The organism is Corynebacterium sp. UBA2622 (assembly GCF_002339505.1).
GTDB lineage: Bacteria > Actinomycetota > Actinomycetes > Mycobacteriales > Mycobacteriaceae > Corynebacterium.
Map to the genome: position 1 here is coordinate 20893 of NZ_DDJO01000013.1, position 112658 is coordinate 133550.

Here is a 112658-nt window from a genome sequence, read left to right on the forward strand (position 1 = left end):
GGTGAGGGACAGCGCCGTCGCGTCGGGGCGGGGGGTGGTGGCGTCGATAAGCATGCCGCCGGGGGCGGGGAGCGCGTCGTTGAAGGGGGCGGAGATGCGCGAATAGGCGATGGAGTGGAAGCGGCGCACGTCCCCCGACACCGTGCCGAGGACGGTGCCGGCGGGGCAGGTGACCTCCGCAGTGCTGGGCTGGCTCATGGGGGTTCAGTCTAGAACCCCGCCGTAGGATGGGGAGCCATGAGCGACAACCCCCTTCTCCGCCCCTCGACGCTGCCGTACAACCTCCCGGACTTCCGCGCGATCCGCCTGGAGCACGTGGAGCCCGCGTTCGATGAGGCGCTGTCCAGGCACGCCGCGGAGATCTCCGCCATCCTCACCGAGCCGCAGCCCACGTGGGCCAACACCGTGGAGGCGCTGGAGCTGGCGGGGGCGGACCTGGAGCGCGTCACCGCGTGGTTCTTCAACCTGCAGGGCACCGACGCCACCAACGAGTTCGACGAGGTGGCGGACCGCATCGTGCCCAAGCTGTCGGCGCACATGGACTCCATCTACCAGAACGCCGAGCTCCACCGCCGCCTGACCCGTGTCGAGGTGCCGGACGACGAGGAGTCGCGGCGCCTGCACGAGCACCTGCTGCGCCAGTTCGTCCGCCGCGGTGCCGAGCTCGACGCCGCCGGCAAGACGCGCCTGGTGGAGATCAACCAGCGCCTCAGCGAGCTCAGCGAGAAGTTCGGCCGCAACCTGCTTGCGGACACGCAGTCGCTCGCCGTTCGTTTCACCCGCGACGACCTCGCGGGCCTGAGCGACGAACAGCTCGCCGCCTACCGCGACGCCGCGCACCCCGAGGAGTACCTCGTGCCCATCGAGCTCCCCACCACCCAGGCCCTCCAGGCCGAGCTGGACAGCCCCGCGGCCCGCCGGGCGCTTTTCGACGCCTCCCGCGCCCGCGGCCGGTCCACCAACCCCGCGCTGGTCACCGAGTCGGTGCGCCTGCGCCAGGAGCGCGCGAAGCTGCTCGGCTACCCCACCCACGCCGACTACGTCATCGCCGAGGAGACCGCCGGCACCGCCGCCGCGGCCCGGCAGCTCATCGCGGACCTCGCCCCCGCGGCCGCCGCCAACGCTGAGGCGGAGCGCAAGCTCGCCGGGGAGCTCGCCGGCCGCGACGTCGACGGCGCCGACTGGCCCTACTGGCAGGCGAAGCGCCGCGAAGAGGAGCTCAACCTCAACGAGGCCGAGCTGCGCAACTATTTCCCGCTGGAGCGCGTGTTGCGCGACGGCGTCTTCCACGCCGCGAACCTGCTCTACGGCATCACCGTGACCCGCCGGGAGGACCTGCACGGCTACCGGGACGACGTCGACGTGTGGGAGGTCAAGGAGGCAGACGGCACCGGCATCGGCCTGCTGCTCACCGACTACCGGGCGCGCCCCTCCAAGCGCGGCGGGGCGTGGATGAGCTCCTTCGTCGACCAGTCCCGCCTGGCGGGGACCCGCCCGGTGGTGGTCAACGTCATGTCGATCTCCTCGGAGCTGCTCTCCATCGACGAGGTCACCACAGTCTTCCACGAGTTCGGCCACGCCCTGCACGGCCTGCTCTCGGACGTGCGCTACCCGTCCCTGTCCGGCACGAACGTCCCCCGCGACTGGGTGGAGTTCCCCTCCCAGATCAACGAGAACTACGCCTTCGCCCCCGAGATCGTGCGCAACTACGCCCGCCACGCGGAAACCGGTGAGCCGATCCCCGGGGAGCTTCTCGACGCCGTGCGCGCCTCCCGCCAGTTCGGCCAGGGCTTTGACACGGCCGAGTACCTCGCAGCCTGCGCGATCGACCTCGCCTGGCACTCCCTCGAGGGCGAGGTGCCCGAGGACATCGAGGCCTTCGAGGCGGCTGCGCTCGCGGAGTACGGCCTGGACGTCGAGGGCCTCGAACCGCGCTACCGCTCGACATGGTTCAACCACATTTTCGCCGGGGGTTACTCCGCGGGGTACTACTCCTACCTCTGGGCGGAGGCGCTTGACGCGGACGGCTACCGGCTCGTCGAGGAGGAGGGTATCAACCGCGCCACGGGGCAGAAGTTCCGCGACGCGATCCTGAGCAGGGGAGCGGCCCGCGACTACGCCGAGGCCTACCGCGCCTTCCGGGGCCGCGACAAGGACACCCGCCCGCTGCTGGAGCGCCGCGGCCTCGCCGGGAGCGTGTGAGGGCGGTGTTCGGACTCAGCCCCTGGCTCCAGCTCCCGCTGGTGCTCGTCGTTGCCCTTCCCTTGGCCGGGGTGATCGGGGCGGTGCTGCTGCGCGCCGTCGACGGCCTCGCCCGCCTGTTCACGCGCGGGGCGCGGCGGAAGTAGGATTGTCTGCCATGGCGAACCCCGAAGAACTGCGCAAGCAAGACCAGAAGCTGCCCAAGGCGCGGCGGAAGTACCCGCAGTCCCGGGTGACCCAGGCGCTGTGGGTGATGATCGCGCTGGTCGTCGTCGCGGGGCTGGCGAGCCTCTTCTAACTGGCTCGTCCAGCCGGATCAGCGCGGACGCCGTGAGGCGCGCGCCACCCGGTGGAACAGATCGTTGCCGGCGAGGTCCTCGATGAGGACCGTTTCCCCCCGGGCGTCGCCGAGCGGGATGCACCAGTTTGGGTACTGCTCCGCGTTGGTGCCCGGCTGGTTCTGGATGCGCGTGTCGCCCACCATATCCACCAGGTTCGTGCAGGTCAGGGCCGAGGGGGTGCCCGCGATGAAGCGGTTGAGCCCCACCAGGAGGTCCTCCACCTGCTCGGGGGTGAACTCCACGGGTTCCTCCGCGTCGATGACCATGAGGTGGGTGAAGTCGGTTCCCGCCAGCGGGGTGCCCTCGAAGGCCCCGGTCTCCCGCGCGGTGTCCAGGACCGCCGCGTGCCAGGCGGCGTCGCTCTGGTTCAGCTCGTCGAGCGTTTCCTCGACCAGCCCGAGCTCCACGCGCAGCTTGTTGTGCGCGCCCTGGAGGAAGCCGGCGGTGGGGGGAAGGTCGTGGGTGCCCACCGAGGACAGTGCCAGGTGGCGGTACTGGTTCTGCGGCAGCGGCGTACTCCCGGGAGGGGTGTCCTCAAACCAGATGACGCTCGTGCCCAGCACGCCCTTGTCGCGCAGCACGTCCTGCACCCACGGCTCGAAGGTCCCCATGTCCTCACCGACCACGATCGCCCCGGCGCGCTCCGCCTCCAGGGCGAGCACGCCGAGCATCGCCTCGTGGTCGTAGTTCATGTAGGCGCCCTCGGCGGGCTTGCCGGTGCGGGGGATCCAGAACAGGCGGAACAGGCCGAGGATGTGGTCGACGCGCACGCCGCCGGAGTGGCGCAGCGCGGTGCGCAGCAGGTCGCGCCACGGGCCGTAGCCGGCCTCCGCCAGCGCGTGCGGGTTCCACGGCGGCTGGGACCAGTCCTGGCCCTGCTGGGAGAACTGGTCCGGCGGGGCGCCCACCGAGGCCCCGCCCACGAGGACATCGGCCAGCGTTGCGGCGTCGGCCCCGCCGGGGTGCACGCCCACCGCGAGGTCGGTGACGATTCCGATGCGCATGCCCGCGGCGAGCGCCCGCTCCTGGGCGATGCGCCGCTGTTCGTCGGCGATGAACTGCAGCCACATGTAGAAGCGGGTGAGCTCCTCGAGCTCCTGCTCGTCCGCGGCCCCGTGCCTGGCGGCCGAGCCCGCCCCGAGGGCCTGCCCGGCGCACCAGCGGCCGAACTCGCGCAGGCCCTCGCCCTCGTCGGCGGCGAAGGTCTCGAAGTGCCCGCGGCGCTCATCGTCGGCCTCCGCCAGGTAGAACAGCTCGCGCAGCACGTCGAGCTTGGCGGCGAAGATGTCGTCGCGGGCGATGGCCTCGGCGCTGCGGTTGGTCGCCTTGAGCGGCGCGGCCAGCTCGGCGACCTCCCTGCGGGTGGCCTCGTCGAGGCGCTGCCACTCGGGCACGGACTCCACGGCGATGTAGATGGGGTTGACGAAGCGCCGCGAGCTCGGCAGGTAGGGCGAGTCCTCCACCGGCGTCACGGGCTCGGCGGCGTGGACCGGGTTGATCAGCAGGTAGTCCGCACCCTCCGCCGCGACGGTCTCCGCCAGGGTGGCCAGGTCGTGGAAGTCGCCGATGCCCCAGGAACCCTCCGAGCGCACCGAGTAGAGCTGCGCCATGACGCCGAACGCCGGGTCCCGGATGAACTCCTGGTTCGTCTGCAGCGTGTTGGGCACCACGATGAGGGCGCAGGCGGCTTCCAGGTCGTCGGACTCCAGGTGCAACCGGTGCCAGCCGAGGGGCAGGTCACCCGGGACGTGGAAGGTCGCCTCGCCCCAGGTCACGCCGTCGACCGTGGCGGGCGGGGTCCAGTTCTCGTCCTGCCAGGCGTCTCGCGAGGAGCCGTCCTCCAGGCTGATCCACACGTGCGCGGGGTGGCCGTCGTGGACGTGGACGGGGAAGTGCTTCTCCTGGCCTGCCACGGCCACGACGCACGGCGGCAGGGGGCGGGTGGCCCAGTGCTGCTCACGCTGCGAGAGGTAGAAGCTGAGCTCCTCGTCGGTCGGGTCGTCGCCAAGCGGAAGCCCCAGGGCCTGCAGGAGCTGGATGTAGGAGGTGTGCGGCGGTTCGGTCAACAGACCGTTCGAGGCCCAGTAGCTCAGGCCGAAACCGTAGGAGGAGGCCAGGGTGTTCAGGAGTTCCGCGTTCATCACAAGAGGCCATTGTGCCAAAGATGCCCGCGCGCCACCCCATGAGCGTGCGCCGGGCCGGGGTGTAACGTACACCACATGGTTTCCGAGATCTACACCACAGAGGCCGGGTTCGAGCTGGCCCCCACCGACACCTGCGTGTCCACCCTGATCGAGCTGTGCACCGAGAACCCGCACCTGGTGCTGTTCTCCCGCCCGCAGAACTACTACTGGGTCAACGTCAGCGCCGCCGAGTTCCTCCAGGAGGTCTACGCCCTGGCCCGCGGGCTCGTCGCCAACGGCATCGAGCCCGGCGACAGGGTGGCGCTTCTGTCCAACACCCGCTACGAGTGGCAGCTCGTCGACTTCGCCATCTGGGTCGCCGGCGGCGTGACCGTGCCGATCTACCCGTCGAGCTCCCCGCACCAGATCCAGTGGATCATCGAGGACTCCGGTGCGAAGCTCGCGGTCTCGGAAAAAGTGGAGAACACCCGCGCCATGTCCCACCTCGTCCTCCAGGACGACGGCACCCCGCGCCTCGCCGGGTCTACCTCCCAGCTGCGCAAGATCTACGAGATCAACTCGGGCGGGCTGACCAAGCTGCGCAACGAGGGCAAAGACGTCGAGCAGTCGCTTCTCGACGACCGCGTTGCCGGCCTCACCCACGACAGCCTCGCCTCCATCGTCTACACCTCCGGCACCACCGGGCGCCCGAAGGGCGCCGAGCTCACCCACGGCAACTGGATCCACCAGACCCGCGCCCTGGCCACCAACCCGATCGGCGAGGTCGCCCGCCCCGGCAAGCGCGTGGTCACCTTCCTCCCGCTGGCGCACGTGCTGCAGCGCGCCGTCGCCATCGCCCTCACCATCCACGGCGCGACCCAGACCCACTGGGCGGACGCCTCCTCCATCACGGTGGAGCTGCAGCGCGCCCAGCCGAACATGGTGCTGGGCGTGCCGCGCGTGTTCGAGAAGGTCCGCAACGCGGCGTACAACAAGGCCGCGGACGGTTCGGGCGTCGGCAAGCGCGTGTTCCTCGAGGCGGAGCGCGCGGCGATCGCCTACTCGAAGGCGATGGACACGCCGGAGGGGCCGTCGCGCTCCCTGCGCGCGGCGCACCGCGTCTTCGACCGCCTGGTGTACCGCCAGCTCAAGGAGGCGCTCGGCGGCAGCGTGGAGTACGGCATCACCGGCGGCTCGGCCATGAGCCCGGAGCTCAGCCACTTCTTTCGCGGCATGGGTGTCCCGATCTACGAGGGCTACGGCCTGACCGAGACCACCGCCGCGAGCTGCGTGAATAACAGGGTCGACCAGCGCGTGGGCACCGTCGGCCGCCCGGTGCAGGGCTACGAGGTGCGCATCACCGACGACGGCGAAATCGAGTTCCGCGGTCCCGGTGTGTTCCGCGCCTACTGGAACAACCCGGAGGCCACCGAGCAGGCCAAGCGCGACGGCTGGTTCAACACCGGCGACCTCGGCGAGGTGGACGAGCAGGGTTTCGTGCGCATCACGGGGCGCAAGAAGGACCTCATCGTCACCGCAGGCGGCAAGAACGTCTCCCCGGGCCCGCTGGAGGAGATCATCCGCCAGGACCCCCTGATCGCCAACGCGCTCGTGGTCGGCGACGGCAAACCCTTCATCGGCCTCCTGGTCACTCTCGATCCGGAGGAGCTGAAGCGCTGGAAGGCGCAGCACAACGTCCCGGAGTCCGCCTCGCTGAAGGACCTCTCCCAGAACGCGCAGCTGCGCGCGGAGATCCAGGACGCGGTGAACGTCGCCAACGCCACCGTCAGTCACGCGGAGGCGATCAAGAAGTTCCGCATTCTCGACCGCGACCTCAGCGAGCAGGACGGGGAGATGACGCCGACGCTCAAGGTCAAGCGCAACGTGGTCTTCGACCGTTTCGCCGACGACATCGACGCCCTCTACCGCCGGTAGGGATTTTCTGCGGCGCGCCGCCCGAGGGGGAACGGCGGCGTGCCCTAACATCTCTCCTACGTTTCCCGGCAATTTCCAAGGCGCCGGACAGTTGCTCGTGAAGGGGGCTTGCAGTGCACAAAAACGCGGCTTTGTTGCGTCACCGCGAGCTGACCCAGGAGATCTACAACATCGGTGACGAGGTCGCGGAGTACATCGAGCACATCGCCGAGGCGATCGCGGATTACGACGGGGAGCTGACCGACGACTGCCTCGCCGAGTTTTCCGAGATCGTCGACGACGCCCGCCAGGACGCCCGCCGCGTCGTCGGCGAGCTGATCGGCCTGCGCCAGGCTCTCACCTCCGGGATGCGCGCCGGGTCCCTGTCCGCCAGCGCCAGCCCCGAGGAGAAGGTGCCGGAGCCCGATTACCTCGACGCCGCCGGGATGGAGGACATCTTCCCGCTGCAGGCCCCCTTCTCGGTGCGCACCATGCATGACGCCCTAACCGGGCGCACGGACCTGGCAGTGCAGCACCTCACGGAGATCGTGGAATACAACCTCGAGCAGACCGACATGGTCGCCCGCGAACTCGGCGCCGTCTCGCTGCCGCACCTCTACGGCCGCGTCGGCGAGCTCGTCGAGGCCGCCGTGGAGGGCTGGATGGAGACCGTCTGCGTCGACCACCCGGCCTTCGCCCGCACCATGCGCGGGTCCAACCCGCCGAAGTTCCTCGCCGAGCGGGCGCGCATCGACGCCATTGTGGCCAAGGTCGCCGCCAAGAGGTCGCGTCGGGGGGCTTAAGCCTGCGGCCCGCGGGGTCTAGGATGTGACCCCATGCCCGCCACCCCGCCCTTCGGCGTCTACATCCACGTTCCCTTCTGCGCCACGCGCTGCGGCTACTGCGATTTCAACACCTACACCCCGCGGGAGACCTCGAGCTCCTTCGGCGCCTACCTCGACTCGCTGGAGCGGGAGCTGGCGCTCGCCGACACCCGCCCCGCCGATACCGTCTTCGTCGGCGGCGGCACCCCCTCGCTGCTCGGCGCCGACGGCCTCGCCCGGGTCCTCGGCATGGTCCGCGAGCACGTCGGGCTCAACCCCGGCGCGGAGGTGACCACGGAGTCCAACCCGGAAAGCACCGACCCGGCCTACTTCGAGGGCCTGCTGGAGGCCGGCTTCACCCGCGTCTCGCTCGGGATGCAGTCCGCCTCCGGCTCCGTGCTGCGCGTGCTCGACCGCACCCACACCCCCGGGCGGGCCACCGCCGCCGCCCGGGAGGCGCTCGCCGCCGGCTTCGAGCACGTCAACCTGGACATGATCTACGGCACTCCGACAGAGACCGATGACGACGTGCACGCCACTCTCGACGCCATCCTCGGCACCGGTGTCGACCACGTCTCCGCCTACTCCCTCATCGTGGAGGACGGCACGGCCATGGCCCGCAAGGTGCGCCGGGGGGAGCTGCCCGCCCCCAGCGAGGACGCCTACGCGGACCGCTACGAGATGATCGCCGCGACCCTCGAGGGAGCCGGTTACGGCTGGTACGAGGTGTCCAACTGGGCGAAACCGGGCGGGGAGTGCCGCCACAACCTGATCTACTGGCGCGGCGGCGAGTGGTGGGGCGCGGGCCCGGGTGCGCACGGCTTCGTCGGCGGGGAGCGCTTCTTCAACGTCAAGCGCCCCGAGCGCTACAACGCCGAGCTCGCCGAGGGGCACCTGCCCATCGAGGGGCGGGAGCGCATTGGGGAGGAGGACCGCCACTTCGAGCGCATCATGCTCGGGCTGCGGCTGCGCGAGGGCATCCCGCGGGAGTGGATCCGCCCGGGCGCGCGGGGGGTCGTCGACAAGCACGGGCGCGCGGGGTTGCTCGAGGTCGGGGAACGGGTCGCCGTGACGGATGCCGGCCGGTTGCTTGCGGACGGGATTATCACCGACATCCTCGCCGCGGAGTAAGGTATCTGGCAGTCGAGGAAGGAGAGTGCCAGATGAGTGGAGCGGACGATCGCAGGCAGGCTGTGCTGCGCGCCATCGTGGCCGACTACATCGCCTCGCAGGAGCCTGTCGGCTCCAAATCCCTCGTGGAGCGCCACGCCATCCCGGTCAGCTCCGCGACCATCCGCAACGACATGGCGGTGCTCGAGCGGCAGGGCTACATCGCGCAGCCCCACTCCAGCTCGGGGCGGGTACCCACCGAAAAGGGCTACCGGGCGTTCGTCGACGCGCTTCACGACGTCAAACCGCTCTCCCCGGCCGAGCGCCACGCGATCCTCGACTTCCTCGAAAACGGCGTCGACCTCGAGGACGTCCTGCGCCGCTCCGTGCAGCTGCTCGCCCGGGTGACCCACCAGGCCGCCGTGGTCCAGCTGCCCAACCTCGACGTTACGCGCGTCAAGCACTGCGAGGTCGTCGCGCTGACACCGACGCGCCTGCTGCTGGTGCTCATCACGGACTCGGGGCGCGTCGACCAGCGCAACGTCGAGCTCGCCTCCCCGCTCGGTGAGGCGGGCGTTCACCTGCTGCGCGACGCCCTCAACGCCGTCCTGGTGGGCAAGACGATGGCGGACGCCTCCAGCGCGCTCGAGGCGCTCGCGCCCGGTGCGCCCCCGGAGATCGCCGAGGCGGTGGAGCGGGCCACGGCCGTGCTCATCGAGACGCTGGTGGACACGCCCTCCGACCGCATCCTCATCGCGGGCGCGGCGAACCTGAGCCAGCGCGCCGGGGACCTGCACGGGGTGATCAGCGCCCTGGAGGAGCAGGTGGTGGTGCTCAAGCTGCTGGCCACCGCGCAGGACCTGGAGCAGGTCTCGGTGCGCATCGGCCGGGAGAACGAGGACGAGGAATTTTCCCGCGCCTCGATTGTTACTACAGCGTACGGCTCCGGCGGGGCGGCGCTCGGCGGGCTGGGAGTGGTCGGGCCGACCTACATGGACTACCCCGGTACGATTCAGAAGGTTGCCACCGTCGCGCGCTACATCAGCCGCGTCCTGCGGGGCGAGTAAACGTGAAATTTGTGAAAGGTTCTGGAGACAACAGTGGCTCGTGACTACTACGGCATCCTCGGCGTCGACCGTGAGGCAACCGAGCAGGAGATCAAAAAGGCGTACCGCAAGCTCGCCCGCAAGTACCACCCGGACGTGAACCCGTCCGAGGAGGCGGCGGAGAAGTTCGCCGAGATCTCGCTGGCCCAGGAGGTGCTCCTCGACCCCTCGCGGCGCCGCATCGTCGACCGCGGCGGCGACCCGATGGAGCAGGGCGGCGGCGCCGGGGCCGGCGCGGGCGGCTTCGGGGGCTTCGGCGACATCTTCGAGGCCTTCTTCGGCGGCGCCGGCGGGCCGGGCCGCGAGCCCCGCTCCCGCGTCCAGCCGGGCAACGACGCCCTGCTGCGCACCGCGATCACCCTCGAGGAGGCTTTCTCGGGCGTGAAAAAGGAGGTCACAGTGGACACCGCCGTGCTCTGCGACCAGTGCCAGGGAACCGGCTCCGAGTCGAAGGCCGCCCCCGTCACCTGCGACAACTGCCACGGCACCGGCGCGATCCAGGAGGTGCAGCAGTCCTTCCTGGGCAACGTCATGACCACCCGCGACTGCCCCAGGTGCCAGGGCTACGGAGAGATCATCCAGGACCCCTGCAAGCAGTGCGCGGGGGCCGGCCGCATCCGCGCCGAGCGCGACCTGACCGTGAACATCCCGGCCGGCATCGCCTCCGGCATGCGCATCCGCATGGCGGGGCAGGGCGAGGTGGGCCACGGCGGCGGGCCCGCCGGCGACCTCTACGTGGAGGTGCAGACGGCCCCGCACCCGGTCTTCGTGCGGGAGGGCGACGACCTGCACCTGCGGGTCACGCTGCCCATGTACGACGCCGCCCTCGGCGCCTCCCTCGAGGTGGACAACCTCGCCGGCGGCCGCACCTCGATCGACGTACCGGCGGGAACCCAACCCAACGAGCAGATCGTCTTCGAGGGCGAGGGCATGCCGCGCCTGCGCGCCCAGGGCGCGGGAGACATGATCGCCCACATTCAGGTTGCGGTGCCCACCGAGCTCTCCCGCGAGCAGCGCGAGCGCCTCGAGGAGCTGCGCGACGGCCACGCCGATTCGCCGGAGGTGGCCACCGAGCACTCCGGCCGGGACGACAACTTCTTCTCCCGCGTGCGCGACCGCTTCCGCCGATGAGCCTGCCTTACTTCCTCGCGCCCGACCCCGCCGCCGGCCGTCTCGACGGCCCGGAGGGCCGCCACGCGGTGACCGTCAAGCGGGTCCAGCCGGGGGAGCACATCATGCTTGTCGACGGCCACGGCACCGCCGCCGAGGTCCGCGTCACCGCCGTGACCGGCAAGGACGCGCTGGAGGGTGACGTAGTCTCCGTGTCGCGGGTCGAGCCCCCCACGCCCCGCGTGACCGTCGTCCAGGCGATCCCGAAGGCGGAGCGCGCCGAGCTCGCCGTCGACCTCGCCGTCCAGGGCGGCGCCGACGCCATCGTGCCCTGGGTCTCCCACCGCACCGTGGCCCGCTGGCCCGCCAACAAGCAGGAAAAGCAGCTGGAGAAGTGGCGCAACGCCGCCCTGGCCGCCGCGAAGCAGTCGCGCCGCGCGTGGGTCCCGGAGGTGGCCGAGCCGGTGACCACGAACCAGCTGCGCGAGCTGGTTGCGGGCCGCCAGGTGCTCGTGCTCCACGAGGACGCCACGGTCGCCCTGCGGGACGTGGACTTCGCGGCGGACATTCTGCTCGTCATCGGCCCGGAGGGCGGCATCGGTGCCGACGAGCTCGAGCTGATCGGGGGGACTTCCGTGCGCCTCGGCCCCGAGGTCCTGCGCACCGCGACGGCCTCCCTGGCGGCCCTGAGCGCCATCGGGGCGCTGACCGCCCGCTGGTAGTGTTGGGCACCATGGAAGAACTGCTCACGCGCAAGGTTGAGCTCGATGCCGCCCACGCCCAGGCCGTCCTCGGCATCAACGACGACAACCTTCGCGTCCTGAACCAGCAGCTCGGCGCCAACCTCCACGCCCGCGGCACCACGGTAACCATCCGCGGCGCGGCGGCCGACGTCGCCCACGCCACCCGCGTGCTCGAGGAGCTGGAGTCCATGGCCCGGCGCGGGGTGCCGGTCGGGCCCGACACCGTGGTGCACGCGACGCGGATCATGGAGACCGAGGCCCCCGAATCCGTCGCCGAGATGCTGGGTGCCGAGATCGTGGCGCGGCGCGGCAAGGTGATCCGCCCGAAGACCGCCGGCCAGCGCCGCTACGTCGACGCCATCGACGAGAACACCATCACCTTTGGCATCGGCCCCGCCGGCTCGGGTAAGACCTACCTGGCGGTGGCGAAGGCGGTGCAGGCGCTCCAGGCCAAAGAGGTCAAGCGCATCATCCTCACCCGCCCGGCCGTCGAGGCGGGGGAGAAGCTCGGCTTTCTGCCCGGCACCCTGAACGACAAGATCGACCCCTACCTCCGCCCGCTTTACGACGCCCTGCGCGACATGCTGGATCCCGAGATGATCCCCAAGCTCATGGACGCCGGCATCATCGAGGTCGCCCCGCTGGCGTACATGCGCGGGCGCACCCTCAACGATGCCTTCGTCATCCTCGACGAGGCCCAGAACACCACCGGCAGCCAGATGAAGATGTTCCTCACCCGCCTCGGTTTCGGCTCGAAGATGGTGGTCACGGGCGACATCTCCCAGGTCGACCTGCCGCGCGGCACGGTCTCCGGGCTGCGGGTGGCGCGCCGCATCCTGGGCGCCATCGAGGGCATCCACTTCGAGGAGCTGCGCGCGGAGGACGTGGTGCGCCACCACCTCATCTCCGCCATCGTCGCGGCCTACGACCATTACGACGCGCAGAACGCGGCGCGCTACGAACAGAAGCAGAAGGAGCGCGAGGAGGGCGTGAGCGAATGAGCATCGAGGTCCTGAACGAATCCGGCGAGGCCGACATCAACGAGGAGATGCTTGTCGACGTCTGCTCCTTCGCCCTGACCGCCATGGACGTCCACCCCGACACCGAGGCCACCATCACGCTCGTCGACGAGCCCACGATGGCCGACCTCCACGTCCGCTGGATGGACCTGGAGGGCCCGACCGACGTCATGAGCTTCCCGATGGACGAGCTCGCCCCCGGCGGCGGCCGCCCCGACGCCTCGCCGCTGGGCGCCGCCATGCTCGGCGACATCATCCTCTGCCCGGCCTTCGACCGGAAGCAGGCGGAGATGGCGGGCCACGACCTCGGCCACGAGCTCGCCCTGCTCACCGTCCACGGCGTGCTGCACCTGCTGGGTTACGACCACATCGCCCCCGAGGACGAGCGCGAGATGTTCGCCCTGCAGAATGAGATCCTCGCCGACTGGTACGACGACCTCGCCGCGCGCGGCACCGAGTACCAGCCCAAGCCCACCGGTGCGCACGCCTTCCCCTCGGCCGCCGACCGGGAGGAGCTCGACCGCCGGATGAAAGACCAGCGCTAAGTGAACTTCACCCTCAGTTACGCGGTCATCGCGGTGATCGCGCTGCTCCTGTCCGGCCTGCTCGGCTCGGTGGAGTCGGCGCTTGCCCCCATCTCCCGCGCCCGCGTGGAGAACATGGTCAAGGACGAGGTCTCCGGTGCCAGCGCACTGCTGCGCGTGGTGGAGCACCGCGCCAGCCACATCAACATGCTTGTGATGCTGGTGACCATCCTCGATGTCACCGCCGCGGTGTTCGCCTCCATGTTCTTCATGGACCTCATTCCCTCCGAGGCCTGGGCCATCACCACGGCCATCCTCGCGGTGACGCTGGCCCAGTTCAGCGTGGTGGGCGTGTTCGCCCGCACCTCCGGCCGGCGCAACCCGTACTCCATCTCCCTGCGCGCGGCGCAGTGGCTGGTGGTGTTCAACACGGTCTTCGGGCCGGTGGCACGGGTGCTCATCTGGGTCGGGAACGTCTTCCACCCGGGCCGCGACTTCCGCGACGGGCCCTACTCCACGGAGGTGGAGCTGCGGGAGATGGTCGACATCGCCCAGGAGCAGGGCGTGGTGGAGACCACCGAGCACCGCATGATCCAGAACATCTTCGACCTCGCCGAGACCTACGCCCGCCAGGTGATGGTGCCGCGCCCGGAGATGATCTGGATCGAGGACGGGAAGACGGCGCGCCAGGCGGTGCGCCTCATGGTCCGCTCCGGCCATTCCCGCGTCCCCGTCATTGGTGAGAACGTGGACGACATCGTCGGCGTGGCCTACCTGAAGGACATGTTCGAGGAGAACGGCGACACCATCGACCCCGCCGCCCCCGTCACCGCGGTGATGCGCGAGCCCCTCTTCCTCCCCGACTCCAAGCCCCTCGACGTGCTGCTGCAGGAAATGCAGCGCATCAACACCCACATCGCCATCCTCATCGACGAGTACGGCAACGTCGCGGGACTTCTCACGATGGAGGACCTGCTCGAGGAGATCGTCGGCGAGATCACCGACGAGTACGACGATGCCGAGGAGGCACCGATCGAGGGGGCCGGGGAGCGCCTCTACCGCGCCCACGCCCGCCTCCCGCTCGATGACCTCGTCGACCACCTCTACGACGACATCGGCTACGAGCTCGAGTTCGACGATGAAATCACCGACTCCGTCGACACCGTCGCCGGGCTGCTCTCCTACGAGCTCGGCCGTGTCCCGCTGCCGGGTTCCACGGTGCAGGTGTCGGGCCTGAGGGTCACGGCGGAGGGCGGCCGTGACCGCCGCGGGCGCGTCAAGGTGCGCACCGTCCTCATCGAGGTCCCCGACGTGGTGGACGAGTACCAGACCCGCGAGTGAGGGTATAACCCCGGTCGCTGCACGGGCCGGAAGTGACCTGGTGCACAATAGGGGACCATGAACATCCTTTCCATCCAGTCCGCCGTCGCCTACGGGCACGTGGGAAACTCCGCCGCCGTCTTCCCCCTGCAGCGCATCGGCCACGAGGTGTGGCCCGTGTACACCGTCAACTACTCCAACCACACCGGCTACGGCCAGTGGAAGGGCCCGATGATCCCGGCCGCCGACGTCGCCTCCGTGATTGACGGCATCGACGAGCGTGGCGCCCTCTCGCGTGTCGACGCCGTCCTCTCCGGCTACCAGGGCGGCGACGACATCGCCGACGTGATCATCGACGCGGTGGCGCGTGTGAAGGAGCAGAACCCCGGTGCCGTCTACGCCTGCGACCCGGTGATGGGCAACGCCAAGTCCGGGTGCCACGTCTCCGACAACATCCCGCCGCTGCTGCGGGACAAGGTGGTGCCGGTGGCGGACATCATCACCCCGAACCAGTTCGAGCTGGGCTACCTGACCGGCACGGAGGCCGGCGACCTGTCATCCACCCTCAACGCCATCGAGGCGGCCCACGACATGGGACCGGACACCGTCCTGGTGACCTCGGTGGAGCGCCCGGAGGCGGACACGGAGAACAACCTGGAGATGATCGTCTCCGACCCCAAGGGCGCATGGATCGTGCAGACCCCGCGCCTACCGTTCAAGCGCAACGGCTCCGGTGACGTCACCGCCGCCCTGTTCACGGGCCACTACATCCGCACGGGAGACGCCGCGGAGGCGCTTGCGCGCACCGCGTCGTCCGTCTTCAGCCTTCTGGAGACGACCTACCAGGCGGACTCCCCGGAGCTCCAGCTGGTTGAGGCCCAGGAGTTTTTCGCCCACCCGAAGATGCAGTTCTCGGTGGACTCTCTCTGACCCGGCGCGGCGGGGGAGGGGTGAACAGCGGCGGGTCGGGATCCTGGCCTGTTTCGGTACCAAAGTCGATGCTGCGGATCCGCGCCCACGCCGAGCTGTGGAACCCCAGGGTTTCGTTGGTCTCCATGTGCCCGCCACCTGCGGGAACGACCCCCAGGCGCCCGGTGCGGGGATTTCTGTCCAGGTATCCCTTGTTCCCGGCTCCGTCCCTGTTGTCGTTGTTGCACCTGTGGTGGGTGCGGCACAGGCCCGCGAGGTTGAGCAGGTCCGTGCGCCCGCCCCTGATGTAGGCGAGGATGTGGTGGGCCTCCGTCTCGGACATCGGCGCGTCGCAGCCGGTCCAGGCGCAGACCCCCTGGAGAGCCAGCAGGGCGATACGCTGCTCGACGCTGGCGAGGCGCGTGCGGCCCAGTGAGAGCGGCACGCCGGTGACCCGGTCAATCTGCAGGACGAAGTCGGCCGCCCCCGCCATGCCGAGGCGGACGAGGTCGAAGCAATCCACCTCCACCCCTGTGTTGGTGGGGAACTTCGTGTTCCAGTCAGCCTGCGCGATGTCATCGAGGGTGATCGAAAGAACAACGCTCGCCGCGCCGCGGTTCGCCGCCTGCCGGCCCTGTTCGTACTGGTTGAGTATGTTCCAGAGCTGGTCGAACTTGCGTTGCCCGGGCAGGCGGGCGTCGGTGCCCGCATCGGCGGGGACGTTGGAGCCGGGGCCCGAGTCGGCGTCCAGGAGCGCCTTGAACAGGGCGTAGTGCCCCGCCGTCATGGTGAGGGTGACATCGCGCGTGCCGTCGGCTTTCTCGTGGCCGGCGCGGACGGTGCGCTGGTCGTAACCGGCGTTGGGGTCACGCCGGGGCCGGAACTCCGCGTTGGCGCGGTCGACGAGCCGCTTGACGTACTTCTTCAGGTCCTGAGGCGAGCGCGTCGTGGCCTCCCGCAACGCATCGCGGTGGATGGCGGCTCGGCGGTGGCGGGCCTTCCTGGTCAGCTGGCGCAGGGCCCGGTCGATGATGGTCTGCTTTTCCGCGCTTACCTCCTGGGAGTTCTTCCTCGCGCGCTCCCTCTCGCGGGGCGGGGCCGGCTCGCCGAGATCTAACCCAGGGTCTTCCTTGTCCTCGGGTCCGAACAGGTCCCGCCCCCGGCTCAGCCGGGAGTGGGCCTCACCGGGGGAGATGTCGAGGGCACGCTCCAGGTACGTGTTGGCGTAGTTCGCGCCCACCGCCGCGCCGGCGCCGTCGCGCTCGCAGATGTGGGCGAAGGCGGCGTCGGCGAAGGCTTTCTTGTTGGCCACACGCTCGAGGCGCTCCATCTCGGCGCGCACGTCAGTGAACCGCAGGAGGGACGGGTCGGCGAAGGCCGCGGTGAGTTTGTCGAATGCGGCCTCGAGGTCGTCGACAAGCGATGCGAGCATGGTCCCCCCCCTTTCATGTCCCCGCCACCATACAAACCCGAGCGGACGCAACACCCACTATATAGAACAATTGTTCGAACATGCAAGCCCCCGTCCGCACAGCAAGTAGACTCCCTGGGCATGGACATCTTCACCAACACCCCGGAGGGTTTCCGCAGCGGCTTCGTCAGCTTCGTCGGACGCCCCAACACGGGTAAATCGACTTTGACGAACGCCCTGGTGGGGGAGAAGATCGCGATCATGGCGAACCAACCGGAGACCACGCGCCGCCCCATCCGCGGCATCCTCAACCGCGACGACGCGCAGGTCATCCTGGTGGACACCCCCGGCATGCATCGCCCCCGCACCCTCCTCGGCGAGCGGCTCAACGACGTCGTCATGGACACCTTTCAGGACGTCGACGTCATCGGGTTGACCATCCCGGCGGATGAGAAGATCGGCCCCGGCGACCGCTACATTCTTGAGCAGATCCGCGAGACCCGGCCGAACATTGACATCGTCGGCATCGTGACCAAGCTGGACAAGGCGAGCAAGGACCAGGTCGGGGAGAGGCTGCTCGAGCTGCATGAACTGCTGGGCGGCACCGCGGAGGTCATCCCCGTCTCCGCGACGGAACACGTCCAGCTGGACACCCTGACCCAGATCCTGGTGGACCACCTGCCGGAGGGCCCGCGCTTCTACCCGGTGGGCCACGTCACCGACGAGGACACCGAGACGCGCATTTCGGAGCTCATCCGCGAGGAGGCGCTCAGCGGCCTGCGCGAGGAGTTGCCGCACTCGGTCGCCGTGGAGATCGACGAGATGCACCCGGACCCCGAGCGCCCGGACCGCACCATGATCTACGCCGTGATGTACCTCGAGCGCCCGGGCCAGAAGCGCATCATCGAGGGCCCGGGCGGGCAGCGCCTCAGCGGGATCGTCCACCGGGCGCGCAAGCAGATCATCGAGCTGCTGGGGCAGAACGTGTACCTCGACCTGCGCATCAAGGTGCTCAAGAACTGGCAGCAGGACCCGAAGCACCTCGGCAGGCTGGGGTTCTAGGGCAGCGGTGGCCTCCAAACCCAGCTTCCGGGACCGCGCCTTCGTCGTGCGCACCCACGACTTCGGCGAGGCGGACCGCGTCGTCGTGCTGCTCACGCGCAACCACGGCCTGGTCCGCTCCGTGGCCAAGGGCGTGCGCAAGTCGAAGTCGCGCTTCGGCTCGCGCATCCAGCCCTTCGTGGACATCGACGTACAGCTCTACCCGGGCGCGAACCTGGCCACCATCACCCAGGCGGACACCGTCGCCTACTACGGCACCCGCATCATCGAGGACTTCGACCGCTATGCCGCCGCATGCGCGATCCTCGAGACCGCGGAAAAGCTGAGCTACGCCGACCTGCCCGACGCCTTCCTCTTCGATGCCACGGCCGCGGCCCTGGAACGCCTCCAGGGCGACGACCACCCCACGCTGGTGTTGGATTCCTTCATCCTCGGGGCCACCGAGCATTCCGGTTGGGGTCTGTCGCTCTACAACTGCGCCAACTGCGAAAAGCCGGGCCCCCACTCCGCCTTCAACCCGGCCCTCGGCGGCGCGGTGTGCAACAACTGCCGTCCGCCGGGCTCGATGGACGTGGACCCGGAGGTGCTGCACACCATGTGGCTGATCCAGCACGGCCAGCCCGCCACCGCGGAGCACGTGGAAAAGGTGCACCGCGCCACCACCTCCCACCTGCAGTGGCACCTCGAGGCAGCCGTGAAGAGTCTGCACATCATGGAACAGGCATAATGAAGCAATGATCGAGATCGCCCCGGAATTCATCCCCCGCCACATCGCCCTCGTGATGGACGGAAACGGCCGATGGGCCGCGCAGCGCGGCCTGAAGCGCACGGAGGGGCACCGCCGGGGCGAGGCGAAGCTCATGGAATGCGTCGACGCCTGCATCGAGATGGGCACGGTCGAGTGGCTCTCCGCCTACGCGTTCTCCACCGAGAACTGGCGCCGCAACGCGGACGAGGTCCGCTTCCTCATGGGGTTCGCCCGCGACGTCCTCCGGGGCCAGCGCGAGGAGCTCAACGAGAAGAACGTGCGGATCGTGTGGGCCGGCCGCCGTCCGCGCCTGTGGCGCAGCGTCCTCCACGAGATCGAGGTCGCCGAGGACCTCACCCGCGACAACACCGGCCTCACGCTCGCCATGTGCCTCAACTACGGGGGGCGCGCCGAAATTGTCGACGGCGTGCGCAAGCTCGTCGACGCCGCGCGCGACGGCCGGGTCAACCCCCGCGACATCACCGAGAAGACCTTCTCCCAGTGGCTCTACCGCCCCGACATGCCGGACGTGGATCTCTTCCTCCGCCCCAGCGGCGAGCTGCGCACATCGAACTTCCTGCTCTGGCAGTCGGCCTACGCGGAAATGGTCTACATGGACAAGCTCTTCCCGGACTTCACCAAGGAAGACATGTGGGAGGCCGTGCTGGAGTACGCGAAGCGCGACCGCCGCTTCGGCGGGGCGATCGAGCGCAACTGATTACCGCGCCGCCTGGCAGGCGCGGCACACGCCGTAGACCTCGGCATCGTGGCCCACGAGCTCGTAGCCGAAGTGCTGGGCCACGAGCTGCGCCCACTTCTCCACCGGCCCGCCCTCGATCTCCTCGCTGCGTCCGCACACGGTGCACACAAGGTGATGGTGGTGCGCCTGCGTCAGGCAGTGCCGGTAGAGGGTCTCGCCGTCCCCGCTGTGCAGCACGTCCACCGCGCCCACCTCGGTCAGCGACTGCAGGGTGCGGTACACCGTGGTCAGCCCGACCTTCTCGCCGCGCGCCTCGAGCTCCTCGTGGATGAAACGCGCCGAGATGAACTTGTCGACGTCCTGCAACACCTTCACCACGGCCTCGCGCTGTCTGGTGTTGCGCACGCCCAGTTTGGGCTGCTTCGGGCGGGTGGGTCGCTGTGCTGGCATACCCGTGCAGTCTACCCAACCGGGCCGAAGCGTCACGAGCGCTACGAGCGCTTGGGCTTCGGCAAGGAGGGGTTGAGGCCCGGGTCCACATCGGGGCGGACGTGGTCCGGGGGCTCGATGATGGCGACTGCTCCGCCGGTGATGGGGGAATCGTCACCCGTGGGGCGTCGTGAAGCGAGGTCGATAACCTCTCCCTTGTTCTCGGCGATGTCCATCAGGCCGCAGATGACATCGAGCACCTCTGGGCGCGCGATGGAGTAACGGACCTCGCGGCCGCGGCGGGAGCAGGTGACCAGGCCGGCCCGCTTGAGCACCCGCAGGTGCTGGCTGATCAGCGGCTGGGACTTGTCCAGCTTGGTCACGAGCTGGTGGACGACGTGCTCGCCGCTGCTGAGCAGGAGGAGGATGCGCAGGCGGAGGGGGGAATCCAGGGCGCTGGCAACGTGGGCGGCGCGGTCGATGTCGGCATCGGTGTGGGTGCGCATGTCCGGACCCCCTTCCTTTTCTGTAGAGAAACGCTGGCCTCTGGAACGGGAACAGAACCTAAAAGGTCGTTAAGACAATTCTAAACGCACGTCCTAGTTTTAATAAACTATGCCAACCCTAACAGGGCGATTGTGGGGTTGTCACCCAAATTTGCGGCCGGACGGGGCGTTCGCGCACCGCACCGCCCGCCCTCGGCGACCTGCGCCGAACGACCCGCTACACTGGTCGCGTAGATTTCCGTCCGCCCCGGAGGGTGGCGGGAAACACGTCCGAACCAGTGTGATCAGTCAGGAGAAAAAGTGGCCTCCACCATTGATACCGTCGTGAACCTGTGCAAGCGCCGTGGCTTGGTGTACCCAGCAGGTGAGATCTACGGCGGTACCCGCTCCGCGTGGGACTACGGCCCGCTCGGCGTGGAGCTGAAGGAGAACATCAAGCGCCAGTGGTGGCGCCACATGGTGCAGTCCCGCCGCGACACCGTCGGCGTGGACACCTCCGTCATCCTGCCGCGCCAGGTGTGGGTCGCCTCCGGCCACGTCGAGGTGTTCACTGACCCGCTGGTGGAGTCCCTCCACACCCACAAGCGCTACCGCGCGGACCACCTCCTCGAGGCTTACGAGGAGAAGCACGGCCACCCGCCGGTCAACGGCCTGGCGGACATCAACGACCCCGATACCGGCCAGCCCGGCAAGTGGACGGAACCGCGCGCCTTTTCCGGCCTGCTGAAGACCTTCCTCGGCCCGGTGGACGACGAGGAGGGCCTGCACTACCTGCGCCCCGAGACCGCGCAGGGCATCTTCGTGAACTTCAAGAATGTCATGACCTCCGCGCGTATGAAGCCCCCGTTCGGCATCGCAAACATGGGCAAGTCCTTCCGCAACGAGATCACCCCGGGCAACTTCATCTTCCGCACCCGCGAGTTCGAGCAGATGGAGATGGAGTTCTTCGTCAAGCCGGGCGAGGACGAGCAGTGGCACCAGTACTGGATCGACAACCGCTACCAGTGGTACGTCGACCTGGGCATCAACCCGGAGAACCTGCGCCTGTACGAGCACCCGCAGGAGAAGCTCTCCCACTACTCCAAGCGCACCGTGGACATCGAGTACGCCTACAACTTCCAGGGCTCCAAGTGGGGCGAGCTGGAGGGCATCGCCAACCGCACCGACTACGACCTGCGCACGCACGCCGAGGCCTCCGGCGAGGACCTCTCCTACTTCGACCAGGAGACCAACGAGCGCTGGATCCCGTACTGCATCGAGCCGGCCGCCGGCCTGGGCCGCGCGATGATGGCCTTCCTCATCGACGCCTACCACGAGGAGGAGGCCCCGAACTCCAAGGGCGGCACCGACACCCGCGTGGTGCTCAAGCTGGACCGGCGTCTCGCGCCCGTCAAGGTCGCCGTGCTCCCGCTGTCGAAGAAGCCCGAGCTCTCGGGCCCGGCTGAGGAGCTCGCCGACAAGCTGCGCCAGCACTGGAACATCGACTACGACACCTCCGGCGCCATCGGCCGCCGCTACCGCCGCCAGGACGAGACGGGCACCCCGTTCTGCGTCACCTACGACTTCGACTCGCTCGAGGACAACGCCGTCACCGTGCGCGAGCGCGACACCATGAAGCAGGAGCGGGTCAAGATCGACGAGCTCGAGTCCTACCTCGCCGCCCGCCTCGTCGGGGCATAAGGGAGCAACCATGCACTACGTCAGCTGGGACCGCAGTGACCGCGACAACCTCAAGCTCCTCGCCGAGGACGGGCCCGAGGTTCTCGGTGTCTTCACCGATGAGCGCGCCGAGGTGGGGCAGGGCGAGGACCGCGAGGAGTGGGACCTCGTCGCCTCCGCGGAGTCCGGGGCCGTCGCCACGCGCGGCGGCAACGAGATCGTGCGGGCGAGCAGCTCGCTGAAGCGCTCCAAGCAGATTCCGGTCGACATCGAGGGCCGCGGCTACACGCTCATCAGCGAGACCTCGAAGAACTGGATCATCGACGACGCCGCCGGCGAGAAGGTCGGCCAGTTCACCCAGGACCACAACGGCGTGCGCAAGGCCATCCTGGAGTTCGAGGGCGAGACGACCCTCCCGCTCACCGACATCGCCGGGCTCGCCTGGCTCTCCCGCGAGGTCCTCGAGACGAAAAAGATGCTCAACTCGAACGCGCTCATCGCGTTCCTGGTCTTCCTCTCGCTCTTCGTGGTCGTCGTCTTCTTCATGCAGTAACGCCATGATCTGGCAGGGCACCTCGCTTATCGACGCCCCCGAACCCACCTCCTTCACCGACGGGGAGCTCGTCGTGGGGCGCGAGCGGCTGCGCCTCACGTCGGAGGATCCGGCCGACATCCGGGCCGTGGCCCCCGATGGGCGGGCGTTCCGCCTGCGCAAGGCGGGTTTCACCGTGTCCCGCTATGAGGCGCTGTGCGACGGCCGCGCCTACCGCGCCCGGCGCACGAGCGGGTCGCGTCGCGAGATCACCGGCCCGGACGGAACTGTCGTCGCGCGCACCCGGGGCCGCGCGGACGGCAGCCTGGAGGTGGATCCGGTGGGCGGGTTCACGCTCGACCTCGCCTTCATCACCTGGGCGCTGACCTACGTGGACACTCCCACGCGCCGCACCCGGCGGTAGCGGGTGCCTAGAACATCCCGCCGCGCGCCGAGGGTCCGCCGCCGGAGAAGCCGCCACCGCCCCCGAAGCCACCTCCGCCGCCGAAACCGCCTCCCCCGAAGCCCCCGCCGAAACCACCGGAGAGGATGGAGCCCCAGATCACCGCGTTGGCGATGTTGCCCGTGGTCGCCGCGGTCTGCTGCTGGCGGTAGCGGTTGATGTCGTCGTTGGCGGTGCCGGCCGCGCGGCGGGCAGTCTCCGCTGCCGCGCGGGCGAAGTCGATCGCGCCGCGCGTGTCGGAGGTGCGGCGGTTGCGCGCCTCGTTGAACTGGCGCTTCGACTCCGCCAGGAGGGTGCGCGCGTTGGAGCCGATCAGGCGCCCGCGGGAGTTGATCAGGTCTTCCGCGCTCTGGATCTGGGCCGCCGCGACGCGCAGCTGCTGGTCCAGCACCTGCAGCTGGCGGTTCTGGTCCTGGGCAGCGCCGCGGGCGCGGTCAATCTCGGCGTCGATGCGCGAGTCGAGGTCTGTCAGCTCGGTGTAGAGGGAGAGCGGGTCGGTCTGCGCGCGGTCGCCCACCGCAGCGAGGCGCTGGCGCGCCTCGGAGGACACCGCGTCAAGGGCGGTGGCATCCACCTGTGCACCCTGCTGGCGGGCGCCCTTGAGCTGCTCCATCTCGCGGATCTCGTCCTCGATCTCGCGGATCAGGGCGGGAATGTTGGCCTGGGAGCCGCGGATGTTCTCCTCGGCGTGCTCGATGGCGGAGAGGTTGGTGTCCGAGACCTCCACGGCGTGGGAGGCGGAGGCGAGCAGGTCCACCAGAGCTCCCTGGCGGCCCGCCGGCTGCGCGGCCACCTCCCGGGCCTGGCCGAGGAGCTTTTCGGCCTCATCGAGCGAGGCGCGGGCGACATCCACGTTGTCGGTCAGGGAGTGGATCATGTCTTCGGAGTAGCGCTGGCGCAGGTCGTCGAGAAGCGACTGCGCGGGCTCGAGGCGGGCGCGGATGTCGATGGTGCGCTGGGTGACCTTCTCCACCTCCTTGTCCGCGTTCATGAGCACGCCGCGCATCTCGTTGAATTCCTGGCTGCGTGCCTGCAGGGCCTCGTTGGCCTGGCCGCAGGTGGAGATGATGTCGATGAGCATGGCGCGCTTCTCGGGCTCGGTCTCCGGGATCGCGTCGTAGAGCTTCTGGTGCGTGGTGAAGGCCCGCTGCAGCGTCGTGGCGGCGGTGTTCATCGCGGAGGTGAAGGGGCGCACGCGGTCCGGCCCGAACTCGGAGGTGGCCAGGTCGAGCTCCTCGCGGCCCTGGCGCACCGACTCGTCGGTGTGCACGAGAGCGTCGTGGGCCAGCTCCTCCAGCGTCGGGGTGGGGAGGCTGGACAGCGAGTCGGTGTCCGCGGGTGAGAGGGCCTTGGCGGATTCGAGCTGTTTGGCCTGCGTCTTCCTGCTCCTGCGGCGGGTGGCGGCCCACATGCCGCCGCCGGCGACGGCGAGCAACCCCACGCCGCCGGCGGCCCACCCGGCGTTAGCGGAGTCGGACCCGGCACCGGACCCGCCGCGCCCGCCCGCCGCGTCAATCGCCGCGAGCGCCGCACCCGCCCAGTCGTTCTGGCCGAGACGGTCGGAGGCGGCGTTGTACATCTTGTCGATCTCCGCCTGCTTCCACATGTCCCCGCCCGCGACGGCGAAGGTCCGCTCGGTGGGGGAGACCGCGAGCACCGCGACGTTGGAGCCAGAGGCGTCGACGGAGCGCTGGGCCCACTGCTCGGCGCTCATGGAGCCGAAGGAGTCGAGGTACACCACGCGGATCGCGCGCTGCTTGTCGGCCTGGACCTTCTGGATCCCCTCCTCGATCTTCGCCTTGTCCGCGTCCGAGAGCACACCGGCCTGGTCCGTCACCGGGTTGGTCAACCGCCCGGGGGCCGTGGCCTTGGCCGGCGCCTGAACCTGGGCGACATGGGACACCCCGACGGCGAGGGCCGCGGGGGCGGTTGCCAAACCAGCGCCCCCGGCAATCAGCGGGGCGGCAGCGAGCATGCGGAGGTAGCGCTTTTTCATGCTGACTAGGGTAGTCGCTTCGCCGACACGGGGTCGCGGGCCACTACCCTGGGTGTGTGTTCACCTACTCCGCCTTCGACACCGAGCGCCGGGCGCCCGAGGGTCCGAAGGGTTCGCAGATCGCCGACAACGTCGAAGAGCGCGGCGCCTTCTCCCGCGACCGCGCCCGAGTGCTCCACTCCGCGGCCCTGCGCCGCCTGGCCGACAAGACCCAGGTGGTCGGCCCCCGCGACGGCGACACCCCGCGCACCCGCCTGACGCACAGCCTGGAGGTCGCCCAGATCTCCCGCGGCATCGGCGAGGCGCTCGGCCTCAACCCGGACCTCTGCGAGATGGCCGGGCTCACCCACGACATCGGCCACCCGCCCTACGGCCACAACGGCGAGGTGGCGCTCAACGAGGTCTCCGCGGGCGGCTTCGAGGGCAACGCGCAGACCCTGCGCATCCTCACGCGACTCGAGCCGAAAAAGCTTGTCGACGCCACCTCCTACGGCCTCAACCTCACCCGCGCCGCGCTGGACGCCGCCTGCAAGTACCCGCGGACGCGGACGAACCCGGACGGCTCCGTGAACCGGAAATACGGCGCCTACGACGAGGATGCCGATATCCTTGCGTGGCTGCGCTCCGGCCACGTCACCGCCGCACCGCCGATGGAGGCGCAGGTGATGGACTGCTCCGACGACATCGCCTACTCCGTCCACGACGTCGAGGACGGCATCGTCTCCGGGCGCATCACCCTCAAGGTGCTGTGGGACCTGGTGGAGCTCGCGGCCCTGGCGGACAAGGGCGCCGCCGCCTTCGGGGGCACCGCCGACGAGCTCATCGACGCCGCCGCGCGCCTGCGCTCCCTGCCCTCGATCTGCGCCGCCGCGGACTTCGACTACACGCTGCGGTCCTGGGCCGCGCTGAAGCAGCTCACCTCCGAGCTGGTTGGCCGCTACGTCGGCGCCGTCGCGGCCGCCACAGCGGGGGCCGGGCAGAACCAGCCCGAGGCGCTGCGCTGCGACGACAACCCGTCGGGGGCGCTGGGCAGGCAGTTCGGCACACTGGTCATCCCCCCGGAGGCCGAGGCGGAGGTGCGCCTGCTCAAGACCGTCGCGGTGCTCTACGTCATGGACATGCCCGCCCACCTGCGCCGCCAGGACCGGCAGCGCGACCGGATCTACCGCGTCTACGACTACATGCGCGCCGGCGCGCCCGGCACCCTCGACACGATGTTCCAGCAGTGGTGGGCCGAGGCGCAGACGGACGCGGAGCGCGACAGGGTGATCGTGGACCAGATCGCCTCCATGACCGAGTCGCGCCTGGAGCGCGCGGCGAAGAAGTCCGCCGGGGTGTCCGGCTTCATGGCGTAGGCGCGCCTACTTCACCCCGGAGATCTCGCAGAAGCTCTCGTAGTGGTCGCCGGTGTAGTACCACTCGTCGACGTGCCCGTCGTCGCCCCCGCCGGTGATGATGCGTCGCTCGCCGCGGTGGTGCACCCCGGGCGTGTCCACGGTGTACTCCCTGTAGTACCCGAGCTTCTCCTGCGGCAGCTCGTTCTGGTAGTTGCCGAAGCGCGTGTCGTCGTAGCCCGGGTACTCGTAGGGCCCGCCGCGCTTCACCTCGTCGATGGTGGACCAGACCTCGTCGGGCAGGTTGGAGCAGGCGGGCACCGCGCCAGCGGCAGTGGAGGCGGTGGGGGAGGCGTCGTTGAGCCCGCAAGAACTAACCATGACAAGGACAAGAAGAAGGAGGCTGAAATGAACTACGCCCCGTCCTAGCACTCTCGTCGTGGGTTTGATTTCGTCCCGAGTCAGGGCCGCCGATCCGCTGGACGGAGTCGAGTGGAGCCTATTCCATAACCAAGGTGACATAGAAACCTTTGACTTCCAGAGCGAAGGAGGGCGATCAGAAACGCCTACTGTCGGGGGCTAGCACGCACAACCGATGTGTGCCCTCATTCGACGTATTTCCTAGCCTGCTCGCTCATTGGAATCCGATCGCAGTTGACAGTTTTCAGGAACTTCCGGCCACTTTCATTTTCCGCGACGATTTCGTCAAGCAATCGAATGTCCAGAGGTCCCCCGTCGGAAAAATATTTCATGAATTCTCGGCCCGCATCCCATCGATTCAACCGCGTCGCAACTATTAAAACAGTAGAAGCGAGTTCCTTAGCGCGGTCCCTTAGAACTCTGTCATCGATGTCTTGGCTCGCCTGTTCCGCCGATGCAAGAACCCTAAAAATCCGCCCGTAGAATTTCGCGCCAGTCTCGGCGTTCGACCATACAGTGGTGCGTACGTATCGATCATTGAATATCTGCAAGCTTTCGAGGAAAGGCTCCAATTCTTCGAGTGCCACACGAATTGCGTCATTGGTGAATAGTTCTGCGACGCGGGCGAGAGAAATTGATCGCTCATCGAACGCGGCTCGTAGTGAACTTGTCAGCCGAGATTCACCCGCTGAAAGGATTTCAGCGAGCGCCTCTACCATTTGAGGAGGGTATGGAATCTCTCTTCCCGGGTTCGCCGCCACCCAATCTGCGCACATCGTCTGGAACGCGAGAGTCAGTTCGACGCCATCAGCAAAGCGTTCTTCCGAGTTGTGGTTGAGACAAGTTTGAATCAAGTCTCGGAGGGGCGATTCTATCATAGTTAGGTTTGCTTGGTCTTCATGCCAGACGCCTGACAGCGGATGACCTGTCACCAAGTGGAAGAGAGATGCTCCGAATGCATAAACATCCGACCGTTTTGACGCGTGCTTTAAGCTGTATAGCGCCTCTGGCGCGGTATACCCTGGCGTATGAATAACTAACTCGGTTTTCGTTAAACTTGACGGATCGTCTCTATCTAGGGACGTTCCAAAATCGCTGATCTGCAGGAGCCCGCCATCAAATATTAGTAGGTTTTGGGGCTTAAAATCCCTGTGCAGGACATCTTTCGTGTGAAGGTATGCTAGGCCCAAAGACGCTTGCAAAAAGTAGCTTAGATATTCACCAATGTTATCTTGGAAACCGGCACGCCCACCGTTTTGTTTCCAGTGTTCGTCCAATGGTGCAGAGGCCACGGGCATTGTATAAGCGGGAAGAGTTATCTCTGCAGACTCATCAAATTTGTAATCCATGACATCGATAATTTCGATGATGTAGGGAAAATCGATGGACTGCAGTAGCTCGACTTCGCGATTAAATCGCGCAATACGGTCTTTTAATACGACAGGATCGGGGTGAAAGTTTAGCCGTTTCCTAGCGTAATTCTTTCCATCAATTTTGATTTGGTCAACTGACGCGGTGCCACCTTGACCAAGTGCTGCAATGGTTGAGCCTGGGTTTGAGGGTGAAGGACTCGTGTTCATTGTTTCGCTCCTGCGGGGCGAGTGGGTCATGTCATGGCCTTTCGAAACTGAAATCTCAATCGTCTGAGTTAGTCTCCCATAAGATGATCTTGCTTGAGGGCGGCTTTCCGGGGTGGCTTTAAAGCGAATGGCTACCATGTACGCATGGCTAGGGGCAGAATTCCGGATAGCGACATCCAGGCTATCCGCGAGCGGGCACCGATCGAAGAGATCGTCGGTGAATACGTGCAGCTCAAGCCCGCCGGCCACGACTCGCTCAAGGGCCTGAGCCCCTTCAAGGACGAGAAGACCCCCTCCTTCCACGTCCGCCCCGCGCGCGGTTACTACCACTGCTTCTCCACCGGCAAAGGCGGCGACGTCTTCTCCTTCCTCATGGAGATGGAGCAGCTCACCTTCCCGGAGGCCGTGGAGGCGGTGGCCGAGCAGATTGGCTACCACATCAATTACCAGGGCGGATCCACGGGCGCTCGCGACGTCAAGCCCGGCACCCGCGCACGCTTGCTCGCCGCCAATGTCGCGGCGCACGAGTTCTACCGCGCCCAGCTGGAGACCCCGGAGGCGGAGAAGGCGCGGCAGTTCCTCCTGGACCGCGGCTTCGACAGGGACACCATCCACCACTTCGAGTGCGGTTACGCCCCCGACGGCTGGGACACCCTGACCAAGCATCTGCTGCGCAAGGGTTTCGACGTCAAGGAGCTCCAGGATGCAGGGCTGAGCAGCATGGGGCGCCGCGGGCCGATCGACAAGTTCCGCCGCCGCCTGCTGTGGCCCATCAAGGACGTAGCCGGCAACGTCATCGGCTTCGGCGCGCGAAAGCTCTACGACGACGACCCGATGGGCAAGTACATGAACACGCAGGACACGATGCTCTACCACAAGAGCAAGGTCCTGTTCGGCCTGGACCTGGCCAAGAAGCACATCGCGGAAGGCCACCAGGCGGTGGTGGTGGAGGGCTACACCGACGTCATGGCTATGCACGCCGCGGGCGTGACCACGGCCGTCGCCGCCTGCGGCACCGCCTTCGGCGCCGACCACATGGCGATCATCCGCCGGCTCATGCTCGACGACAACTACTTCCGCGGCGAGCTTATCTACACCTTCGACGGCGACGAGGCCGGCCAGAAGGCGGCGATGCGCGCCTTCGAGGGCGACCAGACGTTCACGGGGCAGTCCTTCGTCGCCGTCGCGCCGGAGGGCATGGACCCGTGCGACCTGCGCCTCGAGCGCGGCGACGCGGCGGTGCGCGACCTCGTCGCCTCCCGCGTGCCCATGTTCGAGTTCGTCATCGAGTCGCTGCTGAAGAACTACAGGCTCGACACCGCGGAGGGCCGGCTGCAGGCTTTGCGACGCACCGTGCCCGTCGTCGCGGGCATCTCCGACAAGGTGCTCCAGGCCGAGTACGCCCGCCGCCTCGCGGGCTGGGTCGGCTGGCCCAACCCGGACGAGGTGATGCAGCAGGTGCGCGAGGAGGCGAGGCGCCCCAGGCAGGCGAAACGCCCCATGCGCCGGGCGTCATCCTCCGAGCCGGTGAAGGCCGGCGAGCCCTCGTTCATCATGCCCAACCCGCGCGACCCGATCCTCTGGCCGCAGCGCGAGGCCCTGAAGATCGCCCTGCAGTACCCGGAGAAGGCGGGGGACTACTTCGACGGGATCAACCCGGATGCGTTCACCAACCCCGCCTACCGGCAGGTGCGCGACGCCATCACCCGCGCCGGCGGGGTTGCCCACGCGGGCGGCGGGCCGTCGTGGTTGCCGGCGGTGGCGGACACGATGCTCGACTCAGCCGGGCGCAACCTCGTCTCGGAGCTCGCGGTGGAGGACATCCACGCCGATGACCTCGACACCTACGCCGACTCCGTGCTCTCCCGCCTGCAGGAGACGCGGGTGGGAGACCAGATCGCGCAGCTCAAGGCGCAGCTGCAGCGCATGCGCCCCTCCGATGACGAGCAGGCCTACAACGCCCTGTTCTCCGACCTCGTCGCCCTGGAGCAGGCGCGCCGGGAACTCAACAACAGGGCGTTCCGGGGGGCCTGACCCGGGCTACTTCTCGCCCGCGGTCTGGTTCGCCGGGTCGTTGGCGAACTTCCACACCGCCCACTCCACGGCGTCGAGGGGCAGCTCGGGGTTGTACTCGTCGCGGGCCGCGCGCAGCCGGGTGAGGTACTCCCCGTACTCCTCCGCGGTCCACGCCCCGTCCTTTCCGGAGCCCTTGTCCAGGCCCGCCATCGCGGCGCGCCTGGAGCAGATGATCACCGGCTTTTCGTCCCCCGCGGACTGGGGGCCGGCCAGGAAGTAGGCCAGCTGGGAGGCGAACTTCGCGGGCAGGCCGGTCTCCGCGAGCGCGGCGTACTGCTCGGCCGGCGCCTTGCCGTCCAGGCCGCGGATGGCCTGAAGCAGCTTGTTGGCGTTGGACTTGTTGCGCAGGAACTGCTGCAGCGTTAGCACGGCCGGGGACTGGCCCGCCCCGTAGGCGAAGGCGGCGCCGAGGAAGTCGATGATCTGGTCGCGGTTGAACTCCGAGCGGGCGACATCCTCCGCGAAGAGGAAGACCTCGCTGCGCGTCAGGGAGGCGCTGGCGTCGTCGCGGAAGGGCGGCACGCGGCGCAGGTGGTGCGGCCAGCCGGTCTTCCAGCGCCGCGGGGAGAACGTCGAGGAGTCACCGAGGGCGTCCTCGGCGGTGGGGTTGAGCTGGTTCAGGGCTTCCGTGATCTGGTTCATGCGCTCCATTGTGGCAGAAGGGGAGCGCCCCAATAGGATGGGACTCCATGACCGTCCTCGTCCTCGACCCCCGCTGGCCCGACATGATCCCGCTTGGTACCGCGGCGCGCATCCAGGGGCCGGTGGAGTTCACGTCCGAGGTGCCCATCTCGGTGAGGTGGGCGTTGGCGGACGTGCCGGCGGGCCCGGGGCCGGGGTGGCTGCTGACCACGGACCCGCGGGATCCGGACGTCGTGAAGCGGGCCGGGCGCGAGGACGTGCTCACCGTGCCCAGCCTCGCGGACCCCGTCCTCCAGGCGGTGGAGACGATGCGCGCGGCGCGCGCACGCGGCGAGTGGGAACGCTCCATGACCCACGAGAGCCTGGTGCCCTACCTCGAGGAGGAGACCCGCGAGCTCGTCGAGGCCATCAGGACGGGGGAGAGCGGGGAGCTCAAGAGCGAGCTTGGCGACGTCCTCCTCCAGGTGCTGTTCCACTCCGAGATCGCCCGGGAGCGCGGCGACTTTGACTTCGCGGACGTCGCGGGAGCCTTCGTGGAGAAGATGAGATCGCGCGCCCCCTACCTCTTCGACGGGTCGGCCGGCACCGTCGGCGAGGAGGAGCAGAAACGCGCCTGGGCTGAGGGCAAGCGCCGGGAGGTCCGTTAGCGGATCACCGGGAGGAGGTCGCGCAGCTGCGGCAGGCCCGCCTGGGAGGACAGCTGAGAGGCGAACAGCACTGCCTGGTCCACCGGGGTGACGGGGTCGGCCTTGACCACGCCGCACGCGAGGGCGCGGTCTCCGATGGCGTTGACAGTCCCGCCCGCGACGAGGCGCAGCGCGGGGTCCTCGCCGATGGCCTTGTTCAGGCCGGCCACGAGCCCGTTGCGGGTGGTGGCGTCGTTGACCAGGCCGGTGGAGCGCAGGGCGGCACCGACGACGGTGCAGTCGGCCGTGGCCACGTTGCCGTTGACCACCTTGAGCAGCTCGACGTAGTTGGTCTGGGCCTGGGCGGCGGGGGCCTGGGTGGCGAGGGCTGCGGCGGTGAGAAGCCCGGCGGCGACGGTGGCGGGGAAGCGGCGCATGGAAAGTCCTTTGGTGTGGGAAACGGGGATCGGGTGCACACATTAGCGCAGAATGTGATGCGCATGTGACGCAAGTAAACGCGAGAGGTGCCTTTTCTGGGCTTTGAGCGCCCGCGCGGGCGGCCGGTAGGATATGCCCACATGACTTATTCCCGGCCCGGTCGCCGCCGCCCCCGCAGCCAGCTGGCCGCGGGGTGCGGATGCGCCGGCGTCGTGGGCGTGGTCACGGCGATCGTGCTCATCATCGCCCTGACCGGCTGGCTCTTCTCCGTCCTGCGCGACCCCGTGCCCGGCGCGCGCCGCCAGCCCATCCCGACGGACATCCCGCCCGCCGCGGCGGCGGCCCCTCCCGCGATCGACATCCACGCGGCCGGGCGCACCTCCGAGCAGCTCGCCGGCTGGGCGGCGCCCATCGCCGAGGCCACCAGCCTCGACTCCCAGGCCGTGCGCGCCTACGGCAACGCCGCGCTCATCGCCGCGGAGTCCTGGCCCGCCTGCCACCTGAACTGGAACACGCTCGCCGGCGTGGGCTGGGTGGAGACGCGCCACGGCACCTACACCGGCAAGACCTTCGACACCGCGCGCCTGGACGACAACGGCGTGGCCGACCCGCCCATCATCGGCCCCGCACTGAACGGCAACGGCTTCGCCCACATGCCCGACAGCGACGGTGGCACCTACGACGGCGACTCGCAGTACGACCGCGCCGTGGGGCCCATGCAGTTCGTCCCGAGCTCCTGGAAGATCTACGGGCGCGACGCCAACGGCGACGGGGTGGCCGACCCCCAGCAGATCGACGACGCCGCCCTCGGCGCCGCCAACCTGCTCTGCGCCGACAGCCGGGACCTCGCGACGGAGGACGGGTGGCGCCAGGCGGTGCGCGCCTACAACAACTCGAACGACTACGTGGTCAAGGTCCGCGACGCCGCCGCCAACTACGCGCTGAACCAGCCGGCCACGCGGTAGCCCGGCACGGCGTGGGCGTTTCTGGAAGAATGGGGCGCTGGACAAACCGATATTTACCCTCAAGCCCGAAGGAGTTTGGCCAGTGGCTGACATCATTCACATCTTTGCCCGCGAGATCATGGATTCCCGTGGTAACCCGACCGTTGAGGCGGAGGTCTTCCTCGACGACGGCTCCCACGGTGTCGCCGGGGTCCCCTCGGGTGCCTCCACGGGTGAGCACGAGGCGCACGAGCTTCGCGACGGCGGCGAGCGCTACGGCGGCAAGGGTGTGCTGAACGCCGTGGAGAACATCAACGAGGAAATCGCCGACGCCCTCGCGGGCGCCGAGGCTGATGACCAGCGCCTCATCGACATGGCGATGATCGAGCTCGACGGCACCGAGAACAAGAAGCGCCTCGGCGCCAACGCCATCCTCGGCGTCTCCATGGCCGTGGCCCGCGCCGCCGCCGAGTCCGCCGGCCTGCCGCTTTACCGCTACATCGGCGGCCCCAACGCGCACCTGCTCCCCGTGCCGATGATGAACATCCTCAACGGCGGCGCCCACGCCGACTCCGGCGTGGACGTCCAGGAGTTCATGATCGCCCCCATCGGTGCCGACACCTTCTCCGAGGCCCTGCGCATGGGCGCCGAGGTCTACCACACGCTGAAGTCCGTGATCAAGGCCAAGGGCCTCTCCACCGGCCTCGGTGACGAGGGCGGCTTCGCCCCCTCCGTCGGCTCCACCAAGGAGGCCCTCGACCTCATCGTGGAGGCCGTGGAGAAGTCCGGTTACAAGCTGGGCGAGGACGTGGCACTGGCCCTCGACGTCGCCTCCTCCGAGTTCTACGAGAACGGCGTCTACAACTTCGAGGGCGGCAGCCACAGCCCCGAGGAGATGATCCAGGTCTACGCTGACCTAGTCGAGCAGTACCCGATCGTCTCCATCGAGGACCCGTTGGACGAGGACGACTGGGAGGGCTACACCAAGCTCACCGCCCAGATCGGTGAGAAGGTTCAGATCGTCGGCGACGACTTCTTTGTCACCAACCCGGAGCGCCTGGCCAAGGGTATCGAGCAGAAGGCCGCCAACGCCCTGCTGGTCAAGGTCAACCAGATCGGCACCCTCTCCGAGACCTTCGACGCCGTGGACATGGCGCACCGCGCCGGCTACCGCACGATGATGTCCCACCGCTCCGGCGAGACCGAGGACACCACCATCGCCGACCTCGCCGTGGCTCTCGGCTGCGGCCAGATCAAGACTGGTGCCCCCGCCCGCTCCGAGCGCGTGGCCAAGTACAACCAGCTGCTGCGCATCGAGCAGGAGCTCGGCAGCGCCGCCGACTACGCCGGCCGCTCCGCCTTCCCGCGCTTCACCAAGTAGCGCGTTCCAGCCCAGGAAAAGCCCCGCCGGCCGTCCGGCGGGGCTTTTCCGCGCTTCTTAGGCGGTGGCTTCGAAGAGACCGCGCCCCCACCAGTCGTCGTCGCCGCGGGTGCCCGGTGGGCAGGCGAAGACTGCGGAAGACTCGTAGCGGACGTACTCGTTCATCTTGTCCGACTTGGCCAGCTTCTGCTGGATGGGGATGAAGCGCTTCTCCGGGGAGTTCACCAGGGCGATGAAGAACAGCCCCGCGTTGAGGTGGCCGAGGTCGTCGATGCCGTCAGTGAAGTTGTAGGAGCGCCGGAGCATCTGCACGCCCCCGTTCTCACTGGGGTTGGCCAGGCGCGCGTGCGCCGTCAGGGGGATGACGGGGCCTTTGGTGCCGTGGTACTCGTCGAGGGGCAGGGGGTCGTTCTCGTTCTCCCGGCCCAGGGGAGCGCCGGAGGCCTTGGAGCGGCCGAAGGTGGCCTCCTGGTCGGAGAGCACCTGGCGGTCCCAGTTCTCCAGCAGCATGCGGATGCGCCGGGCGACGAGGAAGGTGCCGCCGTCGTGCCAGGTGTTCGTGTCCGAGACCCAGATGTTCTCGTTGACCAGGTCGGTGTCCTCCGACTTGATGTTGTTGGTGCCGTCCTTGAATCCGAAGAGGTTGCGCGGGGTCTGCTGGCCGCGGGTGGTGGCGGATGCGTGGCCGAAGCCCAGCTGGGACCACTTGAACTCCACCACCCCGCGCCCGGCGCGAGCGAGGTTGCGCACCGCGTGGACGGCGACCTGTGGGTCGTCGGCGCAGGCCTGGATGGCGATGTCACCGCCGCAGAGCTTGTCCTCGAGCATGTCGCCCGAGAAGTGGGGGAGGTCCTTCAGCTCTGCGGGCTTGGCGGACTGGAGGCCGAAGCGGTCGTCGAAAAGCGAGGGCCCGAATCCGACGGTGATGGTGAGCTTGGCCGGGTGGAGGTCGTAGGCCTCGCCGGTGTCCTTGGGCACCTGGTACTCGCCGACCTCCGCGATGTCCTCCTCGACGGTCGTCTCGCCGCGGGTCATACGCCGCGACATGGATGTCCAGGTCTTGAGCAGCGCGATAAGCTTTTCGCGGTCGTCGGTGACGACGTCGAAGGCGGCGAAGTGCAGGCGGGATTGCTGCTCCGTGGTGATGCCGGCCTGGTGTTCCCCGTCGAAGGCCACCACGTCGGAGGCCTTGCCGCCCTCGCCGTCCCGGGAGCACCCAGCCACGGGGGCTGCCGCTCCCACGGCGGCGATGGAGGCACCGGTGAGGAACAGCCGGCGGCTGAATGCGTTGCGGGACATTACTTGGACACGACCTCCTGGACCGTGGAGACCTTCTCGGTGAGGGCGTCGAGGGCGTTGGACAGCGCCTTGCGGTCGGCGTCGGACACCGTGCTGTAGGCGACGAAACCGTCGCCCTCGCGGTGGGCATCGAGAAGCTTCTGCACGGCCTCGAAGCGCGTGTTGATCTCGGCGAGGAGGTCCTTGTCGCGCTCGTTGAGGGGCTTCTCCAGGGAGGCGATGGCGGCCTTGGAGCCGTCGAGGTTGGCCTGGAAGTCGTAGAGGTCGGTGCCGGAGAAGATGTCCTCCTCACCCGTGATCTTGCTGGTCGAGATCTCGTCCAGCAGGCCCTGCGCACCGGAGGCGATCTGCACCGGCTCGACCTTGTAGTCATCGGCGTTGACGCCGTCGACCAGCTCGGTCACGTCCGCGCGCAGCTGCTTCGCGTCCGCCTTGGTCTCCTCGGTGATCGCGCCGTTGACCCAGAGCTGCTTCTCGATCTTGTGGAAGCCCGTCCACGTGTCACCTTCCTGCACGTCGGCCTCGCGCAGGTCCAGGCGAGGGTCGAGGTCGTCCGGGAAGGATTCCGCCACGGGCTCGATGCGCTCGTAGGGGGTGCGGGTGAGCGGGAAGAGGCGCTTCGCCTCGGCGACGTCGCCGTTGTCGATCGCCGCGACGAACTCGTCGGTGGCGGAGTCGAGCGCGGAGACCTGAGAGCGGACGTAGGCCAAGTAGCCGTCGGCGGACTCACTCAGCGCCGAGTCGCCCTTGGCGGAGTCGAGGGACTCCCCGGTGACCTTGAGGGACTGCGAGATCCCGTCGCCGACCATCCCAGGCTTGCAGGTGAGCTTGTAGTCGCCGGGGTCGTTGATCTGGGCCACGAGCTTGCGCGTCGCGCCCGGGCCGATGTTCTCCACCTCACCCACCACGCGGCCGCCTGCCGTGTAGACGTAGAACTCGGTGGTCTTCTGGCCGTGGTTGGTGATTTCGAAGTTCACCGTTCCCGTCTTCGCCTCGGTGCCGCTGACCTCGCAGGAGGAGTCGTCGGTGGACACCGTGAAGCCCGCGGCCTCGGCGGTGTCGGCCTTGTCGGCGCAGGCGGTCAGGGTGGAGGCGGCGGCCAGCCCGGTGCAGGCGAGGGCGGCGAGGCGCATGGGGGTCATGAAATGGGTCCTTTGGGTTCGGGGCCGCGCTAAACGACGGCCGGTTCAGCGTTAACGGGTGCCGCGTCGCGCCGGGGCGTCTTCTGCTCCGGCAGCGGGCGGAGGAACAGCCACATGGCGACGACCAGGTAGACGGCCCAGCCGATCATCGAGGCGACCGTCGGTGCGGGGACGAGGTTGAAGATGCCCTCGATGAACGTGGCCACCGCGGTGCCCGGGACAAGGATGTTTGAGATGTCGAAGGCCAGGTTATGCAGGCCGGGCAGCACACCCGCCTCCTGCAGGTCAGTGATGCCGTAGCGCAGGATGCCCGCCGCGACGATGACCAGCAGAATGCCGGTGACGCGGAAGAACAGGCCCAGGTTGATGCGCACGGCACCGAAGTACATGGCCGTGGCCACCGCGACGGAAATGAGGATGCCCAGGGTCAGGCCGAGGGCGGGGGCGGCGGTGCCGCCGTAGGCGAATGTGTCGAAGACGAGCAGCGCCGTCTCGATGCCCTCGCGGACCACGGCCATGAACGCCACCACGAACACCGCCAGAGGCCCGACCGCCACCGCGTCGGTCATCTTGCCCTTGAGCTCCGCGGACATGTTGTTCGAGGCGCCGCGCATCCAGAGCAGGATGTAGCTCACCAGGCCGACGGCGATGAGGGATCCGATGCCGCCGATGAGCTCCTGGCCCTGCGTGGTGAGCATCTTCGTGCCGAAGTGGATGATGCAGAACGTCGCCACGGTCACCGCGAGCGCACCGGCGACCCCGGCCCACACCCACGTGAGCTGGTCGCGGCGGTTGGACTTCACCAGGAAGGCGACGAGGATCATCACGACCATCGAGGCCTCGAGGCCCTCGCGCAGGCCGATCAGTAAGTTCGCGAACAACATGGGGTGGGCAAACCTGGCTTTCTGTGTCGGACGGGAATCAACCGTTCGGTTGATGAGGCAAGCCTAACCTATCATCGTCGGCGCGGGAAATGGGGGTCCCGTTGGCCTGGGGTTTGGGCTCACCGCGTTCCGCAGGGCGCAAACCGGTAAAACCAAACCGGTAAAAGCCCAGGTGACCAAAACCGCTCAAAAAGCCCACCTGCGGTTTTACCGGTTTAGTTTTACCGGTTTGCACCGCCCACGTGCCCGGCCCCTGCAACAAACCGCCCCGCGCCAATCCGCGGGGCACCCCGCGCGACCCGCTAGACTCATTAACCACCATGACCTCACGCGCCACAGAACCCCAGCCACGCCGGCCGCGTCGCAAAGCGACGCAGGTGCCCGTGGCCTCCCGCGACCGTGCGCGCGCCGAGGCGACAAAGCGCCCGCGGACACTCCCCTTCCAGGGAGACATCACGGGCCTGGCCATCGTCATCGCGGTGCTCCTCGCCGTTCTGCTGGCGGTGGCTGTGCCGGCGCGCAACTACTACGAGGGGCGCAGCGAGATCGCCCGCCTCAGTGCGTCGATCAGCCAGCTGGAGGCGCGCAAGGCGGACCTCGAGGGTGACATCGCGAAGTACAAGGACCAGGATTACGCCAAGCAGGAGGCGCGCCGCCGGCTCGGCATGATGGAGCCGGGGGAGACCGCGTGGCGCATCATCGACCCCCGCATGACGCACGACGACACCATCACCACCGACCAGATCCCGGACACGCGCCCCTGGCCGCAGGTGATGCTCGACAGCCTCCGCCAGCTGCCCGAGGAGCAGCCGCTTGACGACTCCCCCGCGGACCAGGCCCCACAACCGGAGCAGCAGCCGGCCCAGCAGCCGGAAGCCCCCGAGCCCCCGGCGAACTAGTTAGTGGCGGTGCCACTCCCCGAAAGCGGTGCCGCCGAGCACGGCGTCTGAGCCGGCCAGCTTCTTCACCAGCGCGAGGCGCTCGTCGTCGCCCTGCGGCACGGCCCGGACGACATCATCTTCCGGCAAAGAGGACGCCACGGCGAACGGGGCCTGCGTGTTGCCTTCCAGCGCCGCGGGACCGGAGGTGGACGGGCGGATGTCGAAGTCGAAGATCTCCGTGGGCAGGTAGAGGGTGGCGCACGCGTTTGGGTAGTCCACCACCGCCGAGTAGTGCGCCTCGATGGGGGCGGCGCCCAGGAGCAGGAACGCCTGCTCGCGGGTGTAGCCGAAGGCGGTGAGGTAGTCGATGCAGTGCAGCACCGCGTTCTGGTAGGCCAGCGTTGCATCGAGGTGGTGCTGCTCGCCCTCCTGGGTGACGGAGATGCCGGAGAAGGCCAGCCAGTCGTCGTAAGGCGGTGCCTGCTTGCCCGGTACGAAGATGGGCGCGCCGCTGGACCTGTAGGTGTTCATACCGTCGGGGATGATGTCCACCGCGAACTCGACGTAGCCGCCCATCTCGATGGCGCCGCACAGGGTGATCTCGCCGTCGCCCTGCGAGAAGTGCAGGTCGCCGAAGCTGAAGTTCGCGCCCTCGACGAAGACGGGGAAGAAGATGCGGCTGCCGGCGCCGAGGTCCTTGATGTCCATGTTGCCGCCGTTTTCGCGCGGCGGGACGGTAACGGCCGCCTCGTGGGAGATGCGTGCGATGTCCCCGCGCGGCACCGCGCCCAGCGTCGCCGCCTTGGGCTGCGGGGGCACGGCGAGCGGCGGGGCGCGGAAGGGGTCCTTTGCCATGAGCTCGGCCTCGCGCTTGTTCCAGCGGGCGAGCATCTCCGGGCTCGGGGCCGTGCCCATCACGCCCGGGTGGCAGGTGCCATTGAGCGAGACACCGGGGATGTGGCGGGAGGGGGCCACGTTGTCCTTGAAGTCCCAGATGGCCTTGTACGCGTCGGGGAAGTACTCGTGGAGGAAGCCACCGCCGTGTTTGGCGGCGAAGATGCCGGTGTAGCCCCAGCCCTCGCCGGCGAGCTCGCCGGGCTGGTCGGCCTCGCTGAGCGGGCCGATGTCGATCAGGTCCACAACCAGCAGGTCGCCGGGCTTGGCGCCCTCGATACGGAAGGGGCCGGAGAGCTGGTGCGGCTTCTCGAAGGGGACGTGGAGGATGTCCTCGGCGGAGTCGTCATTCTTGACGAAGCCGTCGAACCACTCCCGGCAGTCCGCGCGCACGGTTTGCCCGGGCTTGATGGTCGCGACGGGCGGGATCTCCGCGTGCCAGCGGTTGTGGCCCACCACGTCCTGTTCGTCGAAGGGTTTGGAGGAATCGAGTGTGAAGATGTGATCTGCCATACACACGACTGTACGCAGCGGCGGGCGGGCGCGGCGGCGTTCGCTCACGCTTGACGACGTCCCGCAACCCCCTGAGTCATCGTGCGCGCCATTGTTGGGCCCGCGCCGCCGCCGAGAACTTCGACATCCCGCACCATTCTAATCTGTCGAGGAGACCAGGCATCTCCATCGGTGGGTCCGTCAATGCCTCCAATTGCGATTGAAGGGCCACCAAGACGAGACCAGGGTCTAGGTCTAACTGGTTCACCACAAAATCATCGGGTGTCTGGACGGAAATGTTGAACTTCTCCACTGTGGAAGACGGGAAATCTCTCACGTTGTTTGTGACGATCACGTCTGCTCGACCTTGGATCGCGGCGGCCAATACGTGGCGGTCGTTGACATCGGGTAGGTCAACTGCATATTCTAAAGCTTCTCAGCCGCTCACACACGCGTCTATGAACACATCGTTCATCAGACTCACGCGGTTCCGAGCTTTCCGACTTTCCCTCATGTCTGGATGGATCTTTTCCAGTGCCAAGACCGTCTCTTCCAAGATCCGAGTACTCCACAGCGGTCGGTATATACCCACCTCCGCCAAGCGCAGCAATGTATCGGCCTGCGCAATGGGCACAAGAGAGCATGCATCGAGAAGGGCGCTAAACCTCGCCACTGTCGCTCCCGCTGAGCTGCATCCTGGCCTCACGCAGAGCGGCTGCATACTCGGTGGCGCTGCGGTCATATAACCCGTCTTCCATGGCCTCCGCCGTCAACGTATCGAGGGTCTGACTCCGCTTCTGACGCATGTTTTCCTGATAGGTGACAACATCTTGGAGGCGAAGCCTCCGGTGCCGGCCACCCGGGGTCTTTTCGTGCCGGATCACCTCTGCTTCCAGGAGCTTGACCAATGTGGGGCGACTGATGCCCAGAAAGTTCGCCGCCTCCTGGGTAGTGAGCATCTGATCCACCGGAGCCAGGGTAATCGCCTTTCCCACTTGCATGGCTTCTACAACCCGCCGGAGGACCACGAAAGTTTCCATGGGCAACGGGACGGTTTGCCCGTCTGGGCCAAGGAGCGCCGCCGGCTCTCTGAGGCGATCGAGGAAACGGCTCAGATCGAGCATTTCCTCTAGATCGGCAGGGGGAAGCACCGTATTCCGGTCGTGCGTTGTTGTCTTGGAAGTATTCATGGCTTTCATGGTAGCGGCTAGAAATCGAAAAATTCGAAAAATCTGTACCACTTCAACCCCCAGGTAACATCACCCCCATGACCGTCAGCCAGGAAGACCTCGACACCGTCACCCAACAGCTCGGCCGCACCCCCCGCGGTGTGCTCGCCATCGCCTACCGCACCCCGGACGGCCAGCCGGCCGTGGTCACCACCGCGCCCAAGCTTGACGACGGCACCCCGTTCCCCACGCTCTACTACCTCACCGACCCCCGCCTGACCGCGGAGGCGAGCCGCCTCGAGGTGGCGCAGGTGATGAAGTGGATGGAGTCCCGCCTGGCCACGGACACAGACCTCGCCGCAGACTACCGCGCCGCCCACGAGCACTACCTGGCCACGCGCAACGCCATCGAGGACCTGGGCACAGACTTCTCCGGGGGTGGCATGCCGGAGCGCGTGAAGTGCCTCCACATGCTCATCGCCTATGCGCTCGCCGAGGGCCCGGGGCACTTCCGCCTGGGCACCGAGGCCGTCGCGCTGGCCGCCGACCACGGAGACCTGCGCGGCACCGCCATCCCGGAGGACTGGCCCACGGCGGCGGAGCTCGGCATCGTCGACTCCGTCAACGCCGCCACCCGCGAGATGGTGGGGGAGGAGCTGCTGTGAGCGCGGACGTGACGCGTGTCGCCGCCGTCGACTGCGGCACCAACTCCATCCGCCTGCTCATTGCCCAGCCGAACCCGGACGGAACGCTCACCGAGATCTCGCGGCGCAACACCATCGTCCGGCTCGGCCAGGGCGTGGACGAGACGGGCCGATTCAACCCCGACGCCATCGAGCGCACCCGGGCGGCGCTGGAGGACTACACGGCGGAGATGAAGCGCGAGGGGGTCACCCGCGTGCGGATGGTGGCCACCTCCGCCACCCGCGACGCCGCCAACAGGGACGAGTTTTTTGCCATGACCGCCGACCTCCTCGGCCGCATCCAGGCCGGTGCGCGCGCGGAGGTCATCATCGGGGAGGAGGAGGCCGCGCTCTCCTTCACCGGGGCAACCCTCGACATCGACCCGGCCCGCGGCCCGTTCTGCGTCATCGACCTCGGCGGCGGCTCCACCGAGTTCGTGGTCGGCGACTGCGCGGGAATCAGCGACTCCACCTCCACCCGGATGGGCTGCGTGCGCCTGACCGAACGTTTCATGCGCTCCGACCCGCCCACGGAAGCGGAGACGGAGGAGACCCGCCAGTACGTCCGCGGCATCCTCCGCGGTGTCGCCCCCATGCTCGATGGCGTAGGCACCTTTGTCGGCTGTGCGGGTACTTTCACCACGCTGTCCGCCCTCACCCAGGGCCTGGGGGCCTACGACCCCGCCCGGATCCACATGTCCGAGCTGCTTTTCGACGACCTCCTGACCACCACCACAACACTGCGTGCCCAGACGGCTGCCGAGCGCCGGGAGAACCCCGTGATGCACCCGGGTCGCGCCGACGTCATCGCCGCCGGTGCGGTGGTGGTGGAGGAGATCCTCGCCGTAGCGGGGGAGCGGGCTGGTCAGCGGGCGATAGTAATCAGCGAGAAGGACATCCTCGACGGGATTGTGGCGGGGCTGGTCTAGTCCGTATCGGGCTCGAGGATCTGGTCCTGGGCCTTGTGCCCCGAGCGGCCGCGCTTGAGGTCCTTGACCTCCCGCATGCGCGGCTCCGGATCGATGCGGTTGGCGATGGCCTTCCGCCCCGATGTGACCACCTGCTGGGTGATCGGGGAGTTGGCTACCGCGCGGCTGGCGTCGACGATCTGGTGGTAGCGCTTCCTGCCGGCCTTCGTGCCGAACACGTACCCGGCTGCTGCGCCGACAACGAACTGAATCATGCGGGCCATCGTACCGAAGGGGTGCGGCAGCGCCAGCAGGAGAGTGGCGTGCACTGTGTGGGGCCAGCGGGGCTCGAACCCGCGACCAGCGGATTATGAGTCCGCGGCTCTAACCGACTGAGCTATAGCCCCTTGATCTTTGTACCAGTAGCCTACCGTGTGAACAAAGCGGGCGCGGAATTGGCCCCAGTGCAGCCGGATGCCGGGTATTCCCGCAGATCAATGACCGATTTGGACGTCGCGCGGGCGATCGCTATAGTTTACCTACGTTGCAAGCGATTGCTTCACGAAATTCCTCCATAGCTCAGTTGGCAGAGCATTCGACTGTTAATCGAAGGGTCACTGGTTCGAGCCCAGTTGGAGGAGCATTTTAGCCCGGCGCCGAGAGGTGCCGGGTTTTCGTTCGCCTTGGTTGCTATCGCGGGCCATAGAGAGCCCGAAAAGCTGCGCGGTAAATATTTGATCGTTGATTCAAGGGATGACATAGGAGTCGGTAAACAAGTATGGGGGTGTGGAGAGTAGCGGGCTGGGTGTGCACACTGGCCGTTACGGCGCATTTCGTTCATGGGGTTTTTGGCGATTCCCCTGTTATGGTTGAAAAAATTATCGACGGAGACACAATCGATGTTTCGCTCGGGGGAGAGACTACCCGCGTCCGATTCTTAAATGTCGACGCGCCCGAGATTGGGAGAAACGGAAGTCTTTCCGAGTGCTTTGCCGAGCAGGCCCGGGATCGGGTGCAAGAGCTTATTCCGGTGGGATCGGAGATCTCTCTCAAGTTCGATCAGGAGCGCCTTGACCGGTACGGCCGAACGCTTGCGGGCGTGTTTCGGGATGGCGCGCTCATTAACGCGGAAATCGCACGAGAGGGGTTTGGGGTGGCAATGGACATCGCGCCTAACCACCGTTTCTACAAAGAAGTTTCAGACGCTGAGGGGGAGGCCGCGCGGGCGGGGCGGGGAATTTCGGCAGCCGGCCCCGAGTGCTACGTCGCCCCAGAGGACGCTGCCAGCGTCAAAGAGGCACAGGCTGCGGTCGCCGCGGCCGGCGAATTCGCACCCGCTGCTGTCCATGTGGGTTCAGAAGCTGAATTCTCTGAGGCCCGGACAATTCTGGGACGCCTGGCAGCCGCAGAAATTGCCTTGAGCAAAATCGACCACGACCGCGAGCATTGGTCTGAGTTCCGTCAGGAAGCGTATGGCAAGGAGATTGAGCGCTCGCTCAGGGCGCTCCACCAGGATCTTTCTACCCACCGTGATCGGTTTGACGCGGCCATACGGAACGAGGAACAGCGTCGCGAGCAAAACGCACGAACTGAATCGCTCCCGCAGATGGGCGCGTGGGCAAGAGAAATCCGGAAATCGTTGGAAGCGGAGGGCCCTGCTCCCTCCGCCGCCGCGGGGAACGGGTCTGTGCCACCCGTGGCTCCGAGCCCCAGCCCATCGGGTGGAGGAGCGAAGTACACCGGATGCCGAGCCTACGGCGGCAAGCACGCCCTCACCTCCGTTGACGAGAATGGCAGGCCGTACGCCAAGATTGACTGCGCTGCAAAGGCACCGATTGGGTAGTGCTGTCGGGGTCGGGAAAGGGGGCGTCGCAAAGCGAACGCGTTCTATTCGCAGGCGATGCCGTCCCCGTCGCGGTCGAGCTTGGGGGAGTAGCCCGGTTCGCCGCGGTGCAGCGGGGCAGCGCCGGCGGCGCGGACCGCGGCGCAGTTGGCGTAGGAGGCGGACTGTGCGGGAGCGGCGGGGGCGGCCGGTGCGGGGTTGTGGGCGGGAGCGACGAGGCCCATCGGGCGGGTATCGACATCCGCGGCGGGCTCGGGGACCGCTGCGGGCTCGGGGGCGGCCGCCGAGGCCGGGGTGTCGGTGGTGGTCACAGTGTGCGTAACGGTCGTCGTGGTCTGCACCGTAGTGCCGGGGGCGGTGGTGGTCACGGTGACGGTAGCCGGGGTCTCGGCCTCGGAGGAGCCGCCGCAGGCGGTGAGGGCGAGGCAGCTCGCGGCTGCGAAAACGACGGCCAGGGTTCGCTTCATGTAGGTTCCTTAGAAATCTCGTGCAATTACCTGAACAGTGTGCGGGAAAATCGTGTCTGCTGTCGCGGTTCCGGAAGTGATCCTCGTTACATTTCTGTTATCCAACCCCGGCAACCGAGCCTCACATCTCCGTACCCTGGCCCCATGGAGATCATCACCCACGACGAAGTCATGTCCCGCCTCAGTCCCGCCGAGGCCGTCGACGCGCTCCGGGACGCGCTCGCCGCGGGTTTCGACCCTGAGTCAGACCTGCCACGCACCAAGGTTCCGCTCGCGCACGGGGAAATGCACCTCATGCCGTCGACCCTGCCGCACGTCAGCGGAGTCAAGATCCTCGCCATCCAACCAGCCGACCACGACCCGCTGCTTCCCCTGATCCAGGGGCAGTACCTGCTTTTCGACGGCCCCACGCTCACGCCCACCACACTCATCGACGGCGCGGCCCTGACAACCCTCCGCACCCCGGCGGTCTCCCTCGCCGGTGTTAAGGACGCCCTCGCTGGCGGGAATGGGCCTCTGACTGCCGTGATCGTCGGAACCGGGACGCAGGGCTGCGGTCACGCCGCCGCCCTCGAATCTGTTTTCCGGAGCGTGCGGCCGGTGGAGATCACCTTTGTCGGGCGGAGCGAGCCAGAGGGTCTGGGCTATCCCTGGGCGGCCGCCGGGTCCCCGGAAGCGACCGAGGCAGTGGCGGCCGCCGAACTGGTGGTATGCGCGACAACCTCATTGGAACCGGTGGTGGACCTGCAGGACGTGCGGCGGGATTCTGTGGTCGTGGCGGTCGGTTCCCACACCACGGACGCGCGGGAGATCGGTTCCGACCTCATGGGTGCCGCGCACGTCATTGTGGAGGATGGGGAGGTGGCTCTCCGGGAGGCAGGAGACGTCACCCTCGCGATTGCCGACGGGGCCCTTCAGGTCGAGGACCTGATCCCCGTCAGGGACGTAGTTACCGGCACCGTTTCCCTCACCCGCGACCGCCCGGTGGTGTTCAAGACCGTGGGCATGCCGTGGGAGGACCTCGTCGTGGCCGACGCCGTGCGCAGGGCGGGGGAGGTGTAGCTCGAACAGCCGTTCAGGAAACGCCTTCCGCGTGCGGGGTCGTTGGATATAGTCGGAATTCGACGACCACGACCGAGAGAAGAGCAAAGACCACATGGACAACCAGCCGCAGCCGTTCGGCCCCCGCAACCCCTTCGGACCCAACCCAGTGTCGCCCGAGAACACCGGGAGCACCCGTATCAACTACGGCGTGGAGAACAACTCCTACGTGGTGAACAACTACTTCGGCCCCGCAGAGACGGCACAGGCACCCGCGCCCGAACCGGTTCAGCCCGCTGCCGTTTCCGAGCCCACCGATTACCTGGGGCGCACTGCCCACACCGTGCGCAAGCGAAAGCGGTGGGCATGGGTGGGCATCATCGGCGGCGCCATGATGCTACTCGGATCCCTCACCGGCGGGGGCGGGGCCGCAGGCTTCTTCAGCGGGATCTTGATCGGTGGCGCGATGTTCCTCCCGGGCTTCTGGTGGCACCGCTGCGAACGGGCCGACCGCACCGCGCTTGCAGATTGGGAGAAGCGCACCCAGACGAACACGCAGCTCAAGGAGATGCTTGGCGACGGTTACGACACCGTTGCCCGCGGCATGGGCACCGACCCGAGGCCCGAGCCGGTGGACCGCAAATGGCCGATGATCGCCACAACCGCCGTGCTGCTCGCGGTGGTGGGCGGGATGTTCACGCCGTAGGCGTGGTACTTACTCCAGGATGCGGGTTTCGCGGCGTGCGGGGAGGCTCGCCGCAGCCTCCGCGATGGCATCATCGAGTTCGGAGAATGTTGTTTTTACCGGCTGAACTCTCGTGAGGAGAGGGTTCAGGCCGATCGACTTTTGCCTACCGATAGTTTCGTTGAGGCGCTTGCTGGTCGTGACATAGAAGTCCCACTGGCGGGTGTCGAGTGGGTTGACCGTGTTGCGATCCAAGTGGTTGAGGACGCAGAAGACATAGATATCGGCGGAGCGGGCGGGGGTCGAGGAATATTCGTTGGTAAGTGGGTCCCATCCTTGAGCCTCGTAGGTGCTGAACCGAATTTCAGAGGGCTTCTTCTGCGGCCACGTTTGCACGTACGCAGAGGACTTCACCTCCAGGGCGATACCAGCCGGTGTGGTGAGGTCGTATGCGGCCCAGTCTTTCCGGGACTCACCGGTTGAGCCTGTTGCGAGCGCTACGAGGTACTCGGCGAAAACCCCGCGTGCGGCGTTATCCAGCGGATCTGAGTAAGCCCAGCTCCAGAAGTTCAAAAGCGTCCCGGCGGTCTCGCCGTCACTGTCGAGGATGGGGTCTTCAGGGCCCTTTAGCGCGGGGGAAGTCATCATATTGGAAGTGTAAAGGTGCGCGAGACATCGAAAACGGAGACTTTCTTGACCCACCCCGCCCCTCCGGGCGTCGCCAAGCTAGAGCTGGCAATCCATCGGCGCGCCGGGGCCGAGGGGGATACCGAGGTAGTACCAGGCGAGGAAGAAGAGGAACCAGCCGATCACCATCGCCAGGGAATACGGCAGCGCCAGCGACATAAGCGTGCCCACCCCGGCCCTGCGGTAGTAGCGCTGCAGGAAGGTCAGCGCGAGGGCGAAGTAGGGCGACATCGGGGTGATGATGTTGGTGGGGGAGTCGCCGATGCGGAAGAGCATCTGGGTGACCTCCGGGGAGACGCCGACGTACATCATCATCGGAACGACCACCGGCGCCATGAGCGCCCACTGCGCCGAACCCGAGGTGAGCAGCAGGTTGATCACCGAGACCATGAGCACGAAGCCCGCGAAGAGCAGAACCTTCGGCAGGTCCCAGCGCTGCAGGAGCTCGGCTCCGTGGATGGCGGTCCAGGAGCCGAGGTTGGACCAGCGGAACCAGGCGAGAAACTGGGAGACGGCGAAGAAGAGAACCAGCATGGGCAGCAGCGTCTTCAGGCCCTTTGCCATCATGTCGGGGATGTCCTCGCCGGAGGAGATGGTGCCGGCGACGAGGCCGTAGGCGAGGCCGCAGAGGAAGAAGCCCAGGGAGATGGGCACGGCGATGGCGGTGATCAGCGGGGACTTCATGAAGCCCTCCTCCGTGTTGGCCAAAGGGGAGGCGGGCAGGAAGAGCGCGAGGAAGAACGCGGCGAGGAAGAACAACAGGGTCAGCCCCGCGGCCTTCAGCGCCCTGGACTCGGTGGGGGAGAGCGAGAGGTCCTCGTCATCGTCGTTGGCATCGGCGGGGGCGGCGGACTCGGTGGCGTTGTCGAAGGAGAGCTCACCGGTCTCGATGTCGTCGTGGTCGACGAGCTGCTGGGCCTTCTTGTCCACGTAGAGCTCGGTCACCGCGGTGATGATGAGCGAGAGGACGATCGCGGAGGGAATGACGAAGTAGATGTTCGCCAGCGGGGAGACGTCGTAATCCGGGTTAACGATGTGCGCCGCCGAAGTGGAGATGCCCGCCAGGAGCAGGTCGGTGATGTTGAGGATCAGCGAGGCATTGAACCCCGCCGAGCTGGCGGCGAAGGCCACCATCGCACCCACGACGGGCGATCGGCCCAGGGCGTGGAAGGCCATCGCCCCCAGCGGGATGATGATGACGTAGATCGCGTCCGAGGCGACCGATCCGGTCACGCCGGCGAGCGCCACCATGAAGGTGAGCATGACGGGGCCCACCCTGCTCACCATCGCGCGGACCATCGCTGAGAGCAGGCCAGTCTGCTCCGCCACGGCTACGCCCAGCATCACCGCGAGGATTACGCCCAGCGGCGGGAACTCGATGAAGTTCTTCACCGCGTCCGTCACCATGCGCGAGAGGTTCTCACCGGTGAGCAGCGATTCGACCTTCACCGTCTGGTTCGTCCCCGGGTCCTGGGCGGTCATGCCGATCGCGGATCCGATCCAGGAGGCGACGACCACCACCCCGGAGAGGATGACGAAGAGCCAGAAGGGGTCGGGGAGCTTGTTGCCGATCTTCTCGATCGCCCCGAGGAACCCGGCGGAGTTCTTCCCGCTGCCCGAGTTCTCTTCTTCCGGGGCGCGCTCACGCGAGGGCTTCCCCGGGCCGCGGGAGGACAGTGACGTGGATCCGGACATGGTTTCGCTTCCTGGTCGGGGTCTACGGTCGGGTGCCCGCGCGCCCGGTGCTGGGCGCGCGCCGCACGGCGTGCCACCACACTTTAACCGGGCGCACGGGGGTGGTGTGACACCGGACACCTCCCGCCCGGCGCCCGCACACCAGGAGAGGGAAGGCGATGTCGATACTGCGCGTTACTATATGGTGCCTACCCGTAGCGCCCGCGCGCCGCGATCGCCGAAGGAGAAACCATGTCCACCGTCACCGAAACCCGCCCGGGCGGGCGCCGCTCCGGCTGCGTCACCGCCCTCGCCATCCTGGCCATCCTCGCGCTGCTCGCCGCCGCGGTTGTCGCCGCCCGCCCGGCACTCTTCGGCCAGGGCAGGAGCTCGATCACCTCGGATGAGATCGGCGCCTCCTTCCACGACATCGCTGAACTGAGCACCGAGGAGTACAACTTCTCCCGCGTGGGCAGCTTCGACCAGGAGGGCTTCCAGGTCGCGGGCCACACCGTGCCCTTCACGGGCCGCAACTTCCTGGTCACCTTCGACGGCACCGTCAAGGCGGGCATCCGCGACGCCGACGGGATCCGTGCCGATGTGGACGACAACGCACGGACCCTCACCATCTCGTCACCGAAGGTGGAGGTGTTGGAGTCGCACATCAACCCGGACAGCATCACGGTCTACGACCAGTCCATGAACCCGCTGAACCAGGTGCGGGTGGAGGACGTCTCCGGTTTCCTCGCGGAGCAGGAGCGCATAGCCCAGGACGCGGCCGTCGAGCAGGGTCTCGTCGACCGGGCCCGCACCCACACCGAGGATCTCCTGCGCAGCCACGGGGAGGCGCTGACCGAGGGCACGAAGATGAACGGCTACGCGGTCAACGTTAACTGGCAGTGAGACCCACCCGGACATAAGGACGCGCTTATGCGCGGGCCGGCCGCGCCGCCCCGGTCTGTAAGATCGCCGCGGTGGACATGATCGAGATGACCCCCGCAATCGCCACCACCTACCAGGTACTCGAGCTGATCGGCGTCTACCTGACCAGCCTGGTGGCCGGCACCGTCGCCAGGAAGATGAACTTCGACATTGTCGGCTTCCTCGTCCTGGCCATCATCTCCTCACTCGCCGGCGGGGCGATCCGCGACGTGCTCATCGACAGCGGCAAGGTCGCGGCGCTGGAGTACCCCGAGTACGTCTGGGTGGCCATCGCGGGTGCCGCCACGGCGTTCGTCGCTCACTTCCACGGATTCACCTGGACGATGTTCCAGTACCACGCCGACATGGTCACCATCGGCGTGTGGGCGGTGACGGGCTCGACCAAGGCGCTCCTCGCCGGTGTGTCCCCGCTCGGGTGCGTGCTCATGGCGGTGGTCACGGCCACCGGGGGCAGCGTCATCCGCGACATGATGATCGGGCGCATCCCGGCGCTGCTGAAGAACCAGCAGTCGATGGCCATACCCGCCGTCGCGGCCGCCACCCTCAACGTCGTCCTGTACCGCTTCGGCTACCACCAGCTCAGCATGATCCTGACCCCGATCCTCGCCTTCGTCATCTCGGCGATCGTCTACTGGATGGGCTGGTACATCCCCGCCCAGCAGGACTTCGCCCCCGTCAACCAGTTCGCCGCACGGCTGCGCCGCAACTTCCAGGGGGTGGAGGAATCCGCCCGCGCCGCTGCGCGCACAATCGAGCCCGACACCGTGCGCGAGTGGCGCCACGAAAAGATGGAGGAAATCGAGCGGGAGGAGGAAAAGGAGCTCGCGCAGCACCACAGCACCCCGGGTGAACCCGTGAAGGAGGAGGTCAAGCAGCAGGTCAGCGACGACCCCTCGCGGGAGGAGTTCATCGACGCGCTCTACAACGCCTTCCTCGACGCCGAGGAAAGCGAACGGGGGGAGCAGTGGCGCGGCTACCGCAACCGGGAGAGGCGCTTCGGGTAACTAGCATCGAATCCATGGATCTGAGCCCCCTCCTCGACCCCTGGCCCGCCGACAACGCCTCCGCCGCGCTCCTCGGCGGCACCACCGCCACCTACGGCGACACCGGGCGCGTGTACGAGCTCGCCAGCGTGACCAAGCTGCTCTCCGCCTACGCCATCCTTCTCGCGGTGGAGGAGGGGGCCTTCGAGCTGGACACCCCGCTCGGCCCGGAGGGATCCACGGTGCGCCACCTCCTCGCCCACGCCAGCGGCGTCGGCTTTGACACCCGCGAGCCGCAGCGCCAGGTGGGGGAGAGGCGCATCTACTCCTCCGCCGGTTACGAGATCCTCGCCGAGCGTCTCGAGGCGGAGGCGGGCATGGGCTTCGGCGACTACGCGCGCGAGGGCGTCTTCGAACCCCTGGGCATGGGCACCGCAGACATTTACGGTTCTGCGGGGCACGGGGGGAGGGCGTCGATAAGCGACCTGCGGGCGTTCGCAGCGGAGCTTCTGGACCCGACGCTGCTGAGTGAGGCCACGCTTCGCGACGCCATGACAAACCAGTTCGGCGACCTGCGCGGTGTGGTCCCGGGCTACGGAATGCAGAAACCCTGCCCGTGGGGGTTGGGTTTCGAGGTCAAGGGGGAGAAGGCGCCGCACTGGACGGGGGAGAACATGCCCCCGGAGACCGTCGGGCACTTCGGCATGGCCGGGACGTACCTCTGGGTCGTGCCGGGCTGGGTGGACGACCCGCGCGCCGGGACGGCGATGGTTGCGCTGACCGACCGCGAGTTCGGCGAGTGGGCGAAACCCCTGTGGCAGAAAACCAATTCGGGGGTCTTTGCGAATCTGTGAAACGGGGGTGAGGGGGGTAGCATTCGGCTTATGACTACGATTCCTGCCGCAGGTGCGAAACTCCCTGTACGCAAGGTGTGGCCGCTCATGCTGGCCCTGCTCACCGCGGTTTTTGCATTCCAACTCAACGCCTCCATGCTCGCCCCCGCGCTGGCGACGATGGAGGGGGAACTCAACGCCACCACCGCCCAGATCGGTCTGACGCAGACGGCCTTCTTCACGGCCGCCGCGCTGTTCTCCCTCTTCATGCCGCGCTGGGGTGACCTCATCGGCCGGCGCAAGGTCCTCTTCGGGATGATGCTCGTCACCGCCGTAGGCTCCGTCGTCGCCGCCCTGGCCCCCAACGTGGCCGTGCTCTTCCTCGGGCGCGTGATCCAGGGCGTCTCGGGCCCGACCGTCGCGTTGACCTCCGTCATGCTGCGCCAGGCGGTGCGCGAGGAGAAGCAGTTCGCCCTCCTCATCGGCGTGCTCACCTCCGTCAACGGCGGCATCGCCGGCATCGACGCGCTCCTGGGCGGGTGGCTGACCTCCACCTTCAGCTTCCGCTCGGTGTTCTGGGTCATCGGCGCGACCGCCCTGTTCGCGGCCGTCGCGACGCACTTCGGGCTCGACGAGACCCGCTCCGAGGACACCCAGCCGATGGACTGGAAGGGTGTCGTCCCGCTGGTGGTCGCGATCGGTGCCATCCTCACCGCACTCAACGAGGCCGGCGGGCTCGCAGCCGCCAACTGGTTCCTCGTCGCCGTGCTGCTCGTCATCGGCGCAATCGCCCTCGTCGTGTTCTGGCGCTGCGAGGACTCCAGCGCCCACCCGCTGGTCTCCACCGACCTCATGCGCCAGCGCCGCACCTGGGCCCTGCTGGCCACCACCACGCTGACCATGACCGGCATCTTCGCCGTCATGAACGGCCTGGTGCCCAACCTCGCGCAGGACCCCGTCAACGGCCCGAACCTTTCCGCGGGCATGGTCTCCTGGTGGACCCTGACCCCCTACGCCATCGCGGGCCTGATCTTCGGCCCCGTCTCCGGCTACATTGCCGGGCGCATCGGCTACAAGATGATGCTGCAGATCGGCATCGCCGGTGCGATCCTCTCCGTGCTCTTCGGCATCTACGTGGTGGGCAACCCGACGCGCGGTCTGCTGCTCGCGCTCTCCATCGCCGCGGGTGTGACCTACGCGGGCATCGCCAACATCATGCTCGGCTCCCTCGGTGTCGTTCTGGCCCCGAAGCAGAACCAGGGCTACCTGCCCGGCATGAACGCCGGTGCCTTCAACCTCGGCGCGGGAATCTCCTTCACCATCATCTTCGCCGCCGCCACCACCTTCGCCAGCTCCGGCGGCGGGTACCGCGCGGGCATGATCACCGGTGCCGTGCTGCTGTTCGGCGCGCTGGCCACGTCCTTCCTCATCCCGCGCCCGGAGACCATCCCGGACACCATCGCCGCCGAGGACGCAGCCGCCAAGAGGGCCGCAGCGGAGGAGGTGCGCTAGGCGATGCGCTCCATCATCCTCGACTGCGACCCCGGCCACGACGACGCCGTCGCCATCCTCCTGGCCGCCGGCAACCCGGACATCGACCTTCTGGGCGTGACCACCGTGGGTGGCAACCACACCCTCGACAAGGTCACGTTCAACGCCCGCCAGGTGCTCACCATTGCGGGGCTTGCCGACGTCCCCCTCCACGCCGGGGCGACGCGCCCGCTGCTCCGGCCCGTGGAAACGGCCGAGGGCATCCACGGCGACAGCGGGATGGAGGTGCACGGTTACGACCTGCCCGACCCGCGTGTGGACGTGGCGGACGGCCACGCCGTGCAGTGGATCATCGACACGGTCATGTCCCGTGAACCCGGCACCGTGACCCTGGTGCCCACGGGCCCGCTGACCAATATCGCGCTCGCGGCGCGACTCGAGCCGCGCATCGTGGAGCGCGTGTGCGAGGTGGTGCTCATGGGCGGCGCCTACGGAACCGGCAACTGGACGGCGTCGGCGGAATTCAACATCGCCATCGACCCGGAGGCCGCGCAGATCGTCTTCAACGAGGCGTGGCCCGTGACCATGGTCGGGCTCGACCTGACCCACCAGGCGTTGGCCACCCCCGAGGTGGAGGAGCGCTTCCGTGCTCTGGGTACGCCCGTGGGCGACTTCGTGGTGGCGCTCTTCGGCGCCTTCCGGAAGAACTACCGCGATGCCCAGGGGTTCATCGACCCCCCGGTGCACGATCCCTGCTGCGTGGCCTACCTCATCGACCCCGAGGCCGTAAAGACGGTGCGGGTGCCCGTGGACGTGGAGACGCAGGGCCGCCTCACCGCCGGGCGCACGGTCGCGGACTTCCGCGCCCCAGCCCCGGAGGACTGCCACACCCAGGTGGCAACCGAGCTCGACGCCGACCGGTTCTGGGGCCTGGTGGTGGATGCCGCAGCCGCGCTCGGCTGAGCTGCGCGGGGGCGCGACGAGGTCCCGCCGAACGGGCAAAACCGCCGCTCCACTTACGTGGGGGCGGCGGTTTTTCCGTGTCGGGGGCGAGCTTACTTAACCGCGAAGAACTTCTTCTTGCTGAAAGGATCCGGCTGAATCGAGATCACGCCTTCACCCGCGGTGGTGGCGGGGACGACGAAGTCCACGTTGCCGGTAACCGTAGCGCCCGAGTAGAGCGTGGTGAGGGAATCGAGCGCCTCGGGGGCCACGGCCGACGTGTCGTAGGAATTCACCGTCGTGCCGTCGGGGAGCACGAAGGACACGATTTCCATCGGGGTCGACCCCTGGGGATCGTCGCCCTTGTAGGCCAGCGTGACATTGACCAGCGCGTACGTCTGGTCGGCGCCGGGTGCCTCGTTGAACGGGTTCTCGGCGAGAACCGCATCCGTTGCGTTCAGGTCCACACTGTTGAGGGTCACCGTCCATTCGTCCGACTCCACGGTGGAACCCACCGGCAGCGGGTTGGCGCGGGTGTCCCCGGGATTGTTGCCCTTGCCCTCTTCCGGGGATGCGGAGCCATTCGGGGCGGCTCCCTCGCCACCCTGGGAGACGGTTACGTCGCTGTTGAAGCTGTCATCGAAGGCTTTGCCCACCACGAAAATGAACACTGCCGCACCCACGATGGTGCCGACGATCGAAAGGATGATGGCGGCAACTGCCGGCCACTTCCTGCCCTTCATGAAAACACCGACGAGGCCCAGGATGAAGGCGATCGGCAGGAGGATCCACCCCAGCATGAGAGCGCCGGGAATGCAGGCGAAAATGAATCCGAGGACTGCACACACGAGCGCGATAATGCCCACGACGTTACGGCGAGGGGGTTCCGGCTCAGCGGCGTACGGGTAACCCGGCTGGCCCGCGGGGTACTGCGCGGTGGGGTACTGCCCACCGGGATACTGCGCGCCGGGGTACTGACCCGGTGCGAACGGGGGAGTGGGGTTCTGGCCGGTGGGGCCGTAAGCGTCGCCCCGCGCTGCCTGGGACGAAACAGGCTGGTGGGGGGCGGGCTGACCCGCTGAACCCGTCATCGGGTCATTCTCTGGCTCCGGAGAACCGGGGTATTTGGTCGACAATCTTCTCTCCTCGGGGAGCCGCGTGGCCTCCCATCTAACGGACGGTAACCGAGCCAGTTAACCACATTCTGACAATGTTTGGACAGGATTCAAAAAGACTTCCTTCAGGTTTGGGGTGGTTGGGCGGGCCCCGGAGCTATCCCCTCCCAGTTTCCGCGTCGGGCCACCGGGTAATTTGGGGCCCATGCTGCCTCTTCTCGCCGCCGTCGCCGCCGGGTCCATCATTCCCATCCAGTCCGCCGCCAATTCCCGCCTCCGCGTGAGCGTGGGGGACAGGCCGGTTGTCTCGGCGCTGATCTCCTTCTCCGTGGCCCTGGCCGTGAGCATCGCGGTGACATCGGTGCTCAGGGGCAACCCCGTGCCGGATATCGCCGCCGCATCCCACGCCGGTTGGTGGGTCTGGCTCGGCGGTGTGATGGGCGTGGCGTTCATCGTGGGCAACATCGCGCTCTTCCCGCGCATCGGGGCGGTGCAGACGATGGTTCTGCCCATACTGGGCCAGCTGATCATGGGCATGGCGGTGGACCGTTTCGGCCTGTTCGGCGCCCCCCACCACGATGTCGGGCTCGCGCGCATCCTGGGTGCGCTCGTGGTGCTGGCCGGCATCGCCCTGGTGCTCAACCTCGGGCGCAACACCCCCACCGCCCACGGGGAGGGCGCGGGGGTCTGGGCCTGGCGCGCGGTGGGGGTTGCCATCGGCATGGGCTCTGCGACGCAGACCACGGTGAACGGTTACCTCGGTACCGTGGCGGGCTCGTCGCTGCACGCCTCCGAGATCAACCTGTTTGTGGGCGCCGTGCTTCTCCTGCTCATTGCGCTGTTCACCAGTCCCCGCCAGCTAGTTACGCGCCCCGGGCCCGGGCCGAGCTGGATGTGGCTGGGCGGATTTGTGGGCGCGGCATTCGTCATCGCCGGTGCAACGCTGGCACCGATACTGGGGACGGCGACCACCGTCATCGGCCTGAACGCCGGAACCATCGCGGGGGGTCAGGTGATGGAGTCCATCGGCGCGTTCGGGGCCCACAAGCGCCCCCTCGACACCCAGCGGGTCGCGGGGCTGATCCTGGTCTTCACCGGTGTGCTCATGGTGCGCCTTCTCTAGCGGAACCGCGCCCGCGTCCCCGCTACCGCACCACGAAAAACTTCGCCGGGGTGGAGGCATCCGGCTGGATCGCCATTTCCCCGTCTGCACCGGGGGCGGAGGGGAGGAGCACCGCCAGGTTTCCGGTGCGGGATTCCCCCGGGCGGACGGGTGCATCAAGCGCCAGGGGTTCGGGCGTCGCCGTTGCGCCACCCAGGGCCCTGAAGTACGTCCCGTCGGGGAAGACATAGGCGACCAGCGGGTGGGGTACAGCACCGGCCGGATCGTTTCCCCTGTACGCGACCGTGAGATTGGCAAGCACGTAGGCTTCTCCCGGGCCGGGCTGCGCGCTCGCGGGGTTGGCGGCGGCGACCTTGGCCGTCGCGTCCAGGTCCACGCCGTTCAGCGTGACAGCCCACTCGTCGGACCTGGCAGCCGCGCCGAGCGGAAGCGGCCGGTCACGGGTGTCTCCGGACTCGCGGCCAGTGTCTTCCTGGAGGGGGTCGGAGGCGGCCGGTCCGTCAGCGGTAGGGGCGGCCTGGCTGTCCCAGCTGTCGACGATTGACACCCCCACCGAGACGACGAAGACAACCACGGCCACCACGACGCCGACCACGGAAACGATGATTGCGCTGATCGCCGGCCACTTTCGCCCGCGCAAGAAGAGCGCCACGATGCCGACGGTGAACCCGGCGGTGAGGAGAAACAGCGCCGCGACGACCATGGAGGGCCGCCACGCGAGGAAAAAGCCGGGGACGGCGAGCCCGAGCGCGGCGAAGGCTGCGATGCTGCGCCGAGCGCCCCGTTTCGCGCCCGCAGCACCCGGCTCCACCGGCTCCATCAGGTACGCCGGGGGTTGCGCATCGGGTTGGCGGGGAGGGGTGGTCTCGGGCTCCGGCGGCCCCGTGTACTTCGTGGACATCGGCTCTCCTCGGGCGGCGGGAAGGTGGTGCGTCAAGCCAACCACAATGTGGAGGAACGCGCGGGCGGAAAGGCGAGGGCCCGTGGAGGCCGAAGGGCCGTCTATCCGATCGCTTTGTCCAGGATGCAGGAGATGATGATCCCGAGAACGACGTTCCAGATAACGGAGAGGAAACTTCTACCCCGCTCCCGGCTCTTCGGGCCTCCAATGAGAAGGGCGATGATCCACAGGATGAAAGCGACGGGGAACAGCGCCGGACCGAGGGGGAGCGCCTCCGGAGCGTGGAAGGACCCGAGTCCGACGACGTCGCAGGCGCCCGCGGCGGAGCCCACAAGCCGGGTCTTCCGCCGCTGCTACCGATGTGTGGCGCTGCCCTCGCCGGGATGCGGGAAGGGCCGCTGTTCGGAGAGGGGAGAGGGTTGCGAGGGCATGTCTTGTCCTCGGAGGGCTGAACGATGTGGTTTCCGCCAGTAGACCACCCGGACGCGATGCGGGTGGGGAACGCGGGTGGCTAAACCTCAACTGAAACTTCACTAAATAGGGGTGTTAACCAGCACTTTAGGGTTGCCGGTGTGGTTCAAGTGAAGCAATATCGGTCCCGAGTTTGAGAGAGCTTTTAGAGGCCGTTGGGGAAGACGAACCTCGTCTCGCACCTCGCTCGCCGCGTCGGCCCGGCCAGTCACCGGGAGGGCGCGGCGGGTCAGGGTGCGCCGCATATCCGATCCTGGAAGGTCCCCGCATGACAACCACCCTGGCCGCACCCACCTCCTGGCGCGCCGCGTGCGCCGCCCCCGTCACAGCCGTCCTCAGTATCGAGGCGATGCCCGCAAGCGCGCGGTGGGACGTCGAGAAGCTCCTGTGCTCCCTGCCTCCCGAGCCCGAGGTGGCGAACCCGATCTTCGATGCCTGGGATACGGCGTGGTTCACCCGCTGGACACGGACCCCGGAGGGTTACTCGTGCCGCGAAATCATCCACGCGCCGACCGCGGATGTGCGCGAGTTCGAGCGGGCCCTCAACGTATTAGCAGGTAAGCATGGGTTCGTGGCGGGCGTGGAGACGCGGTCGTACCATGGGCGACATGTCTAATCCGTACCGAGTACAAAATCCCGTAAACAACGAGGTCGTCGAGAGCTACGACTTCATCACCGACGACGAGCTCGAGAAGGCCGTCGCCACCGCCCACGAGGCGTTCCTGCAGTGGCGCGAGAAGTCCTACGAGGACCGCGGCCAGGTGCTGCGCAAGGTCGCGGAGCTTTTCGACGCCAAGCGCGGCGAGCTGTCCAAGATCATCGCCGAGGAGATGGGCAAGCCCGTGGACCAGGGTGACGCCGAGCTCGACGATGTCGTGGACATCTTCAACTATTACGCCGACCACGGCCCCGAGCTGGGTGCCGACGAGCCCCTCGAGCACGAGGGCGGCACCGCGGTGCTGCGCCGAGTCCCGCTCGGCGTCATCGTGGGTGTGATGCCGTGGAACTTCCCCTACTACCAGGTGGCGCGTTTTGCCGCCCCCGCCGTCATGGCGGGCAACACCGTGATGCTCAAGCACGCGGAGATCTGCCCCCGCTCTTCCCAGATCATCCAGGAGATCTTCGAGGAGGCCGGTGCCCCGGCGGGTGTGTTCACCAACATTTACGCAACGCACGACCAGATCTCGACCCTGCTGGGCGACAAGCGCGTACAGGGCATCTCCCTGACCGGCTCCGAGCGCGCGGGCCGCGCCGTCGCCGCCACCGCCGGGCAGAACCTGAAGAAGGCGCTGCTCGAGCTCGGAGGCACCGACGCCTACGTCGTGCTCGACACCGATGACATGGACAAGGCCGTTCAGACTGCGTGGAAGAAGCGCATCGCCAACACCGGCCAGGCCTGCACCTCCAACAAGCGCATCATCGTCATGGAGGACATGTACGACGAGTTCGTGGCCAAGATGGTGGAGTTGGCCAAGGGCTTCACCCAGGGTGATCCGATGCACCCGCAGGAGGGCCAATACTTCCCGCTCTCCTCGCGCGATGCCGCCGAGACGCTCGTGCAGCAGCTCAAGATGGCCGTCGACGCGGGTGCCACCCTGCACACCGGCGGCGAGCTCACCGGCGAAGGCGCCTACTTCACCCCCGCCGTGATCACCGACATTCCCGTCGGCTCCGACTCCTTCTACGAGGAGTTCTTCGGCCCCGTCGCCGAGATCTACAAGGTGTCCTCCGATGAGGAGGCCATCGAACTGGCCAACGACTCGCTCTACGGCCTCGGCGGCGCCGTATTCTCCACCGACGAGGAGCGCGCCAAGCGCGTCGCGGCCCGCATCGAGACGGGCATGATCCACGTCAACATCCCGCAGGCCGGCGGTGCGGAGCTACCCTTCGGCGGCGTGAAGAATTCCGGTTTCGGCCGCGAGCTCGGCCCGCTGGGCATGGATGAGTTCGTGAACAGGCAGCGCTTCTACGTCGCGGGCGAGGGCGACAAGAGCGGCAGGTAAATCCGGCCTTGTCCCGGGGCGGGGTGTGAAATGATGTGGACATGAGACCCGCATCACGTTCACTCCTCGCCCTTCTTGCTGTTCCGGGTATAGCGCTGGCGGGTTGCTCCGCCGGTCCGGACGCTCCGTCAGCGTCGACGGCCGCGGCGTCTTCCTCCGCGGCCGCCCCGTCCGAAGCAGCCGGCGCGCGGAAGGTGGAGACCCTCGACGTGTCTCGGTGCGAGCCCGCCGACGGCGTCTCCGGCCACGTTAAGGGCGAGGACACCGGGGAGGCGGCGGGGGAGCGCAACACCGAGGTCGCCCCGGAGATCGGCACTGGTTTCCGCAGCGGCATGCAGGAGGTCCGCGCGCAGTCCTTCGCGGTGACCACCGCCAACCCCGTGGCCACCAAGGCGGCCTGCGACGTGCTCATGAACGGGGGCAACGCCGCCGACGCCGTGGTGGCCGCCCAGTTCGTCCTCGGCCTGGTCGAGCCCCAGTCCTCCGGCATCGGCGGGGGAGGCTACATCCTCTACAGCGACGCCACCTCGGGGCGTCGTGTGGCGATAGACGCCAGGGAGGTCGCGCCGCTCGGCGCCGGCGAGAACTACCTCATCCACGTCTCGCCCGAGGACCCCTCCGCGCCGGTCCCCGATGCCCGCAGCTCCGGGCGCTCCATCGGCGTTCCCGGAATCGTCGCCGGCCTCGCCCGGTTACACTCCGAGTTCGGCTCGAAGAAGTGGGATGAGAACCTCCAGCCGGCCATCGACCTGGCGCAGAAGGGCTTCAAGGTCTCGCCGCGCATGTCCGCCTCGATCGCCGATTCCGCCGCGCAGCTCGCCGCGAGCCCCAACGCCGCGAAGTACTTCCTCGACGCCGACGGGAAGGCACTCGCCGCGGGCACCGAGCTGAAGAACCCGGATTACGCGCAGGTCGTCTCGGAGATCGCGAAGGACCCGGACTCCTTCTACACCGGCGACATCGCCGCGGACATCGTCACCGAGGCCACCCGCTCGGACGCTGGCCTGACCCCCTCCGCGATGACCACCGCGGACCTCGCGGGTTACACCCCGCAGGTGCACGATGCCCTGTGCGTGCCCTACAAGGACCGCGAAATGTGCGGCATGCCGCCCTCCTCCAGCGGTGGCGTGGCGGTCCTGGAGAGCCTGCGCCTGCTCGAGGGCCAGGACCTGGCCAAATACGCCCCGAAGGACGTCGGGCCGGACGGCGCGCTGCCGGATCCCGAGGCCATCCACCTCGTCTCCGAGGCCGAGCGACTCGCCTACGCGGACCGCGACACCTACGTGGCCGACCCCGCCTTCGAGCCCGTCCCGGGTGGCCCGGGGGCATTGCTTGCCGACGCCTACACGGCCGGCCGCGCCGGGCTGATCAACCCCGACCGGACGATGGGCAAGGCCCGGCCGGGCCAGCTGCTCGACCCCGTCGGGGCGGGGCCGGACATCCCCGAGCACGGCACGACGCACGTCAACGTCATCGACGCCCAGGGCAACGCGGCCTCCTTCACCTCGAGCGTCGAGGCCGCCTTCGGCTCCTTCCACTTCACCCGCGGCTTCGTGCTGAACAACCAGCTCACCGACTTCTCCGCCGAGCCCCTGGACGAAGACGGCAAGCCCGCCGCCAACCGCGTGGAGGCCGCCAAGCGCCCCCGCTCCTCGATGGCGCCCTTCCTCGTCTTCGGCCCCGACGGCTCCGCCGAGATGGCCCTCGGATCCCCGGGTGGGGCGCTGATCATCCAGTACGTGCTGAAGACCTTCCTCGGCATGACCGAGTGGGGGATGAACCCGCAGCAGGCGGTCTCCGCCCCCAACTTCGGCGCCCGCAACACCCCGAAGACCGGCATCGGCGGGGAACACCCGCTGGTCAAGGACGGCAGCGCCGCCAGTGCCGTGGACTCGCTGAAGGCCAAGGGGCACGACGTGGTCACCGACGACATGTCCAGCGGCCTGTCGGCCCTGGTCCGGCGCGACGGTGCCATCGTCGGCGGGGCAGACCCGCGCCGCGAGGGGATCGTGCTGGGGGGTTAGTCCTCCACGTCGTCGTGGGCGGCGATCCACTCCGCGATCACGCCCACTGTCGCCTGGTCTGTGTACGGGCCCTCCTCGGCGGGCACCCCGAAGAGATCCTCCGCCCGCACCGCCAGCTCGATGCGGTCGAGCGAGGAGACCCCAGTCTCCGCCAGCGTCCTATCGGCGGTGACCGCCTCCGCGTCGACCCCCGCCACCTCGGCGATGAGGCGCACCAGGCGGGCCATCACGCTCTGGTCGTCCTGGTCCGCCTCCTGCTCCGCGTTGCCGAGGTTCAGTGCGCCCAAGTCCAGTCGTTGCGAAAGCTCCATGGGCCCATATATACACTGAGCGCATGTTCAGGGGCATTCTCAAGCGCGTGCTCGACGACGCCTACTACGCGCGCGGCGACCACCCCCGTCCGCGCTCGCTTTCCGACGCCCTCAGCCCGCACCCCATCGGCGGCCTGACATTCGACCGTGAGGGTGTCACCCCGCACCAGGGGATCGGGGTGCACTGGTACGAGCGCGGCCCCGCCGATGCCGCGCTGACGGTGCTCTACGTCCACGGCTTCAACATCTCCTCCGACGAGTTCTACATGCAGGTCGATGCCCTGGCCGACCGTCCGGTGCGCCAGCTGCTGGTGGACCTGCGCGGCCACGGTAAGACGGGCCCCGTTCCTCCCGAGATGTGCGAGATCGACGCCGCGGCCGACGATGTCTTCGCGGTGCTCAGAGACCGAGGCGTGAACGGTCCGCTCATCGTCGTGGGCCACTCGTTGGGCGGGCCCGTGTCCCTCTCGCTCATGCGCCGGCACCGGGAGCACCTCAACCTCGCTGGTAGCGTGCAGATCTCCTCCGCCGTGGAGCCTTTCACGGACCAGGGGATGCCGCAGGTTCTGGCGGGCCGCGCGGGTGCGCTGCTGGAGGACATCATGACCGACACGCCCCTCCTGGCCGAGGGCATCCTTGCGGTGGGGAAGAAGGCCATAGCACCTGTCCTCGCGCTGGGCTTCTACTTCCGCCCCGTGGGCTACGCGGTGGTGAAGTTCCACGCGACGATGATGCAGAAGACCCCGCTGGACACCTACGCCGGCTACTTCGACGACCTGCTCACGCACTCCGAGCTGGATGCCGCACCCGTGCTGGCTGACCTGCCGGGTTACATCCTGGTCGGTGACCACGACGAGGTCACGCCGGTGAGCCAGTCCGCGCGCCTCAGCGAGATCTGGCCCCGCGCCTACGTGCAGGTCCTGCCCGAGAGCGGGCACATGCCGCCCCTCGACGCACCCGGGGCGGTCAGCACGGCCATTGCGCGGCTGATCGAGCGGGTCGGCGGGCACGGGTAGGCGAGTACCCGGCCGCGGCCCTCGAACGGGGAACGCCCCCGGTTCCTCCTGGGGAGGCCGGGGGCGTCGTATAGCGAATGTTTACTCCTCGCTGTTCGTGCCGCCGTTCGGGTTGGGCTCGGTCGGGTCGTCGACGTGCAGGTCCTTGGCGGCCTGCGCGGCGACGGACATGTCGAGCTTGCCCTCGTTGGCCAGGGCCATGAGCGAGGCGACGACCATCGACTCGGCGTCGATGTTGAAGAAGCGGCGCGCCGCCTCCCTGGTGTCGGAGAAGCCGAAACCGTCCGCGCCCAGGGCCACGTACTGGCCGGGCACGTACGGGCGGATCTGCTCGTGCAGGTCGGTGGCGAAGTCCGAGGTGGCGATGTACGGGCCCTCAGTCTGCTTCAGCTGGGTGGTGGCGAAGGGCTCGCCGACATCCTCGCCCGGGTTCTGCAGCTTCTTCTTGTTCAGCGCCGCGCCGTCGCGGGCCAGCTCCACCCACGAGGTGACGGAGTAGACCGAGGCGCCGACGTTGTAGTCGCGCTGCAGGATCTCCTGGGCGCGCAGCGCCTGCTGCATACCGATGCCGGAGGCGAGCAGGGAGACGTTGTTGTCCTTCTCCTCGCCGCGGTCGTAGAGGTAGATGCCCCGGTGCAGGCCCTCCACATCCAGGTTCTCCGGGCGCGCCGGCTGGTGGGTCGGCTGGTTGTAGACGGTGATGTAGTACATCACGTTCTCACCGCCGTCCGGGCCGTACATGCGCTCGATGCCCTTGGAGATGAGATAGGGCATCTCGTAGGCGAACGCCGGGTCGTAGGTGACCACGGCCGGGTTCGTGGAGGCCAGGATGGGGGAGTGGCCGTCCATGTGCTGCAGGCCCTCGCCGAAGAGCGTGGTGCGGCCGGCGGTCGCGCCGATGATGAAGCCGCGCGCCATCTGGTCGCCGGCGGCCCAGAAGTTGTCGCCGGTGCGCTGGAAGCCGAACATCGAGTAGAAGATGTACATCGGGATCATCGGCTCACCGTGCGTCGCGTAGCTCGTCGCCGCGGCGATGAAGGAGGCCGAGGAGCCGTCCTCGTTGATGCCCTCGTGGAGGATCTGGCCGTCGACCGCCTCGCGGTAGGAGAGCTGCAGGTCGTGGTCCACCGGGGTGTAGTTCTGGCCCACCGGGTTGTAGATCTTCAGCGTCGGGAACCAGGAGTCCAGGCCGAAGGTGCGGGCCTCGTCCGGGATGATGGGGACGACGCGCTTGCCGATCTCCTTGTCGCGCATAAGCGCCTTGAAGGTGCGCACCAGCGCCATGGTGGTGGCCACCTCCTGCTTACCGGAGTCCTTGAAGTTTGCCTTGAAGGTCTTCTCGAAGTCCGGCAGCTCCAGCGGGGTGTACTCGCGGCGGCGCTCGGGCAGGTAGCCGCCGAGCTCCTTGCGGCGCTCCTTGAGGTACTTGATCTCCTCCGCGTCCTCGCCCGGGTGGTAGTAAGGCGGGTTGTACGGGTCTTTCTCCAGGACCTCGTCGGGGATGGGGATCTCCTGCTTATCGCGGAACTGCTTGAGGTCCTCGAGGGTGAGGTTCTTCATCTGGTGGGTCGCGTTGCGGCCCTCGAAGTTGTGGCCGAGGCCGTAGCCCTTGATGGTGTGGGCGAGGATGACCGTCGGCTTGCCCTTGGTCTCCAGGGCGCGCTTGTAGGCGGCGTAGACCTTCCGGTAGTCGTGGCCGCCGCGGCGCAGCGCCCAGATCTCCTCGTCGGTGAGGTCCTCCACCAGCTTCAGGGTGCGCGGGTCGCGGCCGAAGAAGTGCTCGCGCACGTACGCGCCGTCGTTGGCCTTGAACGTCTGGTAGTCGCCGTCCTTGGTGGTGTTCATGACGTGGACGAGCGCGCCGTCCTCGTCCTTCTCCAGCAGGGCATCCCACTCGCGGCCCCAGACCACCTTGATCACGTTCCAGCCGGCGCCGATGAAGAAGGCCTCCAGCTCCTGGATGATCTGGCCGTTGCCGCGCACGGGTCCGTCGAGGCGCTGCAGGTTGCAGTTGATCACGAAGGTGAGGTTGTCCAGGCCGTAGAGGGAGGCCATGTGGATCAGGCCGCGGGATTCCGGCTCGTCCATCTCGCCGTCACCGAGGAAGGCCCAGACGTGCTGCTGGTCGGTGTCCTTGATGCCGCGGTCCTGCAGGTACTTGTTGAAGCGCGCCTGGTAGATCGCGTTCATCGGGCCCAGGCCCATGGACACGGTGGGGAACTCCCAGAACTCGGGCATGCCGTGCGGGTGCGGATAGGACGGCAGGCCGCCCTGCGGGCGGGAGTGCTCCTGGCGGAAGCCGTCGAGGTCGTCCTCGGTGAGGCGCCCCTCGAGGTAGGCGCGGGCGTACATGCCGGGGGAGGCGTGGCCCTGGAAGAAGATCTGGTCCCCGCCCTGCTCCGCGTCCTTGCCGCGGAAGAAGTGGTTGAAGCCGACCTCGTAGAGCGCGGCGGCGGAGGCGTAGGTGGAGATGTGGCCGCCGACCTTCACGCCCGGGCGCTGCGCACGGTGCACCATGATGGCCGCGTTCCAGCGCATCCAGCGGCGGTAGCGCTTCTCGATCTTCTCGTCGCCCGGGAACTCCGGCTCCATGTTCGTCGGGATGGTGTTGACGAAGTCCGTGGACGACAGCGCCGGCAGCGGCACGCGCTTAGCCGATGCCCGCTCGATGAGGCGGAGCATGAGGTAGCGGGCCCGCTCGGGGGAGGAGGCGTCCAGCAGGCCGTCGAAGGATTCCATCCACTCTTCGGTCTCTTCCGGGTCCTGATCGTGCAGGTAGGAGGCGACACCCTCCCGGATCATGGGGATGTTGGATTCGCGGTCGTTGCCGTACGGATCCTTTTCATCGAGGTCGTGGTCAGCCACGTCGGAACCTCCGTTGATTGCGTCTAATGTTTCCTGCCCAAGCGTACCCCGCACCCCCGACACGGGTGCCAGGCCGGGGGTCGGGCCGCCGGCGTGCTGGGCGCAGCAGCCGTTTTGCCTCCTACACACCCCGCGGGCGTTATTATTCATCTGTACGTGAAGGCTCAATAAGGAGGACACACACTTGGGCGCCGCCGGTGTCGACAACTACGCAGACCTCATGGAACTCCGTGAGGGCAGCATCATCCAGGAACTCGGGTGGGATGAGGATGCCGATTCCTCCATCTCCGAGGCCATCGAGGACGCCCTCGGGCAGCCCCTCCTGGACGAGGACGCCGACGAGCTTTGCGACGTCATCCTCCTCTGGTTCCGGCCCGACGACGGGGACCTCGTCGACTCCCTCGTGGATGCCGGACGCAACCTCGGTGACAATGGACGCATCTGGTTGCTCACCCCCTCGGCCACCGCGCCCAATGCCGTGAACCCCGGCGAGATCTCCGAGTCCGCCCAGCTGGCGGGCTTCGTGCAGACCAAGGCCAACCGTTTCGGCGACTGGCAGGGAGCCTGTCTGACCAGCGCGAACATCAAGAAGTAGCCCGTTTTTGGGCTGGTTTTCGCGCCCGTGTTAATGTGGGTGGGCGCGCGCCGTTAGCTCAGCTGGAAGAGCAACTGGTTTACACCCAGTAGGTCGGGGGTTCGAGCCCCTCATGGCGCACCAGATCAGAGCCCCTTCCCGGGAGTCCGGGGAGGGGCTTTTTCTACCTGGGCCGAGCCGCGAGCGCCTCGATCTCGCGAACCTCGCGGGCCGGGGCGTCCTCGGCGGAGAGGTCGTAGCCGATGTCGAACACGTCCCACATTCCCAGGCGCAGGCGCAGCGAGCCGGCGTGGCTGGAACCGGGGTCGGGGAAGACGACGAAGTCGAGTAGCTCGGTGCCGTGGAAGCGGCAGGCGGCCTCGGCGAAGGCCTCCAGCGAGACCCCGCGCAGCATGGCGGCGCCGTCCGGGTCGGCGAGGGTGGCCAGGGCGCTCATCGGGGCGGAGCGGAAGCCCCCCAGATCGTCGCACAGTGCATCCTCGAGGTCGCCCTCCTCGATCTCCGGCGCCATCACCACACCCGAGGCCCGCAGTGCACCGAGGCATGCGGTGAGCAGTTCATGGTCGGACTGGTCAAACACGGTACGGCCCCTTCTTCGCTAGCGTTCTTCCTGCCTATCGTAGGCCGACGCCCACGGGTTGCGCTTGCTGTGGCCGTACCGGTCGCGCACCTGCCCGCGCGAGGGTTGTTCAGAGCGCCCGCCGGATTGGTCGCCCCGGCGGGCGTCCTCCCGCGCGCCGGGCTCGGGGAGAGCGGCGGAGGGGGCGTCGATAAGCAGGGCCTCCTGCTCCTCGTCGAAGCGGCGCCTCTCGCGGCGCTCGGCCCAGATGAAGTACACGAGCCCGGCGGGGGCGAGGATGCCGAAAGCGATCCACTGCAGCCCGTAGGAGAGGTGGTTGCCCGTCTCGAGCACAGGCAGCGGAATAGCCTCGATGACACCCGGCTCGCCGCTGGTGAGCTGGACGTAGGGGGAGGCCAGGTTGAGCCCGGTGAGGCCGGAAATCTGCTCGGTGTTGATGGAGTAGACCATCTCGTGGCCCTGATCCTGCATGGGCGCGGTGGGGTGGACGCCCTCGTCGACGCGCACGAAACCCGTGACAGTGACCGTCTCGCGCGGCGCGGGGTCGAAGGACGGAACCTGCGTGCCGCCGTCGCGGGCGGGGACCCAGCCGCGGTTGACCAGGACAACCGTGCCGTCGTCGGCGGCGAAGGGGGTGAGGATCTGGAACGCGGGGGTCTTGTCCACGGGCCGCAGGCGCAGGAGCACCTCGTTGTCGGGGAGGTAATGGCCGGTCAGCGTTACGCGGGTCCACTCGTTGGCGTGGTCGAAGCTGCCGTCGGGTCCCATCACGTCGCGGAAGGGCACCGGATCGTGCTCGAAAGCGCGCTCGATGTGCTGGTTGCGCTCGACGAGGGCCTCGTTCTTGTTCAGCTGCCAGGGCGCGAGGAACGTGAACGCGAAGTAGGAGAACGCCGCAATCAGGATGGCGGCAATTACCCACCCGGGAGAGAGGAACGTTCTCCACCAGGGTTTTTCCTGCGACTTGGCGGCCATCACAAGGCGTTACTCTACCCGCGCCCGGACCCAGGCGGTAATGCCGTCGGCGGCCGCCTCGATCTGCTCGCGGGTGGTGGCGAAGCCCTCCTGACCTCCGTAGTAGGGGTCCTCCACCCCCGCGCCCTCTGGGGCGGAGGGGTCGAAGGAACGCAGCAGCCGGATCTTTTCCTCCGGCACACCCCGGGCGACAAGCTCGGAGACGTGCCGGTTCTCCAGGGCGACGATGAGGTCGGCGTCCTGCTGCGCGGGGCCGAACTGCTGGGCGCGGTGCCGCGAGCCGTCGTAGCCGTGGTCCGCGAGCTCCTGGAGTGCCCGGTCATCGGCACCGTGGCCGACGTGCCACCCGCCGATACCGGAGGAGCTCAAGCGCACCGCCTTCCCGAGCCCCGCCTCCTTCAGTTTGGAGCGGATGATCACCTCGGCCATGGGGGAGCGGCAGATGTTGCCGGTGCACACGAAGTCGATGTGCAGCGGAGGCGTAGGGGTGTTGGGCTCGGTCATGGCGCTTCCTTTCCGGGGCGTGCCCGCGGGCGGCAGGGGAACACCTCCCACCCTAGACCGGGCGCGGGACACACTGGCGGGACCGCGTGTCCGGAGGGGTTTGTACCCTGGGGGCCATGAGTGATCGCACAGTGACAGTCGCGGACGTTGTCGGTGCCCTGGAGGCGGCATACCCGCCCTCCCTGGCGGAGAGCTGGGACAAGGTGGGCCTCATCTGCGGCAACCCGTCCGACGAGGTGACCAAGGTCGCCTTCGCCCTCGACTGCACCCTCGAGGTGGCGCAGCGCGCCGTCGCATCGGGTGCGCAGATGCTCGTCGTACATCACCCGCTGCTGCTTCGCGGCGTGTCCTCCGTGGCGGCGGACACACCCAAGGGGAAAGTCATCCACACCCTGCTCAGGGGCGGGTGCGCCCTCTTCGCCGCTCACACCAACGCGGACTCCGCGCGCCCCGGTGTCTCCGACATCCTGGCGGAACTGGTGGGCATCACACCGGGTCGTCCGATCCGGCCGGTGGGCCTGGGCGGCATCGACAAGTGGGGTGTCTACATCCCGCCCGCCGACACAGCCGCCGTCATGGCCGCGATGTTCGAGGCCGGGGCTGGACAGGTTGGCGACTACGCGGACTGCGCCTTCGAATGGGAGGGAACCGGCGGCTTCACCCCGGTAGAGGGTGCGGACCCCGCCGAGGGCACCGTGGGGGAGCACTACACCGCCCCCGAGAAGCGCGTCGAGTTCGTCGCCCCCACCCGCATCCGCCGCACGCTTATCGACGCCCTCCGCGCCGCCCACCCCTACGAAGAGCCCGCCTTCGACATCGTGGCGATGGAGGACACGAGCGACCTCGCGCAGGCCACCGGCCTCGGCCGTGTCGGCGAGCTGCCCGAGCCGATGACGCTGCGGGAGTTCACCCAGCAGGTGGCGGACGCGCTGCCGGAGACCGTGTGGGGCGTGCGCGCCGCGGGGGACCCGGAGCGGGTGGTGCGCCGGGTGGCTGTCTCGTCGGGGGCCGGTGACAGTCTGCTCGGGGACGTCGTCAAGCTCGGCGTCGATGTCTTTGTCACCTCGGACCTGCGCCACCACCCCGTCGACGAGCACCTGGCGGCCGGTGGGCCGGCGGTGATCGACACCGCGCACTGGGCCAGCGAGTTCCCGTGGACGGGGCAGGCGGAGGGTATCGTGAAGCGGCTGAACGTGGACACCGAGATCCTCCCCGTCCGCACGGACCCGTGGACCGTGTCCGCCCACCCGGAACGCTAACTGAAAAGGAACAGACGTGAACCTGTCACCCGAGCTGCAACCGGTTCTGCTTGAGCTCTCCATCGCCGACCGTCAGAGCGCGCACCCGGGCACCGTCCCGCCCGAGCAGCGCGAGCTGGACACCCTGACCAGGGAGCGCGAGCGCCTCGCCTCCGCCGCCGCGGCCGCGCAGATGGCCGTGGACGACATGGAGCTGGAGATCCTGCGCATCCAGGAGGACGAGCGCAAGCTGAAGAAGCGCGAGCTGGACGACAAGCGCCAGCTTTCCGCGGAGACCGACCCGGACCGGCGGCGTGATCTGGAGCACGACCGCTACGCGGCGAAGTCGCGTATCGCGGACCTGCTCTACGAGCTCAAGGAGGCGCACAACGAGATCGCGGCGCTGCGCAACAACCGCGACAACCACGGCGCCCGCCTCGACGAGGCCGACCGGAGAATCGAGGTCGCCCGCCGGGCGGTGGAGGCCCTTCCCGAGGTGGAGGCGGTGGACACCGCGGCGCTGCGCAACAAGCTTCCCGCGGACGTTCTCGAGGCCTACGACTCCGTGGGTGCGGCCGCCTTCAACGGGCGCGCCTGCAACTCGTGCTTCCTGCAGCTCCCCGCGGCCGAGCGGGCCGAGGTGATGCAGGCGGGCGAGGACGAGCTGCCCACCTGCCCCAACTGCGGAGCGCTGCTCGTGCGCACCACGGGGGAGTAGGCGACGGTGAGGGTCAAGGTCTACACCGACGGCGGCTCCCGCGGAAACCCCGGGGTCGCAGGATCCGGTTCCGTCGTTTACGGCGCGAACGGCGAGACGCTGGCCGAGGTCGCCTACGTGGTGGGCAGGAAATCCTCCAACAACGTCGCCGAATACACGGGCCTGCTGCGGGGGCTCGAGGCGGCCGCGGAGCTGGGTGCGACCGAGGTGGAGGTCTACATGGACTCCAAGCTGGTCATCGAGCAGATGGCCGGGCGGTGGAAAATCAAGCACCCCGACATGCGCACCCTCGCCCTCGAGGCGCGCCAGCTCGCGTCCGGGTTCAAGGAGGTCACCTACACCTGGGTCCCCCGGTCGAAGAACAAGAAGGCCGACGAGCTGTCCAACGTGGCGATGGACGCCGCGGCGAAGGGCGCCAAGCCGGGCATCGTCGGCGCTCCGGTGAAACCGGCGGCCGCCGCTCCCGGGGAAGGGAAGAGCACCCCCGCCGCCGGCCACGTCGTCGCCGGGCCCGCACACTGGTCCGGCAGCGACGAGCCGCGCACCCGCTTTGTTCTCCTGCGCCACGGTCAGACGGAGCACTCGGCCGGCCGGCGCTACAGCGGCTCCTCCGACCCCGAGCTCACGGGCGCCGGTGTGGATCAGGCGCGCCGGGCGGCTTCGGCGGTCGCGGGCCTGGGAACCATCGACGTGGTGGTCAGCTCCCCGTCCGCGCGGGCGCGGGCGACCGCCCGAGTTTGCGCGGACGTGCTCGGGATCGAGGAGGTCCACGTCGTCGACGGGCTGCGCGAGGTGGATTTCGGGGCCTTCGAGGGCCTGACGCGCGACGAGGCCAGTGAGCGCCACGGGGAGGAATTCCGGGAGTGGGAGGCGTCGCCAAGCGTGGCCCCGCCGGAGGGTGAGTCCCTGACCCAGTTGCACCGCCGGGTCACGCGCGCGCGGCTGAAGCTCCAGGAGGAGCACGCCGGAAAGACGATCCTGGTGGTCACCCACGTGACCCCCATCAAGTCGATCATCCGGCAGGCGCTGGGCGCGGGCGCCGAGGTGTTCAGGCACGTCTTCCTGGACCTCGCGTCGGTGTCCGTCGTGGAGTTCTACGGTGACTTCGGGGTGGTGCGCTGCGTCAACGACGTCGCCCACCACCGGTAGTTGGCCAACGGCGCTGTTTCCGGCGTAAACTCGCAACCTGCGAATGAGCTGGCCGGGTGATCGCGACCTCCCGAACCGTCGCCGCGTGCGGGCAGGCGGGGGTCGAGGAAAGTCCGGACTCCACAGGGCACGGTGGTTGCTAACGGCAACCCGGAGCGATCCGCGGGAAAGTGCAACAGAAAGTAGACCGCCCGCCCTCACGGGCGGGTAAGGGTGAAAGGGTGCGGTAAGAGCGCACCGGCATGCGTGGCGACACGTGTGGCCAGGTAAACCCCACCGGGAGCAAGGCAAGAGCCCCCGCCCCTGCGGCGGGGGTCGTCGGACGCCACCGAGGCGGCCCGCCCAGTCCGAAGGTAGCTGCTCGAGGCGCCCAGCAATGGGTGGCCCAGATGGATGTTCGCCGCCCCGGCCCAGGCCGGGGTACAGAATCCGGCTTACAGGCCGGCTCATTCGCCCCTTTTCCTCCGCCGGCGGCGGGGAACTCTGTCACAATGGCGGGTTATGAAGCTGTATGCCGCCCCGCTGGACTTCCGCGACGTTGCGCGGGAGTTCGATGTGCCCACCGATTTCCCTCCCGAGGTCCACGCGGAGGCCGCCGGTCTAACCGACCGCCACGCCGATGCCCGCCGCGATGCCCGCGACATTCCCTTCGTCACCATCGACCCCGTCGGCTCGAAGGACCTTGACCAGGCCGTCTACATCGAGAAGGACGGTGACGGGTACGTGGTGTACTACGCCATCGCCGATGTTGCCGCCTTCGTGGAGCCGGACACGCGGACCAAGGCGGAGTCCCTCCAGCGGGGCCAGACGATTTACCTGCCCGACGAGCCCGCCCGCCTGCACCCGCCCGAGCTCAGCGAGGGGATCGCGTCGCTGCTGCCGGACGTCGACAGGCCCGCGGCCCTGTGGACCTTCCACCTCGACGCCCACGGTGAGGTCACGGGCTCCCACGTCGAGCGCGCCCTCGTGCACAGCGTGGCCCGCCTCGACTACGACGGGGTGCAGGACGACCTCGACCACGGTCGCGCGCACCCGTCCATCGCGCTCCTGCCCGAGGTGGGCACGCTGCGCCAGGAGAGCTCGCTGCGCCGCGAGGCGATCAACCTCCGCGTGCCCTCCGTGCGCGTGGTGGAGGACGAGGAGGGCCACTTCGAGCTCGTCATCGAGCCGCGCCACCCCGTCATGGACTACAACTCCGAGATCTCGCTCCTCACCGGCATGGTGGCGGGCCAGATGATGGTCGACGCCGGCAAGGGCTTCCTGCGCACCCTCGGCCCCGCGCCGACGGGCGCGGAGAACGACTTCCTCCGCGAGATCCGCAACCTCGGGTTCGACCCCGGGAACGACATCGGGCAGTTCCTGGCCACGATCGACCCGGACACCCCGCGCGGGATGGCGGCGATGCGCGAGGCGCAGAAGCTGCTGCGCGGCTCGGGCTACGTGGACCTCTCAGAGAAGGCGCCCGAGGTCCACGCGGGGATCGGCGGCTACTACAGCCACGTCACAGCGCCTTTGCGACGCCTCATTGACCGCTACGCCACAGAGGTCTGCCTGGCCATCTGCGCCGGAACCGAGGTGCCGGACTGGGTGCTGCGCGACGGCGCCGGGGTGGTCAAGACGATGGGGCGGACCGCCCAGCTGGCCAACGCGGTGGACAAGGCGTGCCTCAACCTCACCGAGGCCACGGTGCTGCGCCCCTGGCTGGGCCACAACTTCGACGCGGTGGTCCTGCAGTCCGACGAACCGGGCGACCAGTCCCGCATCTTCGTCGTCGATCCTCCCGTACTGGGGCCCTGTCTGGGCCACCCGGAGGAGGGGAAGGAGACGGCGGTCTCGCTCGTCCGCGCCGACGTGGACAAGCGTGAGGTGGCGTTCGCCTGGCCGGCGGACTGAACCGCTTAGACCCTTTCGACCCGCGCGACCTCACCGGGCAGCACCTCCGCCACCTCGTGGGTCTCGGCGACGGAGGTGAGGAACGCGTCCGCCCCGCGCAGCGCGACGAAGGCGAGGACGGCGCGCGAGTTGCCCGCCGCGGCCGGCCGCGCCGAAAGCGCCCCGCGGTCGAGCATCTCCTGCACCAGGTCATCCGGGGTGTCCAGGTCGTGGTGCTCGGACGGAGAGTTGAGCAGGGTGAACAGCTCGTTGTCCCGGCGCGAGCGCAGCGCCTTCGCCGTGGCGAGGGAGCGCAGCGTCTCCGTCTCGCAGAAGTTCACCCAGGTCCGCGCGGCCTCTGGGTCGGGCGCGGAGTCGGGGCCAAGAACCTGGCGACGCGCCTCCACCCACTCGACGGCGCGGTCCGCCGCCTCCGGCAGCTGGCGCAGGGAGGACACGCCGAAGTTGGCGCAGGCCTCGTCGATGAAGGCGCGCCGGGCCGCGATGCGCTCCGTCTGCTCGTCGTAGGGCTGCCCCCAGGAATCGGTGACCGAGAAGATGCGCACACCGAGCCGACCGGGGTGCGGGGCCTGGGTGACGGAGCCGTCGGAGTAGTCGACCACCGAGATGGTCTCACCCTGCCCGCGCAGGGCGGCGGTGTGCCGGGCGCGCAGCACGGCGAGCGTGGAGTTCGCGGTGACGTTGTGGGAGCAGATCTCGGCCAGGCGGGCGCGGAAGGGGGCATCGTCCACCTCCGGGTCGCCGGCGGTGAGTGCGAGGGCCAGGGCGGCGTCACCGGCGTACAGGGAGCCGAGGCCGGCGCCGGGGAGGACGTCCGTGGCGATGCACACGTTCACGCCGCGCGTCTCGCGCGAGAGCACCTGCCGCGAGATCATCGTCTGCACCAGGCCGACGACGCGGCGGGTGAGCCGGTCGAGCTGCGGGTCGTCGTGAAGCGAGGCGAGCGTGGCGGTGTCCGAGAAGGAGAATCCACCGGGGCCGCGGACCTCGACGGCGACGGTGTCGTCATCGCGTGGGGAGACGGCCGCGGCGGCGCGCAGGGAGCTCAAGCCCACGAGGGTGACACCGCCGAAGTGGTCGACGTTCTCACCGATGAGCACCCAGGTGCCGGGGGCGGAGGCACACCCGGCGGGCGCCCGGCCCGTCACTTCGCGGTGCAGGTTGGCGACCCGCTCGGTGGGGGAGGTCGGGTCGGCTGCCCACACTGCCACAGCCACCACATCCTTTCGGCTCTCGGCACCGGGACAGCAGCACAGGGTGCGGTCCGGGCCTCGGGAATTGTTCAGGCACCAAGACTACCCCAGATGACGGGACCCGCGGGTAGGGTGGGTGGCACCCGAAACGCACCTGCGAAAAGGAGATTTACCATGTCTGACGAGCAGTTTTACTTCAATCCGAGCACCGGCGAAGTCACCCAGGGCAAGGTGGACAGCTGGGACGAGCGCATGGGGCCCTACGCCACGCGCGAGGAGGCGGAGCACGCGCTGAGCATCGCCGCCAGCCGCAACAAGAACGCGGACGCCGCCGACGAGGCGGAGGAGAACTGGGGCGCACCCGCCTCCTGGGAGAAGTGACCGCCGCACGCCCGTAAGGGCTACGGCTTGATCTTGGAAAAGGCCTTCTTGACTTCCCCGATGAGGTCCTCGTAGCCCTTCAGCGCCTCCTCGCCCCGGGCGAGCTCGCGCTGGTAGAGCATGCCGTAGGCGAAGGTGTCCTCGCCCCGCCCGCGGGCGGCGTCGGCGAGGCGCTCGAGGCGGTCGCGGGAGGTGACGGCGTCCTGGAAGTCGCCGAGCTGCGACTGCAACGCCTTGCACGCCTTGGTCAACCGGCCCGTCTTCAGGCCCGCGCCCTCGGCCGCGACGGAGGCGTAGCGCAGTTTCTTCGCCGCCTTGCGCACGTCGTGGACGTAGTTCTCCCGCCGGTGCAGGCTGAGGTCGGTGTCGTGGTAGTGGTCCAGCACCTTCGCGTGGCGCTTGCGCAGTTTCTTGAGCCCGCCCTCGAGGTGGTCGTAGAGGATCTCGCGCGACTCCGGGTCCTTCTTCGCCTTCTTCCCGCCCTCGCTTTCCGACGCCCCATCGCCCACCGCCACCGGCGGGTCGGCCAAAAGGTCGTCGATCTCGTCCAGCAGGTCGAGGAAGCGGTCGGAGTCGAGCATTTCCACGATGATGTCGTGGGCCTGCCGGTACTCGGCCCGCATGTCGTTTTTGATGTGGGTGGCGGCGGTGTCGTCGATAAGCCCGCTCTCGTCGCTGTCCAGCAGCTCCTGGAAACGTTCCTCGACCACCTCGGCGTCGCGGGCGGTGCCCAGGACGGCGGCAGTTTCCTTCAGCTCCGTCTCGAGGTGGGCCAGGCGGTCGCCCTCGAGGATCCCCTCGAAGGTCTCGAGCAGCGAGCGCATCTCGCGGGTGGACACGCGCATCTGGTGCACGGAGTCGAACTCGTCGGCGCGCACCCGCGGCTCCCAGGAGACGATGGCGTCGCGCTGCTGGCGAAGCGAGGCAACCACGGCGCCGGCGGGGGAGTCCGGGTCGAGGTCGGTGGAGCGCATGTGCGGCGGCAGCGGGGCGGTTGAGGCGGTGTCGCCCAGCGCGGAGGACAGCTTCGACGGGGAGCCGGATTTGCGCGCCCCAGAGGAGATGAGGAACGAGGTGGCCTGCGAGATCAGGTTCGCTCCGTCCTCGGTGCCCGCTGTGAACTCGGAGAGCTCGACCTCCCACTCGCGCCAGGAGGTGCGCTCGCCACCCGGCAGGAGGGACCAGGCCGTGACGTGGTCGTCGCAGAACTCCGCGACCTTCTCGCCGGTGGGGGAACCGAGGGAGATCTCCACGCGGCGGTTGTCCACCTGCGCCACCGGGTTCAGCGGGGCGGTGCGCACGATGGCGCGGACGTTCGCCAGCAGCTCGTCGGGGATGACGGCCGGGTCGTCGAGCGGGGCTCGCAGCTCGTGGCGGCCGGTCTCGGCGGGCAGCTTGAGGTGCCAGCCGTCGTCGGACCCGCCGGTGCGGCGGCGCAGGGTGATCTTCGAGCGCGTCAGGCGCAGGTCCTCGGTGTCGTAGTAGATCGCGGAGAGATTGTGCTCCACGGTGTCGAGGATGCTCTCCACGCCCGGCAACTGGGTGAGGTCGGGGATGCCGGTCGACTCGTCGACGGCGAGCTTGACCTCCACCTCCAGGAAATTCTCGAGCTTGTTGTCGGCCACGGGGTTTCCGCCCTTCCTCTTGATTTCAGATCTGGGTGCCGGTCGTTGCTTGCCCGGTTTCCGGGCCATCCTACCCGCCGGGCGGGGCCGTTTCAGGCAGTAAAGCTGGCGCTAGAGTGGGTCGGTATGACTAGCCAACAGGAAAACGTCCTGCGCAAGGTGAGCGAGCAGGACATCGGGTTCATCCGCCTCTGGTTCACGGACATCTTCGGTTCCCTGAAGACGATCATGATGTCCCCGGCGGAGCTCGAGGCGGCCTTCGACGAGGGCGTCGGCTTCGACGGCTCGTCGATCGAGGGGTTCTCCCGCATCTCCGAATCCGACACCCTGCTGCGCCCGGATCCCTCGACCTACCAGTCGCTGCCCTTCGACGAGGACGAGGGGCTGCAGACGGCCCGGATGTTCTGTGACATCACGATGCCCGACGGCGACCCGCTCTACGCCGACCCGCGCCACATCCTGCGCCGCCAGCTGACCAAGGCGAAGAACCTCGGCTTCGACGTGATGGCCAGCCCGGAAATAGAGTTCTATCTGGTCAAGGACGCCTTCGTTGGGGACGGCCCGCGGCCGGCGGACAAAGGCGGGTACTTCGACCAGGCGAAGCGGAACGAGGCGCCGAAATTCCGTCGTCAAGCGATCTCCGCGCTGGAGTACATGGGGGTCGTCACCGAGTTCTCGCACCACGAGGCGAGCGCCGGGCAGCAGGAGATCGACCTGCGCCACACCAACGCGCTGGGCATGGCCGACAACATCATCACCTTCAAGTACATCGTGAAGACGATCGCCGAGGCCTCCGGCGTCCACGCGACGTTCATGCCCAAGCCCTTCCCGGACCTCGACGGCTCCGCCATGCACACCCACTTTTCGCTGTTCGAGGGCGAGACCAACGCCTTCCACGACCCGGACGATGAGATCTCGCTGTCCGCCACGGGCCGGCAGTTCATCGCGGGCATCCTCACCCACGCAAACGAGATCTCGGCGGTGACAAACCAGTGGGTGAACTCCTACAAGCGGCTGCAGTTCGGCTCCGAGGCCCCGACGGCCGCCACGTGGGGCATCTCGAACCGCTCGGCCATGGTCCGCGTGCCCACCTACCGGTTGGACAAGGCGGAGTCCCGCCGCGCCGAGGTGCGCTCCCTGGACTCCGCCTGCAACCCCTACCTCGCTTTCTCCGCGGTGATCGCCGCCGGGCTGAAGGGCATCGAGGAGGGTTACGACCTCGACGAGCCCGCCCGCGACGACGTCTGGGCGCTGACGCGCCGGGAGCGACGCGCAATGGGCTACCGCGACCTTCCCACCTCCCTGGACCAGGCGCTGCGCCACCTGGAGAAGTCGGAGTTCATGGCTGAGGTGCTCGGTGAGCAGGTCTTCGACTTCTACCTGCGCTCCAAGTGGGACGAATGGCACGACTACACCTCCCAGGTCACCCCCTGGGAGGTCGAGAACGGGCTGGACCTCTAACCATGGCCCGCCGCGAGATTGCATCCCCCTCCGCGCTGGGGTTGACCGGGGCGCGCGCCGCGCAGGACCTGGAGGACCTCGGGTGGGACAACCCGGCCCTGCTCGAGGTGCTCAGCCACGTCGGCGCCCCCAACCTAGCGCTGAACACCGCCGTTCGCCTCGCCGACGCGCTGGGCGACGGGTACGCGAAGCTCAAGGCATCGCTTGACGACGACCCCACCCTGCGCACCCGGCTCCTCGCCCTGCTCGGGGGTTCGACCGCCCTCGGGGACCACCTCGTGGCCCACCCGCAGCAGTGGGAGGCCCTGGCCCGGGAGCTGCCGGGGCGCGAGGACCTCATGCGGGTGATGCTGGGCGCCGTGGGTGCCGCGCCCGTGGAGGCGGAGGGCAATGCGGCATCGCCCGACCTGTCTACCGCGGGGACGTACCGCGCCGCGCCAGAGTTCGCGGACGGGGCGGTGGCCAGGACCGCCCTGCGCGACGCGTACCGCACGCAGATCATGCGCATCGCCGCCGCCGACCTGGCGGGAACGATGGTGGGCAGCGTCACCGGGGACGGGGACACATCCGGCTCGGGCGTGGGCTACCAGCGCGTCACCGCCGCCCTGACGGCCTGCGCCGACGCAGCGCTCACCGCGGCGCTGGCGGTTGCGCTGCGCTGCGTATACGGGGACGAGGAACCGGACGCGCGCCTGGCGGTGCTCGCGATGGGCAAGTGCGGGGCGGGGGAGCTGAATTACATCTCGGACGTCGACGTCATCTTCGTCGCCGAGCCGGCGAGCCAGAAGGCCACGCGCGCGGCGAGCGAGATGATGCGCATCGGCACGGAGTGCTTCTTCGAGGTCGACGCAAACCTGCGCCCGGAGGGCCGCTCCGGGGCGCTGGTGCGCACCCTCGACAGCCACGTCACCTACTACAGGCGCTGGGCCCACACCTGGGAGTTCCAGGCGCTGCTCAAGGCGCGGCCCATGACGGGGGACACCGGGCTCGGTGCCGACTATGTCGGGGCGCTGGCGCCGCTCGTCTGGCAGGCATCGCAGCGCGAGTCCTTCGTGGAGGACGTCCAGGCGATGCGCCGCCGGGTGCTGGAGAACGTCCCGGCGGAGATGCGCGGGCGCGAGCTCAAGTTGGGCGAGGGGGGACTGCGCGACGTGGAGTTCGCGGTCCAGCTCCTGCAGCTCGTGCACGGCCGCGTGGACACGTCCCTGCGCGTGCTCAACACGGTCGAGGCCCTGGAAAAGCTCATGGAGGGTGGTTACGTCGGCCGCGAGGACGCGCGCCAGCTCATCGGCGCCTACAGCTTCCTCCGGCTCCTGGAGCACCGCCTCCAGCTGCAGCGCTTCAAGCGCACCCACACCCTGCCCGCGGCCACGGACGACAAGGCGCGCCGCTGGCTCGCCCGGGCCTCCGGCTTCGCCCCGGACGCGCGCCACTCCGCCGCCGAGCAGATGGACGCCACCCTGCGCTCCTACCGTCGCAGCGTGGCGGACCTGCACGAAAAGCTGTTCTACCGCCCGCTGCTCAACGCGGTTGTGGGGATGAGCGCCGGCGAGGTCACGCTCTCGGCCGACGCGGTGAAGGATCAGCTCAAGGCGCTGGGCTACCGCCACCCCGCGCGCGCCTACGAGCACCTCAGCTTCCTGGTCAAGGGCAGCTCCCGCAAGGCCCGGCTGCAGGAGATTCTCCTGCCCAGCCTGATGCACTGGCTCGGCGGAACCGCCGACCCCGGCGCGGGCCTGCTGAACTACCGCAAGCTGTCTGAAGCCGCGGAGGACAAGAGCTGGTTCCTGCGCATACTCCGCGACGAGGGCGTCGTGGGGCAGCGCCTCATGCGCATCCTGGGCACCTCGCCCTACACCTCGGCCCTGATCATTTCCGCGCCCGAGGTGGTGCAGCTGCTCGGTGACGGGGCGCAGGGGCCGAAGCTTCTCGACGCCGCCCCCGACCAGGCCTACAACGCCATCGTCGCCGCGACCAAGCGCTACGACGACCCCGACCGCGCCGTCGCCGTGGCGCGCAGCCTCCGGCGCGCCGACCTTGCCCGCATCGCCGCCGCGGACCTGCTCGGCTTCATGGACGTGCGCGAGGTGTGCACGGAGCTGTCCTGGGTGTGGGAGGGCGTGCTCGAGGCGGCCCTGCGCGCCGAAGTGCGCGCCGACCTCGCCGCCAGCGGGCTCGAGGAGCCCCGGGCGCGCATCAGCATCATCGGCATGGGCCGCCTCGGGGGCGGGGAACTCGGCTACGGCTCCGATGCGGACGTCATGGTGGTCGCCGAGCCTGCCGAGGGGGAGGAGGAGTCCGGGGCCATCGCCTGGGCGGTGAAGATCGTCGACGCGATGCGCACCCGCCTGTCCAAGCCCTCGGGGGATCCGCCGCTCGAGGTGGACCTGGGCCTGCGCCCCGAGGGCCGCTCGGGTCCGGTCGTGCGCACCGTCGCGTCCTACGAGCGTTACTACCGGGAATGGGGCGAGGCGTGGGAGAAGCAGGCTCTGCTCCGCGCCACGTGCGTCGCGGGCGACAGGGAGGTCGGCGCCAGGTTCCTCGCGGCCATCGACCCGTTCCGCTACCCGCCGGGCGGGGCGAGCCAGGCCGACATCCGCGAGATCCGGCGCATCAAGGCGCGGGTGGACGACGAGCGCCTCCCGCGCGGCGCCGACAAGTCCACACACACCAAGCTGGGCCGCGGGGGCCTCGCCGACATCGAGTGGACCGTGCAGCTGATCACGATGATGCACGCTCACGAGCGCCCGGGGCTGCACAACACCTCGACCCTCGAGGTCCTTGATTACCTGGAGGAGCTCGCTGACCCGGACGTGCTCTCCCCGGGGCAGGCGCGCATCCTGCGTGACGCGTGGCTCGCCGCCACCCACGCCCGCAACGCCCTCGTGCTCGTCAGCGGCAAACGTACCGACCAGCTCCCCGCCCCGGGCCCGCAGCTTGCGCAGGTGGCGGGCTCCGCGGGTTACGCACCTGAGGACCAGCAGGAGTTCCTGGAGGACTACCTGCGCACGACGCGCCGGGCGCACCGGGTGGTGGAGGAAGTGTTCTGGGGCGAGGTACCCTCGCGCGAGCACGACGCCATGCCGTGAGCAGGGAGGCGACACCGGGGTTTTCCCCGATGCGCCGCGCGCCCGTGCGGCGCTAAGGTGGCGTTCATGGCTGTGAACCTGACTGTTGACCTGGACAATGCGACCTTCGCCGACCTAGTGGCGCTGGTGGAGGCGGCGCGGGTGGCGGGCGTCGACAAACGTGCGAAGCTCGAGCTGGAGGACACCACCCTTCACGTGAGCGTGGAGCCCAGCGCGCCCGGTGCGCCCGGTGCGCACTCGCCGGGGGCGCAGGCGGCCGGGGGGTACGCCGCGCAGCGTCCGCCCGCACCGCACTCGCCCCTTCCGCAGCTGGGGGACGCGGCGATCCGCAGCGTGATCGACATCCTCACGGGCCGGCAGGAGCCCCCGCGTCCGTAGCGCGCCGGGGGATTAACTCTCGCTGACGATGCGCACGCTGCCCCCGGAGTGGCCGCGGCGCCCGCGCAGGACGAAGTGGCGCGAGACGAACAGGCCGATGACCAGGGCGGCCCAGATGGCGAAGACCGCGATCCACGCGAAGCGGAAGTCGCCCCAGCCGTAGTCGCCGCCCGGAGCGGAGTGGTCGAGGAGAAGCCCGACCACCTGGGAGGAGATCATCGCGGCAACGAAGCCGCCCATGTTTCCCAGCCCGGTGCCGGTGGCGACCATGGTGCGCGGCATGTCCTCGCGGACGGTGTCGAAGCCGTAGTTCGACGTCGGCGTGGCAAAGCCCATGAGGACCATGAGCGCCAGGATGAACGCGTAGCCACGCGGCTCGGGGGAGGCGAAGAACCAGACCCAGACGGCGCAGTGGATGGCCGCGATGGTCAGCGCGGCCAGGTCGCGGTTCTTGCCCGCGCGCGCCGAGAGGGGGCCGAGGAAGGGTGCGGAGAGCATCGTCGCCACCGTGTAGACGGTGAGGATCATCCCGCCCTGGCTCGGGCTCAGGCCCATGCCCAGGGTGGCCAGGGGGATGCCCCACAGCAGGGTGAAGTTGAGCATGAAGAACATGGAGAAGCCGTGGATGCAGAAGGCTTCCCAGCACAGCGGGGAGCGCAGCACAGTCTTCAGGATCTCGCCCAGCGGGGTGCGCTGGGCCTTCAGCTCCGCCTTTCGCTCCCTCCGGGCCTCCTTGCTCAGCCCGGAGGCTTCGGGTGAGTCGGCCACTGCGATGCCGGCGACGATGCCGATCAGCGCACCGAGGGCGCCGAGGGAGACGAAGGCCGTCGTCCAGCCCTGGGCGTGCAGCAGCCAGAGGAAGGGCATCGCCGAGAGGAACTGACCCAGCTGGCCGAGCGAGGCGGTGAGCTGCGTGAACAGTGGTGTGTGCTTGAGCGGGAACCAGTACGGCAGGACGCGCAGGGCGGAGAGGAAGGCGGTGGAGTCGCCGGCGCCGATGAGGATGCGGGCGACGATCGCCACGGCGTAGGAATCGGTGAGGCCGAGGGTGATCTGCCCGACGGCCATGATGAGCGCGCCGGCGACGAGCAGCAGGCGCGGGCCGTAGCGGTCGATGAGCACGCCGACCGGGATCTGGGCCAGGGCGTAGACACCGACCTGGACGGCGGTGAACACCGCGATGCGCGAGGCGTCGACCCCGAAGCGATCGATGGCCGCGACACCCGCGACACCGAAGGACGTGCGGCCCAGAATGGCGGCCACGTAGACGAGGACGGCTCCGAGCCACACGGTCACGGCTTTGGCGGTTAATTGCTCGCGGGGGTGGGGAGAAGTCGGAGAGGCCATAGCCTTAAAAACTATCCCACTAGCCCCGGGGCCCGCTCACTGCCCGTAAAGTGTGACGGTGTGGATTACATTTCGACGCGCGACACGACCTCGACTTCGGCCAAGTTCACCGACATCCTGATCAGCGGCCTTGCGCCCGACGGCGGCCTCTACCTCCCCGCCGTGTACCCGCGAATCACGCCCGAACTTCTCGACGACTGGCGCCGCCTGCTCCCGGAGAAGGGTTACGCCGCGCTGGCCGCCGAGGTGGTCAAGCTCTTCGCCGACGACATCCCCGACGACCAGGTTGAGGCCATGACGGCGCGCGCCTACAGCACCCCGGCCTTCTCCACCGATGAGATCGTCCCCGTCAGCGGGCTCGGCGACGGCATGTACCTCGCCCACCTCTCCGAGGGTCCGACCGCCGCGTTCAAGGACATGGCGATGCAGCTGCTCGGTGAGCTGCTGGAGTACGAGCTCAACCGCCGCGCCGAGGAGCTCAACATCCTGGGTGCCACCTCGGGCGACACCGGTTCCTCCGCTGAGTACGCGATGCGCGGGCGCGACAACATCCGTGTCTTCATGCTCACCCCGCGCGGGCGGATGACACCCTTCCAGCAGGCGCAGATGTTCGGCCTCGACGAGCCGAACGTGTTCAACATCGCCCTCGACGGTGTCTTCGACGACTGCCAGGACGTGGTCAAGGAGGTTAACTCCGACCCCGCCTTCAAGGCGAAGTACCGCATCGGGGCGGTCAACTCCATCAACTGGGCGCGGATTCTGGCCCAGACCGTCTACTACATCTCCACCTACCTGCGGGTGACGGAGTCCAACGAGGAGCGCATCTCCTTCTCCGTGCCCACCGGCAACTTTGGCGACGTGTTCGCGGGGCACGTCGTCAAGCAGATGGGCCTGCCCGTGGACAAGCTCATCGTGGCGACGAACGAGAACGACGTTCTCCACGAGTTCTTCACCACAGGCCACTACCGCCCCCGCTCCGCCGCGGAGACGCACAGCACTTCCTCGCCGTCGATGGACATCTCCAAGGCCTCCAACTTCGAGCGCCTCATCTTCGACGCCGTGGACCGCAACGCCCACGCAACCGCGGACCTCTTCGCCGTCCAGGTCAAGGACGGGGGCTTCTCGCTTGACGACGTCAGCGGAACCGTCGAACCCGGCACCATGGACAGGATCCGCGACGAGTTCGGCTTCCTCTCCGGCACCTCCACCCACGCCGACCGCGTGGCCACCATCGCCGACGTGGAGCGCGAGTTCGGCGTGGTCATCGACCCGCACACCGCGGACGGCGTCTTCGTCGCCCGTGCGGTGGCGGAGATGGTGGACACCCCGATCGTTGTGCTGGAGACGGCGCTGCCCGTGAAGTTCGCCGACACCATCCGCGAGGCCCTCGGCCGCGAGCCGGAGGTGCCGGAGCGCTTTGCCACAATCATGGATGCCGGGCGCCACGTCACCGACCTGCCCAACGACGCGGAGGCGGTCAAGGAGTTCATCGCCGCGACCATCGACAACACGGACGTCTAGTTCGGGCGGAAAGGCGGGAAACATGGGCCAGGAGCAGTTTATGGGGCCGGAGTACCACACCGATTTCGATCCGGAAAAGTTCCTCCGCGACCTGAAGAACGCGCAGGCGGGCCCTTCGGGCGAGGCGGGCCCTGAGGTGGAGGCGGCCGCCGTCCCGTCGGCGGCGGAGGAAGCCGATGAGCGGGGCGGCGAGGGTGAGCGAGCCTAACCGTCCGGTGCCGCCCCGTGCCCCCGGGCTGAGTGCGGGCGCGTGGACGGCGGTGCTCGTTGTCGCCGTGGTTTCCGTGGCGCTCATCGTGTGGGGCGGGGTGAGCACCTCCCGCCTGCCGCCGGGGGCTGTCGAGGAGCGTCGCGCCCGCGAGGCCGTGCAGACTCCGCCACCTGCCGGCGCCCCCGATGCCGGAGTGCCCGGGCCCGCAGGGTCCGGCAACGTGGTGCGGGTGCCCGCCTTTGCTGCCTGGGCGCCGGGGACCCTGATCCAGACCACCGACCACTACCCGCAGCCGGGCGAGTCCTTCACGGCCCAGTCCTGCACAGTGGCATTCAGCTTCTCTGACGCAGAGGGCCGCGACTTCGCGGTCACCGCCGGCCACTGCGGCCGCGAGGGCGACCTGGTGTGGCCGACGAACGCCTCAACCGCGTCGGATTACGCCCGTGAAGCGGGCCGCTTCGTCTACTCGGGCCTCTACAGCCCGGGCGCACCGAACATCGATGTCGGGGTCATTCAGATTACCGACCCCGCGCGCTACATGGAGATTGTCGGCGCGCCCATCGAGACGGGTGTGGCGGTCGATGTCACCGCTCCCCTGGAGACGGTGTGCAAGACCGGTGGAACCACCGGCTACACCTGCGGCCGCTTCGAGGATACGGGTCGGGTGCAGATCATCACCACCGACACAAACGAGGAGCGCGAGACCCGCGGTGACATCGCGGCGGTCTGCGCGGCAAAGGGCGACTCCGGTGGGCCGGTCTTCCGCGACATCGGCGGCCGCGCCACCATCATCGGCGTCGTTTCCGGCACCGAGGCCGGGCGAAGCACGGAACCCTGCTTTGAGGGGATGGACAACCCGCGTCTGATGTCCTACACGGGCGAGGAGGAGATGATGCGGGTCCTCGACATGGTTGTGCCCGACTCACAGTGGGTCACCCAGGAGTGGTGAGCTATTCGGGGCGGGGGAGTGCGGGCGTCGGCACGCCGTACTCCTCCTTGAACTTCTCGCCCGTCGGCGCGTCATCGACCACGTAGTCGTTTTCGTAGCGGTATGCGACGTGCACTGTCTCCGGGCCGTAGGCGACCATGGTCAGCCTGTTCAGGCCCTCCTTGAGGGGGGTGTCCTCCCAGCCCTCCATGACGTGTTTCGCACCGTCCTCGGAATCCTCCGTCCACGTGATCGCGGCCGAGTGCTCGTACATCCGCCCCGGGTGGAAGTAGAACGAGACGTGCTGGGCCCCTTCCTCCAGCGCCTTATCGACGTACGTTTGAACAGTCGTCGGGGGCAGCGAGGAGTAACAGAAGCCCCAGAAATTGATCCTCATGTTGTCCTGGGTACGCACCGTCATGTTGTCGATGCAGTTCTGCTCCAGCAGGCGCGCGACGTGACCGGAGAACTCGGCGGTGTTGTCCTCCGCCGCCTGGCTCATGGTCCCCGTCACCGTGACCCCCGTGGCGGTGCGGGCGGTTTCCGCACCGGCAATGAGGTTCGGGCGCAGGCTGGATTCGACGTTGCTCTCGCTCGTCTCGGCGGGCAGCACGGGCCGGGCGGGCCGGTCGACGCGCGCCGCGGGTTGCTCGGCATCTGACTCGTGGCTGGCGAGCAGCACACCCATGACCACAACCCCGACGAGCAGCGCCCCGTACGCGGTGGTGAACACGGCCCCCGGCACGCGCCGGATCAGCGGCGGCTTCTTCCGGGCGGTCGACCCCGCCTCCGCGGGAGCTACCGTTTCGGGTTCCGCGTGGTGGTCCTGCGACGGTGGATCCGCGTCGGGTGAGGAGGGGGGAACGGTGCTCATAATGGATAGCAGTCTAGCGGAACTAGGATGGGGAACCATTGTGCCCGGCCCGCCCGACGAAAGGTGTCTTCATGCCCATTCCAGAGTTCATCGTTGAGACGCGGAAGAAGATCGGAACGGACCCGATGTGGGTGCCCTCGGTGGCGGCGATTGTGCTCCGCGACGCCCAGACGGAGTCCGCCTGGGCCGTCCCGGAGGTGCTCCTGGTCAAGCGCGCAGACAACGGGCAATGGACCCCGGTGACGGGCATCGCTGACCCGGGCGAGGAGCCACACGACGCCGCTGTGCGCGAGGTGCGGGAGGAAACCGGCATCGCGGCCCGCCCCGCCGCGTTGCTGGGCGTGGGCGCCGTCGGGCCGGTCACACACGTCAACGGAGACGTGGCCAGCTATATGTCGGTGCAGCTGCGGCTCGAGCCGGAGGACCCGTCCGCCGTGCCCGCAGCCAGGGACGACGAGAACACGGAGGCGGGGTGGTTCCCAATCTCCCAGATGCCGGTGCAGGACCCCAAGTGGCGCCTCGCCATCGCCGACGCTGCCGCGCAGCGCCGCCACCCGGCGGCCTTCGAACCCCGCCTGGGTTTGAAGAAGCGCTGATGCGCTTCGGCATCGACATCTCCGAGCACCAGGACGGGCTCCCGCTGGAGCGGGCGGCGGGGGAGGGCATCGAGTTCGTGGTCATCCGCACCACCGACGGAACCTACCGCGACCGCGTCTTCGCCTCGCACCTGGAGGATGCCCGTCGCGCCGGGCTGGAGGTGGAGGCCTACCACTACCTGCGCAGCCCCTCCGAGGGGACGGGCGTGGCCGAGCAGGTCGAGGCATCCCTTGCCGTCCTCGACGGCGCGCGTGTCCCGCTGTGGCTCGACTGCGAGACCCCCGCGGGCCTTTCGCTTGCCGACGTCTCCGCGGCCCACGCTCTCTTCACCGGTGCCGGTGTGGACGTGGCCGGCGTCTACACCCACCCGCGATGGTGGCGCTGGCGCATGTTCAACGCGGACACCCGGCCGTTCGGGGCGCTGTGGCTGGCCTCCTACGGACAGAATTCCACCGGTGCTCCGCGGGACGTGTTTCCGGGAGGGTGGCCGGGGGGCGTCGGCAAGCAGGTGCCCACAATGTGGCAGTTCACCTCCCGGGGGAGGGTCGCGGGATTCACCGTCGACGTCAACGCTCGCCGGTAGGGTGGCGGCATGACAGGCAAAGAGTGGATGTACGCGGTCCCGTCGGCGCTCCTTGTCGCGGGTGGGCCAGTGGTGTGGGCGGCCGGGCACCCCGGTTGGGCGGTCGTCGCGGTAGCGGCAGGCCTCGCCCTGGTTCTGCTCGCGCCGACGGCAGGCAGTTCGGAGCCGCTGCCGCATCCGTTACCGAGTGCGCGGGAGGTCAAGAGATACCGCGAAAATCACCCGGGTGTCTCCATTGAGCAGGCTATTCGGGAGATGGCGGGGGAGCGGTAGAACGACAAACCCCCTCCCGGAATCTCCCGGGCGGGGGTTGTGGCGTCGCTAAGCGTGCTCTAGCAGTCGAAGTACATCTCGAACTCGAGCGGTGTCGGGCGCAGGCGCGACGGGGCGATTTCGCGGTCGTACTTCAGGCGGGTGTAGGTCTCGATAAGGTCTTCGGTGAACACGTCGCCCTCGGTGAGGAAGTCGTGGTCGTTTTCGAGGGCCTTCAGGGCCGCCTCGAGCGAGGTCGGAGCCTGCGGGATCTCCTTGGCCTCCTCCGGCGGAAGCTCGTAGAGGTCCTTGTCCACCGGAGCGTGCGGCTCGATGCGGTTCTTGATGCCGTCGATACCGGCGAGCATCATGGCCGCGAAGCCGAGGTAGGGGTTGCCCGAGGGGTCCGGCGCGCGGAACTCGATGCGCTTGGCCTTCGGGTTGGAGCCGGTGATGGGGATGCGGATGGCCGCGGAGCGGTTGCGCTGCGAGTAGACCAGGTTGATCGGGGCCTCGAAGCCGGGCACCAGGCGGTGGTAGGAGTTCAGCGTCGGATTGGTGAACGCCAGCACGGAACCCGCGTGCTCCAGGATGCCGCCGATGTAGTAGCGGGCGGTGTCCGACAGCCCGCCGTAACCGGACTCGTCGTAGAAGAGCGGCTCGCCGTCCTTCCACAGGGACTGGTGGGCGTGCATGCCGGAACCGTTGTCGCCTGCAAGCGGCTTGGGCATGAAGGTGGCGGTCTTGCCGAACTGGGTGGCGGTGTTCTTCACGATGTACTTGAAGTCCTGCAGGTCGTCGGCCGCGTGGAGCAGGGTGTTGAAGCGGTAGTTGATCTCCTGCTGGCCGCCGTTGCCCACCTCGCGGTGGAAGCGCTCAATCGCGAAACCCGCCTCGGTGAGGTTGAGGGCCATCGCGTCGCGGATGTCCACCGTCTTGTCGTACGGCGGGACGGGGAAGTAACCGCCCTTGACGCGGTTCTTGTAACCGAGGTTGGGGGAGCCGTCGAGCTCGGTCTCGCGACCGCGGTTCCACCAGCCCTCCTCGGACTCGATGTTGTAGAACGACTGGTGGTCGTCGACCTGGTAGCGGATGGAATCGAAGAGGTAGAACTCGGCCTCGGCACCGAAGAGGCAGCTGTCGGCGATGCCCGTGGAGGCGAGATACTCCTCGGCCTTGCGGGCCACGTTGCGCGGGTCGCGGGAGAACGCCTCGTGGGTGAAGGGGTCGTTGACGAAGAACTTCACGTTCAAGGTCTTCGCGGCACGGAACTGGTCAAGCTTCGCGGTGGCGAGGTCCGGCATGAGCGTCATGTCGGATTCCTCGATGGTGGTGAAGCCGCGGATGGAGGAGCCGTCGAAGGCGAGACCGTCCTCGACCACGTCCTCGTCGAACATCGAGGCGGGGATGGAGAAGTGGTGCTCGGTGCCCGGGACGTCGGTGAAGCGAACGTCGACGAACTCGACACCCTCATCCTGGATGAACTTTTTAACCTCGTCGATATTCTCGAATGCCACGGTCTAACTCCCTTGGTTGGCTCAATTGAATGTAGACAGTCTACAGCCGGGGAGGACCGAATTTCCCAACAACGCGTACGCTTCACGTTCCCTCCAGAGGTCTCACAGCTGCCACGGATTCCACGGGCGAAGCGCTGGTTAGTAGGGTTGAGCCCATGGCAAGCACAAAGCAAAGCTGGCGCGAGGGGCCTGAACTACCGGAGCAGTTCGACGAGGGGGAAACGTACGGCTCCTACCCCGGGGAGACCCTCGGTCTGCCCAAGGAGGGGCCCGGGGCCCAGGCTTCCGTGGCCCGCCGCATGGGCGGGGTCATCATTGACTGGGTGTTGTGCTGGGTCATCGCCGGATTCATCCACCTCAACACCGCCGCCTTGGGTGACACGGCCACGCTCACGCTTCTGCTCTGGGTGGTTCTCGGCATCGTCTGCGGCTGGTTGTTCGCGCGCACCCCGGGGATGGCGCTTCTGGGCATGGGCGTCGCGCGTCTCGATGCCCCCGGCGAGCGCGTCGGCCTCGGGCGCGCCGCGCTGCGGACCCTGTTCACGATGTTCATCCTGCCGGCGGCGATGGTCGACGCGAACGGACGTGGGATGCACGACCGCGCCACCGGGACCACCGTCATCCGCGCCTGAGCGCCCGCCCCGGATGCCCCAGCTCTGCAGCAGAACAGGGGCGTTTTTTCTTTGAACGGCCAGAAAGCACAGACGCCGCCCCGGGGTGGGGGCGGCGTCTGTGTTGTAGAGGGGGGGATTCGAAGAGGGGGTGCTACTTGCCCTTGCGCTCCTGCATGCGGCGCATGCGCCGGTTCATGCCGGACATGGACTGCGCCTGGCGCGGCATGGGCCCGCCAGGCAGGCCCGCGGGGCGGTTAGCGGCGCGGGCGTCCATGGCGTCGAGCTTGGCCGACATGGCGTAGACCTCGTCCTTCTTGAAGTCCTTGGGCAGCTTGAGCATCGCCTTCTGCAGGTCGCGCACCGGGGTCTCCCCCTCGCCGTCACCGATGTAGATCTCGTGGATCGGCACGCCGGCCAGCAGGCGGTCGACGCGCTTGGACTCGCGTTCCATGAGCTTCCTCAGCCGGTTGCGGTTGCCCTCTCCGACGAGTACGACACCGGGGTTGCCCACCACGCGGTGCACGACGTCCATCTGCGGCGTCGCCGCCACGGAGGTCTTGGTGATCCAGGCGATGCCCATCGAGCTGCGCATGTTCTCCAGCGTCCAGGCGGCGGCGCCGGGCTGGTTACCCACCTCGTCGTACATGGAGCGCTCCAGCCGGCGGCTGAACAGCCACATGGCCAGGACCGCGCCAACGAGGATGCCCAGAACGAGCATGTACCACTGGCCGTGCCACAGCAGACCAATGAGGAAGAACAGCAGCGCCATTCCCACCACGGACAGCACCATGAGCGGAATAAGTTTGCTGTCCCTCTTGCGCTGCATCTGGAACGCCTGCCAGATCTGGCTCTGCGTGTTCCTGCGCTTCGCGCGCTTCGCCTCGCGCTGTTCGGCCTTGATGGACCTGCTGGCCACCTTGTTCTTCGAATCTGCCATGGTCACCACTCTATTGCACTCGCCTGAAATGGGAAAAAGCGGCGCGCTCGTCAGAGCGGCACCGCTTTTCGACGTCCCTTCAACCGCTTACAGCTGCGTCACCTCGGCGTTGAGGTGGAGCTTCTCCGGCTTGGAAGCGCTGCGCAGCTGGATGCTGGTGCTACACCCGTCGCCGGCGGAGCCCGGAAGGGCCCAGGCCGCGACGCGGGCCGGGATCACAACCGGCTTGTGGAACTCCACGGAATACCGCAGCGCACCGCCGAGCCTGCCCTCGAGGAGCTGGAGCACGGAAGCGGCCGAATACATCCCGTGCGCGATGACCGACGGGAAGCCGAACGCCTTGGCGCCCAGGTTCGAGGTGTGGATCGGGTTCGAGTCGCCCGATGCGTCCACGTAGGCGCGGACGTTGTCGCGCGTCCACTTCCACTGCGCGTTGGCGGCCACCTCGGGGGTCTCCGGCTTCGGCAGCATGCGGGCGTCGTCAAGCCCGCGGGTGGTGAGGCTGACGGGGGCGTTCTTGGCAAAAGACGTGCCCTGGGAGAGCATGGTGGCGGTCTGCGACCAGACCGGCTCACCGAGGGGTCCCTCACCCTCGACGAAGAATTCGGTGACGATGTCGATGAGCAGGCCCTTTCGGTGGGGCCTGAGGTTCTCGGCGTGGGCGCGCACCGTGAAGGTCTCGTCCACCCGCGGCGCGCGCTTCTGGGTGATCACGTTGGCCACGTGCACCGCGCCGACGGGGGCGAAGGGGAAGTCGGGGCGGCTCATGAGCTCCATCGTCAGCGGAAAACCGATGACGAAGAGGTAGGTCGGTGGCAGGTCGTTGCCGAGCCGGAGGCCGGTCGCGCGGGAGTACGCGGCGAGATTGTCCACGTCGACGGTCACTCCGCGGACCTCCAGGCGGGACTGGGGATCCTTGTCTGCCACGTGGTCGGTTCCACCGACGGGGGACATTCCGACGACGATGTTGCGCATCACCTTGCCCAGGTCCGGGATGGAGGGGAGGACCTCGTAGCGTGCCGTGCTCTGTGCGGTGGTCATGGTCTTACGCTCCCAGGATGCTCTGGCCGCAGACGCGGACGGTGTTGCCGTTCACGGCGGTGGAGGACGTGGACGCGAAGTAGGCGACCGTCTCGGCGACGTCGACGGGCTTGCCACCCTGCTGCATGGAGTTGGCGCGGCGGCCGATCTCGCGCGGGCCGGTCGGCATCGCGGCGGTCATGTCGGTCTCGATGAAGCCGGGGGCGACGGCGTTGATGTTGCCGCCGAGGGCCGCCAGGCTGTCCTTGAGCGAGTCGACGAAGCCGATGATGCCGGCCTTGGTGGTGCCGTAGTTGGTCTGGCCGCGGTTCCCGGCGATGCCGGAGGTGGAGGAGACGCCGATGACGGCGGGCTTGTCGCCGAGGGCGCCGAGCTCGATCATCTTCTCGGTGATGCGCACCGGGGCGACGAGGTTGATGTTCTGCACCATGTTCCAGCGGGACTCATCCATGTTGGCCAGGAGCTTGTCGCGGGTGACGCCGGCGTTGTGCACGAGGATGTCCACCTTCTGGTGGTGGCGCTCCTCGGCGTGCTTGGCAATCTCCTCCGCGGCCCGCGGGTCCGTCACGTCGAGGGGCAGCGCGGTGCCCTTGACCTTGTTGGCGGTGGCGGTGAGGCCCTCACCGGCCTGCGGGATGTCGATGCAGATGACCTTGGCGCCGTCGCGGGCGAGCACCTCGGCGATGACGGCGCCGATGCCGCGTGCTGCGCCGGTGACCACCGCGAGGCGGCCGGCCAGGGGCTTGTCCCAGTCGGTGGGGATGTCTGCACCGGCGGCGGTGACGCGGATGACCTGGGCGTCAACGTAGGCGGACTTACCGGAGAGGAGGAAGCGCAGGGTGGACTCGACGCCCTGGAAGTTGGCGGAATCGACGGCGGGGTCCACGTAGACGAGCTGCACGGTTGCGGCCTTGCGCATTTCCTTCGCGAGGGAGCGGGTGAAGCCCTCCAGGGCGCGGGCGGCGATGCGCGCGTCGGCGTCGTCAAGCAGCTCCGGAGTGGTCCCGATGACCACAAGGCGGGCATTGTCCGTGACCTTGCGCATCTGCGGCTGGAAGAAGTCGAAGAGCTGCTCGAGCTGCTCCGGGGCGGTGATCCCCGTGGCATCGAAGACCATGCCGGCGCGCGGGGTGTCGGCCTCGGCCTTCATCAGCTTGTACGGGCCGGCAAGGGTGGTGTCCAGGGCCTGGCGCAGGCGGCCCTCGCCACCGACGACGACGGGGCCGTGGAGGAGGGGCTCACCCTGCTTGTAGCGGCGCAGGGGGTAACCCTGGGGGACACCGACCTTGGCGGCGATGGGGGAGTTGATCAGCTGTTCCATGAAGCTCTTTTTGGCCACGGTGTTCTCCTTGTGAGTGGTTCCCCGAAAGCGTGTGGCAACGGGGGCTGAAGTCGTAAGGTAGTAACTAAGGCTACCAATTTGTTTCGTTCGTGATGTAGCTTACAATACAGCGATAACAGTAATGTGAAGTACATCGATAATCCATCGAATTCGCTTACCTCTCACCGCCCCTCGAATAAGTAAGGACTACTGACCGTGAATCAGCCCCGTAAGGTCGCCGTTCTGGGCGGCAACCGCATCCCCTTCGCCCGCTCCAACAAGGAGTACGCGAACGCTTCCAACCAGGACATGCTCACCGCGGCCATCGATGGTCTCGTGGCGCGTTACGGTCTGCAGGACGAGGAGATCGGCCAGGTCGTGGGCGGTGCCGTGATTAAGCACGCGCGCGACTTCAACCTGGTGCGCGAGTCCGTGCTCGGTTCGGCCCTGGCCCCCACCACGCCGGCCTTCGACATCCAGCACGCCTGTGGCACCAGCCTCACCTCCGCTATCCAGGTGGCCGACGCGATCGCGCTCGGCCGCGTCGAGTCCGGCATCGCCTGCGGTACGGACACCACCTCCGACGCCCCGCTGGCCGTCAACGACGACCTGCGCAAGACGCTGATCAAGCTCTCCAACGCCAAGACCCCGCTCGATCAGCTCAAGCTCGCCGGGTCCATCCGGCCGGGGCAGCTGGCTCCCGAGGCGCCGCAGAACGGTGAGCCCCGCACGGGCCTGTCCATGGGTGAGCACGCGGCGATCACCGCCCGCGAGATGGAGATCCCGCGCGAGGCGCAGGACGAGCTGGCCGTGGCCTCCCACCGCAACCTCGCCAAGGCCTACGACGAGGGTTTCTTCAGCGACCTCGTCACTCCCTTCCTGGGCGTGCAGCGCGACACCAACCTGCGCCCGGATTCGAGCGTCGAGAAGCTTTCGACGCTCAAGCCCGTCTTCGGCAAGAAGGATGCGGTGCAGCACGGCGGCACGGCAACCATGACCGCCGGCAACTCCACGCCGCTTACCGACGGCGCCTCCGCCGTCCTCCTCGGCACCGAGGAATGGGGCCGGGAGCACGGTCTGGAGGCCCAGGCGTGGATCGTCGACTCCGAGATCGCTGCGGTGGACTTCGTCAACGGCCGCGACGGCCTGCTCATGGCGCCGACCTATGCCGTTCCCCGCATGCTGGAGCGCAACGGCCTGACGCTGCAGGACTTCGATTTCTACGAGATCCACGAGGCCTTCGCCTCCCAGGTGCTCTCCACGCTCAAGGCATGGGAGGACGACACGTACTGCCGCGAGCGCCTCGGCCTCGACGGCGCCCTCGGTTCCATCGACCGCTCGAAGCTCAATGTCAAGGGCTCTTCGCTCGCCGCCGGCCATCCGTTCGCGGCCACCGGTGCACGCATCCTTGCCACCGCCGCCAAGACCCTGGTTGAAAACGGTGGCGGCCGCACCCTCATCTCCGTCTGCGCCGCAGGCGGCCAGGGCGTCGTCGCGATCATCGAGCGTTAGCCCACCCGCCCGGGCGCGCACCCGGGCACCCGCTTCCCGCGCACCTCAGGCATCACAAGCACCACAGCCCCGAAAGGACACCCCATGTCATCTCCCACCAAGGACGACATCCAGAAGAACCCGGTTCCGGAGCAGGCCGTTGTAGGCCCGACCGATCACAAGAAGGCGGAGGCCAAGCCGGAGAAGGATCAGCCGGCCACCCTGCCCTCCACCCCGGACCGGGCCGCCGTGCGAGGCCTGGCCGACGTTCTCGACGGCCCCTTCAAGGAGCGCAAGGACGCCGTGCGCCCGCTGCTCAACAACGCATCCTTCCTTCCGAAGATCGATGGGTCCCTCGACGAGATCCGCGCCGACAACCTGGAGAACGTCCAGGCGATCGCCGACTCAGGAAACATCCAGGACTCCTTCTCGCCGATGAACGGCGGATCCGGCGAGGTGGCTGCCGGCGTGTCCTCCCTGGAGCTCATCGCGCAGATCAACAACTCCGCCTGCATCAAGTCCGGCGTGCAGTTCGGTCTGTGGGGCGGCGCGATCGATGCCCTGGGCACGGAACGCCACGTGAAGTTCGCGCAGGGTGCGATGGATCTGTCGATGCTGGGCTGCTTCGCCATGACGGAGATCGGCCACGGCTCCAACGTGCAGCAGCTGGAGACCACCGCAACCTACGACCCGGAGACGCAGGAGTTCATCATCAACTCCCCGACGCCGGGTTCCAAGAAGGCCTACATCGGCAACGCCGCCCGCGACGGCCGCTGGGCCGCGGTCTTCGCCCAGCTCTACACCCCGGACTCGGTGGAGTCCAAGGGCGTGCACTGCATCATCGTCCGTATCCGCGAGGATGACGGCACCCCCTGCGAGGGTGTGACCCCCTCCGACCACGGCCACAAGGGTGGCCTGCTCGGCGTGGACAACGGCATGCTCATGTTCGATCACGTCCGCGTTCCGCGCGAGAACCTCCTGAACCGCTTCGCGGATGTCTCCGAGGACGGCACCTACTCCTCGCCGATTGAGTCGAAGAACCGCCGTTTCTTCACCATGCTGGCCACCCTCGTGCGCGGTCGTCTCGGCGTCGGTGCTTCTGCCGCCGGTGCGACCCGCGCAGGCCTCGCCATCGCGGTGAAATACGCAAACGTCCGCCGCCAGTTCGAGGGCCGCTCCGCGGGTGAGGAGTCCCGCCTCATCGACTACCGCGAGCACCGTCGCCGCCTTCTCATCCCGATGGCACGGTCGTACGCCCTGGCAGTGTTCCAGAACAAGCTCCTCGAGCGCTTCCAGGACCAGACGAACGCGATCAACAGCGGCGAGTGGAACACCTCCGACCCGACCGATGAGCAGGACCGCGCCGGACGCGAGATGGAAACCCTGGCAGCCATCTTCAAGGCCACCGCCTCCACCCACGCCAACCGCACCCTCCAGGTGTGCCGTGAGGCCTGCGGCGGCGCCGGCTTCATGTCAGAGAACCTTCTCACCACCTTCCGCGCCGACGTGGACGTGTTCACCACCTTCGAGGGCGACGACACCATTCTCCGCCAGCTCGTGGGCAAGAACCTCCTCACCGCGTACGGCAAGGAGGTCTCCGAGATGTCCCCGTTCGGCATGGCGCGCTTCGTCGCCTCCAACATCGGTGACATCCTCACCCGCCGCTCCGGTCTTTCCGCCAGTGTGCAGTCCATCCAGGACCGCGTCAGCGGTACGGGCTCCCTCTTCGATGCCGAGACCCAGCTGCGCGTGGTACAGACCCGGGAGGAGCAGGTGCTGAGCTCCCTGGTCCGCCGAGTCCAGCCCGCCCGCAAGATGGAGCGCGCAGAGGCCGCCAAGGTCATCGACCGTTCCCAGGACCACCTCTTGGCCACCGCCGTCGCCTACGGTGACCGCATGATGGTCCAGGCGATGATCGAGGCGGAGCAGTCCATCCCCGAGGATTCGCCGGCCCGCCCCGTCTTCGAACAGATCCGCCACCTGTTTGTGCTGGACACCATCGTCACCCACGGTGACTGGTACCAGGAGCACAACGTCCTGCCCTCGGGCCGCATCAAGGCCGCCAAGGCCGCGATCAACGACCTCGTTGACTCCCTGGGCCCGTGGTCCGAGGTGCTGGTCGACGCCTTCCAGATCCCGCAGGTCGTCCTTGACCGCCCGATGATGACCAACGGCGGCACCGACCTGAGCTAGAGCGCCACAGGGCCTAACGCAACGCCCCACCTCCCCGTACTGCGTCTCGGGGGAGTGCGGCGTTGTCGCGCGCTCCGGCCGTAAACCGGCGCGGTAGGGTCTAGCGGGTCACCACCGGGGTTTCCTGCGATGGGCCGTACTTGTCCAGCAGGGTCGAGGCCTCCTGGGCGGTGTCACCCTGCGAGGTCTCCGCCAGGTGGCGCAGGTTCTCCGGAAGTTCGAGGCCACGGTGCGCCATCGCCTCTACGTAAAGCTTGCCTGCACGGTAGGAGGAGCGCACGAGGGGGCCGGACATGACGGCGCCGAAGCCCATCTCGTAGGCGGCGTCGCGGTACTCGATGAACTCCTCGGGCTTGACCCACCGCTCGATCGGGTGGAACTGCGGGCCGGGGCGGAGGTACTGGGTGATGGTGATGATGTCGGTACCCGCGTCAACGAGGTCGTGCAGCGCCTGCATGACCTCTTCCTGCGTCTCACCCATGCCGAGGATGAGATTCGACTTGGTGATCAACCCGAAGTCCCGCGCCTGCCGGATGACATCGAGGGAGCGGTCGTAGCGGAAGGCCGGGCGGATGCGGCGGAAGATACGCGGCACGGTCTCCACGTTGTGGGCGAAGACCTCGGGGCGGGCCTCGAAGACCTCCTGCAGCAGGTCAGCCTTGCCGGAGAAGTCGGGGGTGAGATTCTCCACGCCGGTGTGGGGGTTAAGCTCGTGGATCTTGCGCACGACCTCGGCATAAAGCCAGGCCCCCTCGTCCTCGAGGTCATCGCGGGTGACACCGGTGATGGTGGAGTAGTTGAGGTTCATCTCCCGGACCGACTCTGCCACGCGAAGCGGCTCCCCGCGGTCAAGCGGCTCCGGCTTCGCGGAGTTGATCTGGCAGAAGTCGCAGCGGCGCGAGCAGTTGGCACCGCCGATGAGGAAGGTCGCCTCGCGCGATTCCCAGCACTCGTGGATGTTGGGGCAGCCAGCCTCCTGGCACACGGTGTGCAGGGACGCCCCGGACACCTTCTTCTTCATGTCCTCGTACTCGGGCCCCGTCTTCACCGCGTTGCGGATCCACCGCGGCTTCTGCTCGATGGGGGTTTGAGCATTTCGCTTCTCGACGCGGAGGAGCCTCCGGCCTTCAGGTGCAACAGTCACAACCTCTACCGTAGTAGCTGTGTCAAGCAGGGACGTGAACCACATCACCCGCCGGTGCCGCCGCTAGCGTGCCAGCCTGCGCAGCCCCTTGGAGGGGTCCGGGGCGGAACCGAAGGTGTGGTCGGCAACGGCCAGTTCGCCGGCGAGCGCCCGGTCGAGGGCATCCGTGAGGGGGGCGGCCAGCTCATCCGTGGGTACGGGCCGGCCGAGCTCGAGGCTCATGGTGGTCACGTCGGCGTCATCGATTCCGCAGGCGACGATGTGGCCGTAGGCATCCAGGCTGTTGCAGCAGTTCAGGGCCAGCCCGTGCATGGTCACGCCGCGGGTGATGCGGATGCCGAGCGCCGCGATCTTTCGGTCGCGGGTGGGCGCGGCCGCGTCCTTCGCCGGGGTGCTGGCGGGAACCCAGACGCCGGAGCGTCCGTCGATGCGCCCGGCGGTGGAGATCCCGGCCTCGCGCACTGTGTGGATGACCGCCTCCTCGAGCCGGCGCACGTAGTCCACCACATCCACCGGATCCGCGAGCTTGATGATGGGGTAGACCACCAGCTGCCCCTCTCCGTGCCAGGTGATGCGTCCGCCGCGGTCCACCTGCACCACCGGGGAGCCGTCCGTCGGCATGTCCGAGGGCTGGGTGCGCTTGCCGGCGGTGTAGGTGGAGGGGTGCTCGAGGATGAGCAGGGTGTCGCCGATCTCGCCACGGCCGCGCTGAGCCGCGAGACCGGATTGGAGGTGCCACGCCTCCTCATAGTCCACGAGCCCCAAAGCGCGCACGTCGAGCGGCGCGTTTGAGGCCCGGATGGATTTGTCGGCGGGGAAGAACGGGTCGCGGGGGGCTGTCATGCCCCACACATTAGTCCCGGGTTTAGACGCCGTTCTGCTGGGCGTACTCGTCAGCCGTCATCAGCGGGCCCACCTCGGAGACCTCCACCTCGAAGAGCCAGCCCTCGCCGTAGGGGTCGCTGTTGATCAGCTCGAAGTTGCCGTCGATGTCCTCGTTGACCGCGGTGACCGTGCCGGTGACGGGTGCGTAGAGGTCGGAGACGGACTTGGTGGACTCCACCTCACCGCAGGTTTCACCCACGGTGACCTCGTCACCGACCTGGGGCAGCTCAGCGAAGACGACCTCACCAAGGCGGTCGGCGGCGACGTTGGTGATGCCCACGCGGACTTTCTTGCCCGGGGCCTCGTCCGGCGACGCGTTGATCCACTCGTGGTCCTCGGAGTAGTAGAAATCCTGCTGCAGTGCCATGGCTTAGGCGTCCTTTCGCTTGTAGAAGGGGGTCTCACTGATAGTAAACGGATAGCGGCGCCCGCGGATGTCGATTTCCACCGCGGTTCCCACCTCGGCGTGCCCGGGGCTGATGTGCGCCAGGGCGACCGGGTAGCCCAGGGTGGGGGACGGCTGACCGGAGGTGACCACGCCGATCTTCTCGTCGCCGAGGTACACCTCCGACCCCTCGCGGGCGGCGCGCCGCTGATCCGACGTCAAACCGGCGATAACCACCGAAGCCTCGCGCCCGTCCAGCGCGGTCCTGCCCACAAAGTCCGCCTCCTTCTTCGCGTAGGCGCGGCCCATGCCGGCCTCCACGGGGGTGATGTCGGCTGTCAGCTCGTGGCCGTAGAGGGGCATTGCGGCCTCGAGGCGCAGGGAGTCGCGGGCGGCGAGCCCGCAGGGGGTCCCCGACCCGATGACGGCGTCCCACACCCTCTGGGTGTCGGCGGAAGCGGCGATGAGCTCGAACCCGTCCTCGCCGGTGTAGCCGGTGCGGGCGACGATGACGTCGACGCCGTCGAGCTTCATCAGGGCGGCGGAGTAGTAAGGGAGGTCGGCCGCGGGGGCGTCGAGAAGCGGCTCGATGACCTCGAGGGAGCGCGGGCCCTGCACCGCAACGAGCCCGAGCTCCTCGCTGCGGTTGGCAAGCTCCACGTCGAAGTTTGCTGCCCGAGCCTCGAAGGAGAGCCAGACAGTGTCCGTGTTGGCGGCGTTGGGAACGACGAGGAAGCGGTCCTCGCCGAGGCGGTAGGTGATGAGGTCATCGAGGATTCCGCCGTTTTCATCCACGATCATCGAGTACTTCGCCTTGCCCACCTTGAGGGGCGAGATGGAGGAGATGAGCGTGTAGTCGAGGAACGCGCCGGCCTCGGGACCGGTCACCTCGATCTCGCCCATGTGGGAGAGGTCGAAGATGCCGACGTCCTCGCGTACCGCACGGTGCTCCTCGAGCTCGGAGCCGTACTTCAGGGGCATGACCCAGCCGCCGAAGTCGGTGAATGAGGCACCGAGGGATTCGTGCGTGGCCTTCAGGGGGGATTCGGGCATGGCGCTTCCTTTACTTCTTGTTCTCTTCGGTCACGGTGACGTCCACTTCCTCGACGGCCTCGGGCTCCATGTCAAAGGCCTCAGGGGGCGGGCAGGAGCAGACGAGGTTGCGGTCGCCGTACGCCTCGTCGATGCGGCGCACCGGCGGGAAGTACTTGTCGTGGATGAGCCCCTCAACCGGGTAGGCGGCCTGCTCGCGGGAGAACTCGTAGGGCCACTCGGAGCGGGTGACGCTGTAGGCCGTGTACGGGGAATTGTGGATGACGGACTTCTCGTACTCGATCGTCCCGTCGATGATCTCCTGCGCCTCGGCGCGGATGGAGCGCATCGCCTCCACGAAGCGCTTCAGCTCCGCGAGGTCCTCGGACTCGGTCGGCTCGACCATGAGGGTGCCCGCCACGGGGAAGGCGAGGGTGGGGGCGTGGAAGCCGTAGTCGACGAGGCGCTTGGCGACATCCGTCGCCGTCACACCGCATTCCTTGGCGATGCCGTTGAGATCGAAGATGCACTCGTGGCCCACGAGGCCGTTTTCCCCGGAGTAGAGCACGGGGAAGGACTCGCGCAGCTCGTGGGCCAGGTAGTTTGCCCCGAGCACGGCGTGTTCCGTGGCGGACTTGAGGCCCTCGACCCCGCTCATTGCGATGTAGGCCCAGGAGATGGGCAGCACACCGGCGGAGCCGTAGGTGGTGGAGGAGATGGGCACGCCCGCCCCCGGGGAGGCCTCGGTGGCCGCCTCCACGGTTCCGACCTGCGGATCCGCGGGGAGGAAGGGCACGAGGTGCTCGGCCACGCCGATCGGGCCGACACCGGGCCCGCCCCCACCGTGGGGAATGGTGAAGGTCTTGTGCAGGTTCAGGTGGCTCACGTCACCACCGAAATCACCCGGGCGGGCGATGCCGGTCAGGGCGTTCATGTTTGCGCCGTCGATGTAAACCTGTCCACCGGCCGCGTGGACCCTGTCCGCGGCCGTCTGCACGGTGTCCTCGTAGACGCCGTGGGTGGACGGGTAGGTGATCATGATCGCCGCGACGCGCTCACCGTGCTCGGCGAGCTTCGCGTCCAGGTCCTCGAGGTCGATGGACCCGTCCGGGGCGGTCTTGACCACCGCGACCCGGAGGTTTGCCAGGGTGGCGGAGGCCGCGTTGGTGCCGTGGGCGGAGGCGGGGATGAGGCAGATGTCGCGCTCGGTGTCCCCGTTGGCCACGTGGTAGCGGCGGATGGCGAGCAGGCCCGCCAGCTCTCCCGTCGCGCCGGAGTTCGGCTGGACGGAGACGGCGGCGTAGCCGGTGAGCTCGACGAGCCAGTCGGTGAGCTCCTGGATGAGCTCGCGCCACCCCTCGGTGTACTCGTCCGGGGTGAAGGGGTGGACGTCGGCGAACCCCGGCCACGTGATGGATTCAAGCCCGGCGGTGGGGTTGAGCTTCATCGTGCAGGAACCCAGGGGGATCATGGTGCGGTCCAGCGCCAGGTCCTTATCACCGAGCTTGCGGATGTAGCGCATCATCTGCGTCTCGGAATGAATCTGGTTGAACACCTCGTGGGTAAGGAAGTCCGTGGTGCGCTCCAGCCCGGCCGGCAGGCGCGATCCCGACTCGTCGGGCAGTTCACCGCCGAAGGCGCGGGCAAGGGCTGCCACGTCCGCCTCCTCCGTATCCTCGCCGAAGCTGACCACGACGGTGTCGGCGCCCACGGTGCGCACGAGGTAACCCTCCCCGGCGAGCGAGCGCTTGATCTCCTCGGCGCGCCCCGGGACCTCCACGGCGACCGTGTCGAAGAACTCGCCGTGCTTGACGGCGGCACCCGATGTCGCCCCGACAGCCTGGGCAAAGCGCGCGGCATTGGCGTGCACCCCGCGCGCGATGGCGCGCAGGCCCTCGGGGCCGTGGTAGACGGCGTACATCGAGGCGGTGACGGCGAGCAGCGCTTGGGCGGTGCAGATGTTCGAGGTGGCCCGCTCGCGGCGGATGTGCTGCTCGCGGGTCTGCAGGGCGAGGCGGTAGGCGGGGTAACCCTCGGCATCGACGGAGACGCCGACAAGGCGGCCCGGCATCTGGCGCTTCAGCTTTTCGGTCACGGCCATGTAGGCGGCGTGCGGCCCGCCGTAGAACAGGGGGACGCCGAAGCGCTGGGTGGTGCCCACCGCGATGTCCGCCCCCAGCTCACCCGGCGCCTCCAGCAGGGTCAGCGCGAGGATGTCGGCGTCAACGGTGGCGAGGCCGCCCCGCTCGTGGATGGCGTCGATGATCGGGCGGGGGTCGACGATGTCGCCCTCGGTGCCCGGGTACGCGATGACCACGCCGACGAGGTCCTCACCGACGAGACCCTCCGCGAGGTCGGCAACCTCGACCTCCAGGTCAATGGCGCGGGCGCGCTCGGCGGCGACGGCGATGACCTGGGGGTGGAGTCGGGCGTCGAGAAGCACGCGACGGCCCTTGCGCACGGCGCGTGCCATGAGCCCGATGGCCTCGGCGGCGGCGGAGGCCTCGTCGAGGAGCGAGGCGTTGGACACGGGCAGGCCGGTGAGGTCCTGGACCATGGTCTGGAAGTTAAGGAGCGCCTCGAGGCGGCCCTGGGAAATCTCCGGCTGGTACGGGGTGTATGCGGTGTACCAGCCGGCGTCCTCGACCACCCCGCGGCGGATGACCGGGGGAGTGAGGGTGGAGGAGAAACCCTGGCCGTAGAAGGCCTTGAGCACCGTGTTCTTTCCCGCCAGCTCCCGCAGGCGGTTCTGCGCCTGGGATTCCGTCATCGGCTCGGGAAGGGAGATTGCCTTGGCGGCCTTGATCCCGGGTGGCATTGCGGCGTCCACGAGCGCCTCAACACTGTCGTATCCCAGGGTCGTGAGCATCTCCTTCTGCTCTGCGGCATCGGGACCGATGTGGCGGGAAATGTAATCCAAGACGTAACTCCTTGCGTCGCGGGGCGGGATTCTCCCAACAGTGTATCCAGCCGCCCGACATCCCGAGAGCACTTTGCTTATCGACGCGCCCCGCCAGCGCTACCGGCTCCCGCAGCGGGGGTGTGTGCCGGCGCGGGGCGGCGCAGGCGGGCACACCAAGAACCCGGCGGCGCTGTCGCACCACCGGGCTCTCTGCGGGTAGGGGCTGGCTAGATGTCCAGGTCGGACTCGAAGTCGCCGGCCTCGATGCGGTCCTTGATCGTGGTGACGAAGCGTCCCGCGTCAGCACCGTCGACCAGCTGGTGGTCGTAGGTGAACGGCAGGTAGCACATCTGGCGGATGGCGATGGAGTCGATGCCGTCCTCGGTGACGATGACGGGGCGCTTCTCGATCGCGGCGGTGCCCAGGATGCCGGCCTGCGGCGGGGTGAGGATCGGGGTGTCCAGCAGGGCGCCCTCGGAGCCGATGTTGGTCACCGTGAAGGTCGCGCCGGAGAGATCGTCCGGGCGCAGCTTCTTGTTGCGCGCGCGGTCAGCGAGGTCGGCAATCGCCTTGGCGATGTCCGCGAGGCTCATGTCCTGCGCCTTCTTGATCACCGGAACCAGCAGACCCTGCGGGGTGTCCACGGCGACGCCGATGTTGACGTCCGGGTGGTAGGTGATTTCCTTGGTCTCCGCGTTGTAGGACGCGTTGACGTTCGGGTGGGAGACGAGGGCCTCGGCGGCCGCCTTGACGAAGAACGCCAGGTAGGTGATGTTGACCTGGTGCTTGTCCTGGAACGCCGGCTTTACGCGCTTGCGCAGCTCCGCGACGCGCGTGACATCGACCTCCTGCACGTGGGTGAGCTGGGCCGTGGAGCGAAGCGAGTCGACCATGGTCCGCGCGGTGATCTCGCGGATGCGGTTGACCTTCTGCGTGGTACCGATGAGCTCCTGTTTGGCCGGGTCAACCGACTTGGTGGACCAGTTGGCTCGGGCGCCCTTCGCCTTTCCACCGGCGCCCTGCTGCGCGGAGCCGGAGGTTTCACTCTTGGCGGAGGCGCCCTCGGCGGCCGCGAGCACATCCTGCTTGCGGATGCGCCCGCCCACACCGGTTCCCTCAACCGTGCTGAGGTCCACGCCGTGCTTCTCGGCGAGCTTGCGCACCAGCGGGGTGACGTAGGGGACCTTGTCGCCGCGGTTATCGAGCTTCGCGGATGTGTTGGTGGCGCCGGAGGAGCTTTCCTTCGCGTCGGTCTCCGAGCGCTCGTTGGCGGCGGATCCCTTCGCCTCCTTCGCGTCATCGGACTTCGCGTCGGATGCGGAGTCGACCTTCCCTGCCTTTTCGGCCTTTTCGGCCTTTTCGGCCTTCTCGGCCTTCTTGGCTTCGGCGCGTTCCTGCTCCTTCGCGTCGTCCTTCTCCAGCTCCTCGGAGTCGTCGGAGGACTTTTCGGGCTTCGGCGCCTCCTTCCCGCTGGAGTCCGCAGAGTCGCCCGAGCCGGAAGCGGCCGCCTCGGCGTCACCGATGCGGGCGATCACGGCGCCGACCTCGATGGTGTCGTCCTCCTCGGCGAGGATCTCCAGGATGGTGCCCTCGACCGGGGAGGGGATCTCGGTGTCGACCTTGTCGGTGGAGACCTCGAGCAGCGGCTCGTCGACCTCGACCATGTCACCGACGGACTTCAGCCAGGTGGTGATGGTGCCCTCGGTGACGGACTCGCCCAGCTCGGGCATCTCGACATCCACGGACTCGCCCGAGCCCTTCTTGTTGCTCGAGGAGTCCTTGTCCTCGGACTTCTTCGGGGCATCCAGCGGGTTCGTGCCCTCGCCCTCGGCGGAGTTCTTCTCGGCGACATCCTCGTCGGTGTCGGCGACATTCTCCTCGCCCGGACCCTGCTCTGAGGAGTCGTCGGAATCCCCGGAAGCGGAGGCGGCGTCCGCGTCACCCACGCGGGCGATGACCGCGCCCACCTCGACGGTGTCGTCCTCTTCCGCGAGGATTTCCACGAGGGTGCCCGCAACGGGGGAGGGGATCTCGGTGTCGACCTTGTCGGTGGAGACCTCGAGCAGCGGCTCGTCGACCTCGACCTCGTCGCCGACGGACTTCAGCCATGTGGTGATGGTGCCCTCGGTGACGGACTCACCCAGCTCCGGCATCTCCACGTCGGTGGCGGCACCCGAAGACTTCTTGCTTTCCGCCTTCGGGGCGGGCTTGTCGTCCTTCTTGGACGCGGACTCGTCATCCTTTTCGGAGTCTTCCGACTCCTTCCCCGAATCGTCGGATCCCTCGGAGGACTCCGTCTTCTCGCCTTCGTCACCGATAACGGCGATAACCTCGCCCACGTCCACGGTGTCGTCTTCCTCGGCCTTGATCTCGAGGAGAACGCCGGAAACGGGAGACGGAATCTCGGTGTCGACCTTGTCGGTGGAGACCTCGAGCAGCGGCTCGTCAGCCTCGACGGTGTCGCCGACTGCCTTCAGCCACGTGGTGATCGTTCCTTCGGTGACTGATTCGCCCAGCTCGGGCATCTCAACAGAGTGAGCCATATCCTTCTCGTCTCCTCGTGGGTTCGTTATTAAGCGGAAGCTACAAAGCCTTAGCGTACCTTCTCCCCGCCCCGCGTGGTGAGGCTGGGTGCGCACACGCGAACCGGGCCGCGCGCCCCTTCGCGGGGTGGGCCGTTACGTAGGATGAGGGGCGTGTTCAACCTCTTCGGCAACCGCAGAACCTCCTCGTCCCTGAAGCCCCCCAGGGCACCCGGTGAGACCATCAGGCGGGAGGACGCCCAATACCTGTTGGACTGGGCGGCGGGGCGCGCATTCATCGAGGGTTTTGTCGAGCCGGAAACAGTGGTCAACGAAATGTCGGTGGTGCTCGTGGACGAGAACGGCGAGCACATCCGGCGCCGCATCGGCGGGCCGAAGGGGATCGATGCCGTCGCGCAGCTTCTGGGCATCCCGCTTTACGACGTCGAGGAGACCGGCTATCCCGAGCGCATGCGCAAGCGCATCGAGCGCGACCGTATCCTGCGCAAACGGGCGGAACAGAGGAAACGCCGCGCCCTGTTCGAGCGCGGCGAAAACCCCAACGGCTGAACGGTTACCGTGACCCGGTGGCGAGCTCCGTCAGCGCCTCGATGATGGTGCGCACGGGGGCGCCGGTCGCGCGCTTCGGCGTGTAGCCCCAGGCGCCCTTGGTGTTCCAGGACGGCCCGGCGACATCAATGTGCACCCACTCGGTGTCCTCGGCGATGAAGCGCGAGAGGTACAGGCCGGCGAAGAGCATTCCACCGGTGCGGGCGTTGTGGACGTTGCGGATGTCCGCGACGGGGGACGCCAGCTCCTCCTCCTGCTCCTCGAGCAGTGGCATCGCCCAGCTCGACTCGCCCACCCCGCGGCCGATCTCCGCGACCCGGTCGCGGAATTCGTCGGAGCCCATCACGCCCGCAGTCCGGTTGCCCAGGGCGACGAGCTGCGCGCCGGTCAGCGTCGCGGTCTCGATGATGTAGTCGGGCTTGTCCTCGCTGGCGCGGGCGAGGGCGTCGGCAAGCACGAGGCGGCCCTCGGCATCGGTGTTGAGAATCTCGGAAGTGATCCCGCCGTAGTGGGTGATCACGTCGCCGGGGTGGCTGGCCGAGCCGGAGGGCATGTTCTCGGCGAGGGGGAGCCACGCGTCGATGCGGATGGGGGAGGAGAGGCGGGCCGCGGCGCTGATGGCGGCGACGACCGCCGCCGAGCCGCCCATGTCCGAGATCATGTCCTCCATGTTCGGGGCGGGCTTGAGCGAGATGCCACCGGTGTCAAAGGTGATGCCCTTGCCCACCATGCCCACCGAGGTCGTGGCGCGGCCCGGGTTCCAGGAGAGGTGCACCAGGCGCGGCGGGCGGGCCGAGCCCTTACCCACCGCGAGGATGCCGCCGTAGCCGTTTTCCTCGAGATAGGACTCGTCGAAAACCTGGACCGCTAGCCCCGACTGCCCGGCGATCTCCCGGATGACGCCGGCGTAGCTCTCCGGGTAGAGGAAGTTGGCCGGCGTGTTCACCAGGTCCCGGGCAAGCATGGTGGATTCCGCGATGACGACGGCACGGTCGAAGTCCTCGCGGGCGTTCTCCCCGCCCACAACGTTGATGCGGGTGGTGGGGCGCTCGACACGCTCGCCGGGGTTCTTCAGCCCCGCGTAGGTGTAACCGCCCAGCAGCAGGCCCTCCACGATGGGCCTCACGCCGAATTCCGTGGTGATGGTGGCGCGTTCGATGCCCTTCAGGGAGCGGGCGAGTGCACCGGCGGCGCGGCGGACCGCTTCGGCATCGATCTCGTCGGAATCACCGAGGCCGAAGGCGATGACGAGCGCCCCGTCGCGCACCAGCCGGGTGACCTCACCCTGCTTGCCGGTTGCCCCGAGCGCCTCCAGGCTCTCCAGGAGGCTGTCGGCCCCGAGGCCCGTGACCGGGATTTCCAGGCCCTCCTCGCCCTTGGCAACGGGGACGAGGGCCGCGCCCGGATCAGCGGGAACGGAGGGGACAAACTCGACGTGCAGCGTCTCGCCGCGTGCCGGGAGGGACAGGTCGAAGGGAGTGGATTTCACGGTGCTCACTCTCGCCTTTCGTGCTCGGGTTCGGTTGGTAAGGCCCCACGCTACAGGGCCGAAATTTTTGTGGGACGGCCATCCCACCATCCGGGCGGGGGAGTATGGTTGTGGCCATGAACGCAGAGACCTCACCGAACTTCGCACTCATCCGGAACAACGCCCCGCGCACCGCGGAGCAGCGCGCCGCGATCCTCGCCGACCCGGCCTTCGGCAAGGAGTTCACGGACCACATGATCTCCATCGACTGGGACAGCGAGAACGGGTGGCACGACGCGCAGGTGAGGCCCTACGAGAAGATCACCCTCGACCCCGCCACCAACGTCTTCCACTACGGGCAGGCGATCTTCGAGGGTCTCAAGGCCTACCGCCACGCGGACGGGTCCATCACCACGTTCCGCCCCGAGCAGAACGCACGGCGGATGCAGCACTCCGCACGCCGCCTCGCCATGCCTGAGCTTCCGGAGGAGCTTTTCGTCGAGGCGCTGCGCCAGCTCGTCCGCGTCGACCGTGACTGGGTCCCCGAAGCCGGGGGAGAGGCATCCCTCTACCTGCGCCCGTTCATGATCGGAACCGAGAAGACCCTCGGGGTTAAACCCTCGAGCACCTACTCCTTCTACGTCATCGCGTCTCCAGCGGGGGCCTACTTCTCCGGCGGTGTCAAGCCGGTCAGCGTCTGGATCTCCGAGGACTACGTCCGCGCCGCCCCCGGCGGGACGGGCGACGCCAAGTTCGCCGGCAACTACGCCGCGTCACTTCTCGCCCAGTCCGAGGCAGAGAAGCGCGGGTGCGACCAGGTGGTGTGGCTCGACGCCATCGAGCGCAGGTACATCGAGGAGATGGGCGGAATGAATCTGATGTTCGTGGAGGGCTCCGGCCCCGGCGCGACCGTGGTCACCCCAGCACTGTCGGGCTCCCTCCTCCCGGGCATCACCCGCGACTCCCTTCTCCAGGTCGCCCGCGACCTCGGCTACGGCACCGAGGAGCGCGCCATCACCGTCGACGAGTGGCGCGAAGGTGCCACCTCCGGCGCAATCTCAGAGACAATGGCCTGCGGCACGGCCGCGGTGATCACCCCCGTCGGCCGGGTCATGAGCAACGGGGGTGAGTTCGCGGTGAACAACAGCGAGGCCGGCGAGGTCACCATGAAGCTGCGCGAGCAGCTGCGCGGCATCCAGCAGGGCGAGCGCGAGGACACCCACGGCTGGAACGTCACGCTTGTCGACGCCTGAGGTGCCCCGCTGGCGGAGCGCGGGTGCCCCGCCGCCTAACTGCGCAGCGCCGATATTTCGTCGCCCACCATCTCGGCCGCCGCGTTGAGCACCGGCAGGGCCAGGAGCGCCCCCGCGCCCTGGCCCGTTGCCATGTCCAGGGCCGTGAGCGGCGTGAGGCCGAGGGCGTTGAGGCACACCGCCTGGCAGGGCTCGGCCCCGAGCTGGGCGGCGGCGAGCCAGTCGCGCGTGCCCGGGGCAAGGCGCTCGGCGACGTAGGCGGCGACGGTGGCGTAGGGGCCGTCGACAAGCACCGGCGTACGGCGCACCGCAGATTGAGCGATGAGACCCACGAGCGCCACGAAATCCGGTGCCGAAAGGGAGGTGAGAACCCGCGGCACATCCTCGCGGTAATCCCGCACCCGGAACATTGCGTCCCGTACGGCGGCGGTCTTGACCTTCCAGACCTCGTCGCTGATTCCGCTGCCGCGCCCGACCGCGACGACGGGCTCGGTGCGGGTGAGGACGCCGAAGACCGCGGAAGCGACGGCGGTGTTCCCCACACCGATGTCACCCGGGACAATGAGGTCGGTTCCCGCATCCACCTCCTGGTCGGCGAGCCTCTTCCCCGACTCCAGGGCGGTGCCGAAGGCGGCGGGGCTCATGGCGTCCTCGACGTCGATGGCCCCGCTGGGCTCGGTCAGCCAGTCGTCCACCAGGCGCACGGTGCAGTTCGCGGCGCGGGCGGCGACGTTCACCGGCCCGCCCCCGGCCGCGATCTCCTGCGCCTGCACCCCGGTCGACTCCAGCGAGTGAGCGGAGATGCCGCGGGCGGCGACACCGTGGTTCCCCGCGACAATGAGCGCCCGGGCGCGGGCGAAGGGGTGCGGAACCTCTGCACCCTGGCACCCCGCGACCCAGGCACCGAGCTCGGCGAGGCGCCCGAAAGAGCGTCCGCGCGCCGACCCGGCGAGAAGCGCCGCGACCCGCGAGGCCGCGGAGACATCCGGGGTGTCGACGGGGGAGAAGTACTCAGACACGCGGCATCGCCGCCCTTCCGTGTAGGCCGGTTGATCCGGGAGTTAAACCTTCGCGCCGATGGCGACGCGCGGCTTGGGGGAGCGCCACCTGCGCGGCTGGGTCGCGCGGGAGAACGCGTACATGCCCAGGCCGAAACCGGTGTCGGTGGTGTGGGGGAAGCGCTCCCGGACCGCCTTGTTCGCACGGGAGCCGATGAAGAACGCCTCGACGAAGATGACCAGAATGAACACCAGGGTCACCAGGGAGAGGACCGCCGACACCTTGGGCACCATGGAGCCGAGGAACATGATCAGCAGCATCACGAGCGCTGCGGGCATGACGTAGTTGTTGATGAAGCGGCGGGCATCCACCCAGTCCCGGACGAAGCGGCGGACCTCGCCGCGGTCGCGCTCCATGAGGTAGCGGTCGTCGCCGGCGTCGATACGCGCCTGCATCTCCTTGTTGGAGCGGCGGGCCTCCTCGCGGCGCTGGCGTTTGTGTGCCTTCCACTCATCCCTGGACATGGACGCCTTGAGCTCCTTCTCCCGCGCCCGCTGCTGAGCGGGGGTGAGGGCATCGGGGTCGCGCCGCACCCCGCGCTTGATCTCCTGCTCGACGCGCTTCGGAGTCGGGCGGCCCTTCGGAGGCGTGTAACCCTTCGGGAGCGTGCTTTCCGGGGTGCCGGCCGGCGCTCCTGACGGGGCTTTTCCGCTCCCTCTGTCCGCCTCCGACCCGCTCACCCGGCGCGAGCCCTTTGCGGCGGGGGTGGTGTCGGGCAGCTCCACCTTGGTCGAGCCCCCGGTGCCGCTTCCTGCCTCAGATTTCTGCCACGGTTTCTTCACGCCTCTCAGGCTACAAGCCGGGCACACCGCAGGGGAATAGAGGTGGCGGTGCGCGCGTTGCACTGCGTAGCGCGGACGACACCCACCCTCGTTGCAGATGGCGGGTAGTCTGGTCCGCACACTGCACCAGTTTCGACAAATCTTTCGCGGTGATCATGCCGCAACATGTAGGCAAGGAGTTTTCATGACTGCACCGACCTCCGCCACGGGTGTCACCCTCACCGAGGCAGCCGCGGCAAAGGCGAAGGCGCTCCTGGACCAGGAGGGTGCCACCGACCTGTCCCTGCGCATCGCGGTCCAGCCGGGCGGCTGCGCGGGCCTGCGCTACCAGCTCTACTTTGACGACCGCGAACTCGACGGCGACAAGGCCGACGTCATCGGGGGCGTCCGCTTGGTCGTGGACAAGATGAGCGTGCCCTACCTCATGGGCGCGACGATCGACTTCGCGGACACCATCGAACAGCAGGGCTTCACCATCGACAACCCGAACGCCGGCGGGTCCTGCGCCTGCGGTGATTCGTTCAACTAAGCGGATCCGCGGAACAGGGAAGGCGGGCCTGGGCACCCATCTGCGGGTGCCCGGGCCCGTCCTTGTTGCGACGCCTTCGCGGCTGGGGCTCTAATCCACCAGGGACATGACCAGGTTGATGGCCGATGCCGTCAGTGCAATGCCGAAGATGTAGGCGTAGATCGCGTGCGCGGTAGCCGCCCAGCGGATCGACGGTTTGCTGATCGACGTGTCCGAAACCTGATACGTCATCCCCATCGACAACCCCATGTAGGTGAAGTCGCGGTAGGTGGGCAGATAGGTATCCTGGTTGAAGTCGAGCCCGCCCTCGGGCCCGTCGGAGTAGTAGAGGTCCGCGTAGCGCAGGATGAACACCGTATTGATCAGCATCCAGCTGGAGAACACGGTAACCAGCACGAGAAGCCCTTCGATCCACGCCCAGATGCCCTCCGCCTGTTTCGCCGCCACCATGAGCATCCCCACGGAGACGAAGGAAATGAGCGTGGCGACGTTCGTGAGCAGCAGCCTGGACACCCGCGACGGCTCCTCCGAATTCGCGTGATCGCGGGTCATCGCTCCGTCATAGGGGAGGATCTGGGACCAGACGAGCACGAGGTAGACCAGCGAGGCGGCACCCCAGCCGTAGGCCGGTGCGCGCCACCAGTCGGAGAGGAACCCGACAGCAGCGCTTGCCAGCACGAATACCGCGGCAAGGATGGCGGAGTTCCGCCGCGCCAGCTGCCTGCGGGTCGGGCGCCCGTGCCCGCCGGCCACTAGAGCTCCACCGGGTAATCCCGGTGCTCGATCTTCGGGTCGATGCGCTTTTCCACGAAGATGCCGTGCCAGACCATGAACGCCAGGACCGTCCAGAGGCGCCGTGAATGGTCGCTCACGCCGTCGCGGTGTTCCTTGAGCATCTCCAGCACCTGCGGCTTGTTGAAGATGCCGCCGGTCTGGGACTCGTTGATGGTGTCCTGGGCC

At 68.1% G+C, this 112658-nt stretch carries 105 protein-coding genes, 3 tRNA genes, 1 other RNA gene and 1 pseudogene (1 of these 110 running past the window's edge); 63 read left to right on the plus strand and 47 right to left on the minus strand.

Annotated features, from left to right (window positions below; all coding sequences use genetic code 11):
• A pseudogene (locus tag B3611_RS05795) lies at positions 1 to 198 on the minus strand (carboxylesterase/lipase family protein); the annotation flags it as partial.
• 39 nt (positions 199 to 237) lie between these two features.
• Here B3611_RS05795 and B3611_RS05800 point away from each other — a divergent pair.
• From B3611_RS05800 to B3611_RS05810, 3 genes are read left to right on the plus strand one after another with little or no spacing between them, the layout of a single operon-like run.
• Complete coding sequence (locus B3611_RS05800; RefSeq protein ID WP_291314137.1) at positions 238 to 2202, plus strand: M3 family metallopeptidase; 1965 nt, start codon at positions 238 to 240, stop codon at positions 2200 to 2202.
• A 5-nt stretch (positions 2203 to 2207) separates the two neighbouring features.
• Positions 2208 to 2348 carry a hypothetical protein gene (locus B3611_RS05805; protein ID WP_291314138.1) on the plus strand — a complete coding sequence of 47 codons (141 nt, stop codon included), beginning with the start codon at positions 2208 to 2210 and terminating at the stop codon, positions 2346 to 2348.
• Between the two features lie 11 nt (positions 2349 to 2359).
• Positions 2360 to 2500: a hypothetical protein gene (locus B3611_RS05810; protein WP_291314139.1), complete on the plus strand. Its 141-nt coding sequence runs from the start codon at positions 2360 to 2362 to the stop codon at positions 2498 to 2500.
• Between the two features lie 18 nt (positions 2501 to 2518).
• Here B3611_RS05810 and malQ read toward each other — a convergent pair whose 3' ends face one another.
• Complete coding sequence (gene malQ / locus B3611_RS05815; protein WP_291314262.1) at positions 2519 to 4684, minus strand: 4-alpha-glucanotransferase; 2166 nt, start codon at positions 4682 to 4684, stop codon at positions 2519 to 2521.
• A 78-nt stretch (positions 4685 to 4762) separates the two neighbouring features.
• On the opposite strand from malQ, the gene B3611_RS05820 reads away from it, so the two are divergent.
• The 10 genes from B3611_RS05820 to pdxY all read left to right on the plus strand — a co-directional run bounded on the left by B3611_RS05820 (position 4763) and on the right by pdxY (position 15266).
• Positions 4763 to 6601, plus strand: coding sequence for an AMP-dependent synthetase/ligase (locus B3611_RS05820; protein WP_291314140.1), 1839 nt, complete (start codon positions 4763 to 4765; stop codon positions 6599 to 6601).
• A gap of 113 nt (positions 6602 to 6714) precedes the next feature.
• Positions 6715 to 7383 (plus strand): hypothetical protein, encoded by a 669-nt coding sequence (locus tag B3611_RS05825; protein WP_291314141.1) that lies wholly within the window; start codon positions 6715 to 6717, stop codon positions 7381 to 7383.
• Between the two features lie 33 nt (positions 7384 to 7416).
• Complete coding sequence (gene hemW / locus B3611_RS05830; protein ID WP_291314142.1) at positions 7417 to 8535, plus strand: radical SAM family heme chaperone HemW; 1119 nt, start codon at positions 7417 to 7419, stop codon at positions 8533 to 8535.
• Between the two features lie 32 nt (positions 8536 to 8567).
• Positions 8568 to 9581: a heat-inducible transcriptional repressor HrcA gene (hrcA, locus tag B3611_RS05835; RefSeq protein WP_291314143.1), complete on the plus strand. Its 1014-nt coding sequence runs from the start codon at positions 8568 to 8570 to the stop codon at positions 9579 to 9581.
• A gap of 33 nt (positions 9582 to 9614) precedes the next feature.
• On the plus strand, positions 9615 to 10751 hold the full coding sequence (dnaJ, locus tag B3611_RS05840) for a molecular chaperone DnaJ (protein ID WP_291314144.1): 1137 nt from the start codon (positions 9615 to 9617) through the stop codon (positions 10749 to 10751).
• Positions 10748 to 11452 carry a 16S rRNA (uracil(1498)-N(3))-methyltransferase gene (locus tag B3611_RS05845; protein WP_291314145.1) on the plus strand — a complete coding sequence of 235 codons (705 nt, stop codon included), beginning with the start codon at positions 10748 to 10750 and terminating at the stop codon, positions 11450 to 11452. Before dnaJ ends, B3611_RS05845 begins: the two co-directional genes overlap by 4 nt.
• 11 nt (positions 11453 to 11463) lie before the next feature.
• Entirely contained in the window at positions 11464 to 12474 is a 1011-nt protein-coding gene (locus B3611_RS05850) for a PhoH family protein (protein ID WP_291314146.1), read from the plus strand.
• The gene (ybeY, locus tag B3611_RS05855) at positions 12471 to 13037 is read left to right on the plus strand and encodes an rRNA maturation RNase YbeY (protein ID WP_291314147.1); all 567 of its coding nucleotides are present in this window, start codon (positions 12471 to 12473) and stop codon (positions 13035 to 13037) included. Before B3611_RS05850 ends, ybeY begins: the two co-directional genes overlap by 4 nt.
• Complete coding sequence (locus tag B3611_RS05860) at positions 13038 to 14357, plus strand: hemolysin family protein (RefSeq protein WP_291314148.1); 1320 nt, start codon at positions 13038 to 13040, stop codon at positions 14355 to 14357.
• A 57-nt stretch (positions 14358 to 14414) separates the two neighbouring features.
• Complete coding sequence (gene pdxY, locus B3611_RS05865) at positions 14415 to 15266, plus strand: pyridoxal kinase PdxY (protein ID WP_291314149.1); 852 nt, start codon at positions 14415 to 14417, stop codon at positions 15264 to 15266.
• On the opposite strand, the gene B3611_RS05870 is transcribed toward pdxY, so the two are convergent.
• On the minus strand, positions 15157 to 16677 hold the full coding sequence (locus tag B3611_RS05870; RefSeq protein ID WP_291314150.1) for an HNH endonuclease signature motif containing protein: 1521 nt from the start codon (positions 16675 to 16677) through the stop codon (positions 15157 to 15159). The genes pdxY and B3611_RS05870 overlap by 110 nt on opposite strands.
• 120 nt (positions 16678 to 16797) lie before the next feature.
• Between B3611_RS05870 and era the strand changes: the two genes are divergently transcribed.
• The 3 genes from era to B3611_RS05885 are packed head-to-tail and all read left to right on the plus strand — an operon-like array spanning position 16798 to position 19184.
• On the plus strand, positions 16798 to 17718 hold the full coding sequence (gene era / locus B3611_RS05875; protein ID WP_291314151.1) for a GTPase Era: 921 nt from the start codon (positions 16798 to 16800) through the stop codon (positions 17716 to 17718).
• Positions 17719 to 17725: 7 nt separating this feature from the next.
• Positions 17726 to 18445 (plus strand): DNA repair protein RecO, encoded by a 720-nt coding sequence (gene recO / locus B3611_RS05880; protein WP_291314152.1) that lies wholly within the window; start codon positions 17726 to 17728, stop codon positions 18443 to 18445.
• Between the two features lie 7 nt (positions 18446 to 18452).
• Positions 18453 to 19184 carry an isoprenyl transferase gene (locus tag B3611_RS05885; protein ID WP_291314153.1) on the plus strand — a complete coding sequence of 244 codons (732 nt, stop codon included), beginning with the start codon at positions 18453 to 18455 and terminating at the stop codon, positions 19182 to 19184.
• On the opposite strand, the gene B3611_RS05890 is transcribed toward B3611_RS05885, so the two are convergent.
• Both B3611_RS05890 and B3611_RS05895 read right to left on the minus strand, forming a co-directional pair.
• Positions 19185 to 19616 (minus strand): Fur family transcriptional regulator, encoded by a 432-nt coding sequence (locus tag B3611_RS05890; RefSeq protein WP_291314154.1) that lies wholly within the window; start codon positions 19614 to 19616, stop codon positions 19185 to 19187. It lies immediately after the preceding gene.
• A 41-nt stretch (positions 19617 to 19657) separates the two neighbouring features.
• On the minus strand, positions 19658 to 20101 hold the full coding sequence (locus B3611_RS05895; protein ID WP_291314155.1) for an ArsR/SmtB family transcription factor: 444 nt from the start codon (positions 20099 to 20101) through the stop codon (positions 19658 to 19660).
• Between the two features lie 300 nt (positions 20102 to 20401).
• On the opposite strand from B3611_RS05895, the gene B3611_RS05900 reads away from it, so the two are divergent.
• The 3 genes from B3611_RS05900 to B3611_RS05910 are packed head-to-tail and all read left to right on the plus strand — an operon-like array spanning position 20402 to position 22716.
• Positions 20402 to 21781, plus strand: a complete 1380-nt coding sequence (locus B3611_RS05900; protein WP_291314156.1) for a glycine--tRNA ligase — start codon at positions 20402 to 20404, stop codon at positions 21779 to 21781.
• A 10-nt stretch (positions 21782 to 21791) separates the two neighbouring features.
• On the plus strand, positions 21792 to 22313 hold the full coding sequence (locus tag B3611_RS05905; RefSeq protein ID WP_291314157.1) for a hypothetical protein: 522 nt from the start codon (positions 21792 to 21794) through the stop codon (positions 22311 to 22313).
• Positions 22314 to 22317: 4 nt separating this feature from the next.
• A complete protein-coding gene (locus tag B3611_RS05910) occupies positions 22318 to 22716 on the plus strand; it encodes a hypothetical protein (protein WP_291314158.1) in 399 nt (132 codons plus the stop codon).
• 7 nt (positions 22717 to 22723) lie between these two features.
• On the opposite strand, the gene B3611_RS05915 is transcribed toward B3611_RS05910, so the two are convergent.
• Positions 22724 to 24751 carry a TPM domain-containing protein gene (locus B3611_RS05915; protein ID WP_291314159.1) on the minus strand — a complete coding sequence of 676 codons (2028 nt, stop codon included), beginning with the start codon at positions 24749 to 24751 and terminating at the stop codon, positions 22724 to 22726.
• A 56-nt stretch (positions 24752 to 24807) separates the two neighbouring features.
• On the opposite strand from B3611_RS05915, the gene B3611_RS05920 reads away from it, so the two are divergent.
• Positions 24808 to 26106 (plus strand): deoxyguanosinetriphosphate triphosphohydrolase, encoded by a 1299-nt coding sequence (locus B3611_RS05920; protein ID WP_291314160.1) that lies wholly within the window; start codon positions 24808 to 24810, stop codon positions 26104 to 26106.
• A gap of 6 nt (positions 26107 to 26112) precedes the next feature.
• Here the strand turns inward: B3611_RS05920 and B3611_RS05925 are convergent, their stop codons facing one another.
• Together B3611_RS05925 and B3611_RS05930 are read right to left on the minus strand one after the other, a co-directional pair.
• Positions 26113 to 26466: a ribonuclease domain-containing protein gene (locus B3611_RS05925; protein ID WP_291314161.1), complete on the minus strand. Its 354-nt coding sequence runs from the start codon at positions 26464 to 26466 to the stop codon at positions 26113 to 26115.
• Positions 26467 to 26690: 224 nt separating this feature from the next.
• Positions 26691 to 28085, minus strand: a complete 1395-nt coding sequence (locus B3611_RS05930) for a serine/threonine-protein kinase (protein WP_291314162.1) — start codon at positions 28083 to 28085, stop codon at positions 26691 to 26693.
• A 144-nt stretch (positions 28086 to 28229) separates the two neighbouring features.
• Between B3611_RS05930 and dnaG the strand changes: the two genes are divergently transcribed.
• Entirely contained in the window at positions 28230 to 30119 is a 1890-nt protein-coding gene (gene dnaG, locus B3611_RS05935; protein ID WP_291314163.1) for a DNA primase, read from the plus strand.
• A 6-nt stretch (positions 30120 to 30125) separates the two neighbouring features.
• On the opposite strand, the gene B3611_RS05940 is transcribed toward dnaG, so the two are convergent.
• Entirely contained in the window at positions 30126 to 30803 is a 678-nt protein-coding gene (locus B3611_RS05940; RefSeq protein ID WP_291314164.1) for a hypothetical protein, read from the minus strand.
• A gap of 47 nt (positions 30804 to 30850) precedes the next feature.
• On the opposite strand from B3611_RS05940, the gene B3611_RS05945 reads away from it, so the two are divergent.
• Entirely contained in the window at positions 30851 to 31450 is a 600-nt protein-coding gene (locus B3611_RS05945) for a MazG nucleotide pyrophosphohydrolase domain-containing protein (RefSeq protein ID WP_291314165.1), read from the plus strand.
• Here B3611_RS05945 and B3611_RS05950 read toward each other — a convergent pair.
• The gene (locus B3611_RS05950; protein ID WP_291314166.1) at positions 31447 to 31866 is read right to left on the minus strand and encodes a hypothetical protein; all 420 of its coding nucleotides are present in this window, start codon (positions 31864 to 31866) and stop codon (positions 31447 to 31449) included. The two genes, B3611_RS05945 and B3611_RS05950, sit on opposite strands and share 4 nt — an antisense overlap.
• 141 nt (positions 31867 to 32007) lie before the next feature.
• Here B3611_RS05950 and B3611_RS05955 point away from each other — a divergent pair, with 141 nt between their 5' ends.
• Together B3611_RS05955 and eno are read left to right on the plus strand one after the other, a co-directional pair.
• Positions 32008 to 32832 carry a lytic transglycosylase domain-containing protein gene (locus tag B3611_RS05955; protein ID WP_291314167.1) on the plus strand — a complete coding sequence of 275 codons (825 nt, stop codon included), beginning with the start codon at positions 32008 to 32010 and terminating at the stop codon, positions 32830 to 32832.
• 82 nt (positions 32833 to 32914) lie between these two features.
• Positions 32915 to 34192 (plus strand): phosphopyruvate hydratase, encoded by a 1278-nt coding sequence (gene eno / locus B3611_RS05960; protein WP_291314168.1) that lies wholly within the window; start codon positions 32915 to 32917, stop codon positions 34190 to 34192.
• A 57-nt stretch (positions 34193 to 34249) separates the two neighbouring features.
• Here the strand turns inward: eno and efeB are convergent, their stop codons facing one another.
• Genes efeB through efeU form a run of 3 tightly spaced genes read right to left on the minus strand, consistent with a single transcriptional unit; the run spans position 34250 to position 37517 of the window.
• On the minus strand, positions 34250 to 35491 hold the full coding sequence (efeB, locus tag B3611_RS05965; RefSeq protein WP_291314169.1) for an iron uptake transporter deferrochelatase/peroxidase subunit: 1242 nt from the start codon (positions 35489 to 35491) through the stop codon (positions 34250 to 34252).
• Positions 35491 to 36633: an iron uptake system protein EfeO gene (gene efeO / locus B3611_RS05970; protein WP_291314170.1), complete on the minus strand. Its 1143-nt coding sequence runs from the start codon at positions 36631 to 36633 to the stop codon at positions 35491 to 35493. Before efeO ends, efeB begins: the two co-directional genes overlap by 1 nt.
• Positions 36634 to 36662: 29 nt before the next feature.
• Entirely contained in the window at positions 36663 to 37517 is an 855-nt protein-coding gene (gene efeU, locus B3611_RS05975; RefSeq protein ID WP_291314171.1) for an iron uptake transporter permease EfeU, read from the minus strand.
• A gap of 320 nt (positions 37518 to 37837) precedes the next feature.
• On the opposite strand from efeU, the gene B3611_RS05980 reads away from it, so the two are divergent.
• A complete protein-coding gene (locus B3611_RS05980; RefSeq protein WP_291314172.1) occupies positions 37838 to 38416 on the plus strand; it encodes a septum formation initiator family protein in 579 nt (192 codons plus the stop codon).
• On the opposite strand, the gene fmdA is transcribed toward B3611_RS05980, so the two are convergent.
• Together fmdA and B3611_RS05990 are read right to left on the minus strand one after the other, a co-directional pair.
• The gene (fmdA, locus tag B3611_RS05985) at positions 38417 to 39805 is read right to left on the minus strand and encodes a formamidase (RefSeq protein WP_291314173.1); all 1389 of its coding nucleotides are present in this window, start codon (positions 39803 to 39805) and stop codon (positions 38417 to 38419) included. It abuts the gene before it with no gap.
• 638 nt (positions 39806 to 40443) lie between these two features.
• On the minus strand, positions 40444 to 40974 hold the full coding sequence (locus B3611_RS05990) for an excisionase family DNA-binding protein (RefSeq protein ID WP_291314174.1): 531 nt from the start codon (positions 40972 to 40974) through the stop codon (positions 40444 to 40446).
• Between the two features lie 77 nt (positions 40975 to 41051).
• On the opposite strand from B3611_RS05990, the gene B3611_RS05995 reads away from it, so the two are divergent.
• Both B3611_RS05995 and B3611_RS06000 read left to right on the plus strand, forming a co-directional pair.
• Positions 41052 to 41618 carry a DUF501 domain-containing protein gene (locus tag B3611_RS05995; RefSeq protein WP_291314175.1) on the plus strand — a complete coding sequence of 189 codons (567 nt, stop codon included), beginning with the start codon at positions 41052 to 41054 and terminating at the stop codon, positions 41616 to 41618.
• A gap of 8 nt (positions 41619 to 41626) precedes the next feature.
• On the plus strand, positions 41627 to 42565 hold the full coding sequence (locus tag B3611_RS06000; RefSeq protein WP_414646307.1) for an exopolyphosphatase: 939 nt from the start codon (positions 41627 to 41629) through the stop codon (positions 42563 to 42565).
• On the opposite strand, the gene B3611_RS06005 is transcribed toward B3611_RS06000, so the two are convergent.
• Both B3611_RS06005 and B3611_RS06010 read right to left on the minus strand, forming a co-directional pair.
• Positions 42562 to 42819, minus strand: a complete 258-nt coding sequence (locus B3611_RS06005) for a hypothetical protein (protein ID WP_291314177.1) — start codon at positions 42817 to 42819, stop codon at positions 42562 to 42564. The two genes, B3611_RS06000 and B3611_RS06005, sit on opposite strands and share 4 nt — an antisense overlap.
• Before the next feature lie 58 nt (positions 42820 to 42877).
• Positions 42878 to 42951 (minus strand) — tRNA-Ile (locus tag B3611_RS06010).
• 161 nt (positions 42952 to 43112) lie between these two features.
• Between B3611_RS06010 and B3611_RS06015 the strand changes: the two genes are divergently transcribed.
• Both B3611_RS06015 and B3611_RS06020 read left to right on the plus strand, forming a co-directional pair.
• A tRNA-Asn gene (locus B3611_RS06015) sits at positions 43113 to 43185 on the plus strand.
• A gap of 224 nt (positions 43186 to 43409) precedes the next feature.
• On the plus strand, positions 43410 to 44387 hold the full coding sequence (locus B3611_RS06020) for a thermonuclease family protein (RefSeq protein WP_291314178.1): 978 nt from the start codon (positions 43410 to 43412) through the stop codon (positions 44385 to 44387).
• 44 nt (positions 44388 to 44431) lie between these two features.
• On the opposite strand, the gene B3611_RS06025 is transcribed toward B3611_RS06020, so the two are convergent.
• Complete coding sequence (locus tag B3611_RS06025; RefSeq protein WP_291314179.1) at positions 44432 to 44854, minus strand: excalibur calcium-binding domain-containing protein; 423 nt, start codon at positions 44852 to 44854, stop codon at positions 44432 to 44434.
• Between the two features lie 144 nt (positions 44855 to 44998).
• Between B3611_RS06025 and B3611_RS06030 the strand changes: the two genes are divergently transcribed.
• Entirely contained in the window at positions 44999 to 45916 is a 918-nt protein-coding gene (locus B3611_RS06030; protein ID WP_291314180.1) for an ornithine cyclodeaminase family protein, read from the plus strand.
• A gap of 94 nt (positions 45917 to 46010) precedes the next feature.
• Entirely contained in the window at positions 46011 to 46601 is a 591-nt protein-coding gene (locus B3611_RS06035) for a hypothetical protein (protein WP_291314181.1), read from the plus strand.
• 9 nt (positions 46602 to 46610) lie between these two features.
• Here the strand turns inward: B3611_RS06035 and B3611_RS06040 are convergent, their stop codons facing one another.
• Positions 46611 to 47228: a hypothetical protein gene (locus B3611_RS06040; RefSeq protein WP_291314182.1), complete on the minus strand. Its 618-nt coding sequence runs from the start codon at positions 47226 to 47228 to the stop codon at positions 46611 to 46613.
• A 78-nt stretch (positions 47229 to 47306) separates the two neighbouring features.
• Positions 47307 to 48962, minus strand: coding sequence for an AbgT family transporter (locus B3611_RS06045; protein WP_291314183.1), 1656 nt, complete (start codon positions 48960 to 48962; stop codon positions 47307 to 47309).
• 231 nt (positions 48963 to 49193) lie between these two features.
• On the opposite strand from B3611_RS06045, the gene B3611_RS06050 reads away from it, so the two are divergent.
• The 5 genes from B3611_RS06050 (at position 49194) to B3611_RS06070 (ending at position 54153) form a co-directional block, all read left to right on the plus strand.
• Positions 49194 to 49844 carry a DUF4230 domain-containing protein gene (locus B3611_RS06050; protein WP_291314184.1) on the plus strand — a complete coding sequence of 217 codons (651 nt, stop codon included), beginning with the start codon at positions 49194 to 49196 and terminating at the stop codon, positions 49842 to 49844.
• Between the two features lie 77 nt (positions 49845 to 49921).
• Complete coding sequence (locus B3611_RS06055; protein ID WP_291314263.1) at positions 49922 to 50887, plus strand: TRIC cation channel family protein; 966 nt, start codon at positions 49922 to 49924, stop codon at positions 50885 to 50887.
• A 14-nt stretch (positions 50888 to 50901) separates the two neighbouring features.
• Positions 50902 to 51720 (plus strand): serine hydrolase domain-containing protein, encoded by an 819-nt coding sequence (locus tag B3611_RS06060; protein ID WP_291314185.1) that lies wholly within the window; start codon positions 50902 to 50904, stop codon positions 51718 to 51720.
• Positions 51721 to 51750: 30 nt separating this feature from the next.
• Positions 51751 to 53211, plus strand: coding sequence for an MFS transporter (locus tag B3611_RS06065; protein ID WP_291314186.1), 1461 nt, complete (start codon positions 51751 to 51753; stop codon positions 53209 to 53211).
• Between the two features lie 3 nt (positions 53212 to 53214).
• Positions 53215 to 54153 (plus strand): nucleoside hydrolase, encoded by a 939-nt coding sequence (locus tag B3611_RS06070; RefSeq protein ID WP_291314187.1) that lies wholly within the window; start codon positions 53215 to 53217, stop codon positions 54151 to 54153.
• Between the two features lie 92 nt (positions 54154 to 54245).
• Here the strand turns inward: B3611_RS06070 and B3611_RS06075 are convergent, their stop codons facing one another.
• On the minus strand, positions 54246 to 55223 hold the full coding sequence (locus B3611_RS06075) for a DUF4352 domain-containing protein (protein ID WP_291314188.1): 978 nt from the start codon (positions 55221 to 55223) through the stop codon (positions 54246 to 54248).
• Between the two features lie 229 nt (positions 55224 to 55452).
• Between B3611_RS06075 and B3611_RS06080 the strand changes: the two genes are divergently transcribed.
• The gene (locus B3611_RS06080; RefSeq protein WP_291314189.1) at positions 55453 to 56370 is read left to right on the plus strand and encodes a DMT family transporter; all 918 of its coding nucleotides are present in this window, start codon (positions 55453 to 55455) and stop codon (positions 56368 to 56370) included.
• Positions 56371 to 56392: 22 nt separating this feature from the next.
• Here B3611_RS06080 and B3611_RS06085 read toward each other — a convergent pair whose 3' ends face one another.
• Positions 56393 to 57271, minus strand: a complete 879-nt coding sequence (locus tag B3611_RS06085; protein WP_291314190.1) for a hypothetical protein — start codon at positions 57269 to 57271, stop codon at positions 56393 to 56395.
• A gap of 101 nt (positions 57272 to 57372) precedes the next feature.
• The gene (locus B3611_RS06090; RefSeq protein WP_291314191.1) at positions 57373 to 57603 is read right to left on the minus strand and encodes a hypothetical protein; all 231 of its coding nucleotides are present in this window, start codon (positions 57601 to 57603) and stop codon (positions 57373 to 57375) included.
• A 407-nt stretch (positions 57604 to 58010) separates the two neighbouring features.
• Here B3611_RS06090 and B3611_RS06095 point away from each other — a divergent pair, with 407 nt between their 5' ends.
• From B3611_RS06095 to B3611_RS06105, 3 genes are read left to right on the plus strand one after another with little or no spacing between them, the layout of a single operon-like run.
• Positions 58011 to 58358, plus strand: a complete 348-nt coding sequence (locus tag B3611_RS06095) for a hypothetical protein (protein WP_291314192.1) — start codon at positions 58011 to 58013, stop codon at positions 58356 to 58358.
• A complete protein-coding gene (locus B3611_RS06100; protein WP_291314193.1) occupies positions 58351 to 59745 on the plus strand; it encodes an NAD-dependent succinate-semialdehyde dehydrogenase in 1395 nt (464 codons plus the stop codon). Before B3611_RS06095 ends, B3611_RS06100 begins: the two co-directional genes overlap by 8 nt.
• A 41-nt stretch (positions 59746 to 59786) precedes the next feature.
• Positions 59787 to 61769 (plus strand): gamma-glutamyltransferase family protein, encoded by a 1983-nt coding sequence (locus B3611_RS06105; protein WP_291314194.1) that lies wholly within the window; start codon positions 59787 to 59789, stop codon positions 61767 to 61769.
• Here the strand turns inward: B3611_RS06105 and B3611_RS06110 are convergent.
• Positions 61766 to 62080, minus strand: coding sequence for an acyl carrier protein (locus tag B3611_RS06110; protein WP_291314195.1), 315 nt, complete (start codon positions 62078 to 62080; stop codon positions 61766 to 61768). The genes B3611_RS06105 and B3611_RS06110 overlap by 4 nt on opposite strands.
• A 23-nt stretch (positions 62081 to 62103) precedes the next feature.
• Here B3611_RS06110 and B3611_RS06115 point away from each other — a divergent pair, with 23 nt between their 5' ends.
• The gene (locus tag B3611_RS06115) at positions 62104 to 63096 is read left to right on the plus strand and encodes an alpha/beta fold hydrolase (RefSeq protein WP_291314196.1); all 993 of its coding nucleotides are present in this window, start codon (positions 62104 to 62106) and stop codon (positions 63094 to 63096) included.
• Between the two features lie 81 nt (positions 63097 to 63177).
• Here the strand turns inward: B3611_RS06115 and aceE are convergent, their stop codons facing one another.
• Positions 63178 to 65898 carry a pyruvate dehydrogenase (acetyl-transferring), homodimeric type gene (gene aceE / locus B3611_RS06120; protein ID WP_291314264.1) on the minus strand — a complete coding sequence of 907 codons (2721 nt, stop codon included), beginning with the start codon at positions 65896 to 65898 and terminating at the stop codon, positions 63178 to 63180.
• 283 nt (positions 65899 to 66181) lie between these two features.
• Between aceE and B3611_RS06125 the strand changes: the two genes are divergently transcribed.
• Together B3611_RS06125 and B3611_RS06130 are read left to right on the plus strand one after the other, a co-directional pair.
• Positions 66182 to 66556 carry a DUF3052 domain-containing protein gene (locus tag B3611_RS06125; RefSeq protein ID WP_291314265.1) on the plus strand — a complete coding sequence of 125 codons (375 nt, stop codon included), beginning with the start codon at positions 66182 to 66184 and terminating at the stop codon, positions 66554 to 66556.
• Positions 66557 to 66603: 47 nt separating this feature from the next.
• Positions 66604 to 66679 (plus strand) — tRNA-Val (locus B3611_RS06130).
• A gap of 40 nt (positions 66680 to 66719) precedes the next feature.
• On the opposite strand, the gene B3611_RS06135 is transcribed toward B3611_RS06130, so the two are convergent.
• Genes B3611_RS06135 through B3611_RS06145 form a run of 3 tightly spaced genes read right to left on the minus strand, consistent with a single transcriptional unit; the run spans position 66720 to position 68615 of the window.
• Positions 66720 to 67136: a hypothetical protein gene (locus B3611_RS06135; RefSeq protein ID WP_291314197.1), complete on the minus strand. Its 417-nt coding sequence runs from the start codon at positions 67134 to 67136 to the stop codon at positions 66720 to 66722.
• An 18-nt stretch (positions 67137 to 67154) separates the two neighbouring features.
• The gene (locus tag B3611_RS06140) at positions 67155 to 68111 is read right to left on the minus strand and encodes an SURF1 family protein (RefSeq protein ID WP_291314266.1); all 957 of its coding nucleotides are present in this window, start codon (positions 68109 to 68111) and stop codon (positions 67155 to 67157) included.
• Positions 68112 to 68120: 9 nt separating this feature from the next.
• Positions 68121 to 68615 carry a low molecular weight protein-tyrosine-phosphatase gene (locus tag B3611_RS06145; RefSeq protein ID WP_291314198.1) on the minus strand — a complete coding sequence of 165 codons (495 nt, stop codon included), beginning with the start codon at positions 68613 to 68615 and terminating at the stop codon, positions 68121 to 68123.
• A gap of 116 nt (positions 68616 to 68731) precedes the next feature.
• Here B3611_RS06145 and B3611_RS06150 point away from each other — a divergent pair, with 116 nt between their 5' ends.
• The 5 genes from B3611_RS06150 (at position 68732) to B3611_RS06170 (ending at position 73613) form a co-directional block, all read left to right on the plus strand.
• On the plus strand, positions 68732 to 69874 hold the full coding sequence (locus B3611_RS06150) for a Nif3-like dinuclear metal center hexameric protein (RefSeq protein WP_291314199.1): 1143 nt from the start codon (positions 68732 to 68734) through the stop codon (positions 69872 to 69874).
• A 16-nt stretch (positions 69875 to 69890) separates the two neighbouring features.
• Complete coding sequence (locus B3611_RS06155; protein WP_291314200.1) at positions 69891 to 70571, plus strand: zinc ribbon domain-containing protein; 681 nt, start codon at positions 69891 to 69893, stop codon at positions 70569 to 70571.
• Between the two features lie 6 nt (positions 70572 to 70577).
• On the plus strand, positions 70578 to 71720 hold the full coding sequence (locus B3611_RS06160) for a bifunctional RNase H/acid phosphatase (protein WP_291314201.1): 1143 nt from the start codon (positions 70578 to 70580) through the stop codon (positions 71718 to 71720).
• Between the two features lie 44 nt (positions 71721 to 71764).
• Positions 71765 to 72173: RNase P RNA component class A (gene rnpB / locus B3611_RS06165), an RNA gene on the plus strand.
• Positions 72174 to 72221: 48 nt separating this feature from the next.
• Positions 72222 to 73613 carry an RNB domain-containing ribonuclease gene (locus B3611_RS06170; RefSeq protein WP_291314202.1) on the plus strand — a complete coding sequence of 464 codons (1392 nt, stop codon included), beginning with the start codon at positions 72222 to 72224 and terminating at the stop codon, positions 73611 to 73613.
• A 5-nt stretch (positions 73614 to 73618) separates the two neighbouring features.
• On the opposite strand, the gene B3611_RS06175 is transcribed toward B3611_RS06170, so the two are convergent.
• Positions 73619 to 74824: a galactokinase family protein gene (locus B3611_RS06175; RefSeq protein WP_291314203.1), complete on the minus strand. Its 1206-nt coding sequence runs from the start codon at positions 74822 to 74824 to the stop codon at positions 73619 to 73621.
• A gap of 156 nt (positions 74825 to 74980) precedes the next feature.
• Here B3611_RS06175 and B3611_RS06180 point away from each other — a divergent pair, with 156 nt between their 5' ends.
• On the plus strand, positions 74981 to 75187 hold the full coding sequence (locus B3611_RS06180) for a hypothetical protein (protein ID WP_291314204.1): 207 nt from the start codon (positions 74981 to 74983) through the stop codon (positions 75185 to 75187).
• A 20-nt stretch (positions 75188 to 75207) separates the two neighbouring features.
• On the opposite strand, the gene B3611_RS06185 is transcribed toward B3611_RS06180, so the two are convergent.
• On the minus strand, positions 75208 to 76812 hold the full coding sequence (locus tag B3611_RS06185) for a CYTH and CHAD domain-containing protein (protein ID WP_291314205.1): 1605 nt from the start codon (positions 76810 to 76812) through the stop codon (positions 75208 to 75210).
• 126 nt (positions 76813 to 76938) lie between these two features.
• Here B3611_RS06185 and B3611_RS06190 point away from each other — a divergent pair, with 126 nt between their 5' ends.
• The 3 genes from B3611_RS06190 to B3611_RS06200 all read left to right on the plus strand — a co-directional run bounded on the left by B3611_RS06190 (position 76939) and on the right by B3611_RS06200 (position 81740).
• A complete protein-coding gene (locus B3611_RS06190) occupies positions 76939 to 78273 on the plus strand; it encodes a glutamine synthetase family protein (RefSeq protein ID WP_291314206.1) in 1335 nt (444 codons plus the stop codon).
• 2 nt (positions 78274 to 78275) lie between these two features.
• The gene (locus B3611_RS06195; protein WP_291314207.1) at positions 78276 to 81362 is read left to right on the plus strand and encodes a bifunctional [glutamine synthetase] adenylyltransferase/[glutamine synthetase]-adenylyl-L-tyrosine phosphorylase; all 3087 of its coding nucleotides are present in this window, start codon (positions 78276 to 78278) and stop codon (positions 81360 to 81362) included.
• Between the two features lie 66 nt (positions 81363 to 81428).
• Entirely contained in the window at positions 81429 to 81740 is a 312-nt protein-coding gene (locus B3611_RS06200) for a hypothetical protein (protein ID WP_291314208.1), read from the plus strand.
• Positions 81741 to 81752: 12 nt separating this feature from the next.
• Here B3611_RS06200 and B3611_RS06205 read toward each other — a convergent pair whose 3' ends face one another.
• Positions 81753 to 83087 (minus strand): MFS transporter, encoded by a 1335-nt coding sequence (locus B3611_RS06205; RefSeq protein ID WP_291314209.1) that lies wholly within the window; start codon positions 83085 to 83087, stop codon positions 81753 to 81755.
• Between the two features lie 60 nt (positions 83088 to 83147).
• Here B3611_RS06205 and thrC point away from each other — a divergent pair, with 60 nt between their 5' ends.
• The 3 genes from thrC to B3611_RS06220 are packed head-to-tail and all read left to right on the plus strand — an operon-like array spanning position 83148 to position 85768.
• Entirely contained in the window at positions 83148 to 84608 is a 1461-nt protein-coding gene (gene thrC / locus B3611_RS06210) for a threonine synthase (protein ID WP_291314210.1), read from the plus strand.
• A 22-nt stretch (positions 84609 to 84630) separates the two neighbouring features.
• Entirely contained in the window at positions 84631 to 84816 is a 186-nt protein-coding gene (locus tag B3611_RS06215; RefSeq protein ID WP_291314211.1) for a hypothetical protein, read from the plus strand.
• On the plus strand, positions 84803 to 85768 hold the full coding sequence (locus B3611_RS06220; RefSeq protein WP_291314212.1) for a trypsin-like serine protease: 966 nt from the start codon (positions 84803 to 84805) through the stop codon (positions 85766 to 85768). Before B3611_RS06215 ends, B3611_RS06220 begins: the two co-directional genes overlap by 14 nt.
• Before the next feature lies 1 nt (position 85769).
• Here B3611_RS06220 and B3611_RS06225 read toward each other — a convergent pair whose 3' ends face one another.
• Positions 85770 to 86621: a hypothetical protein gene (locus B3611_RS06225; protein ID WP_291314213.1), complete on the minus strand. Its 852-nt coding sequence runs from the start codon at positions 86619 to 86621 to the stop codon at positions 85770 to 85772.
• A gap of 71 nt (positions 86622 to 86692) precedes the next feature.
• Between B3611_RS06225 and B3611_RS06230 the strand changes: the two genes are divergently transcribed.
• Together B3611_RS06230 and B3611_RS06235 are read left to right on the plus strand one after the other, a co-directional pair.
• A complete protein-coding gene (locus B3611_RS06230) occupies positions 86693 to 87217 on the plus strand; it encodes an NUDIX hydrolase (protein ID WP_291314214.1) in 525 nt (174 codons plus the stop codon).
• A complete protein-coding gene (locus B3611_RS06235) occupies positions 87217 to 87801 on the plus strand; it encodes a glycoside hydrolase family 25 protein (protein WP_291314215.1) in 585 nt (194 codons plus the stop codon). The genes B3611_RS06230 and B3611_RS06235 overlap by 1 nt, the downstream gene beginning before the upstream one ends.
• Before the next feature lie 332 nt (positions 87802 to 88133).
• Here the strand turns inward: B3611_RS06235 and glnA are convergent, their stop codons facing one another.
• On the minus strand, positions 88134 to 89570 hold the full coding sequence (glnA, locus tag B3611_RS06240) for a type I glutamate--ammonia ligase (protein WP_291314216.1): 1437 nt from the start codon (positions 89568 to 89570) through the stop codon (positions 88134 to 88136).
• 155 nt (positions 89571 to 89725) lie between these two features.
• On the opposite strand from glnA, the gene B3611_RS06245 reads away from it, so the two are divergent.
• The gene (locus tag B3611_RS06245; protein WP_291314217.1) at positions 89726 to 90202 is read left to right on the plus strand and encodes an RDD family protein; all 477 of its coding nucleotides are present in this window, start codon (positions 89726 to 89728) and stop codon (positions 90200 to 90202) included.
• 133 nt (positions 90203 to 90335) lie between these two features.
• Here the strand turns inward: B3611_RS06245 and B3611_RS06250 are convergent, their stop codons facing one another.
• The 3 genes from B3611_RS06250 to B3611_RS06260 all read right to left on the minus strand — a co-directional run bounded on the left by B3611_RS06250 (position 90336) and on the right by B3611_RS06260 (position 93501).
• A complete protein-coding gene (locus B3611_RS06250) occupies positions 90336 to 91121 on the minus strand; it encodes a DUF4191 domain-containing protein (RefSeq protein ID WP_291314218.1) in 786 nt (261 codons plus the stop codon).
• A gap of 87 nt (positions 91122 to 91208) precedes the next feature.
• Positions 91209 to 92162, minus strand: coding sequence for a MaoC family dehydratase (locus B3611_RS06255; protein WP_291314219.1), 954 nt, complete (start codon positions 92160 to 92162; stop codon positions 91209 to 91211).
• A gap of 4 nt (positions 92163 to 92166) precedes the next feature.
• Entirely contained in the window at positions 92167 to 93501 is a 1335-nt protein-coding gene (locus tag B3611_RS06260) for a 3-oxoacyl-ACP reductase (protein ID WP_291314220.1), read from the minus strand.
• A gap of 192 nt (positions 93502 to 93693) precedes the next feature.
• On the opposite strand from B3611_RS06260, the gene B3611_RS06265 reads away from it, so the two are divergent.
• A complete protein-coding gene (locus B3611_RS06265) occupies positions 93694 to 94995 on the plus strand; it encodes an acetyl-CoA C-acetyltransferase (RefSeq protein WP_291314267.1) in 1302 nt (433 codons plus the stop codon).
• An 84-nt stretch (positions 94996 to 95079) separates the two neighbouring features.
• Positions 95080 to 97167: an acyl-CoA dehydrogenase family protein gene (locus B3611_RS06270; RefSeq protein ID WP_291314221.1), complete on the plus strand. Its 2088-nt coding sequence runs from the start codon at positions 95080 to 95082 to the stop codon at positions 97165 to 97167.
• Between the two features lie 100 nt (positions 97168 to 97267).
• On the opposite strand, the gene lipA is transcribed toward B3611_RS06270, so the two are convergent.
• The 6 genes from lipA to sucB form a co-directional block, all read right to left on the minus strand.
• Positions 97268 to 98311 carry a lipoyl synthase gene (lipA, locus tag B3611_RS06275; RefSeq protein WP_291314222.1) on the minus strand — a complete coding sequence of 348 codons (1044 nt, stop codon included), beginning with the start codon at positions 98309 to 98311 and terminating at the stop codon, positions 97268 to 97270.
• A 63-nt stretch (positions 98312 to 98374) separates the two neighbouring features.
• Positions 98375 to 99154 carry a lipoyl(octanoyl) transferase LipB gene (lipB, locus tag B3611_RS06280; RefSeq protein ID WP_291314223.1) on the minus strand — a complete coding sequence of 260 codons (780 nt, stop codon included), beginning with the start codon at positions 99152 to 99154 and terminating at the stop codon, positions 98375 to 98377.
• A 22-nt stretch (positions 99155 to 99176) separates the two neighbouring features.
• Complete coding sequence (gene gcvH, locus B3611_RS06285) at positions 99177 to 99563, minus strand: glycine cleavage system protein GcvH (RefSeq protein ID WP_291314224.1); 387 nt, start codon at positions 99561 to 99563, stop codon at positions 99177 to 99179.
• 3 nt (positions 99564 to 99566) lie between these two features.
• Positions 99567 to 100634, minus strand: a complete 1068-nt coding sequence (gene gcvT, locus B3611_RS06290; RefSeq protein ID WP_291314225.1) for a glycine cleavage system aminomethyltransferase GcvT — start codon at positions 100632 to 100634, stop codon at positions 99567 to 99569.
• Positions 100635 to 100644: 10 nt separating this feature from the next.
• Positions 100645 to 103533, minus strand: a complete 2889-nt coding sequence (gcvP, locus tag B3611_RS06295; RefSeq protein ID WP_291314226.1) for an aminomethyl-transferring glycine dehydrogenase — start codon at positions 103531 to 103533, stop codon at positions 100645 to 100647.
• Between the two features lie 209 nt (positions 103534 to 103742).
• Positions 103743 to 106058, minus strand: coding sequence for a 2-oxoglutarate dehydrogenase, E2 component, dihydrolipoamide succinyltransferase (sucB, locus tag B3611_RS06300; RefSeq protein WP_291314227.1), 2316 nt, complete (start codon positions 106056 to 106058; stop codon positions 103743 to 103745).
• A gap of 153 nt (positions 106059 to 106211) precedes the next feature.
• Here sucB and B3611_RS06305 point away from each other — a divergent pair, with 153 nt between their 5' ends.
• Entirely contained in the window at positions 106212 to 106607 is a 396-nt protein-coding gene (locus tag B3611_RS06305) for an oxidoreductase (protein WP_291314228.1), read from the plus strand.
• Positions 106608 to 106611: 4 nt separating this feature from the next.
• Here the strand turns inward: B3611_RS06305 and B3611_RS06310 are convergent, their stop codons facing one another.
• A complete protein-coding gene (locus B3611_RS06310) occupies positions 106612 to 108105 on the minus strand; it encodes a leucyl aminopeptidase (protein ID WP_291314229.1) in 1494 nt (497 codons plus the stop codon).
• Positions 108106 to 108212: 107 nt separating this feature from the next.
• Here B3611_RS06310 and B3611_RS06315 point away from each other — a divergent pair, with 107 nt between their 5' ends.
• Entirely contained in the window at positions 108213 to 109328 is a 1116-nt protein-coding gene (locus tag B3611_RS06315) for a branched-chain amino acid aminotransferase (RefSeq protein WP_291314230.1), read from the plus strand.
• Positions 109329 to 109363: 35 nt separating this feature from the next.
• Here B3611_RS06315 and B3611_RS06320 read toward each other — a convergent pair whose 3' ends face one another.
• Entirely contained in the window at positions 109364 to 110347 is a 984-nt protein-coding gene (locus B3611_RS06320) for a nicotinate-nucleotide--dimethylbenzimidazole phosphoribosyltransferase (protein ID WP_291314231.1), read from the minus strand.
• Between the two features lie 42 nt (positions 110348 to 110389).
• Positions 110390 to 111169 carry a DUF3043 domain-containing protein gene (locus tag B3611_RS06325; protein ID WP_291314232.1) on the minus strand — a complete coding sequence of 260 codons (780 nt, stop codon included), beginning with the start codon at positions 111167 to 111169 and terminating at the stop codon, positions 110390 to 110392.
• A 184-nt stretch (positions 111170 to 111353) separates the two neighbouring features.
• Here B3611_RS06325 and B3611_RS06330 point away from each other — a divergent pair, with 184 nt between their 5' ends.
• Positions 111354 to 111698, plus strand: a complete 345-nt coding sequence (locus B3611_RS06330) for a HesB/IscA family protein (protein ID WP_291314233.1) — start codon at positions 111354 to 111356, stop codon at positions 111696 to 111698.
• Between the two features lie 90 nt (positions 111699 to 111788).
• Here the strand turns inward: B3611_RS06330 and B3611_RS06335 are convergent, their stop codons facing one another.
• Positions 111789 to 112451 carry a DUF1345 domain-containing protein gene (locus tag B3611_RS06335; protein ID WP_291314234.1) on the minus strand — a complete coding sequence of 221 codons (663 nt, stop codon included), beginning with the start codon at positions 112449 to 112451 and terminating at the stop codon, positions 111789 to 111791.
• On the minus strand, positions 112451 to 112658 hold the 3' portion of the coding sequence (gene asnB / locus B3611_RS06340) for an asparagine synthase (glutamine-hydrolyzing) (protein WP_291314235.1). It continues 1715 nt past the right edge of the window; the window shows 208 of its 1923 coding nt (coding positions 1716–1923); its start codon lies beyond the right edge, outside the window — the gene reads right to left on this strand; it ends in the stop codon at positions 112451 to 112453. The genes B3611_RS06335 and asnB overlap by 1 nt, the downstream gene beginning before the upstream one ends.

Coding starts and splice junctions, on each gene's coding strand:
- B3611_RS05800 (WP_291314137.1), top strand. CDS start 238: ATGAGCGACAACCCCCTTCTCCGCCCCTCGACGCTGCCGTACAACCTC.
- B3611_RS05810 (WP_291314139.1), top strand. CDS start 2,360: ATGGCGAACCCCGAAGAACTGCGCAAGCAAGACCAGAAGCTGCCCAAG.
- malQ (WP_291314262.1), bottom strand. CDS start 4,684: ATGAACGCGGAACTCCTGAACACCCTGGCCTCCTCCTACGGTTTCGGC.
- B3611_RS05820 (WP_291314140.1), top strand. CDS start 4,763: ATGGTTTCCGAGATCTACACCACAGAGGCCGGGTTCGAGCTGGCCCCC.
- hemW (WP_291314142.1), top strand. CDS start 7,417: ATGCCCGCCACCCCGCCCTTCGGCGTCTACATCCACGTTCCCTTCTGC.
- hrcA (WP_291314143.1), top strand. CDS start 8,568: ATGAGTGGAGCGGACGATCGCAGGCAGGCTGTGCTGCGCGCCATCGTG.
- B3611_RS05845 (WP_291314145.1), top strand. CDS start 10,748: ATGAGCCTGCCTTACTTCCTCGCGCCCGACCCCGCCGCCGGCCGTCTC.
- B3611_RS05850 (WP_291314146.1), top strand. CDS start 11,464: ATGGAAGAACTGCTCACGCGCAAGGTTGAGCTCGATGCCGCCCACGCC.
- ybeY (WP_291314147.1), top strand. CDS start 12,471: ATGAGCATCGAGGTCCTGAACGAATCCGGCGAGGCCGACATCAACGAG.
- pdxY (WP_291314149.1), top strand. CDS start 14,415: ATGAACATCCTTTCCATCCAGTCCGCCGTCGCCTACGGGCACGTGGGA.
- B3611_RS05870 (WP_291314150.1), bottom strand. CDS start 16,677: ATGCTCGCATCGCTTGTCGACGACCTCGAGGCCGCATTCGACAAACTC.
- era (WP_291314151.1), top strand. CDS start 16,798: ATGGACATCTTCACCAACACCCCGGAGGGTTTCCGCAGCGGCTTCGTC.
- B3611_RS05885 (WP_291314153.1), top strand. CDS start 18,453: ATGATCGAGATCGCCCCGGAATTCATCCCCCGCCACATCGCCCTCGTG.
- B3611_RS05890 (WP_291314154.1), bottom strand. CDS start 19,616: ATGCCAGCACAGCGACCCACCCGCCCGAAGCAGCCCAAACTGGGCGTG.
- B3611_RS05895 (WP_291314155.1), bottom strand. CDS start 20,101: ATGCGCACCCACACCGATGCCGACATCGACCGCGCCGCCCACGTTGCC.
- B3611_RS05905 (WP_291314157.1), top strand. CDS start 21,792: ATGCACTACGTCAGCTGGGACCGCAGTGACCGCGACAACCTCAAGCTC.
- B3611_RS05910 (WP_291314158.1), top strand. CDS start 22,318: ATGATCTGGCAGGGCACCTCGCTTATCGACGCCCCCGAACCCACCTCC.
- B3611_RS05915 (WP_291314159.1), bottom strand. CDS start 24,751: ATGAAAAAGCGCTACCTCCGCATGCTCGCTGCCGCCCCGCTGATTGCC.
- B3611_RS05925 (WP_291314161.1), bottom strand. CDS start 26,466: ATGGTTAGTTCTTGCGGGCTCAACGACGCCTCCCCCACCGCCTCCACT.
- B3611_RS05930 (WP_291314162.1), bottom strand. CDS start 28,085: ATGAACACGAGTCCTTCACCCTCAAACCCAGGCTCAACCATTGCAGCA.
- dnaG (WP_291314163.1), top strand. CDS start 28,230: ATGGCTAGGGGCAGAATTCCGGATAGCGACATCCAGGCTATCCGCGAG.
- B3611_RS05940 (WP_291314164.1), bottom strand. CDS start 30,803: ATGAACCAGATCACGGAAGCCCTGAACCAGCTCAACCCCACCGCCGAG.
- B3611_RS05945 (WP_291314165.1), top strand. CDS start 30,851: ATGACCGTCCTCGTCCTCGACCCCCGCTGGCCCGACATGATCCCGCTT.
- B3611_RS05950 (WP_291314166.1), bottom strand. CDS start 31,866: ATGCGCCGCTTCCCCGCCACCGTCGCCGCCGGGCTTCTCACCGCCGCA.
- B3611_RS05955 (WP_291314167.1), top strand. CDS start 32,008: ATGACTTATTCCCGGCCCGGTCGCCGCCGCCCCCGCAGCCAGCTGGCC.
- efeB (WP_291314169.1), bottom strand. CDS start 35,491: ATGTCCCGCAACGCATTCAGCCGCCGGCTGTTCCTCACCGGTGCCTCC.
- efeO (WP_291314170.1), bottom strand. CDS start 36,633: ATGACCCCCATGCGCCTCGCCGCCCTCGCCTGCACCGGGCTGGCCGCC.
- efeU (WP_291314171.1), bottom strand. CDS start 37,517: ATGTTGTTCGCGAACTTACTGATCGGCCTGCGCGAGGGCCTCGAGGCC.
- B3611_RS05980 (WP_291314172.1), top strand. CDS start 37,838: ATGACCTCACGCGCCACAGAACCCCAGCCACGCCGGCCGCGTCGCAAA.
- fmdA (WP_291314173.1), bottom strand. CDS start 39,805: ATGGCAGATCACATCTTCACACTCGATTCCTCCAAACCCTTCGACGAA.
- B3611_RS05990 (WP_291314174.1), bottom strand. CDS start 40,974: ATGAATACTTCCAAGACAACAACGCACGACCGGAATACGGTGCTTCCC.
- B3611_RS05995 (WP_291314175.1), top strand. CDS start 41,052: ATGACCGTCAGCCAGGAAGACCTCGACACCGTCACCCAACAGCTCGGC.
- B3611_RS06005 (WP_291314177.1), bottom strand. CDS start 42,819: ATGATTCAGTTCGTTGTCGGCGCAGCAGCCGGGTACGTGTTCGGCACG.
- B3611_RS06020 (WP_291314178.1), top strand. CDS start 43,410: ATGGTTGAAAAAATTATCGACGGAGACACAATCGATGTTTCGCTCGGG.
- B3611_RS06025 (WP_291314179.1), bottom strand. CDS start 44,854: ATGAAGCGAACCCTGGCCGTCGTTTTCGCAGCCGCGAGCTGCCTCGCC.
- B3611_RS06030 (WP_291314180.1), top strand. CDS start 44,999: ATGGAGATCATCACCCACGACGAAGTCATGTCCCGCCTCAGTCCCGCC.
- B3611_RS06035 (WP_291314181.1), top strand. CDS start 46,011: ATGGACAACCAGCCGCAGCCGTTCGGCCCCCGCAACCCCTTCGGACCC.
- B3611_RS06040 (WP_291314182.1), bottom strand. CDS start 47,228: ATGATGACTTCCCCCGCGCTAAAGGGCCCTGAAGACCCCATCCTCGAC.
- B3611_RS06045 (WP_291314183.1), bottom strand. CDS start 48,962: ATGTCCGGATCCACGTCACTGTCCTCCCGCGGCCCGGGGAAGCCCTCG.
- B3611_RS06050 (WP_291314184.1), top strand. CDS start 49,194: ATGTCCACCGTCACCGAAACCCGCCCGGGCGGGCGCCGCTCCGGCTGC.
- B3611_RS06055 (WP_291314263.1), top strand. CDS start 49,922: ATGATCGAGATGACCCCCGCAATCGCCACCACCTACCAGGTACTCGAG.
- B3611_RS06060 (WP_291314185.1), top strand. CDS start 50,902: ATGGATCTGAGCCCCCTCCTCGACCCCTGGCCCGCCGACAACGCCTCC.
- B3611_RS06065 (WP_291314186.1), top strand. CDS start 51,751: ATGACTACGATTCCTGCCGCAGGTGCGAAACTCCCTGTACGCAAGGTG.
- B3611_RS06070 (WP_291314187.1), top strand. CDS start 53,215: ATGCGCTCCATCATCCTCGACTGCGACCCCGGCCACGACGACGCCGTC.
- B3611_RS06075 (WP_291314188.1), bottom strand. CDS start 55,223: ATGACGGGTTCAGCGGGTCAGCCCGCCCCCCACCAGCCTGTTTCGTCC.
- B3611_RS06080 (WP_291314189.1), top strand. CDS start 55,453: ATGCTGCCTCTTCTCGCCGCCGTCGCCGCCGGGTCCATCATTCCCATC.
- B3611_RS06085 (WP_291314190.1), bottom strand. CDS start 57,271: ATGTCCACGAAGTACACGGGGCCGCCGGAGCCCGAGACCACCCCTCCC.
- B3611_RS06095 (WP_291314192.1), top strand. CDS start 58,011: ATGACAACCACCCTGGCCGCACCCACCTCCTGGCGCGCCGCGTGCGCC.
- B3611_RS06100 (WP_291314193.1), top strand. CDS start 58,351: ATGTCTAATCCGTACCGAGTACAAAATCCCGTAAACAACGAGGTCGTC.
- B3611_RS06105 (WP_291314194.1), top strand. CDS start 59,787: ATGAGACCCGCATCACGTTCACTCCTCGCCCTTCTTGCTGTTCCGGGT.
- B3611_RS06110 (WP_291314195.1), bottom strand. CDS start 62,080: ATGGAGCTTTCGCAACGACTGGACTTGGGCGCACTGAACCTCGGCAAC.
- B3611_RS06115 (WP_291314196.1), top strand. CDS start 62,104: ATGTTCAGGGGCATTCTCAAGCGCGTGCTCGACGACGCCTACTACGCG.
- aceE (WP_291314264.1), bottom strand. CDS start 65,898: ATGATCCGGGAGGGTGTCGCCTCCTACCTGCACGATCAGGACCCGGAA.
- B3611_RS06125 (WP_291314265.1), top strand. CDS start 66,182: ATGGAACTCCGTGAGGGCAGCATCATCCAGGAACTCGGGTGGGATGAG.
- B3611_RS06140 (WP_291314266.1), bottom strand. CDS start 68,111: ATGGCCGCCAAGTCGCAGGAAAAACCCTGGTGGAGAACGTTCCTCTCT.
- B3611_RS06145 (WP_291314198.1), bottom strand. CDS start 68,615: ATGACCGAGCCCAACACCCCTACGCCTCCGCTGCACATCGACTTCGTG.
- B3611_RS06150 (WP_291314199.1), top strand. CDS start 68,732: ATGAGTGATCGCACAGTGACAGTCGCGGACGTTGTCGGTGCCCTGGAG.
- B3611_RS06170 (WP_291314202.1), top strand. CDS start 72,222: ATGAAGCTGTATGCCGCCCCGCTGGACTTCCGCGACGTTGCGCGGGAG.
- B3611_RS06180 (WP_291314204.1), top strand. CDS start 74,981: ATGTCTGACGAGCAGTTTTACTTCAATCCGAGCACCGGCGAAGTCACC.
- B3611_RS06190 (WP_291314206.1), top strand. CDS start 76,939: ATGACTAGCCAACAGGAAAACGTCCTGCGCAAGGTGAGCGAGCAGGAC.
- B3611_RS06195 (WP_291314207.1), top strand. CDS start 78,276: ATGGCCCGCCGCGAGATTGCATCCCCCTCCGCGCTGGGGTTGACCGGG.
- B3611_RS06200 (WP_291314208.1), top strand. CDS start 81,429: ATGGCTGTGAACCTGACTGTTGACCTGGACAATGCGACCTTCGCCGAC.
- B3611_RS06205 (WP_291314209.1), bottom strand. CDS start 83,087: ATGGCCTCTCCGACTTCTCCCCACCCCCGCGAGCAATTAACCGCCAAA.
- B3611_RS06215 (WP_291314211.1), top strand. CDS start 84,631: ATGGGCCAGGAGCAGTTTATGGGGCCGGAGTACCACACCGATTTCGAT.
- B3611_RS06225 (WP_291314213.1), bottom strand. CDS start 86,621: ATGAGCACCGTTCCCCCCTCCTCACCCGACGCGGATCCACCGTCGCAG.
- B3611_RS06230 (WP_291314214.1), top strand. CDS start 86,693: ATGCCCATTCCAGAGTTCATCGTTGAGACGCGGAAGAAGATCGGAACG.
- B3611_RS06235 (WP_291314215.1), top strand. CDS start 87,217: ATGCGCTTCGGCATCGACATCTCCGAGCACCAGGACGGGCTCCCGCTG.
- B3611_RS06245 (WP_291314217.1), top strand. CDS start 89,726: ATGGCAAGCACAAAGCAAAGCTGGCGCGAGGGGCCTGAACTACCGGAG.
- B3611_RS06250 (WP_291314218.1), bottom strand. CDS start 91,121: ATGGCAGATTCGAAGAACAAGGTGGCCAGCAGGTCCATCAAGGCCGAA.
- B3611_RS06255 (WP_291314219.1), bottom strand. CDS start 92,162: ATGACCACCGCACAGAGCACGGCACGCTACGAGGTCCTCCCCTCCATC.
- B3611_RS06270 (WP_291314221.1), top strand. CDS start 95,080: ATGTCATCTCCCACCAAGGACGACATCCAGAAGAACCCGGTTCCGGAG.
- lipB (WP_291314223.1), bottom strand. CDS start 99,154: ATGACAGCCCCCCGCGACCCGTTCTTCCCCGCCGACAAATCCATCCGG.
- gcvH (WP_291314224.1), bottom strand. CDS start 99,563: ATGGCACTGCAGCAGGATTTCTACTACTCCGAGGACCACGAGTGGATC.
- gcvT (WP_291314225.1), bottom strand. CDS start 100,634: ATGCCCGAATCCCCCCTGAAGGCCACGCACGAATCCCTCGGTGCCTCA.
- sucB (WP_291314227.1), bottom strand. CDS start 106,058: ATGGCTCACTCTGTTGAGATGCCCGAGCTGGGCGAATCAGTCACCGAA.
- B3611_RS06315 (WP_291314230.1), top strand. CDS start 108,213: ATGAACGCAGAGACCTCACCGAACTTCGCACTCATCCGGAACAACGCC.
- B3611_RS06330 (WP_291314233.1), top strand. CDS start 111,354: ATGACTGCACCGACCTCCGCCACGGGTGTCACCCTCACCGAGGCAGCC.